The sequence below is a fragment of the Psychrobacillus sp. PGGUH221 genome (genome assembly GCF_042055255.1).
Classification (GTDB): Bacteria; Bacillota; Bacilli; order Bacillales_A; family Planococcaceae; genus Psychrobacillus.
The window spans coordinates 1-115,343 of the sequence record NZ_JAQMHQ010000009.1 but is presented as its reverse complement, the minus strand read 5'-3'; the positions used below and the strand labels follow the sequence as shown (position 1 = coordinate 115,343).

The following is a 115,343-nucleotide window of genomic DNA, read 5'->3' as shown; positions in this document are numbered from 1 at the left end:
ATTTACAGGAAACTCATCGGATGTACGAATGCTTGGACGTTTTTTAGAGAAAAATGGATATACATCATTAGCGCCACATTATAAAGGACACGGTGTACCACCAGAAGAGCTTTTGGAAACAGGTCCTACTCATTGGTGGAAAGACGTCATGATGGCTTATGATCGTTTAAAGGCTGCAGGTTACGAGGAAATTGCAGTTGCAGGTCTATCACTAGGAGGCGTATTTTCATTGAAATTAGGGTATACAGTTCCTGTGAAAGGAATTGTGACGATGTGTTCTCCTATGTCCATGAAAACAACCGATATTATGTTTGAGGGTGTATTGAAATACGCAAGAGAATATAAAAAGTATGAAGGAAAAACAGAAGAACAAATCGAAAAAGAAGTAGAAGCAATACGCGAAACACCGATGGAAACATTATCAGAGTTAAGGGATTTTGTTTATAATGTACGTGATCACGTTGATCATATTTATGCTCCGCTCCTTGTTACACAAGGTAAAAAGGATACGGTCATTGATGTGAATTCGGCTACAATCATTTATGAAGAAGCAGAATCCATCGATAAAAATCTAAATTGGTATGAAAATTCTGGTCATGTCATTACACTTGGTCCAGAAAAGGAACAATTACATGAAGATATATTAAACTTTTTAGAGTCGCTTGATTGGAATGTGTAAAACGAACCAAAAGTGCACACGCTGAAAAAGGAGGGATGTAACATGGAAAATTTAAAAGATACGCTACTTGAATTAATGAGAGCAGATGAATATAAACCACTTACAATTAAAGAAATCGAGGAACATTTCGGTTATAGCCATTCGGAGGAATTTAAAGAATTGGTTAAAACACTTGTTCAAATGGAAGAAAAGGGCTTAGTTGTCCGTTCAAGATCCAACCGATATGGTGTGCCTGCACGTATGAACTTAGTAGTTGGAAAATTCATAGGACATGCGAAAGGCTTTGGTTTTGTTGCACCAGAAGAGGATGGCATGGATGATATTTTCATTCCACCAACTGAAGTAAATGGTGCAGTGAATGGGGATACAGTACTTGTTCGCGTATCCCGTGAAACTTCTGGAGATAGAAGAGAAGGCTCAATTATTAAAATTACACAAAGAGGGATTTCTAAGATCGTTGGTACTTTCCAAGACAATAAAGGCTTTGGATTTGTTATTGCAGATGATAAAAAAGTTCCAATGGATGTCTTTGTTGCAAAAGGTGATACACTCGGAGCAATTGAAGGGCATAAGGTTGTTGTAGAAATTACGGATTGGCCTAGTGATAGAAAATCGGCAACTGGTATTGTGACACAAATTTTAGGTCATAAAAATGATCCTGGTGTAGATATTCTATCAATTATTTATAAGCATGGAATTACGATTGATTTTCCACAGGAAGTGATCGATCAAGCAGAAGCTGTTCCTTCCGAAATCGATGAAAAGGATTTAGAAAATCGCAGAGATTTACGTGATGAAGTGATTGTTACAATCGATGGTGCAGATGCGAAAGATTTAGATGACGCCGTTACTGTGACAAAGTTTCCAGATGGTACATTTAAACTTGGTGTACATATAGCGGATGTCAGTCATTATGTGACAGAAGGTTCACCTCTTGACCGTGAAGCATATGATCGTGGAACAAGTGTTTACTTAACAGATCGCGTTATACCTATGATTCCACATCGCCTATCGAATGGTATATGTTCGTTAAATCCACAAGTGGACCGTCTAACATTATCATGTGAAATGATGATTGATGGATCAGGAATGGTCACATCCCATGAGATATTCCAAAGTGTTATTCGTACAACTGAAAGAATGACCTATTCAGATGTATATAAAATTTTGGAAGAAAAAGATGCCGCATTAATCGAAAGATACGAACCGCTTGTGCCGATGTTCGAAACGATGGCAGAGTTAGCAGCTGTCCTAAGACAGAAGCGTGAAGATCGTGGAGCAATTGACTTCGATTTTCCAGAAGCAAAAATTTTAGTTGATGAAGATGGTTGGCCAACGAATGTTGCAATTCGTGAAAGAACTGTTGCAGAGCGTCTTATCGAAGAATTCATGCTTGCTGCCAATGAGACTATTGCAGAACATTTTAAATGGATGGATGTTCCGTTTATTTACCGAATTCACGAAGATCCGAAGCCTGAAAAGCTTCAACGCTTTTTCGAGTTTTTAACGAACTTTGGACTTGTAGTAAAAGGAACAGGGAACAATATTCATCCGAAAGCATTACAGGAAATTATCGAGTCCATTGAAGGAATGCCGGAAGAACCGGTTATTTCGACAATGCTTTTAAGATCGTTACAACAGGCAAAATATTATGCAGAATGTCTAGGACATTTTGGTTTATCAACGGAGTATTATACACACTTTACATCACCGATCCGTCGTTATCCCGATTTAATCGTTCACCGATTAATCCGTACGTATTTAGTAGAAGGAGATGTATCTCAACCTACAATCAACCATTGGGGAGCAATAATGGATGATATCGCTGAACATACTTCTAAACGTGAAAGACGTGCAGTTGATGCAGAACGCGATACCGATTCATTGAAGAAAGCTCAATACATGGCTGACAAAATCGGAGAAGAATTCGAAGGTATCGTAAGTTCTATTACGAACTTTGGTATGTTCATCGAGCTTCCGAATACTATAGAAGGTCTTGTGCATGTGACGAACATGACAGACGACTATTACCGATTCGACGATCGCCAAATGATGATGATTGGGGAACGTGCAGGGAAGCAATTCCGCATCGGGGACGAAGTAACTGTACGAGTTGCCGATGTAAAAGTGGAAGAGTCATCCGTAGACTTTGAAATTGTCGGAATGAAAAAAGCATTCCACCGAACTCGAAAAGAAACACCAAAAGTAATACACGCGAAGAAAAAAGAAGGCTCTGGCAATCAAAGAAAAGGTTCTTCCCAACCTGGTCCGAAAAAAGAAGTAAAACAGAAAAAGAAATTCTACGAATCCGTAGCTAAAAACTCACAAAAACGTAAACGATCTAAGAAAAAATAAGGAGCGAGAAATCGCTCCTTCAGACTGTAGACAAACTAAAATTTATTCTAAATTAGTATAGAGTAGGTTTTCCGAAGCTTACCGCTCGCTTTCCGCGGGCGAGTGCCGAGCCTCCTACTGCAACAGGATGTTGGTCATGCAATCGTTGCCGCAGGACGCGGCGAACTTAGATTGCCTTCCTCTAACACGCTTTTGCGGGGTCTCGTCTGTCTCGCTTTTCCCGCAGGAGTCGAGCGGACGTTTCTCCAAACCGCAAAAGCCACTTTTTCTATATACTAAGGAAAAGTAATCTTGAGTTAATAGAAAAGTATAAAAAAATTAAAATAATGAACGAGACCGTTTAGTTAACTACCTTTTGTCTACAACCTGAAGGAGAGAAATCGTTTCTGCCCTACTTTTAAAGAGGTGAATGAGATGGCAAAAAAGAATGATGATAAAGTCCTTGCACAAAACAAAAAAGCCGGCCATGATTATTTTATAGAAGAGACAATTGAAGCGGGTATTGTATTGCAAGGAACAGAAATAAAATCGATTCGTAACGGTAAAGTACAATTAAAGGATTCCTTTGTTCGTATTCGAAATAACGAAGCATGGATTTCCAATATGCATATTAGCCCTTACGAACAAGGAAATCGTTTTAACCATGATCCTTTACGTTCCAGAAAACTACTTTTACATAAAAAACAGATTAGCAGCTTAATTGGTGAAACGAAAAGAGAAGGATTCACGATTGTTCCGCTAAAAATGTACATCAAAAATGGTTATGCAAAAGTACTAATCGGAATCGGTAAAGGAAAGAAAGATTACGATAAACGTGATGTGCTGAAGAAGAAGGAAGCAAAACGAGAGATTGAAAGAGCATTCAAGGCTCTTAACCAGTAAGGGCTTATCCAATACTGGTAAGATGTCTCACTTGAATTTTGACCTAATTTGATGTATAGTAAGCAATGTAACGAAGCTTACATTATTCCATAAACGGGGACGTTATGGATTCGACAGGGATAGTCTGAGCTTGAGTTGCGCGTCGGAGGCTCGGCTCCGTAAAAACGGACCTTATAATAACAGGCAAAACAAACAACAACTTAGCATTCGCAGCGTAAGCTCGGATCTGCTCTATTTATCCATCGCCCATGTGGCTAGGTAGAGCTCAACTTTAGTGGGATACGGTTGGCAGTGCCACTTGAGCTGTCAGCAAGAGATTTCCAAGTTAGCGTACAGGACGCCCGCTTATCGGCATAATGCTACGCGAAACTTTAAATAGGTAAGATACACGCGTAGAAGCTTAAGTGTTAGAGTTTCTGGACGCGGGTTCAAATCCCGCCGTCTCCATATTAAAAACTACGTTAAACGTAGTGGTATCAACGGTTTAACAACGTAAGGGATATTAGACGGGATATGAACTTTACGTAAATATCCCCACTTTTATCCCTAGTAATCAACCTTCTAATCATTCGATTGGGAGGTTTTTTTTATGGGAAGAAAAAGAGGAATATTTGCAGTACAGGTAGATGAAGTAGAAGTATCAAAGAAACCTGTAATAACTAAAAGAGATACGATAACTATTCCTAAAGCACTCACAACCATTTATCAACAAATGCGGATTGCAGGAAATCGAGAAAGGACTATTGATAGTTATAATTACATCTTTAATCAGTTTGTAGTGTTTAACAAACTGGAATATGTAGAGGATATTAATGCAGATTCAATTTATAACTATTTGGAATCCTTAAATGTATCTAATCAAACAAAACTAATACGACTAAAATCTATTAAAGCCGTTTTAGGTAAATTCTTTAATAACGGTTGGCTTAAAGAAAAATTTTGGAGTTATATTCAAATTAAAATTGATAAGGAAGTAAAAAAAGGTGCTAAAGCAAATGATATTGAAGTTCTATTATCATTAATAGATAACAATACATTCATCGGTTTTAGAGATAGAGTGGCGATTTTAACGCTATTTAGAACAGGTATCAGAATTAGAACATTAGGAGAACTAAAAGAGCGTCACATTGACTTTGAGAATCTTTATTTTAATTTAGATGGTGCTATTGTGAAGAACCATAAGTTTCTCAGATTACCTCTTGATGAAGAACTAGCAGAGTTATTAAAAGTCCTCATTAATCAAAATAAACTAATTCGAGATTATTACAGTATTGAAAATACAAACATATTTATTACACAAAATGGATTACCGATAAATGATAGTAAATCATCTAACAATGCTATCTCTAAGCAACTACACAAATATTCCGTTAAGTATGGACTAGAGAATATAAATCCTCACTCAATACGTAGAGGATATGCAAAATCATTATTAGATAAAGGAGCAAATATCGCTCTAATTTCTAAAGCACTTGGACATTCCGATTTAGCAGTAACAACTCAGTATTTAGATTTAGATATTGATGAAGTGGCAAATAGTTTAAGGGACTTTATTTAAAATACTACATTGGATTACAAGGAGGAAACATAATGATTATTAACAAAGAAAATTATAGTGAGTTTATAAAAGACGAGCGTGAACTTGAATTCGTTTTAGGTATGGAAGAAGAAACAGAAAGAGTAAATCAAGTTATGTCTGCTTTAAAAAAATATTTAGAAATAAAACAAACAACTGGGAGCATTGAAACCTTTTCTACAGAGGAAAATAGGTTTGAGATTGTTACATCAAGATACAATATTTATTTGTTGGTTTTACACAATGGAGATGTATGCCAATATACTATTAACAAAAAAATAAAAAAGCCGGCAAACTATTCAAGAAGAATGTATTTTGAATCGGTACTTGATACATTGAATAAATTTATACAATAACTTAATTAATAATCAATATCCAAAGGGAGCGTAAATGCTCTCTTTTTTTATTTGTCTTTTGCTATGCAAATATTCTAAATAAAATCAACCTTTTATTTGAATATAGACATCAAAAATTCCCTTATTATTAAGGGTTTTAGAGAATCGAATAAAATGCAATTTCAGTACAAATAATAATTATTTTTGAGTTTGGTTGATAAAGTGGAAAAATCTGACTATAATAGAAGTATATAATAATATATTTCCGTTAATCAGATATTTTGGTGTCCACTCTTTACTTTGAGTGGCTTATTATATTTGAAGGAGAATCATAAATGGAATTTATAGAGAAAATCAAAGCACATCAAGAGGGCAAATATGATTTAGCAACGGAACTTTTAAAACTTGCTGAATCGGATATGGTTGAAACACATATGGTATGTACCGAACATCAAGCAAAATTTTATGATGTAGAGTACGAGGATGAACGTACAGAGGTCTTTAGACGTTGGAGAGCAAAGTATACACCAAAACAAAATACCCCTGAGTATCGCATTGGGTTTAACTTAAAAGTTATATTGTCACGTCACAGTAAGAAAGCAAAGAATATGAAGTGGGCATTAGATACAGGATCACAGTTAGAGAAAGCAATTTTTGATGGTGAGAACTTTGTTTATACTGTCTTGACTTCATTAGGACATCATTATCATGTAGATGATTTTTATAAGATTCCTAAGAGAGTGTTAAAAGAAGTTGAAACATACCTGAGTTATCACAGTTGGTATGATTTCAAAAAGATTTATAGCGACCATCTAAATATCTCTCCTTCTGTTAATCGTGCCATTAAGAAACTTCAAGATGAAATATCACCCTTAATATTGGATTCACTATATGAGGTACTTCCAAAAGTAGACCTAACAAAAACAGATGAACAAATAATAGGTTTTATATCAATATCAGTTAGGAATAGAACGTATCGAAAATTAACAAAGTTACTGGGAACTAAAGTCCATCAGATAGATGGTGAAAAATATATTGTAAGAACAGATAAGATGAAAATGAAGCAAACTATTATAGATAAAATGCTAGGTGTGGACGAAGGTAAGTTGACCAATAATCAAGTGAATTTCTATCGCCAGTTGAAAAAGTTTATACAGATTGAAATAGATGCTCGGAATACTTCACCATTTACGTTTAGTAAAGAGAATGAAATTTTTAATATTAATAAAAGATACTTTGCAGAAAAGATGGAAATGAATGAATCGGCTTTTAAGCATAGATTGAAACGATTACAAGATAAGAAGGATAAAGATTTCTTTGCTCAAATAGGATAAATAAAAACGTCACACTTTTGGGTATAATTAGGTATAGTGTAGGGATAAAAACAAGACAACTATTTTTTATTCATCATTCAATTATTTTAGTATAGGGGAGTAGTTACCCCCTATCGTTCATTATAGTTTTACACCTGAGAGTAAGTTTGTCATTCTTGCTTTCTCCTAGAGGATACCGATATTTTTCGGTGTCCTTTTTTTATTGTACAAAATTAAATATAAAGGTGGTCACATACAGATGGCTCAAATTAATAATTATGGATATGGAAAGTTAAGAGAATACATTTTATCGAATTGGAATTATATAGAGGTACAAGATGAATCAGGGATTGCTGTAAAACGTTTTGGAATTGCAGATGGATTACAAATCACTGGGAACGTAGCGACACAAGAAATAGAATATAAAATAGTAATAACAGGTGATGCAACATTTCTAGGTAAAACAGTGGTAAAAAGTGTTCTATTAGAAGTTGCTACAAATGGTTCTCCAATAGCGACAGAAGTATTTGCTCCATTTACATTTGAAACAGTAGACGATCAATTAACAATCATCCACAAACTACAAGTTCCTCAGATTGTCTAAGAGGTGATTAAATGGCTACATTAATTAGCACACCTTCACAACTTCAAGCAATCAATAATAACCTAACAGCATCAGCATCATATGAGTTAGCAAATGATATTGATATGACAGGATTTAATTTTACCCTTCTTGCAGATGGAACAACATCAGCCAAACGATTCAAAGGAACATTTGATGGTAAAGGATACAAGATAAAAAACTTAAATATTAATAGGACTACTGCAAATGTTGGTTTATTTGGATTTACAGAAGGTGCAACAATAAAAAATGTTGGACTTGAAAACGTTAATATATCGACAACGCAAAATTATTGCGGTGGACTAGTTGGCTACTCCATAAACACAAATATTGACCAATGTTATACGACAGGTGAAGTTTTTGGTCAGTATGGGGTTGGTGGTCTAATAGGTTGGCTCGCTGCAACTACAAGTTCTACTATTTCAAATTGTTATTCGAGTGCCAATACAACTGGAAAAGGTCGAGTTGGCGGATTTGTTGGAAACTTAATTGATACTAAAAGTTTTATTTCTAATTCATATGCATATGGACTTCCGACCACTTTAGAAACTTCATACCCTGCAAGTGCATTGGTCGGTGATATAAACGCACTAGCAAAAAGCAATGTAACGAATTCATACTACAACTCAGATGTGAATAATTTTCATATTGCAGGAATTGGATTAACTACTTCACAATTTGCAGATTCATCTAATTTCTCTAATTGGGATTCTAATATTTGGGGCTTTGCTTCATATCCATATTTAAAAATCTTCGGTGTGCCTCCTATCCCTTCTAAGAAAAAAACGGTCAATATCGATAGCCATTTGAACGTCATTTCCAGTTCGCTAGAGCGTTCTAAACGAAAGGTGAGTATTACTTTATCACACGTTGGAAACGTCACTGGTGAAGCGTATACGTCACGACAATTGATTAAAAACGTCACTTCCCATATTGATGAAATAGTTTCGGATATAACTACTTTACAAAATGCGAGTGTTAAAGAATATCAAGTTTCTTCCTATATTGAAGGAATCGGATCAAACGCTAGTCGAGTAGTAAGAACGGTACGTACAGTTGAATCAGGAATACAACCAATTCATATTATGACGGATATTCAAATTCCATATAAGGTTGGAAAACCTGTATATGCGACTGTATATGTAATCGAAAATAAATCGAATATTAATCAAATAGTAAATCAATCAAATACTTCAACAAAAGAAAACGCAAATGAAATGAGCGTGATATAGATGTTTAAAAACGATACGATTCGTCTTATTGTACAATTTCGCACTTTTGACGGAAATAAAGTAACTCCCGATGATGTTAAATTGACGATATACGACAAGCAAGAAAATGTAATACAAGAAATCACATATGGTCTATCAACAGATGGGTTAGGTAAATATGAATACGATTATACGGATTCCACTGGCAAAGATTTCATCTTTGAGTACAGTGGGTTTTTTAATGAAAAACGAATTCTTGCGAGAGAATCGGTCAACGTAAAATTTAATTAAGAATAGGAGAATCACAAATGGAAAATGAACAAGTAGAAATTCAAGAGGTAGAGGTATCACCAGAGATTCAAGAACTTGAAAAACAGGTTTTAGAAAACGGAGAGCAAATAGAAAAAGCACAAAAATTAACAGAGGAAATTTTAGCAGAACGAAAAGAATTTTTGGAATCACTTGAAAAAGATTTATTTGAAAAAGAGAAAAACTTAACTCTAAAAGATAATGGTCTTGAAGCATTTGCAGAAATTATTAATGTTGATAACTCAGATGATTTGGGAAAAGTGGTTTCTAAATTAAATAAGATTGTGAATGACATCAAAGTTGCTAACTCTTATCAACCAAAAGATAACGCTACACAAGATGCTTATTCAGTACACGCAAATAATAAAGATACTAAATCAATGATTGGTTCAAAACTAGCCAATTTATTTAAGTAAAAGACGGTGGTTCTAAATGAACTAACGTCTTTTTAATTTCACAAAAAATATAAAAATAAAAGGGGAAATATAAATGTTTAAATCAACTAATTTTACAGAAGTAGAACAAATCTCACTATCTCAGGAAATCGCATTAATTGGAGTACAAGCAACTCCTTTCACATCTTTGCTTATGGCAAAAGGAAATATTGAAAAAGCATTATCAACTGTCTATACATGGAGAGAAAAAACATTAGACCATACAGACGACTTATCAGCAGTAGAGGGTTCAGATGATATTACGTTCCATGAAACTGCAAGAGCAGAACTTTCAAATATCCTTGAAATATTCAAAAAAGGTGCTTCAATCAGTGGAACAGCAGAAGCGATGAAATCTGTTCAATTTGCAAGTGAAATCAATGATCGTTTATTAGAATTAAAAATTAACATGGAGAAAAAGTTCATCAATGGTCTTAAAGCAGATGGTTCTACAACTCCATTTAAACGACAACTTTCTGGTCTAATTCAGTTTGCAGAACCTACTAATGCAGTAGTTGGTTTAGTAACAGAAGAAAATATTAAAGAAGCAATGAGAAACCTTTGGAACAACGACTTAGCAGAAGGGCAAGTATACGCTTTCCTAAATGCAGACCTTAAAGAAAAAGTAGATAACATCTATGCAGATAAATATGGTTATAGCCATGTGACTACTAACTTTGGTTTACTAGTTGATTCTATTAATACTAACTATGGTACTGTTCATTTTGTTTTATCTAAGCATGTGCCAGCAGATAAAATTGTGTTCTTTAATGATTCATATGTTGACCTTGCTTATTTACGTCAACCTCACTTTGAACCACTTGCTAAAACTGGGGATAGCGTTAAAGGACAAGTTATTGCAGAAGCGACTTTAAAAGTTGGAACTCCAAAAGCAGTAGCAGTTTTAACTGTATCTTAATTAACACACTAAGCACTCTCTTAAATGAGGGTGCTTTTTTAATGTAAGAAATTCAATTAATTGCATGGGAAGGGAGAATCATTATGACAGAAACAGAATTATTTGTTATGAGAAAAAGGAAGCGTATCAAACTTTCACAGGTAGCAGAATTTGTGGATTGCTCAATTAGTTTATTAAGCAGATTTGAAAATCAACAGGTAGCAATGGATAAAGAAAAGATCAAAAAATATCGAGAATATATCGAACAATACTAGAAACAACATACTTAAAGAAAATCCCAAAATAGAAGGAGTTGAACAAATGAATTATTCAACTTAGTTTCCTTTTTCGTAAATGTACTCAGTCGATTCAATCGGCTTTTTTTACTTGGTTTTGTGAAACCACTTGCGAAAAAGGAAGCAACAAATCATAGGAAACTGTATTGATATTCATTTAATATGAACAAACAATTAAAAGAATTATTTCCCCGATGGGTTCACCTAAAACAAGATGCAAATCTTATTATGACTAATGATATAGATTCGATTGTGTCATGTGGAATTTTAAAAGAAGTATTCGGCTATGAAGTAAATCAGTATTATTCTTTCTCAAAGTTGTATCAGAAGAACATAGAGGATACTAGGGAGAATATAGGGGTAGATTTAGCAATTAGGAAAGGTAAAACATACGACAATCATTTAACAAGATTTTATAACACTTCCGCTGCTAATCCTGAATCAGCAAATTTGAATTCAATATTAGATTTATCAGCACATAACTATACAGACAAATTTGCTATGTCTACTGCTATCATGTTGTGGTCACTTTATGACATACCCCTTCCTACTTCTTTAGAAGGGAAACTAATCCTATTAGCAATTGACAGTGGTTATAAAGGTCATTATGACATGAAATACAATGCAGTTCATACACAGTACTTAGAGATGTTAGGATTCACTGAGTTGATTGATATTCTAGTTGAATATGATGTTTCTGTATTTCAAAGAATTACACGTCAATTAAAGGATCAAGATGATAGAGTTTACAGACGTAATAATGGTGAGTTGCACACCTATCTAAACTTAGAAAATACATCTAAGCATATGGGTATCTCATTAGAAATTCCAAAAGGACAATTTTCAATAGTTCAAGAGTTTACAAATGAAAGATTCTCTACAGATAGCACAAATGATTTGATGAACAATGACAACGTTTTTTCTTATGCATTAACCCATAGAAACAAAGGAATGGTTTCCATTTATAAGAAAGGAGAATCAGCATGAATGAAATGACGAAAGAATATTTCTTTTGCTATACAAAAAGCATGAGCATCTACTTAAAAGAAAATGGAATTGATTATCTATTTAAAGCCATCTCAATTAAGAACAAGAAAATATTCACTTTATATAAGAAGTCACCTGAATTGCAAAGAGCGTTAGATTCATATGAAAAGCAGTAACACATAATTAGAGTTTTGGACTATCCTAAAGTATAATATAATATTATAATATATACTTTTGCTTAGTCCAAAATGAAATATTTGAATATAGATGTGAACAAAACTTGTTTTGTGAACAAGAGGTGACTTGTCACCGATACTTATGCTTCTGTATAGGTCGAGTGGAATGGCTCACCTTGTTCGCAATTCTCACTCTGTGCTTACGCACAATATTTCTATTTTAATTTAAAGGAGAATCACATAATGAAAAATTATAACTGTTTTAGTATAAAGCAAATGCAATTCCTTTTATCTAATGGACAAGTACCTATACATGTTATGGCTCACTCAAAAACGAAACGTACATTTTGGATATTCGAGCAAAATGAAAATTTGAGTATGTTACTAGAAAAATGGACAGCAAATAAATCAAACTTATAGAATGTGAGGACTTATAGATGATACTTATAGAAAAAGCGGTAATTGAATTATTAATACAATATGGATACAGTGATGGATCAGAATTTGAAACTTCTATATGGAAGCAAAGAGGTTGTTTAAAAGAGAATCATGATACGCACAAAGCAGTTTTAAGAAAACTAAGATGTATCTTTGAAGAAGTGTCTTATGAAGGTAAAGGAAAGAAACGCAAATATATTCTTGAAGGTTTACGAGAAGAACCACTTACAGATGAAGGTGGAAATAATGGTAGACCTCCAACTAATCACGACTTCCTTATGGACGAATATGTTATGAACAAATTAATAGAAGAAAATAAATTCCCATGCACATATAACAAATGGGCAAAGGATTTTGGATTCTTTAGCACAATTGGACTATATCATAATGAAACATTTAATATGATTCAGAAACTGCATAAGCAAACTCCAGAACTATACAATGCAAAGGAAATTCTTGATGAGTTTTCAGATACAGTAAAGAAACGTAATTCAGATATTGTAGAAAAAGCGTTTAAACGTTTACAGGAAGCAAAAAGAATAAACGTTGTTGAGGTTTACAATTTCAGAAAGTTGGATGGAAAATTTAAGATTGTCGAAAAGGAAACGTATGAAAAAGTAGTTGAAGTTTTTAAAGTGTTCCTAAAGGAAAATGAAATTACAATGTTCCAATACAACAAAATTAGAGAGAAGAAAGCACTCTCTGAGATGGAAAAGGAAATTATGAAAAATGCAGAAATCACATTATCGAAATATAATGTAGAGTTTTATTTTATAAGTTATCAAGTTGAAATTTTGGATTCAACAATTCATCAAGTCGTTACAAAGGAAGAATTTAATAATGCTTATATCACAAGATTAGTTGAACTTACTAAGCAACGTCAAGAAAGATATGTAAGAAAAGAATCCAATTTCTTTTGGCAAAAGTATTACATGGTAAATACATTTGCTCTATTACGTTTTTTAGGTGTAAACGGTTTTGGATTAGATGAAATAATAATCGAAGAATTGAATAAACGTCCAATAGCATTTGGACATGGAATGGACTTATCGAAGTTATTTTGATAGGTCTTTTTTTATTGCATGAAAATCATTAGGAGGAATAGAAGATGGAATTAAATCAAGCGTTAAAAGATTTAACATATAAGAAACAACTATATTTCAAATGGAAAAATAATTATGGCATGAGGAATCCACGAACTGAGGAATCAATCTTAAAGGAAATTAATGCAAAAGATTTCTTCACCTATGAAAAGTGGGAATTGAGTGAGGAATATCAGTTCCTAATGAATCTATTGTTGCAGTCGAAAATTGGACAAGATATGCAGATTATATATGAAGCAACTAGCGAGAAAGCAAAAGCCGGAGATGAAAAGGCGACTAAACTTCTATTTGAAATCCAAAAACAAATAGTAGCAATGAATAAAGAATACAAGAGTAAGAAACCAACTAAACAGGATTCCAAAAATGTATATGACGATTTGGAGTTGTGATGAATGACTACAAAGCAGACAAAGAAACCTGAGAATAAACTTCAAAAGGTACTAGATGATTTTGAGTTATTTGCAAAGAACTTTATTTTCATAACAGACAATGAGAACCAACTTGTAAGATTTGAAATAAATGATGCTCAAAAAGAAATCAATGACCTCATGAGTAAGAATCGTTTCATCATAATTGGTAAAGCAAGGCAAAGTGGCATCTCTACTTTTGTATTAGGTAAAGCATTATGGAGAGCATTGACGAAACCAAATGAAAACATTCTTATAGTTAGTTATAAAGGGGATTCTGCAAAAGCACTCTTTGATAAATTAAAGATGATGAATGATTCTATACCTAGAGAGAAATATCCTAATGTGTTCCCAACAACTAAACGTGACAACAGGGGAGAATTATTCTTTTCAAATGGGAGCAGAATTTCAAGTGTAACGGCTGGATCAAAAAGTATTGGTCGAGGAAGTACGTACACATATATTCATCTATCTGAGTTTGCTTTTTATCAAGCACAAGAAACACAATTATTATCAGTTGAACAATCACTTGCAAAAGGAGAACAATCGCAACTAACAATAGAAACAACTTCCAACGGTACAGGCAACCACTTCTATAAACTCTACACACAAGCCATGAAAGGCAAATCAAAATATGTAGATTATTTTGTTCCTTTCTTCCACAAATTATATTCCAAACAATTCAAATATGATTATGCAGAAGCAGAAATATGGTACAAAGCAACCAACAAGGGAAAACGTCTTTCACTAGATGAATTAGAAGATGATGAACTTGTATTACACAATTCAGGTGCAAACTTAAAGCAGTTAATGTGGAGAAGATGGAAGATTCAAGATATGGAAGATGAAACTCAGTTCATGCAAGAGTTCCCTTCCAATCCAATTGAAAGTTTTATATCCACTGGAAGAAGTGTATTTGACCAAACAAAAGTATTGAAGCGTATGAGTGCCACAAATGAGCCATTATCTAAAAATGAAGTGTCTGAGATTGTACCTGAGAGCGTTTTAAAATACGTTAATCGGGGACTTGCCTTGTTTGAATTGCCTGAGAGGTCGAAGAAATACTACTTTGGGGTTGATACTGCAAGTGGCAGCGGTCAAGATTTCAGTACAATTTCTGTATTCGATATAGATGGACAACAAGTTTTAAGTTTTTACCACAACAAAATAACAATATATGAATTTGCTCAGGTCATCTATGACTTGGGTATTTTTTATAACTATGCCTTTTTAACAGTCGAATCTAACTCTTATGGTTTAGCGGTTATTGAGCGTTTACGTAAAGAGAAACAATATCTCAATATGTATAAGATGAAAACATTTGATGAACGTGGCAAGAAGAAACTTAAAGTCGGATTCTTAACATCTCAAAAAACAAAACCTATCATGATTTCAGATTTCAAAGAGCAATTTGAATTAGGACTAATCAATATTGAATGTAAAGTAACTCTTAATCAGATGCAGATGTTCATTGAAACAAATGGACGTACTGGAAACAAAAAAGGTAACAGCGACCTTCATCATGATGATAGTGTAATCTCTTCTGCTCTTGCAATACAGGGCATGAAAGCAAATAAGTGGTATGTGGATTGATAGAGAGGTTCACTATGAACTTCACAAAATTAGAAAGGATTGATTAGATGAATTTAGAAAAATACATCAAAGTTAAATATAAGAATAAAACAGGTTGGTTTGTGGAGGAAGCAACTTCATTTCATAACACATCAAGAGTATTAGATGTACAGAACAAAAAGGATTACTTAGAAGGACACCATAATATTTTAAATCGTCCTGCATATCAATATAATGGTCAATTGGTTGAACCACGTAAAATTGTATTGAACATGGCAAAAACAATCTTGTCATTCCAAACGCAATTCCTTTTAAAGAATCCTGTACAAATAACAGGTAAAGAAAAGATGGTAGAGGAATTTCAAGTGGTCAATAAGTTAGGCAAATTTAATGAAAAGAACATTGCTATCCTTGATAAACTTTTAAAGTTTGGAAATGTATATGAATATATCTATATAGATAAGAAAGGATATATAACATCTAAGATTATCAATAGTGATGAAGGTTTTCCTGTTTATAATCAGCATAACGAGATGATTGGATTCATTGAACATTATGTATTTGATGGTATCTCATATTACGTTGTCTATGATGATGAAAAGGTTCAAGAGTGGACTAATGAGGGTGGATCACTGCAAATGACTTCACAGTTTGCTAATCTGAGTGGATTGCCAGTTGCTTATGTATCAACTAATGAACACAGTGAAACAGAAGGAAGAAGTCAGTTAGATGATTTCATAGGCATACTAGACAACATGGAGGATTTAATTTCTAAGACAGTTGACGGTCTATATAAGATGATTAATCCAGTTCCAGTTATCTCAGGACAACAATTGAAGGGTTCTATTCCTCAACATATTGTGGGTGGGGGTATTCAGTTAGATGATGGTGGTACATTTAGTTTTGAATCGGCTACTATTGATGCAAAAGCATTTGATATCTTGTATACACAGTTGTATCAATCATTGTTGGATATAAGTATGACACCTTCTGTATCAATGGGGAGAGCAGAGATAAGCAATGTGTCTGAGCAATCTGTACGCTTATTGTTCTCATTGGCTAGTGTTAAAGGTGGAATGAATGAGCAGTGTTTACGTAAAGGATTCTATGAACGTTGGGATAAGATAAGAGGATTGCTTAGTTATAAAGGTGTAAGCATTAATGATAAAGCATGGTCAACGTTTGATGTGATGTTCACGTATGACTTACCTTCTAATGATGCAGAGTTGATTAGCAACATGAAGGAGATGAGAGCAATGGGTGGATTGAGTATGGAGAGTATGCTTGAGTTATCACCTTTGACTAGTGATGTTGGTCAAGAAATGGAACGTCTAAATAATGAGGGAAATAAAGTTGATGTTGCTCAGGTTCAACGTGAACTAGACGTAAATAGTTGAATGAGTAAATATTAGTAAAAAATTTGAGAAATATTGTGTGAGAATATTATTGAATTGAGTGGTAGATGTGAGTGGGGTATTTGCTCTAAGTCGAGTGTTAAGGATAAAGATAATTTAATGAGAATGTAGACGTATCAAGGGGAGAAGGTGATAGTGTATATATCCAAAATTTTTCTCTTGTTATATAAGAATGAATGTTCGTATATATGATGAAAAAATGAATCCAGTTTGTAACTGAGATTTTTTTAGTTTACCATTTAATTAACAATCCGATATGGTTAATAATTACAGTGGATTCAGGAGCAACTAATAAACGATTCTCTATCCATTATCTAATAAAAATTTGATTTTAATTGAGAATCTGTACGGTATTATAATAGTCATTATAGAACAATGGCTTTAAATCAACGTTTAGATGAGAGTAGAACCATAGTACTAATCCCTTATTGTAATTAATTGTAGAAAAGTTTATTGGATACCCCTAAATTTTAAAAAGTCCGCCTACCATATCATTTTTTTCACGCACATAATATTTTCTGAATTATCTATCTTTTGAGTATATTGTCATGGTACTATGGACGTAAATATATTCACAGGGGAGTGAGGATAGAAATGAAAAACATAATTATCATTGCTTCAAGTATGCTCTTAATTATTTTATTTTTTTCCGTTTTATATTCAATTGATAATAACAAGCAATTACAAATGGAAGTTGAAAGTGATTTAGAACATAACTTTGAGGTTAATAATGCAAAGTTAGATGCAAAAGATTTACCTGAAAATATATCTGTGGACTTTGCAAGTAACGTCTATACAATTCTAAATCAATTAAATCATCATTTAGGTATTCTTCCAGAAAAGGTTTTAGATGAACAAAAAAATATTTTAAAGAAGGATAAAGATGATAAGCGTACAAATCTTGAGATAGTATATTACACAGAAAACTTTATTAAGTATTTAGATACAATAGAATTAGAAGCAGATACCGAACAGGAGATAGAATTAAAAAGATCAATTATGGGATTGAAAGATTCTTCTCAACTAATGGCTGAAAATATCTTAACTAATATTAAAAGTAAAGAAATGAAGGAAGTTGTTAATAGTGACTTCTTGAAAGTGCAAAAAGATGTTATGGAAGTATCAACTATCATTTTCGATGATGGACTTACAAAATATTATATTAGAATTGGGAAAGATTCTTTTGGTAAAGATTTTGATTTGAGCGATAGTGAACCTGTAAGTTTTTTAAGTAAAGATTCAGAGGGTTTATATAATCCTTATCTTGCTAGTCATACAGTTTTAAAAGATGATACATTGGAAGGGTTAATTAATGAACCAATTTATATACCATCAACGACCATAACTACTACATCACCTGTAAAGTATGAACCATCCATAAGTATGACCGATTATGAAGTAATAGAAGATTCTACATGGGGGAAACCAAAAAGTATTAATAGAACTGAAACCGCCTATGGAGTTAGAGAACAGTGGGTTTATGATAGAGGATATTTGTATTTTGAAGATGGATATTTAACTAGTATTCAATCATCTAGGTAATAATATTTCCATAAAAGGATTATCCCTCCTACTCGTCGAATTTAGTAGATAAGTGGGAGGTGTATGATTTGAAATTTGAATACAAATGTTTAGTGTTTAATAATGGGAATTTATTTAACAGAAACGCTCAAGGAGATTTAAATGAATTAGGTTCACTTGGTTGGGAATTAGTTTCAGCAGTGCCGATTATAACTGGAAATGAAGATAGTACAGATACAAATGAAATTCAATTTTTCTTGAAAAGACCGTTAGATTAAGTTGAAAATAAATAAGCATAAGAAGTCACATCTAAACGGTGTGGCTTTTATTATGGTTTTATTCATAAAAGGAATTACCTTCCTTCTTGTCGAATTGAGTAGATAAAGGGGAGGTGAAGAATATGAAATGGAAAAACCAACTTGAAAAAAAGATTGAGCAACAAGCATTTATAGATAGTTTTAAAACATATGAAGTTTTCTCTAATTATATTGAAGATTATTTTAAAAATTTTTTTGATGTTAAAAAAGGTAATGAATTTATTAAAGTTGAAAGAAACTCTGAGAAAATCACCATTAGCATTTCTGAATGTAAGTTAGAAGTTATATTATCTGAACCTAGTATAAAGTTTAGAGTATTTAACAATCAAAACCAAGAATCTTTAGGACAACTGTACTTCTCTGAAATGAGATTCACTCATTCAGGTGCTACCAAGGTTGAACAGTTTAGTGAAGAACTTTTAGAGAAACTTTTAGAGAAAACTTTCAAACCTTTAACAGGTTCTTCTATACAAGTTTTAAAATAAATGAATGAAAGATCAAGTCACATCAAAATGGTGTGGCTTTTTCTTTTGTCCAAATTTCACACCATAGGAGGTGTTTATCATAGAAAAATTATTATTTGGCTTAACAATCTTTGGAACATTCTTTTCATTCCTTATAGGTGGGTGGCACATATCATTAACAATCCTTGTTGCATTTATGGTTATCGACATTGTTACAGGATTAATAAAAGCAGCGACACAGAAAAAATTAAATTCTAAAGTATCCTACAGGGGATTCTTAAAGAAAACGTCAATCATGTTGGTTATCATTATTGCTAATTTATTGGATTTATTAACTGCATCAGGTGTACCTGTATTTAGAACAATGGCAGTTTTCTTCTATATAGGAATGGAAGGATTAAGCATTACTGAAAACTTAGGTCATATAGGTGTTCCTTTACCAAAAGGAATTACTAAATATATAGCCCAATTATCTAAAGAGGAAATACCGACAAATAGAGAGGAATGAGCATATGAATAACATTCAACGCTTACAGATGGAAACTAAGGGGATTGAATTAGACCAACAGGAACTAATCATCTACTTACAGGAGAATGGATTAAAGCCACATGATGAATATAACGCAACTTCACAGGACAATAAGAAAGCCATTTATCAAACTGCATTATCTGTACTGGAATCGGTAGCAAACAATCCATCTTTAATGAAAACAATTCGTCTTGATGATATGACAGTTTCACAATTCCATGAAAACCTAACTCAACGTATTGACCAATTGTATAAAACGATAAGACAAATGAAAACCGATCAATCATCTAATTCTGATATTTTCATGTTGTATTTGTGAGGTGGGAAATATGAATTTATTTGATGAAACAACTTTAAATGATGTGTTCAATTCAGTAGCAAAGGAAATAAAAATTAATGATATACCTATTCCTGCAATCGTAACAAATGGTTCTTTAAACAAGTTAGATGAACAGGAATCCAAACATCTTCATACCATTGATAAAGTTAATCAAGGGGATTTAGTGTTACATGAAGGAAACAAATATTTAGTTATAACTGAATCCATGAGTAAACGTCATAACAAGTATAAAAACATCATGGTGCATTGCAATATGACTCTAACAGTTGCAGGGGAAACCATAAGTGAAATTATTGGATTTGATGATTTTAATAGACCTATCTATAAGCATACAATTCAATACTTTGATGTTCCATCTGTATTAGGATTCGATAGAGTTGGTTCTGCTTCAACAAGTGGAGCATTTCTTACAATTGCAAATGGATTAAAAGCGAAGGTACAGAGGAATGAAAAGAACCTTCAATACTTAACCATAAATAAGGAAATTGCAATTGAAGGAAAAACTTATAAGATTACTCATGTGGATAAGGTTCAAACTGGAATTATAGTTGTTCAATTGGAGTATACGACATAACAATTGACAAGGGGAAATCTTCCATTATAATTGGTGGTAGCAGGTTGATTACGAACTACGTTTGTAAAATGTAGTAATCGCACGTTGCTTAAACCATTGATATAACTGAGATTAGTGAACATCTCATTTTTTCTGGACGCGGGTTCAAATCCCGCCGTCTCCAATTAAAGCCATTCATTAGATTGAATGCAATTTATGAAGTTTTAATAGCTATAATTACTGAAGATAATTCAGTAATTGTAGCCTTTTTGTTGTTTTTATGATGCCTCTACTCTGTCCATATGAAATTGCGGCTAACACATGGACGATTTTCATAAGAAATTCCAAAAAGTATTTTAACATAAAAAACCATCTCACAATTCCGAAAATTTGTGTTAAAATAAACTATCAGTCTACTTAAAGTTTATATAAGTATATGTTATCTTAACTTGCAGAAGTGGCTGTCGTTTGTACAATGGGAGTTTTAAGAAAATTTTGGGGGATAGGAAAATGAAAAATTTATCAGTTAAATGGAATCAAGTGAGCCTCGTAAAAAGGATTGTTATCGGTATTATTGTCGGACTTATATTGGCTTTAACCCTTCCTGAGGCTGCAAGTTGGATCTCCATTTTTGGTTCTTTATTTGTCGGTGCATTAAAGGCGGTTGCGCCAATATTAGTATTATTCATAGTGATGCATGCGATTGCCGTACATAAAAAGGGAAAGAAGTCGAATATGAAATCGATTCTTGTTCTTTATGCTCTTGGTACATTCCTAGCTGGAGCTGTCGCTGTAGTTGCAAGCTTTATATTCCCGACTACGCTAACACTGACAACAGGAGCAGAGGGCGTTACTCCACCAGAGGGTATTCTTGAAGTTTTAGAAACATTATTATTTAACTTAGTTGCCAATCCGATTGATGCCATAATAAATGCTAACTATCTAGGTATATTAATGTGGGCGATCGTTCTTGGGATTGCATTAAAAAATGCAAATCAAAATACGAAAGACATGTTAGGTAATTTTTCAGATGCAATCACTAAAGTAGTACAATGGGTGATTAATTTAGCACCTCTTGGCATTATGGGACTTGTTTTTGATGCGATAGTAACAAGTGGTCTTTCTGCTTTACTTGAATACGGTAGATTAATAGTAATTTTAGTTGGATGTATGTTGTTTATCGCGTTAGTAGTGAATCCGTTAATCGTATTCATTTATACTCGAAAAAATCCTTATCCACTTGTTTTTATGGTTTTAAGAGAAAGTGGTATTTATGCATTCTTTACACGTAGTTCAGCTGCAAATATTCCAGTAAATATGAAATTATGTGAAAAACTTGGCTTAGATGAGGATACTTATGCAGTGTCAATACCTCTTGGTGCTACTATTAATATGGCTGGTGCAGCAGTTACAATTGCTGTGCTAACTCTTGCTACAGTAAATACGCTTGGTATTGAAGTTGATTTTATGACTGCCCTAATGCTTTCTGTTATTGCAGCTATCTCTGCAGCAGGTGCATCAGGTGTTGCTGGTGGATCACTTTTACTTATCCCACTAGCATGTAGTTTATTTGGAGTTCCAGCTGATATTGCAATGCAGGTTGTTGGTGTTGGTTTTATCATCGGTGTTATTCAAGATTCTTGTGAAACTGCATTGAATTCATCTTCTGACGTACTGTTCACAGCTACAGCTGAACATGCTAAAGAACGTAAAGAAGTTAAACGAGGTAAAGTAGTTCCTGTGAAATCCTAGAAAATACGCCAAAAGTAGAAAGAATAAATAGACTGAGATTTATGAAGTTTTCAAGCCACGATTACCGAAGATGATTCGGTGATCGTGGTTTTTTTGGCTATCAATATGGTGAGATTGATATAGAAAAAACGCAAGAGGGAATAGTTTCCTTGGACATGATAAGTTAAAACTGTATACTTATAAAGGAAGTTCAATGGTCAGACGTTCAACTTCTAACACTACAACTTTGTGGAGGCATAAAATGAATTATTTAATTTCAATCGTAGGCTTAATTGTTGTTCTGGGTCTTGCCTGGGTTGCAAGTAACAATCGGAAAGAAATAAAAATCAGACCAATTATTCAAATGATTATTATACAGTTAATTTTAACTTTTTTATTACTGAATACTAAATTTGGATTGATTCTTATAAAGGGAATCGCAGCCGGATTTACACAATTACTAAATTTCGCTAATGAAGGAATCACTTTTGTATTTGGTGGCATTGCGAATGAAGGACAAGCTCCTTTCTTCTTAACTGCTTTGCTTCCAATCGTATTCATTTCGGCTCTCATTGGAATTCTACAGCATATTAAAGTTCTTCCTTTCATTATGAAATGGATTGGTTGGGCAATCAGTAAAGTAAACGGCATGGGTAAATTAGAATCTTACAACGGAGTAGCTTCCGCTATTGTTGGACAATCTGAAGTATTTATTACTGTAAAAAAACAGCTTGGACAATTGTCCCCTCAACGTCTATATACATTATCTGCGTCAGCAATGTCCACTGTATCGATGTCTATTGTCGGAGCTTATATGACGATGATTGAACCGAGATATGTCGTAACGGCAATCGTCATTAATTTGTTTGGAGGATTCATCATTGCTTCCATTATTAATCCTTACACTGTAACTGAAGAAGAAGATCTCCTTGTTGTGCAAACAGAAAAACAAAGCTTCTTCGAAATGCTGGGCGAATATATAATGGATGGATTCAAGGTTGCAATCGTAGTTGCTGCGATGTTACTAGGATTCGTTGCACTAATGGCAGGAGTAAATAGCGTATTTGATATGATATTTGGAGTCACATTCCAAGAAATTATTGGATATGTCTTTGCTCCAGTAGCGATTTTAATGGGTATACCTGTTACAGAATCAGTTACAGCTGGCGGTATTATGGCTACCAAACTAGTTACAAATGAATTTGTAGCGATGCTTTCTTTAGGTGAATTAGCGTCAAAACTGAGTGAACGATCCATCGGAATTATTTCTGTTTTCCTTGTTTCATTTGCAAACTTTTCTTCCATTGGAATCATTTCAGGTGCTGTAAAAGGTCTGCATGAAAAACAAGGTAACGTAGTAGCACGATTCGGCTTGAAACTATTATACGGTGCAACGTTAGTAAGCGTTTTATCAGCAGTAATTGTAAGCTTTATCCTATAATCAAAAATAGAAGAACCTTTAGTCGTTGCGAGGGCACTGAAAAAGTCTATAGAAGCAGTTATTAACATTCAAATTGTTAATAGCTGCTTTTTCTTTTAAACCATGCAATTTATGGATGAGGTTTTAGGCAGTACAGAATCCTATCTCAAGACATTATAGAATGAAAAGTGTATGGTAATAACTGAATATATAAAAATTGAGGGAGGACTATATATGAATACGAAATATGAAAAAATCTTTCAAACCTTTACCTTTCCTTCAGGGGTAGAAGTAAAGAATCGTATTATGGTCGCACCAATGACCAATTATTCATCTCACGATAACGGGGAAGTATCTGAAGCAGAGCTTGCTTATTACAAAGAGCGTACTGGCGGTGTTGGGACATTTATAACAGCATGTTCTTATGTTAGTAAGGATGGAAAAGGGTTTCCAGGGCAGTTTAGTATTGACGATGACTCATTCATTCCAAGCTTGAAGAGATTGGCTGAAACCATTCAATCAAATGGAACGAAAGCAATTATCCAAATATACCACGGTGGAAGACAGTCACCACCAGACTTATTGCCAGATCACCAGCCTGTATCAGCAAGTGCTGTTGCAGCAAAAGAGGATGCACCAATACCTCGAGAAATGTCCGAAGAAGAAATACAGAATACGATTAAAGCTTTCGGTGAGGCAACAAGACGAGCGATTGAAGCTGGTTTTGATGGAGTAGAGATTCATGGTGCCAATACGTATCTATTACAGCAATTTTTCTCACCACATTCCAATGGTCGAGATGATCAATGGGGTGGATCGCTTGAAAAACGCATGAATTTCCCGTTGGCTATCGTAGATGCTGTAAAGCAAGCTGTCGCTGAACATGCAAAGGTACCATTTGTTGTTGGTTATCGTATCTCACCTGAAGAAGGTACAAATCCTGGGATTACATTAGAAGATACTATTCAGTTTGTAGATAAATTAGCGGATCAATCCCTCGATTATTTACATATTTCTGTAAACACATTTTGGAATGGGTCTTTCCGTGAGAAAGATAAAACCCAGTCTAGGATTACTAAAATTCATGAAGTAGTTGGGACTCGTGTTCCAATAGTTGGTGTAGGTTCATTACATACACCAGATGATGTAGTGGAAGCGTTAGAAACCGGAGTACCATTAATTGCTTTAGGTCGCGAATTACTAATGGAGCCAAAATGGATAGAAAAAGTTGAGGCTGGACAAGCTGAACAAATCCGTACAACATTATCTAGACGTGATCAGGAAAAATTATTAATTCCAGATCCATTATGGCAGAGACTTATGAATGTAAAAGGTTGGTTGCCAGTAGTTGAATAATTAATTTCGATGAAGGAACTTATAATTGATGAGTTCCTTCATCGTTTTTTCTCTGTAAAATAGTATGGCTTAAATTGTCTTTAAAAAACTAAATCCAATACTCCAACATTTGCTATTAATAATAACCTCTGTTTTGGCAAAGATAATTTTTATGGAGGTGAAGAAAAATGGCAAACAACAATAAAAACAATCTTCCACTTGAAAGTCAAACGAATGCACAAGAAGTTAGAAGACAAAATGCACAATCTGCTCAAAAAGCACAAGGTGCATCACAAAACCTGAATGCTGAATTTGGATCTGAATTTGGTCTTCCATCAGAAAGCCAAACAAATGCACAAGAAGTAAGACAACAAAATGCTCAAGCAAATCAAAAAGCTTCTCAAAACTTAAATGCCGAATTTGGATCTGAATTTGGAGTTTCTCAAGAAGCTCAAACAAATGCACAAGAAGTAAAACAACAAAATGCTCAAGCAAACCAAAAAGCACAAGCTCAAAGAAAAAATAATAAATATTAATTAAGAAATGATGGGAGCTTAATGCTCCCATCGCAGACTATAGACAAGGTACCCCGAGAGTTCGCCTCTCGGGGTACTTTGTCAATTTTAAAGGTATTTGAGTTTAGATTTCCCCTGAATTTACGTTCCTCTTCAGCAAGAATTCGAAGTAAAGCAGATTTAGCTAATTCATCACCAATAAGAATAATTTTGTCATCTTTATTCATAGTGAAATTTATTTGAGAAAATAATTTTTCTCCCTCAAATGTGTACCCCAGATGTCGGTCTATTGAAAAAGACGTACGTAGTTCTTACCAAAGGTTGAGAGGTGTATGAAAACCGAATCGTAAAAACCAGCTTATTAGCATTTCAAGTTGTTCATCTTCATTGATTTGGTTTTTAGTCATCATGATATTCAACAACTCAACGTCTTAGAAGATTTAGAAATCCGACACTTTTTAAAATAGCCAACACTAGTCGATTGGAGTGGAAGACGCGAAGACTCCTACGGGAACAGCACGAGCCGAAGCACCCGGACTGAGCGTAGCGAGGGAGAAGGCTGAGGCCGTGCCCGTGGAAAGCGTAGCGCCTGAAACGGAAATCGACGATTTCTTACTATGTATTGTAAATAAAAAAAGACTATATATAACGTCATAAATAAATGGAATATTTGAGCTTAAGACAAGGTAGTCCAAGTGATGGTATAATTGGAACCTATGTACATAAGGAAGCCATGAGTTAAGAGTAATATATCTAAACTTCTTCCATTGATTATAATCGAACCGGAGGTGTCATGATGAATAAAAAATGGACGATAGAAGGTATACGTGATTATGTAACAAAGAATTCAGAAAGCGTATTACTTTCAACTGAATATGTAGGATACTCGCAAAAACTACTATTTAAATGTTCGTGCGGAAATAATTTTGAAAAGACTTTTACGAAATTTAAAGGTAGTAATCAAAAAAAATGTCCAAATTGCCAAGAAGCAAGACCTTCGCGTTAATTTATGATGATATTGAACAGCTTAATCTGAAAAACCAGACCACAGCATTTAAGCTGTGGTCTGGTTTCTTGGTTTTATTCTATTGCAGCATTTTGCTCCTCAGCTTGATTTACTCGCTGTTTCTTCGATTTTCTAAAGTAAAGTAATTCATATATACATGGAATTACAATGAGTGTAAGTAGGGTAGCCATTGCTAATCCTCCAATTACAACAATTGCTAGACTTTGCGATACTAAGCTTCCTGTTTCTGCTTGTTTCATTAATAATGGAAGCATTGCACAGATTGTTGCGATTGCAGTCATAAAGATTGGTCTCATTCTTGTAGCAGTTGCTTCGACAAGGGCATCACGAATGATCATTTTTTGTTCATTTTGTTTTACGCGATCTAAAAGCACTATCGCATTTGTTACGACGATACCTATTAGCATTAATGCTCCTAAAAGTGCTGTAATGTCTACTGGAATTCGGCTAATGAGAATTCCTAAAATTGCTCCAATTGCAGCAAGCGGAAGCGAGCAAAGAATTGTAATTGGTGCTTTTATTGACTTAAATGTCATAACCATAATTAGAAATACAATTCCAATGGAAACAAGCATAATAAGGAATAAGTCTGTAAAGTCTTCGGACTGCTGACTACTTGCTCCTCCAATTAGAACCTCGACATTTTCTGGAATGTCCATACCTTTTTTGTTCTCTTTATCACCAAATATCTCTAAGCTCACTGCACTTGATATCTCTGATAATTTTGTAGGATCAACGGATGCTGTCACTCGAAGGTAAGCATCTCCGTCTTTATGGAATTGGCTCGTTGAGCGTTCTTCACTTTGTAATGTAGCGATATCAGATACAGGTACTAGGCCGGTTTCAGTCATAACTTGTATGTTCTCTAAGTCTTCCGGTGTTTCTGCATCTAGGACAGGCTCTAAAAATACTGGTTTTTGCTTGTCATCTAAATTTATCGTACCAATCGGTGTTTTATTTAACATGACACCTAATTGTTGTGCAACTTGTTCTGTATTTCCTTTCGTTGGATCTACAACTAGGGAGTATACGGTTTTCTTTTCATCTTGGTTGGTTGTAACTTCTTCAACGCCATCTATATTCTGTACTTTTTCTTTTATTGTTGTTGCGACTTTTTCAAGGTCAGTTATATTTTCACCAACAACATCAATAGTGATATTTGTGCTTCCTCCGCCCATCATAAAGGAGGCTGTATTCACTTCTAATTTAGCATCAGTGTATTGATCTTTTTTCTTTTCCATTTCTTTTACAACTGCATCCGTATCCTTTTTATCGTCCAATAAAATACTGAAGGATGCTTCAGTCGGCGATCCAACCCAGCCATATTGTGCTGCTTCCGCTGGAGAACCTACTTGTGCGAAGACATATTGTACTTCATCCATCTCTAGAATAGAGGATTCAAGTTCAAACGTATTTTTCTTCACTTCATCAATAGGTGTATCATTCGGGTAGCTCAGTGTAGCCACAACATAATCTGCCGAAGAGTTGTCAACTGCACCTTTCGGAATCACAAAGTAAGCTCCGATGGAACCAACAAACAGTAGTATCGAAATTGTAAAGACAATCCATTTATGATTCAAAGACCATGTCACTACTTTTGGAAAACGAACAGCGGCTTTATGCTCTGGAATCTTGGCATTCTTTAATAATCCCGCACTCATTAATGGAACAACAGTCAATGCAACGATTAATGAAGCAAGCAACGAATAAGTAACAGTTAAAGCGAATGGTAGTAGGAATTCTTGAAGTCCACCATTCAATAAGCTCATAGGTAAGAAAACGGCAACTGTTGTTAATGTAGAAGCGGTAATGGCAACTCCTACTTGCTTCGTAGCATCAATAACCATCTTCACGGAGAATTTCTCCGTCTGCATTTTACGGAATATATTTTCTATAACAACTATGCTGTCATCCACTAAACGTCCAACTGCAACTGCTACTCCACCAAGCGTTAAAATGTTCAGTGTCACTCCTGACATCGAAAGTAGGAATAGAGTGAAGCACAGTGATAATGGGATAGATACGATCGTAATAAAGGTCGAACGGATATTACGTAAAAATAGCATAATGACAATCGTTGCAAATAGTGCACCGAGAAGAACTTCTTTTATCATTGTATGAACGGAATTTTCTACTAAATCAGCAGAGGAAATGTAAATAGTGGAATCCTGCTGATTATACTTTTCATTGATTTCTTTTGTAACTTTTGCAACTTCTTTGCTTATAGTTACTGCATTAGATTGACTATCTTTTGTGATACTTATATCCAAGCTATCTTTACCATTAAAATGGCTAACAAAATTTGCATCTTTCGTTTCTTCAACCGTTGCAATATCCCCAAGTGTTACATCTGGTGCTACAGTTAATCCTTTCAATTTTTCAATGCTTGTTAAATCACCGATAACTTTAATATTGCTTGTTTTTCCGTCAATATTTTTCTCTCCAACAGCTACAGCTGTGTTTTGACCATTTAGAATACCCATAACTGCTTGAAGAGAAATTTGGTTGTCTGCCATTTTTTCATCATCAATCTTAACGGAAATGATAGAATCTGTTATTCCATAGATCTCAACACTAGAAACCCCTTTGATATCTTGATATCTAGTTTGGAGCTCATTACGTGCAAAATCAATATTTTCTGTAGTCAGTCCATCATCAAAGGTGACAGCCAGATTAACAATTGGAATCATCGATGTATTAAGTTGTGAAATGATTGGCTTGGATATATTTGGTGGCAAATTCACATTACTTAATGCTTCTTGTACATCCTGTTTGGCTTGCTTCATATCATAGCCAGACTCGTAAACTAAATCTATTTTCGAATACCCGTCTCCAGTTCTTGAAAAAACGGATGTTTTTCCATTCAATCCAGTAACTGCTCTTTCAATCGGGTTGGTGACCTCTGATTCCATTGTTTTGGAGTCAGTTCCTTGCCCCATTGTGATAATCGTAACTTGCGGATTATCAGCAGAGGGTAAAAATTCCATAGGTAATCTAAAGTAACTAACAACACCAATAATTAATATTAAGATGGTAATTACAGATACAGCTGCTTTGTTACTAAAAGCCCATTTAGTAAATAACGACATAGAAAAAATTCCTCCTGAAAATTACAAATTTGTACCAATAAAATGCTAACATAAATACAAAATAAAAAAATGGATTGGTTGATATCTTAAAAAAATTTACAAAAGATTAATGCAAAAACGAATAACTCCCTTCTTTCCATCTTTTTCTTGCTTCTTCATTGTAGAAAATAGAAAAATGTTCCACATTGTTCCTTAGAATTATATTTATCTAAGACCTCAGCCCTAGAGGATAATGGGAAATAAAAAAAGGACCAGCCTGATTGTTCTTGGCCTCCTCTCACATTTAACTAGTTGATAATTCACTTTTAAAATGATGAAAACATCTGTATGATTAGAAAAACAATGATTGAGGGGGAGTTAATGAATGATGGACTTTGTTACATCCTTATTCAATTCACATTATGACTTATACATTCGATTAATTGTGGCAACGTTTATAGGGTTGTTAATTGGGTTAGAAAGAGCGATTAAAAATAAACCTGCAGGTATTAGAACCCATATACTAGTATGTTTGGGATCCACATTAGCAATGAGTTTATCTACATTAAATCAAGGACCATACATGGATCCTATGCGTTTAGCTGCTCAAGTAATTAGTGGAATTGGATTTCTTGGTGCAGGCGTAATTTGGGTAGATAAGGATAACGTGAAACGTGGACTTACTACTGCAGCTAATCTATGGATAACTGCTTGTGTTGGGCTGACTATAGGTTACGGTGCATATGATTTAGCTATTATTACGGCTATTTTAATGTTCATTGCAATGAATTTACCTAAATATGTAGAGAAGATGGGTATTCTACCACCAAGAAAAGATGAACATGATAGTGATGGGGAAGAGTAATTAATAAGGAGGGTTAAAATGAATAATATAACTTTTGAATATGTAACCTACATTGCAGCCACACCGGAAAAGCTTTGGGAAGCATTGACTAGTGGAGACTACACAAAACAATACTGGTTTGGACATAAAATTTAATCTGAATGGGTAGAAGGATCACCTGTAGTTTTTCTTGACCAGTCAGACAATATTGTAGATAAAGGACAAGTCCTAAGCCATGAACCAAACAGACTCCTATCTTATACATTTGAATGGGTACAAGATAAAACAGATCGTAAAGTTTCACCTATTGTTACATTTAGACTGCGTCAAATGGATTCCATCGTAAAATTATCACTCAAGCATGAGGAGTTATTGCCTTCTGATATACAGGAAGAAAATAAGAACTTCTACGGAATCAACAATGGATGGCCAGCAATACTTAGCAATCTGAAAAGCTTACTTGAGACAGGGCATACCCTACCGATAAACGTTTAATTCATAACCTAACAAAAAAGCTAACAGATTATTCTGTTGGCTTTTTTGTTATTACTTTTAGTTTCAACTTATTAGCTATATTGGCTTATTAGGAATGAATAAAGGGTAACAAGAAAAGTACAATATAATACTGAAAAATAATATTCGTAAGCAATCCTGATGCTAAACCCTTGGGAAAGCTTATTTTTTTTATGTAAAAAACCTCTTATTGCTTCATTTTATTAGTTCTTTTTTAGTAGGAAGGATGAATATACTTTTTACTATGTTTCTAGTTAAGAAATCCTAAAGGAGGCTATGAGTGGAGAATAATAAAGATAAAGCGCTAAACCAATCAAACCATTATTTCTATAACCGTATAGGTAAAAGGAGCGCAGATATTATAGGTAGTATTACATTAATCATCATTTTAATTCCGTTTATTATCTTATTTTCTATCATTCTAGTTTTGTTTTCTGGAAGACCTCTCTTTTTTAGACAAATACGATCCGGCTTGAATGACTGTCCTTTTACTATTTGGAAATTCAGAACAATGAAGACGGAGTTAATTGAATATAGTGATCATCAATATCATTGGACAGAAGAGGTTCCTAAAGACTTTCTATTTACTAAGCCAGAGCATTTACAAGTAACATGCATAGGAAAAATCTACAGGAAATTCAGCGTAGACGAAATTCCTCAATTATGGAATGTGCTAAAAGGTGATATGAGTTTTGTAGGACCCCGACCTGAAATAGTCGAAATTACAACCCACTATTCTTCCGAACAAAAAAAACGACTGCTCGTAAAACCAGGAATCACTGGATATGCACAAGTGTATGGTAGATCTACTATAACTTATGGAGAAAAAATTGAACGGGACTTGTATTATGTTCAAAATTGTTCCTTTATATTAGATTTTAAAATTGTCATTCGATCCATTGGAATTGTTATTACCGGGAAAGGTGCCTATTAGACATACCTGTTCTAGTTTTTGAATATAATTTCATACAAAAGGAGTAATGTACAGGTGCTAGTAGATATCCATAATCATATTTTACCTGGGCTAGATGACGGGCCACAATCTATGGAGGAAGCTATTTTACTTGCCAGAAATGCGGTAGCAAATGGGGTGACGCACATAATTGCCACTCCTCATCATAATCATAAATATAGTAATAATTCTTTGAAAATAAAAGAGGCAGTATTAAATTTTAACAATGAAATTTCTCAAAGAGAATTACCAATAAAAATACTTCCAGGACAAGAGACGTATTTTTATAATAACCTAGTTGAGGAATTAAAGGATGTAATATTACCGCTTGCAAATAGTGATAAATACATTTTAATTGAACTACCCAGTAACCATCTTCCTGCTTTCCTTACTGAGATTCTTTTACAAATTCAGTTGAAAGGCTATAAACCAATTATTGCCCATCCAGAAAGAAATAGCGTTCTCCGAAAAGAGAAAAATTTACTATTCGAATTGGTAAACAAAGGTGCACTTATGCAAGTAAACGCATCAAGTTTAATTGGTATTAATGGTTATAAATTAAAAAAGTACACAAAGGATTTAGTGAACCATAATCTCGTGCATTTCATTTCATCGGATGCACATAATACGACAGGTCGTCCTTTTTTGTTAAAAGAAGCTTATGAATATGTAGATAAAAAGTTCTCCAAACAATTAATGTATTACTTTAAAGATAATGCAAAGTACGTCTTGTTAGGAAAGGATTTTCAACCGTTGAAACCTATCAGTTATGTATAAATTTGATAATAAATTAAACTACAATACACTATATCATAGTGTATTGATATGTATATTTGCTAATTAGTACCTCTAATAAAGGAGGAGTGGTAATTTTTGGAAGAAAATATTAACCTTCATGATATTTTTAAAGTGATAAGGAAAAGAAAGATTTTGATTTTGAGTGTTTTATTGATAATTGTGACTTCCACTGGCTTAATTAGCTATTTTTTTATTACTCCAAGTTATGAAGCATCTACCCAAATTTTAATCAATCAAAAGAAATTGCAAACGGAGAATATAAATACTCAGGATATTGAAACAAATCTGCAATTGATCAACACATATAATGTCATTTTAAAAAGTCCAGTAATTTTATCTAAAGTTATAGAAAAACTAGATTTGAAAACAACTCCCGAATTACTTACTGATAAAATTTCAGTTACTAGTGAGCAAAACTCCCAAGTAATAAATATTATTGTAAAAGATTTGAAATTGAAGGGTGCTGTAGAAATTGCTAATGCCACTGCTGAAATATTCGAAGAAGAAATTAAATTACTCATGAACGTTGATAATGTCATAATTCTATCTCCAGCTAGTAATAAGAAAAATATTGATCCAGTTTCTCCTAACTTACCTTTAAACATCTCAATTGCTACGATTATAGGTTTACTTGTTGGTATAGGTATTACCTTTTTTATAGAATACCTAGATACTTCTATAAAAACAGAACAAGATGTTAGAGAAACAATAAATCTTCCTGTACTAGGTCTAATAAGCCCAATCACAATAAGTACAACCAATAATTTAATTAGGCGTAAAAGGAAGAGGTGACTTTTAGATGTTTAAGAAAAAAAATAACAAAAATCAGAACAAAAGGAAATTAGTGATCTCAACAAACCCAAAATCAATTGTTGCGGAACAATTTCGTACAGTTCGTGCAAACATTAAATTTGCAATGAAGGGAAAGGAATTTAAGACTCTATTGTTCACTTCAGCATCCGTTGGAGAAGGAAAGTCTACAGTAGCAGCAAATGTTGCTATTTCTTTTGCACAAGAAGGTTTAAAAGTGCTTCTTATTGATGCGGATTTAAGAAAACCGACTGTACATTATACATTTAGCATTTTAATTTCCCCTGGTTTTACTAATTTTCTAATGAGTAATTGGAAACTTGAAGATGTTATACGTGAATCAGAAATTAAAGGATTACATTTAATAACTAGTGGACCAATACCATCAAATCCTTCTGAGCTTCTAGGGTCCGATTTAATATATGACTTATGGAAAAAGATTAAAAGTAGATATGACATCGTTATATTCGATGCTCCCCCAATTCTATCGGTTGCAGATGCACAAATTCTTTCAGAAAAATGTGATGCAACTATACTTGTAGTTGATTCTGGTAAAACAGAGAAAAAAAATATTTTAAAGGCAAAGGAAGTTTTAGAAGCGTCTAAAGCAAACACAATTGGTGTGATATTAAATAACTTTATACTAGAGAAAGATCATTACTATTATGAATATTACGGGTGAGTTAATGTAACTTGGAAAGTAGGAAATAAATGAAAATTGCTTTTGTTAATGACGGGAAATCGTACCTACCAGAGGTAAGGGCTTACGTTGATTTTTTGAATAAACAAAATGGATTCAGTGCTATTGAGGTTAAAAAACATCAAAAAGAATTAATAAAAGATTGCGATATTATTTGGAGATTCATGGGATTAGATTTTAAAAAAAATAATACTAATCAATTTCATATACATGAATATGTTTCCCTATCAGTAGGCAATTTTGCAAAGCAAAAGGATTTTTTTAAGAGGTATTTAAATAGTAAACCCTCTGGAAGAGTATTTTTGAATGAAAAGCTCTTAAAAAAAATGAATTTTAATGATAATATACCATCTCTAAAAAGAGATATGGGAATATCTGAAGGTTTTTATACAATTAAACAAAAGAAAGAATATGATTTTGTTTATCTAGGGGACATAAGTCAAACAAGAAATATAGGGTCTTTATTAAATTATTTTAAAACAATAAATAAGGGACAATCTATCCTATTAATAGGTTCTGTAAATGAAGAAATATATAAAGAGTTTAATAATGCTGATAATATCGTTTTTACAGGAAAAGTAAATTATGAAGAGGTTCCAAATTTAGCTTCTAAAGCAGTATATGGTATTAATTACGTGCCTAATATTTTTCCTTTCAATATTCAGACATCCACTAAACTTTTAGAATACTGTGCATTAGGTATGAAAATAATTACTACAGATTATAAATGGGTAAATGAATTTGAAAATAATAGGGGAGGAAAGTTTTTAAAAATAGATGAGGATTTAAAAAATCTAACAAAGAAAAGAATTGAAGAGTTTGAATTTAAAACACCAAACGTAGATGATCTAAAATGGGATAGTATTTTTAATCAAATTGGTCTTGTAAACTTTATTAACTTATCAATAAAGTCTACTTAATAAAATAATTAAATGCCGAAAGAGTGAGTAGATAACGATGTATATTTCAAGAAAAAGATTATCTTTAACTCTTATTATCATTACCACTTGTTTTGGGATACTAAGCTATATTCAGCAAATCAATAATTCATTGGCTTACTTTATTATTATTGTAATAATGTTAACTTGCAGTGTTAACTTATTGTTAAATTTAAAAAAGCAAGAATTAATAAAACTTATAAATCACCAGTCCATTATTTGTATACATTTGATTGTAATAATTCTAATGCAAATAATTAATGGAATAGAAGGTGAGGTATCTATAACTGACGCATTAAAAATTGCGCTATTTCCTTTAAGTTTTTTATATGCCTGTATTCTTGTCCCGAACTTTCTATTGAAAAATAACTATAAAGATATTTTTTTGAAATTCTTAATATACCCAGGAACTCTTTTAAGTATTCTAACATTAATAATATCATCAAAAGTATCTTTAACATATGGAGCTATTAATTTACCTAATTTACAGACAGCACAATTTTATTATGTACATTCGTTTTTGGATTCAAATTATCAAGGAGCAGTTGTTGCTGTTAGTACAGTTTCTTGTATTTTTTATTTATTTCAAAAAACAGAGAACAAGATTTTTTATAGTTCTATTTTGTTTGTTAATATAACTAATTTAGTAGTCTTGGCATCGAGAGCATCACTTTTAGCAGTTGTTTTATGTTTTCTTTTAGCAATTATTTTATATATTTCTAAAGAAAAAAAATATTTAATATTATTATCATTAGCAATAGGAAGCATAATATTTTTATATTTTAAAAAAACTATTGAAATTAGTCCGTTATTTTATTATAACATTTTTGACGCTGAAAGAGGAAGTACAGGTAGACTTGACATTTGGAAAGAGATTTTACAAAAAAGCTCCAATAAACTTTTAACTGGTTCTGGTAGTAATACAATAGAAATAAGTTCTCTTGGACCTTATGTAGATCTTTCCTCTTCACATAATTCCTTTATAGACTTTTTATCTATTAATGGACTTATAGCACTCTTAATATATGTAATAGTTATTATAAATGGTGTAAGGAAATCCATGTATTTTGCAAAGAATAATGCAATTTTTATTGTTTTGATCTGTATATTTATTCTTATGAATTTTACTACTCATAATCTTGGAGGTATTTCTTATGTTCCTCAAGTCTTTGGGATTCTTTTGGGTTTATCAATATTACCTGAAGAAGAAAATTAATATATTTAGTATTTAAATGTATATAGAATTGCTTCTAACAACAAATACAAAGTAGAGAAGGAAAAAAACTATAAAGAAGATAGCTGTTCTCTTAATGATTATAGCGGTTCTGTCCAAAATATCAGGTTTTATGCGTGATATTACGTTAACCTTTTTTTATGGAGCTACATCAATAAGTGATGCATACATTATCTCAATTACTATAACATCCGTATTGTTTAGTCTTATTATTGCTGGAATATCTACTGCATATATTCCTATGTTTAAACAAATTGAGCATGATTTAGATGTGAGATCTGCCAAATACTTCACAAATAATTTGATTAACATTCTATTACTTATTACTACAGGTATCATAATAAGTGGACTTTTATTTTCTAATGTGTTGGTCAAAATTTTTGCTTTAGGTTTTAACAAAGAAACTGTTAATACTGCAGTTTTATTTACCCGTATTGGATTAGTAGGTATATATTTCACTAGTCTTACACAAATCTTTATTGGTTACTTACAATTAAATAAGAAATTTGTCATACCAGCTCTCATAGGTTTACCTTTCAATCTAATCGTTATCCTCTCCATTTTTATAAGCGCCAAAACAAATATTATTATGTTAGCGATTGGTACCGTTCTAGCTGCTTTTATACAACTACTCTTCCTAATACCTTCTCTATATAAATCTAACTATCGCTATATGCCATTTATCTCTTTCAAGGATAAAAATATTAAGAAAATGGCAATAATTGCTTTTCCGATTATGATAGGTGTATCTATCGACCAAATTAACTTGATGGTAGATAAAACACTTGCTTCTACAATAATGGAAGGTGGAATATCAGCCTTATCTTATGCTAGTCGTTTAAATGATTTTGTCCAAGGAATATTTGTTTTTTCATTTGTAACAGTAATGTTTCCTCTTATTTCAAAACTGGCCGCAAATAATGAAATGGTTAAATTCAAGAATTCAATTAGTGAAGTTATTTCATCTGTAATACTCATTGTAGTACCAGCATGTTTTGGGTTAATGATTCTAGCTGAACCTCTTATTAGATTACTATTTGGTCGCGGTAATTTTGATGAGAATGCGATACATATGACTTCTGCTGCTATGTTTTACTATGCTGTAGGAATGTTGGGGTATGGAATTCGAGAAATAATTAATCGTTCATTCTATTCTCTTCAAGATATGAAAACCCCTATGTATAATGCTGCTTTATCTGTCTTATTGAATATTATATTAAATTTAATATTATCTGAATATATGGGAATTAGTGGTCTAGCACTTGCAACGAGTATTTCAGCGCTTTTTTGTTCATTTCTTTTAGTCATAAGCTTGAGAAAGAAGATTGGACCTTTTGGATTAAGAAGTAATCTAATTACTCTATTTAAGGTATTATTAGCCTCTAGCGGAATGGGAATAGTAATTTATGTTTTCAATGAATATATATTAATAGATTGGAATGTTTTTTCCAAAATATCGATATCCATACTTATAGGTTGCATCATTTATATTATCTTAATTACATTACTAAAAGTAGAAGAAACAAAGATTTTATATAGGTTTTTAAAAGGGAAATTCGGATGGTAAATATTGTGAATAAGAAAGGGGAGGTGGGAATAAAGATTGATAACAATTGAGAGAAAAATTTTAAATATAACTATTAAAACTTGTTTCTTTGTTAAGGAGCATCTCCAAAATGAACCGAGTGTCTCCATAATCGGCTATTCACATTCATTTATGCCCTTGAGTTCACTATCTAGTTATGAAACGCTTCACATTGACTTGATGAAAAGTGAAGATGAGCTAATGATGGGTATGAACCAAACAACAAGAAGGCAAATTAGAAGAGCTGAAGAGAAGGCTTTTGAGCGAGTGGTAATTGAAAAGCCTACAAATAATGATTTATTAAAATTTCAAACTTTTTATAACAATTTTGCTAAAAATAAAAAAACGCATTCTTGCAATTTATATCATATGCAAACAATGAAATTGCTTCGTGATCAAAATGCTCTTTTAATTACTTATATTAAACAGGATGAGGAAATTTTATGTTACCGCATCTATATTATAGATGATAATGTTGCCATGAATTTATACTCAGCATCACTTTTTCGAATGGCTGAAAGCGCAGAGACAAAAAAAATGATGGGTCAAGCAAATCGGTTATTAACTTGGAAGAGTATCCTATGGTTTAAAAATAAAGGTTACGACGTTTACGATTTTGGGGGATTAACGACTGATCAAAATATACGAAGATTTAAATTTGGGTTTGGAGGAGAAATTGTTCCTGTATATTTTGGATATCAAGCAAACTCATACGCTGGTTCAATTATATTAAAAATTAGAGATTTGAAATCAGTTATAAGCTCTATTAGGAATATAAATGTTTGGCCTATACTTTCAATTACATCTTTTCTATAACAGAAAATGGGGAATCGTGATGAAAATAGTTCAGTTAATCACACATTTAAATGAAATTGGTGGAGCTCAAGTACATGTTCGAGACCTTTCGCGTCGTCTATCAAAAGATCATACGGTTCATCTTATTCATGGTGGAGAAAGTACTGTATCTGATGACTTGATGGTAGAAGGGGTTTTCTACATGCATAATCGATTTTTAATACGAGATATACATCTAATTAAAGACTTTTTAGCAATTGTGGAACTAAGAAAAATGTTGAAAAGAATAAAACCTGATATTGTTGCTATTCACTCTTCAAAGGCAGGGATTGTAGGAAGAATAGCTTGTTGGTCTGCACGAATTCCATGTGTGTTTACAGCACATGGTTGGGCTTTTTCAGAAGGTGTAGATTATAGAAAACAATATTTTTTTCGAAAAGTAGAAAAGTGGGTTGGAAAATTATCGAAGCAAGTGATTACAGTCTGTGATAAAGACAGAAATCTTGCTCTTCGTCATGAAGTGTTGCAGCCAGAAAAAATTATTACGATTCATAATGGAGTAGTGGATACAAGAAATAGCGTGTTAGAAAGAGAAAACAGGGAAGAAGTAAGAATTATTATGGTTGCTCGTTTTGAAAAACCAAAGCAACAATTGGAGCTCATAAAGGCACTCTTGGTTGTGAAAGAATTAGACTGGCATATGATTTTTGTAGGAGATGGTCGTTTAAAACAAGCATCTGCGCAATTCGTGCAAGAGAATAATTTAGGACATAAAGTTACCTTCCTTGGAAGTCATTCAAACGTGGATGAGCTTTTAAAAGATGCAGATATTTTTGTGCTTACTTCTGCTTGGGAGGGACTTCCATTAAGTATTTTGGAAGCAATGGCATTTGGACTCCCGATTATCGCTTCTAATGTTGGAGGGGTAAGTGAAGCAGTCAGAGACTCGGAAAATGGGTTTCTGATACAGAATAATTTAACTGAAATTCTTCCTTTATTAATAGAAGATAAATTACTTCGAAAGAAAATGGGTGAAAAAAGCAGAGAAATATATGAAGCAAGTTTTACTTTTGAAAAAATGTATGAAAAAACAATTTCTACGTATCATAATCTACTTAAATTGGGGGAGAATGGTTGAAGGTATTAGTAACAGGAGCGGCGGGGTTTATTGGTTCTTATGTTGTACGTGCATTACTACAAGAAAATTATTCAGTGATTGCTTTAGATAACTTATCTACAGGCAACGAGGGTAATTTGGTTGCAGATGTTCCATTTTACAAGATGGATATTACAAATAGTGAGTTAGAAGCTGTTTTTCGAATTGAAAGGCCAGACTATGTTATTCATTTAGCTGCTCAATCATCCGTATTAAATTCGATGATTAATCCTATGGAAGACTGCCAAGCAAATTTGGTTGGTACACTTAATATTCTTCGATTATGTAAACAATTTGAAGTGAAAAAATGTATTTTTGCATCTACTGCAGCAGTTTATGGAAATCCAAGTATCTTACCAGTTACAGAGGAGAGTAAGCTGGCAACTCTTTCTTTTTATGCTTTATCTAAACTTTCTGCAGAAAAATATGTTCAGTTATATGAAAATCTTTTTGGTTTAAAAAGCTGTATATTACGTTTTTCAAATGTGTATGGTCCTATGCAAGCAGGTGGAGTAGTTACAAACCTTCTTAATCGTCTATTAAATGGGGAAGATCCCGTTATTTTTGATGGTAATCAAACTAGAGATTTTATATATGTGAAAGATGTAGCAACAGCTTGCATACAATCATTAATAGTTGATAAGACAGGTATCTTTAATATTAGTTCTTCAACGGAAGTATCAATACAACAAGTATATGAGAAATTATCGAAGCTTACGGGAGTTGAGTCTAACCCTATTTACGAATCTTTACGAAATGGAGAAATTGAAAGAAGCGTTCTTTCTAACGAAAAAGCTATAGCGTCTCTGAAGTGGAGCCCAACATATAGTTTTGTTAATGGATTGGAAGAAACAATTTCGCACTATGCCAATTTAAAACTTTCTTAGCATGAAAGGAGGATCACTTGGAGCTCATTCTAATTAAGTCGTATAAACATTTAAGTATATACGAAAAAGAATGGTCAGAAATCTTGGCAGATAATAAAAACACAAATCCATTTATAGAGTATGAATTTGTCTATAATTGGTGGAGGTTTTTAGGAGAAAAAGAAGAGGTAGAAATATATGCAGTAAAAGAAAACAATAAGATTACTGCTTTTTTTCCATTTCAAATAAAAAGAAAATGGTTTGGCTCCCTACTACATTTCCTAGCATTAGGTGATGCTAATTATATGGACATTGTTGTTAGAAATAGAGATAAAGATAGATTGATTATGTTTGTTTTTGATTCTCTTATTAAACAGAAGAAGCATATAGTTTTTAGTTTACACGGATTATTAGAAAGTTTAGGTACATCCGATAAATTATCAAATTATTTGAAAGCTAGAAGTCTTAAGGAGAAATACCGCTCGATTGTGACTCCCTACATTGATTTACAAAATCTTTCTTATGATGAATACATGAATACTAGAAAAAAGTTACATGGACTAGATCGCAGGGAAAAAAAACTAAGGTTACTTGGTGAGGTTAGATTGGAAATTTCACCCGCCGCACAAATGGAACGAATATTCGATGTGCATAAAAAAAGATGGGAAAAGAAAAATGATACTAGCGGATTTTCAAGTGATAGAAAAAAGGCTTTTTTTCGATATTTAGCTGAGCAATCTAACGGAGAATTTGGTGTCCGACTAACATCATTATCATTAGAAGATGAAATTATTGCTTTTACTTATGGTTTTTCCTGTAGAGAAAGATATCTAGATTATGTGTTAGGTCATGATCCTGATTTTGATGTATATAGTCCAGGTAGAGTTTTAGTTAAAGAAAAAATTAAAAAGAGTATAACAGATGGTTTTCAGAAATTAGATATGAGTATTGGTTATGAACCATATAAATTTGATTGGAATACAGATATTGATTATACTCGAAAAACAATTTTCTCAACGAATACTCTAAGAACTAAAATCTATCGAAACTTTTTATGGGCAAAAGAATATTTTATTTCTAACATAAGAAAACATTATTCACTTGTATCTTTTAGAAGAAATACTTTAGGTAAGATACAGTATTATTTACGAAATGAAGAAAAAGTTAATAGAAAAATATATACCTGGTATAAAAAAGTTCAACCATTAGTATATGAAAGAAAACAATATTACATCGCTAAATTATCAGACCTTAAAATAGAGATGAATTGTAACTTTCAAAATATATCTTCGGAATCAGTATTAAATATTTCAGGTAACAGGAATGAAATATTACAAAAAATCTTTAACGGTTATAAAGGGTACTATAATACAGAAATTCAAAAAGCTTTTTGGATCAATGAAAATCTAATACGATTAGATGATATGGAAATAGTTATCAACTTAAAGAAAAAAAGTGTTTATATTAGGGATTGGGAAAATGAAGATTTAGAAAAAATAATTTCATTCGTACAAATAAAATACCATCCACAACATATATTCATCCATATTAACAAGTATGATAAGGGAAAAGTTGAAAAACTTAAATCTATCGGTTTTCAGTTTACAGAAATGTTTTCGTACTCAAGAATATTTGGGAAGAGAAAAATAAAAGCGGTAGAATTAATTTAAAAAGAAGGTGCCCTTATTATCCTTTTAGAGAGAAAGTTTCTAAATATAAAAATGAATACTTATTACTTTTTAAAAGAGTTGAATTTAAATGAAAATATATCAGATGTACAAGGGTTTTCACATTCTATAATTCCGAAAAAACCACTAAAAAGAATTGAAACAGTTCATATTAATTTAACAAAAAGTGAAGAAGAGTTACACCAACAACTTCACCGTTCTAATAAAAAACAAATCAAAAAAGCTTCAACTAAATTATTAACTATAGAGGTAATAGACAAACCTAGATATGAAGATATCCGCACATTTCAAAAGTTTTATAATCAATTTGCTAAAAATAAAAACACATATCCTTGTAACTACTTTCATGTCCATACAATGAATATGTTAATAGATAAGCATGCCCTTGTTATAACTAGAATCTTAAATGAAGAAAGTGAAATTCTTTGTTACCGTGTATATATTACAGATGGAGAAACAGCTTTTTCTCTTTACTCAGCATCTTGTTTCAACCATAAAGAAAAATCGGAGAAAAAAAGATTATTAAGTGAAGCGAATAGGTATTTACTCTGGCAAAATATACTTTACTTCAAAAAACATAACCATAAAATATACGATATGGGTGGACTAACTGACAATGAAAATATCCGCAAATTTAAAATGGAATTTGGTGGAGAAATCACGGATGTATATTCAGGGTATGAAGCGAATTCAAAAGTAGGCAAATTTGTTCTATGGTTACGTTCAAAGAAGATGAAGAAAGGATGACATACTGGGAGCACTTGTTATTTCACTAGATTTTGAATTGAACTGGGGGGGAGTACATGATGTTTTTACTCTTGAGGAATATGGTGAAAATATACTTGGGGCTAGACGAGCTATCCCTCGGATTCTACAGCTTTTTTTAAAGTATGATATTCATGCAACTTGGGCTATCGTGGGTATGTTATATTGCAAAAACAAAAAGGAACTGTTAGACAGGTTAGAGCAACTAAATATTACTTATGTAGATGAGTCATTTTCGCCTAAAAATAATCTCCCAAACGTAGGAGAAAATGAAACTCAAGATCCCTATCATTTTGGTTCATCACTTATTAATATTATTAAAACAATTCCAAATCAAGAAATCGGCACTCATACTTTTTCTCATTATTATTGTTTGGAAGATGGTCAACGTATGGAACAATTTGAGGCTGATCTTAAAGAGGTTGTTGGTCTCAATCAAAATGCTACATCCTTAGTGTTTCCACGAAACCAAACGAATATGGATTATTTAAAGATGAGTAAAAAATATGGAATTACTGCTTTTAGGGGTACTGAGGATAGTTGGATTTATAGACCGTATACAAGTAAAACAAATACGAAAATAAAACGAATCCTTCGGTTAATTGATGCCTATGTGAATTTGACAGGGCATCATACATATTCATTTGTAGATATACAAACAGAACCACTGATAAATATACAATCCAGTAGGTTTTTAAGGCCATATAGTAAACGATTTAAAGTTGTAGAGGGATTACGTTTGCGGCGTATCAAAAATGGATTGACAAAAGCAGCCAAGTCTAATGAAATATATCATTTGTGGTGGCATCCACATAATTTTGGAATGAATATCGAAGAAAATTTACTGTTTCTTGAAGAAATCTTAAAGCATGTGGAGTATTTAAAGACCAAATATAATTTTCAGAGTATGCATATGCGAGATGTTGTGGATGTTATGAAAATTATTTCATAAAAAAACGAAGGAAATCAAAGCCTTCGTTTTTTTATTTTACCCCACACTTCCTGTCTAATTGTACAATCCCAGCATCATCATTTGGTTTTCCTGTAACTAAATCTTTTAGTATCTGTGAACCAAGCATGCTATAAACCGTCCCATTTCCTCCGTATCCAAGTAAGTAATAATGTTTTGATTTTGTGGGATGTTCACCGATGAAAGGAAGATTATCGATAGATTCTCCGAAGCTTGCTGCATATGCAAAGTCAATTTCAATATTGTATGAAGGAAATAATTCTTTGGCCTTTTCCAATAAATTATCCGCACGTTGTTGTATTAATTCCTGAGAATAGGGAGCATCTGGTTGATCTTCATCTAATCCACCGACAATTAATCTGTTCTCGACCGTCGACCGTACGTATAAGTATGGTCGTTTTGTTTCCCAAATAAGTGCCTGTTTGTACCAATTGTCGAAGTTGTTGATTGGATTACTTACAAATACATAGGAACGATTTATGTTAGCGCCAATGCGTTTTCCAATTGGAACGGTTTCGTACCCAGTAGTGAATATAATGTTATTCGCTAAAAAGGATTGTTCTGAAGTTCTAATATCTAACTGACCATCCGTTTCATAGACATCTTCTACCTCTACGTAGGGAAATAAATGTACACCCATTTCCTCTAATCTTTGTAGTAACCCTTGTACAAATTTTAATGGGTTTATTTCCGCATCTTCCATCGTTACTAATGCTCCAGGTTTAGAGAATGCTAACTTCTCTCGCATTTCATTTGGTCCAAAATAATCACTTGGAAAACCATATTTCTGTAAAGTTGTATACTCCGCTTTTATTTTTTCTACATCATTTTCATCACTAGCAAAGCAAATGCTTGGACGACGAATGAAATCACAATCTATATGTAATTCATTTACTATTTTTTCAAGTTCGTCTACTGCTTGATAACAAAGTTTATAAAATTGCACTGCATCTTGCTCGCCAATTTGTTCAATTAGTTCATGGAGCATTACATCATTTGAATATTGCAGTAGCCCTGTGTTTGCACTTGTGCTTCCAGTTCCAAATTTTCTTTTATCGAGTATAGCAACCGAAAATCCTGCTTCTACCATTGCTAAAGCTGTTAAACTACCTGACATTCCTCCACCAACAATGATCACATCGTAAAGTTCCAGTTTGTCAAAATTAGCACTAGGTTCAAATGGTTCTGTTGTAGATGGCCAATAAAGTGATCCATTATGTATTTTCATGTGAGAACCCCCAAATATTGATATCCATTCTAATACCCATAGTTTCGAAGATTCAATCACAAACATGTTATACTTAAAGTAATCTACTATAAAGGGTGTTTGACATGACAGAAGATAAACCACATGTATTAGTAATAGATGGTATGGCCTTGCTGTTTCGGTCTTTTTTTGCAACGGCAATGTCCGGTAATTTCTTTAAAAATTCTAAAGGCATTCCTACAAATGCAGTCCAAGGCTTTGCAAGACATGTATTAGCTGCACAAAATTTAATGCAACCAACCCATCTTGCTATTTGCTGGGATAAAGGTATGCAAACTTTTCGTAATGAGCTATATGATGGGTATAAAGCGAACCGTCCAAAGCCAGCAGAAGAATTAATACCACAATTTGATATGGCACAGGATTTGTCTGCACATTTAGGATGGATGAACTTTGGGATAGTTGGGATGGAGGCAGACGATACGATTGCTTCTATTACACATAAATGGCAAGATGAAGCTCGATTTACGATTGTAAGTGGAGATAAGGATTTACTTCAGCTTCTTCATCCTTCTACGGAGATTGCGTTTACGAAAAAGGGATTTACGATTTATGATGTTTATAGTGAAGCTCGCTTTTTAGAAGAATACGGTATTTCACCGCTTCTTTTTCCTGATGTAAAAGCATTCATGGGAGATTCTAGCGATGGTTATGCTGGAGTGAAGGGGATTGGTCCTAAAACGGCATTACAATTGGTTCAAACATATGGGACTGTGGATAAAATTCTCGAGTCTCTTCATTTATTAAAAGCAGGGCATCGAACTAAAATAGAAACAGATTTGGAAATGCTTCAACTATCTAAAGAATTGGCAACAATTCGACGTGACGTTCCAATAGAAGCAGAACTAGATCAGCTGTTTGTACAAACTATTTCAGACTCAAAATTCGATTACTTATATGATAATGGATATACTATTTTAGCAAGACAACTCCAAAACCAACTTTAGTATTTTGGAGTTACTTGTACAAAAGTTAAAATAGGTGCATCATCCGAAAAGCGTATTTTACGGATTTGACTTGCTCGATGGCGACCTCCATTATCATGAATTATTAAAAATAATTCATCCTCTATTAGTTCAAATCCTATAAGAGGTACCCAGTGATAAGCAAATGTAAATTTTCTTTTCCAACGGAATGAAAAGTATTTATCAAATTTTAGAGCAACAGGTCGTCCCTTTTTTAATTCTTCTAAAGCCGTTCCAAGTGTGCACTTTTCCACCTTCCAATTGGGTCCAAGTAGTTTACGTAAATTACGTACAAAACGATGTGTAAACAATCCGATACGAGTGCCACCCAATCTTTCATAAAGCTCGTTCGGTTGATAAGGACATGCATTTGGAAAAAGATAGTTTAATAGAACATATGCTGTGACAGGTCCACAAGCGGAAGCCTGAAAGTTTGTTTGGATGGACGAATCATATTGAGAATGCCCTTGTACAGGCAATTGTATTTTCATATGGAACCTCCAAAATGCGAATTTGATTATTGAAAAGTTCTTCCTATAAAAAGAGTAGAGCTCAGATTGACGACAAAAATATTTTTATAAACGGTTATGAATAAAATCTTCTTTATCCAATTAAAAATAAAGATAGTAGTTTTCTATAAGGAATTGTTTATAAGGTAAGGATCACCACGAAGACTCCTGTGGGAATAGCTTGAGCAGAAGACCCCGCAGGAACGCAGTGACGAGGAGGCTGAAGCCAAGCCCACGGAAAGCGAAGTGGGGGTCCTTGCCGAATTTAATATTATACTCTATACACCCAAAATCGATTTTGTCTACAGTCTAAGCTCTTCCTTTAAATAGGAAGAGCTTTTTTATATAATTTAATCTTCCTTCTAGTTATTTGCAACAGAAACAGTATATAAGAAAAGTATTGTTAAAATAATTTGACTATTTTATAATAAAACCGACTGAGTAGTTTATTTACATTTAAAGGGGGTAAAGGTTTGATTCGACGTATAATAACGAAGGATTTTGAAGGTGCTGCTAATCTTGTCGCACTTGCATATCCAGGCATGCATATACAAACGCAAGAAAGTAAACAGGCATTTATAGACCGTATAAAAAAAGAAGATGAGGAACAAAATGGTATTCAATATTTTGGCTATTTTAATGAAGTAGAAGAACTTATTGGGTTATATCGCTTAAATGAATTTGAATGCAATATAAATGGTAAATTTCAACGAATATTTGGTATAGGGATGGTTGCTGTTCATCTGCTTCATAAGAAAGAGAAAATCGCTTTTAAGCTGCTTTCTCATTTCCATGATTATGCAAGGCAGGAAAATGTATCGCTCGTATCACTTTATCCCTTTAATCCTAGTTTTTATCGGAAGATGGGCTACGGATATGGTCCAATGAAGTATGAATTTAAGATTGAACCACATGGGGTTGTTAGTGACGGGGAAAAAGGACTTGTACAGTTTTTATCTCCGAACGATGAAGAAGCAATCGTATCATTATATAATGACTACGCTCAAAAGCATCATGGGATGATCAAAAGAACATGGAATGAGCGGCTACGAATAAGAAATGCAGTGACCAATTATGTAGGTGTTAAAGAAAAGGAACAACTAATTGGTGCATTAGCATTCTCGTTAGAACCAGTAAAGGATAGTCACTTCTTACATCAACAGTTAATCGTACATGAATGGATTTGGTCCAATCCAAGTGCATATAAGCAATTAGCTGCTTGGTTGCAATCTCAACAAGATCAAGTGGACCGTATAGTTTTTCGTACGAATGATCAGTCCTTTTTGTATGCACTTACCAATCCTTTAAACGGTTCCAATCATTTAATACCTAGTGCAAACCATGAAGTTGCAACAACTGGATCAGGATTGATGTATCGGGTTTGTAATATTATTTCATTTGTTCATACGACAAATTTTCATAATCTTAAAAGACCGGAAGAGTTTACTAGAATATTAATAAAGTTGGAAGACTCTTTTGTAAAAGAACAGAATGGGTTATATGAAGTCGTTTATAATGGAGACTTTTGGAATGCCATCAAGCTAGAAAATTCGAATGAAAAAGCAAACATTTCGATTGGTATTCATGATTTAAGCTCTTGGTGGATGGGGTGTGTTTCGATTGAAGCGCTTCAAAATTATGGGGAAGTTACTTTATATAATGTAGAGGCAAAAATACTAGATGAGTGGTTTTCATCTAGAATTAGCCCAATTTGCTTTACATCGTTTTAAAAGGGAAGTGTTCACTTTGACACCAAAAGTATCGGAAGAATACAAGGAAGAGAAGAAAAAAGAAATAATTCAGGCTGCAGCAACTGTTTTTGGTGAAAATGGGTTTTACTCTACGACGATGGATGATTTAGTGAAAGCTTCTGGGATGAGTAAAGGTGCAATTTATCATTACTTCAAAAGTAAGGAGGAAGTATACGATCATATGCTTCAACAGCAGGTAGAACAGACTATTTCTGTTTTAGCAGATAAGTTCTCACATGTTCATTCCTCCATAGAAAAGATGGAGATGCTCTTCGATTTATACACATCCAACGAGTGGTTGAAAGAACCAAAATTAAATAGTGTAAGAAACCAATTAGAGCACTGGATTGCTGGAAGTAGAGAAGTAGAACGAATGAAATACGAGAGACATAGTGAAATTTTTTATGACCTTATCCGTACTATTTTAATAGAAGGTCAAAATAGCGGAGAGGTTTCAAGAGAACTCAATGCATTACACGCGGCTAAACTATTTTGGAGTATGATTGATGGCATGCTTTTACATGCATCAGTCTTACCTTCCTTTTCTTATTTGCAAATTGTGAGTACGTCAAAAGAGATGTATATAGCATTTCTACAAAGGGGAGCTTAGGATGATTACGTTTAAAACAATGGAAAATTTATCTTTTAAGCAAGCACATGAACTTTTTATAAATGGATTTGAAGGTTATTTTATACCGATGAAGATGTCACTTGATGCTTTTGTGATCCGTATGGGAAATGAAGGTCTCTCTCCAGAACTTTCAATTGTAATGTACGATGCAGATCAACCAATAGGTTTTGTATTACAGGGGATAAGAGAGATAGATGGTCAAAAAATAGCATGGAATGGTGGAACAGGAATCATTCCTGCATATAGAGGGAAAAAACTTGGGACTGTTCTGATGGAAAAAGCGCTTGATTTACTAAAACAACAAAATGTGTCTGTAGCTACTTTAGAAGCGTTGTCTGTAAATAAACCTGCAATAAAGTTGTATGAAAATGTCGGCTATGAAGTAATCGACACACTACACTTTTTGGAATCAGAAGGCGAGCTTCCTTATAAGGAAGATTTAGTGAATGAATTTACTATTAAACGAATTCCTGCATTACAAGCCGCACACGGTCATATTTTTCCTACGCGAGTACCATGGCAGGTGGATCCTTCCATAACTCCTAAAATAGGGGGAGAGGCGGTCATTGCAACAAAAAATGATGAGATATATGCAGCTTGCCTTATAAGAAAAAAACAACAATATGGATCTGAACCAGAAGGTGTCACATTATTTCAAACGGTTATGAAAAAAGAAAGTGAGGAAGGGGAGCGAGCACTCCAATTAGTATTGCAGGAGGGGCTTGATTTCAAGCAACCACTTAAAAGAACAACTTATAATTTATTGGATTTGAATCATAAGACGATTTCTTTCTTACAAAAGAATGGGTTCAAAAATACGGAGATATCACAAGTTTTTATGGTTAAAAATATTATATAAGCAAAAACAGCAGCTATAATTTCTATAGTTGCTGTTTTACTTCACTTCATAAATAGAAGCTATTGTTTGGTTTGTTTCGCTTAAGAGTCGATTCAAGGCTGCGCGGAAGCTTTTATATGTTTCGATTTCCACATGAATGCTTGCGTGAACTATTTCTCGAATGAATCTAGGATTGAAGCCTACGTAAATGGCACGAACACCCATAAGTCGTAGAGAACTATTTAATCGAGAAATCGAAATTGCAAGCTCATTGTAGTCAAATGATTCCACATCTTCTAATCTAACTCCTGTGAAGTCAAAAACAACATTTTCAATGTCTCTATTTTCTCCGATATACATTAGGGTTTGTGTTTCAATATTAACGAAACGTTCCGGAAACATATACCCTACAATTGGTATCATGATTGTTTTAGGAACAATAGAGGGAATAATAGGTGTAGACATTGTTTGAATTATTTGTTCGTAATATGCAATTTTATCTTTTAATTGTTGGATTTCTACCTCTTGTGACATACTGACACCTCTACTTTTTTCCATTATACGAATAACGATGGGATTAATCAAATTAATACAGAAAAAAGGATAGTTAAATAGAAATGTATTAATTTTTCTAAGAATAACAACTAAACATTAAAAAGCCCTTAGGAGTTAGAACTCGAAAGGGCTAAATGTTTATTAGTTTTGTGCATCTAAAAATTCAGTTACTTGCTCAGGAGATTTTGCATTTGCACTATGTAAGTGTGCTTTTTTCTCTCCATTTTGATAAATAAGTAAGCTTGGAATACCCATTACTTCATATTTTTCAGCAATTTCAGGAAGTTCGTCTCGGTTCACTTCATACCAAGTATATTGATTGTACTTTTCCACGATTGGGTCTATGAACATTTCCATACGACGGCAATCAGGGCACCAACCAGCTTCGAATTTTACTAGTACTTCATTGTCTCCAGAAATAATTTCATTGAATTGTTCTGCTGTTGTAATTTTATTCATAATATATACCTCCGACGAGTTTTTGTCTTCTTAAAGGGCAATAGGCTCTTTAAAATTAGCGTTATACACTTTTCTTAAATAGTGTACACTGTTTCGGAATGACTAGAAAGAAAATTGCTCTAAACACATCATTTTATTATTGCGAAAATTTAAATATTGTTCTAAACTAATAGATATAGAAATTGCTTCTATTTTTTTTATCTATAAAATGAATGAGCATTCATTCAAGACGAAGGGGAGGCTTTGCACGTGACATATCAAATCAAAAAGGCTGCTGTTTTAGGTTCGGGGGTAATGGGATCTGGAATAGCTGCTCACCTAGCCAATATTGGCATTCCTACATTATTATTAGATATCGTTTCGAACGAAGTAAATAAAGAGGAAGAAGCAAAAGGATGGTCTTTGGGGCATCCTGCAGTTCGGAATCGTTTTGCTCAAACAGCATTACAAAAACTTTTAAAACAAAAACCAGCTCCACTTACTTCTACAAAAAACCTACAGTTAATAACTGCTGGCAACTTAGAAGATGATTTAGAAAAATTAAAAGATGTTGACTGGATTATTGAAGTAGTTGTTGAAAATTTAGAAGTGAAAAAGAACTTATATGAAAAAATAGATGCAGTACGCAAAACGGGAACAATCGTTAGTTCCAACACTTCAGGTATAAGCATAAATGCGATGGTTGATGGGCGTTCGGAAGATTTTGGAAAACATTTCTTAGGAACACATTTTTTCAATCCGCCTCGCTATTTAAAATTATTAGAAGTAATTCCAGCAAAAACTACGGATACAGAAGTAGTGGATTTCATGAAGCAATTTGGCGAAGACATTCTAGGTAAAGGAGTCGTTTTAGCTAAAGACACTCCTAACTTTATTGCAAATCGAATTGGAACATACGGATTACTTGTTTCACTACGGGAGATGCAAGCACGTGGATATTCTGTCGGAGAAGTGGATTCAGTAACTGGTCCTCTGATTGGTCGTCCAAAATCCGCCACTTTCCGTACACTGGACGTTGTTGGACTTGATACGTTTGCACATGTTGCTAAAAATGTATATGACCAAACAACAGGAGAAGAACAAAAGGTATTTGAAATTCCAGCATTTATGCAAAAAATGCTTGAAAATAAATGGCTTGGGGCTAAAACAGGTCAAGGTTTCTTCTTAAAAGAAGGAAAAGAAATTAAAGAGTTAAACCCAGAGACACTTGAATATGAAGCGATGAAAAAGCTAAAAACTCCTTCAATGGAAATGGCGAAGCAACAAAAGGGCTTAGCGGCAAAAGTGAAAACGTTAACATATGCAAAAGACCGTACTGGGGAGCTTTTATGGAGTATCTTAAGTCCAACACTTATATACTCTGCTCAGTTACATGGGGAAATTGCAGACGATATCGTATCGATTGATGACGCGATGAAATGGGGATTCGGCTGGCAACAAGGACCTTTTGAAATATGGGATGCAATAGGTGTGAAGGATTCCGTTGAGAAAATGAAAGCAGAAGGTCATGACATTCCTTCATTCGTTCAATCTTTATTAGACAAAGGTTTGGAATCCTTCTATAAAGAAGACAATGGCGATCTTTTCTACTTCGATGGAACAGAATACAAAGCAGTTCCTTTAAGTGATAAAGTGATTAATCTTAAGAGCTATAAGAAAAAACATGGTGTGATCAAGTCGAATTCAGGAGCTAGCTTAATAGACTTAGGAGACGGAATTGCTCTACTTGAATTTCACTCAAAATCCAATTCAATCGGCTTAGATATTCTTCAAATGATAACTTTTGCAATTGATGAAGTAGAGAAAAACTTCAAAGGGCTTGTGATAGGTAACCAAGGTAAAAACTTCAGTGTAGGTGCAAACCTTGGAATGATTCTTATGGAAGCACAGGACGATAATATTTTTGAATTGGACTTCGTTGTTCGTCAATTCCAAAACGCGATGATGAAAATCAAATACTCTACAAAGCCAGTTGTAGTTGCTCCATTTGGAATGACACTTGGCGGAGGTGCGGAAGCTACTTTACCAGCGGCACATATTCAAGCATCTTCTGAAACTTATATGGGTCTTGTAGAAGCAGGAGTAGGATTAATCCCTGGAGGTGGGGGCAACAAAGAGCTTTACCTTAAACACTTAAGAGGTGTTCCTAATGGTGTTCAAATTGATTACCTAAATGTCGCTATCAAGGTGTTTGAAACGATTGCAATGGCGAAAGTATCGACTTCTGGGGAAGAAGCTCGTGAAAACAACTTCTTGAGTTTTGCAGATGGCATTAGTGTTAACCCTGATCATTTAATCTACGATGCGAAGCAAGCAGCACTAGCTCTGGCAGATGCTGGATATAAAGCGCCAATTCGCGAACAGGTACCTGTTTCAGGTTCTCCTGGATATGCAGCTCTATTATTAGGTGCTGAAGGTATGTTCTTATCCGGATATATCAGTGAGCATGACATGAAAATTGCGAAAAAGCTTGCATACGTCATTGCTGGCGGAGAGGTTCCATACGGTACTTTAGTGGATGAGCAATATCTATTGAACTTAGAGCGTGAAGCTTTCTTAAGTTTGGTTGCAGATCCAAAATCTCAAGCAAGAATGCAACATATGTTAGTGAAAGGCAAACCATTACGCAACTAGACTGCGTTAGGTAAAAGGAGGAGAACTCATGCGTGAAGCAGTTATCGTAGCAGGTGCAAGAACACCCGTTGGAAAAGCGAAAAAAGGGTCATTAGCAACTGTTCGTCCAGATGATTTTGGAGCTTTAGTTGTGAAGGAAACATTGAATAGAGCAGGCGGATATGATGGTCCAATAGATGATTTAATTTTAGGCTGTGCAATGCCTGAAGCAGAGCAAGGGATGAATGTTGCAAGAAATATTGGTGCACTAGCAGGTCTTCCAGATACAACACCGGCTATTACAGTAAATCGGTTCTGTTCGTCTGGTTTACAATCCATTGCTTATGCAGCAGAACGTATCATGCTAGGTCACTCTGAAGCAATTATTGCCGGAGGGGTAGAGTCGATGAGTATGGTTCCAATGATGGGAAATACGATTCGTCCAAATGCACGTTTAGCAGAAACAGCTCCACAATATTATATGGGAATGGGCCACACTGCTGAGCAAGTAGCAAACAAATATGGTGTGAGTCGTGAAGATCAAGATGCTTTTGCAGTACGTTCACATGAACGTGCAGCAGCTGCAATTGCAGCTGGTAAATTCAATGATGATATCGTTCCTGTCGAAGTAGTTAAGCATTATATTGATGAAAACAATAAAGCTCAAGTGAAGAAGTTTTTATTTGAAATGGATGAAGGTGTTAGAGAAGGAACAACGGTTGAAACACTTGCAAAATTACGTCCAGCATTCAATGTTCGTGGTTCTGTTACAGCAGGAAATGCTTCTCAAACATCTGATGGTGCGGGTGCAGTTCTAGTTATGGACCGTGAAGTGGCAGAAGCACAAGGGCTAAAACCTCTTGCGAAATTCCGTTCATTCGCAGTTGGCGGTGTTTCACCAGAAGTAATGGGAATCGGACCAATTGTAGCAGTGCCAAAAGCATTAAAGCTAGCGGGTTTATCTGTGGAGGATATTGATATTTGGGAAATTAATGAAGCATTTGCTTCTCAATCTCTTCAAGTAGTTCGTCATCTAGGAATCGACATAGATAAAGTGAATGTGAATGGTGGAGCAATTGCACTCGGACATCCGCTGGGGGCTACTGGTACAATTTTGACTTTAAAAATGATGAGTGAACTAAGGCGTCAAGGAAAGCAGTTCGGAGTCGTTACGATGTGTATCGGTGGGGGAATGGGAGCAGCTGGAGTATTTGAACTTTTATAAGCTATCAACTTATCAAACAAAAGGGGAGATATAACATGACAGAAGTTAAAGATGTGATTAAAGGTGGAGGCTTTTTAGTAGAAGATTTAGAGGCAAGTCGAGTATTTACACCAGAGGACTTTACCGATGAACAAAAAATGATTGCAAAAACAGCTGAAGAATATGTAAAAAATCAAGTGTTACCAGTTGTAGAAAATCTTGAACACCATGAATTCGAGCATTCTGTACGATTATTGAAAGAAGCAGGTGATTTAGGATTACTTGCTGCTGATATTCCAGAAGAATATGGCGGATTAGGATTAGATAAGATTTCTTCTGCATTAATTGCAGAAAAGATTTCGGTTGCAGGTGGTTTCTCCATCACCCACGGAGCACATGTTGGAATTGGGACATTACCAATCGTTTTATTTGGTAATGAAGAACAAAAGCAAAAGTATCTACCAAACTCTGCATCTGGAGACAAAATCTCCGCTTATGCACTGACTGAGCCAGGTTCAGGTTCTGATGCTTTAGGAGCAAAAACTACTGCGAAATTGAATGCAGAAGGAACTCACTATATTTTAAATGGTGAAAAACAATGGATTACGAATGCTGGTTTTGCAGATGTATTTGTTGTATATGCGAAAGTGGATGGAGACAAATTCACAGCATTTATCGTAGAAAAAACTTTCCCAGGCGTTTCAGTGGGAGCAGAAGAAAAGAAAATGGGTATTAAATCTTCATCTACTCGTACTCTTATTTTACAAGATGCAGAGGTGCCTGTAGAAAACTTATTAGGTGAAATCGGACGCGGGCATGTAATTGCTTTCAATATTTTAAATATCGGTCGTTACAAATTAGGGGTAGGTACAGTTGGTGGATCTAAACGTGCTTTAGAGCTTGCAATTTCTTATTCCAATCAACGTCAGCAATTCAAAACACCTATTTCTTCCTTTAATTTAACAAAGCAAAAACTTGCAACAATGGCTTCTAAGTTGTATGCAACAGAAAGCCTGATATACAGAACTGTTGGTTACTTTGAAGAACGAATGGGGCAATTAAGTGAAGCAGAACAAAAAGATGGGAAAGCGATTGCTGCTTCTATCGCGGAATATGCCATCGAATGTTCTATTAATAAAGTAGTAGGTTCAGAAGTTCTAGATTATATCGTTGATGAAGCTGTTCAGTTACATGGTGGATATGGCTTTATGCAAGAATACGAAGTAGAGCGTATTTATCGTGATTCTCGTATAAACCGTATTTTCGAGGGTACAAATGAAATTAACCGACTAATCGTTCCTGGTACATTCTTGAAGAAAGCGATGAAAGGTGAGCTTCCGCTACTTCAAAAAGCACAAAGTTTACAAGAAGAGTTACTCATGATGATGCCAGAAGAAGTGAGTGACGCGCCACTAGCACAAGAAAAAGTATTGGTAGCAAATGCGAAGAAAATTGGTTTACTAGCTGCAGGTCTTGCTGCTCAACGATTTGGTACAAAACTTGAAGCAGAGCAAGAAGTATTAGTTAATATTGCAAACATTGCTAACAACATATTTGCAATGGAATCAGCGGTACTTCGTACGGAAAAAGCAATCGATCGTGGTGGAGTAGAAAAAGCAAATCAAAAATTACTTTATACACAAATCTTCTGCCAGGAAGCATTTGATGAAATCGAAAAAGCAGCAAAAGAAACACTAATTGCATCTGTTGAGGGAGATAACTTACGAATGATGATATCTGCACTTCGTAAACTAACTCGCTATACTCCGTATAATGTGATTGCGAAGAAACGTGAAGCTTCTGTTAAGTTAATTGAGGCTGAAAAATTTGTTGTTTAATTAAATGAAAGAGCCTAATCTCAAAAAGACCGGCTTAGATTGAATAAAAGGCAGTTGGAATAGCTCATTCCAACTGCCTTTTAGACTGTAGACAAAACTAATTTTTGGTGCATAGAGTTGTATAATAAATACGGCAAGGACCACCACTTCGCTTTCCGTGGGCTTGGCTTCAGCCTCCTAGGCCAACACGATGTTGGTCATGCAATCGTTGCCGCAAAAGTTCTTTTGCGACGAGCTTTGCGCAGGAGCAGGATGCGGCGAACTCAGATTGCCTTCCCCTCAACTGCGGGGTCTTCTGCTCAAGCTGTCCCACAGGAGTCTTCGTGGTGATCCTTGCCTTAAAACCAATTCACTATAGATATCTACTATGTTTACTTTAAATCGGAAAAAGCAATTTCTTTAGGAAAATTTATCATTATTCATAACCGTTTTTTAAAATACTTTTGACGTTAAGCTGAAGGTCAGTTGGAATAGCTCGTTCCAACTGTCTTTATCTATTATTAACGAGAATGGTACTCTTATAACCTTACCAAGTTCGGTTGGTGGACAAATTGGATACCAAATGTACACTACTCAATTTTTGGGTTTGGAGAAGCATCCGCTCGACTTCTGTGGGAAGGCGAGCGTTATGGCTCGGAAAACTGATCTTTTCATATATATTAAGTTTGTCTACAGTCTGAGCCGAACTCAGTAACGGCTTTTTTTGTTTGCTTTGTTAAATATTACTATTGTTATTTATTAATTCAGATAATGCCATCCTTGAATTATGCATTTGTACTGACCGCATGTATCTGTATAAAGTTTCAAAACGTGATTTTATTTCTCCATATTTTGAAGAAATGAATACGAAACTATATCCGCAGGTGTCATCAGGATGTGCGCCTTACACGCCGCATGAGCGCGAAGAATGAGACTCCGCATAAGGATGTGGGAGTGAGTGAAACGAACGACTCATCCTGCGGTGGCTCATGCGTAGCGTGCGGCAAGCGCACGTCCGAGTGGTTGGCATTACACTTGATGAACAGATTTTTTCTGTTTAGTTGAAAATACTGAAGCTTTAGTTAGAAAAAACATTAGTTTAGTTGGAAAAACTCAAACTTTAGTTGTAAAACTCGATTCTTTTCGTTACACAAGAATATTGCTTTTGTGCAATAGTATTGTATATGATAAGAAGAAAAAGGTGATTTTAATGACGATTCAATTTTTTGGTTATCCCAAATGTAGCACTTGTAGAAAGGCAAGTAAGTGGCTGAAAGATCATCAAGTGGAATTTGAGGATAATCATATAGTGGAAAACCCACCATCAAAAGAAATGATAAAAGAGATTTTAGTAAATACAAATACAGATATAAAGAAGCTCTTTAATACAAGTGGTACTAAATATCGAGAAATGAAATTGAAGGACAAGCTTCCAAATATGACAGAAAAAGAACAAATCGAAACGCTCGTTTCAGATGGAATGCTTATTAAGCGACCAATTGTATATGATGGAGAGCATTTGACGCTAGGTTTTAAAGAAGAAGAGTTTGAACATATTTGGAAAAGCGTATAAAGTTGCTTGTTTTTACAATTGAAATGTGTGAATATTATAGAGGAATGTATATTTTTTTGAGAGGGGTATAACATGAGCACACCTAAAGAATTAAAATACTCAGAAGAGCATGAATGGGTAAAAACAGAAGACGGAAAAGTACGTATTGGAATTACACATTTTGCACAATCAGAACTTGGGGATATCGTGTTTGTCGAGCTTCCACAAGTAGGAGACGATATTAAAGCTGGAGATCCTTTCGGAAGTGTAGAATCAGTTAAAACTGTTTCTGAACTGTATGCTCCAATCAGCGGTAAAGTAGTAGAAGTAAACGCTGATTTAGAAGACAGCCCTGAATATGTAAACGAATCTCCGTATGAAAATGCATGGATGATCGTAGTTGAGCCTTCTGATGTAGCAGAAGTGGATGCACTATTATCTGCAGAACAATACGAAGAGTTAATTCAAGAATAATGGATTTAAAAAGGCGCCGGTTATTTACTGGCGCTTTTTCATATACTAGTATATATAATGTGCTGGGAGAGAAGCTAATGGCTAAGGTATTTAGTGAAAAAGTAATTCTTGTAGAAGGTAGATCAGATAAACTGAAACTTTTAACCATTCTTGCTGAAGCAACTGAAATTGTTTGTACGAATGGCACTATTTCTAATGTTAAATTAGAAGAAATCTTAAGTCCTTTAGAAGAATTGCCCATATATGCTTTTTTAGACTCCGATAAATCAGGAGAACAAATACGATCAGTAGTTAGAAAAGTATATCCAGAAGCAATTCATCTATATACGAATCCTGTATATGGTGAAGTTGCAAATACCCCGCTTGATGTTTTGGCTTCTATCTTACAACGTGCTAAGATTAAGGTGAAAAAAGAATTTTTATTATAGGATGATGTTTGTGAATGAATGGTCTCGAGAGGAATGGGAGCAAGCTAAAAATGCTCCTAATCTTTCTCTTTTATATATTTACACCCCAATGTGTGGGACATGCCAAGTAGCCTCTAAAATGATGAAGGTACTTAAAGAAATTGTCCAGTTACCAGTTGGACAGGCAAATATAAATTATATGAAAGGTTTAGCGATGGATTATGAAATTGAAAGTGTGCCATGTCTTTTAATTGCAAAAGAAGGAATTGTTTATAAAAAGGTTTATGCTTTCCAATCAATTCCTTATCTTTTAGATGTTATAAAAAGTGTTGACGACACCGAATTATCATGATAGAATTCGATTTATTGATAACAATTGAATAGTGTCGCTCTTATTAAGAGAGGTGGAGGGAAGTGCCCGATGAAACCCAGCAACCGTCATGTAAATGAAATGGTGCCAAATCACTCAAAGCGTAAATGCTTTGGAAAATGAGAGAATGGATGACTGTTATTTTGAATGATAACATACACCCCTTCTGCTCTTTTGCAGAAGGGGTTTTTTGATAGTAATAGTACTATCTATACAGGAGGGAAGATTTACGTGATTAGCTTAAAAGATATTTCGAAAAAATTTAGTACGAAGCAAGGTACCATTGTAGCTGTTGATAATGTAAATCTTACAATTAAGCAAGGTGAGATTTTTGGAATTATTGGATATAGTGGTGCAGGAAAAAGTACTTTAATCAGATTGTTGAATGGATTAGAAAAGCCGACTTCAGGGCAAATTGTTGTAAATAATAAAGAAATTACATCAATTTCAGAAGGTAAGCTTCGACAAGTTAGACAAAAAGTAAGCATGATTTTTCAGCATTTCAATCTTTTGTGGTCAAGAACTGTTGCAGAAAACATAGCTTTTCCTTTGGAAATCGCAGGAGTACCTAAAGAACAAAGAGCTACTCGTGTAAAAGAATTGATTGAGTTAGTAGGTTTAGAAGGCCGAGGAGATTATTATCCTTCTCAATTATCCGGTGGCCAAAAGCAACGGGTAGGAATTGCTCGAGCATTAGCAAATCGCCCAGAAGTGTTGCTTTGTGATGAAGCTACATCTGCACTTGACCCAGAAACAACGGATTCCATATTAGATTTACTGATTAGTATTAACGAAAGATTAGGTTTGACCATTGTACTAATTACACATGAAATGCAGGTTATTCAAAAGATTTGTAATCGAGTAGCAGTAATGGAGAACGGACATGTGGTAGAGGAAGGGGACGTGCTGGAAGTTTTCCAAAATCCCCAACAGCCCATAACAAAGAGATTTGTTACGCAAGTTTCTGAAAATAATCAATCTCAGCAGACGATTCAAAATTTACAAGAACTATATCCAAATGGCAAACTCATCAAGCTGGTTTTTGTTGGAGACCAAACGGAACAGCCAATTCTATCTAGACTCATTAAACAATTTGATTTGGAATTAAATATTGTTCAAGGGAATATTACACATACGAAAAGTGGAGCTTATGGAACATTGATTCTTCAGATTGACGGTGATGCATCGGCAATTGATAAAGCAATTCTATTTATTCACGAACAAAAAGTACACACAGAGGTGATCAACAATGATTAATACTTTATTTCCAAATGTTGATTGGCCAAAAATGTGGGAAGCGACAATGGAAACTCTTTATATGACTGCAGTTTCTACTTTATTAACATTTGTATTTGGTCTTGCACTAGGATTACTTTTGTTTTTAACAAGTCCGCATCAAGCATGGGCCAATAAACTAACAAATTGGTTAACGGGAGCATTTACTAATATCTTTCGTTCGATACCATTTATTATTTTAATCATATTGCTTATTCCATTTACGAAATTACTTTTAGGTACTATTCGTGGACCAAATGCTGCGTTTCCAGCTCTTGTTATTGGAGCTGCTCCATTTTATGCACGAATGGTTTTAATTGGATTAAGAGAAATAGATAAAGGTGTACTTGAAGCAGCTAAATCGATGGGTGCTAAAACTTCTACTATTATATGGAAGGTTTTATTACCAGAATCGATGCCAGCATTAGTCTCTGGTATAACAGTTACTTGTATATCACTAGTTGGATATACAGCAATGGCGGGAATTATTGGTGCTGGCGGCTTAGGTACGTTAGCATTCTTAGATGGGTTTCAACGCAGTAGAGAAGATGTAACGCTTGTTGCAACCATTTTAATACTCATTGTAGTATTTATTATTCAATGGATTGGCGATGCGATTACAACAAAGATAGACAAGAGATAATTGGTGTTAACGAGATAACTCGATCACATATAAAATAGGGGAAATAGAGAAGGAGAGAATTTATATGAAAAAGTTTTTAGCAGGAGCATTATTATCCGTTAGTGCATTAACACTGGCTGCTTGCGGTGGAGAAGAAGAAAGCAGCAAATTAGTAGTAGGAGCTTCAAACGTTCCTCACGCTGAGATTTTAGAACAAGCTAAACCAATATTAGAAGAACAAGGTATTGAACTTACTATTGAAACTTACCAAGACTATGTTTTACCAAACCAAGATTTAGAATCAGGAGATTTGGATGCTAACTATTTCCAACATATCCCCTACTTTGAATCACAAAAAGAAGAATTTGGATACGATTTTGAAAATGCCGGTGGAATCCATATTGAGCCAATCGGTTTATATTCTAAAAAATATGGCTCTATTGAAGAATTACCAGAAGGTGCAACGATCTTAATGAGTAATTCTGTTGCAGACCATGGTCGTGTTTTAGCAATGTTAGAGGCTCAAGGTTTAATCAAATTAGCTGAAGGTGTTGATAAAACAGCAGCTGAATTAACGGATATTGTAGAGAATCCAAAAAATCTTGAATTTGACGCTAACTATGAAGCTGCATTATTAGTGCAACTGTATGAAAATGAAGAAGGCGATGCAGTACTAATCAATTCAAACTATGCATTAGACGCTGGACTTAACCCAATGGAAGATTCTATTGCTATTGAAGACTCTGAATCACCATATGTAAACATCATTGCAGTTAAAGCTGGCGATGAAGATAAAAAAGAAATCAAAGCTCTAGTAGACGTTTTACACTCTAAAGAAATCCAAGATTTCATCGTTGAAGAGTGGGGCGGATCTGTAGTTCCAGTAAAAAAATAATTTAGAACGTAGCAGGCACTTTAAGTGTCTGCTTTTTTATTGTAGAGAAATTATTTGTAAATATGAAAAGTTATTTCTGACCGGATAGAAGGGTTTTGTGACCGTATAAATCCTTGTGATGGAGCACTGGCAATAATAGTAAATAAGTTTTCTGAAGAAAAAAATGTTTGAAGGTATGTTATCATGGGTATGTAAGTATTGTAAGTTTTAAAAAATCGAAAGGAATGATTCATTATCAATTTAGAAGAGTTGCCCTACACAGAACAAATGGACCACGCGTTTAGAGGAGTTCACGGTTTCGGATATACCGAATTACGAAATAGTCAGGATTTACGACTGATGGTTGAACAACGTAGACAGCGAGATCATGAGAAAAGTGTCCAACTAGTCGCGAAAATTGATGCTCAATCTTTTCGAGGTTAATAAAAGATAATAAAAATCCATGGAGAAACTTATTCTCCATGGATTTTTTGGGTTAAACACTATATTCATAGTGAAATCCATTCTCATTTGGATCAGCTTATTGAAAATTAGCAAAGAATAGTACTTTGTATGAATTTGCATAGATAAGAAAGTAAAATACAAGAAATACAATAGTTTTATAAACCTAAAGAGAAAGTATTTCAAAAGATTTGCATGGCAATAGACTTTGGGTTAAGATTAGAATGATAATAAATTAGAATGGTAAACCATTCGAAGTTACTTAATGGAGGTTATTACATGTCAACTTTAGTAATTAAGGATTTACACGTTGCTATAGACGGTAAAGAGATATTAAAGGGTGTTAATTTAACTATTAATACAAACGAAATTCACGCAGTTATGGGTCCAAACGGTACTGGTAAGTCTACTTTAGCATCTGCTATTATGGGCCATCCTAAATATGAAGTAACTTCAGGTTCAATTGAATTGGACGGGGAAGATGTATTAGAAATGGAAGTAGACGAGCGTGCTCAAGCTGGTTTGTTTTTAGCTATGCAATATCCAAGTGAAATTACTGGAGTAACTAATGCCGATTTCTTACGTTCTGCTATCAATTCACGCCGTGAAGAAGGCGATGAAATTTCATTAATGAAATTCATTCGTGAATTGGACAGCAAAATGGAATTTTTAGAAATGGATTTAGATATGGCTCAACGTTATTTAAATGAAGGATTCTCTGGTGGGGAGAAAAAACGTAATGAGATTCTTCAATTAATGATGTTAAAACCAAAATTCGCTATCTTAGATGAGATTGACTCTGGTTTAGATATCGATGCACTAAAAGTTGTTTCAAAAGGAATTAACGAGATGCGTGGAGAAGGTTTCGGAAGTCTAGTGATCACTCACTACCAACGTCTTCTTAACTACATTACTCCTGACCATGTACACGTTATGATGCAAGGTCGTGTAGTTAAATCTGGTGGTCCTGAGCTTGCACAAAAACTTGAAGCACAAGGATATGACTGGATTAAAGAAGAGTTAGGAATTGAAGACGAGACAGTTGGACAAGAAGCATAAGAAAGGGGACGAATCAGCATGACGGTTGAAACAAAATTGGCATTAACCGAGCAGGATATCCGCTCCTTTTCAGAAAGTAAACAAGAGCCAAGCTGGATGACAGATATTCGTCTAACAGCTTTTGGTGAGCTTGAATCACTTCCAATGCCAAAGCCAGATAAAACAAAAATCGATAACTGGAATTTCATTGAATTCCCTACACATACTGTAGAGAGCAATGTTTTTACTTCTTTAGATGAATTACCGGAAGAAGTGAAAGTACTTGTTAATACAGAAGAGCAAAAAAATATTTATATTCAACATAATAATACGCCAGCTTTTGTTTCTTTATCGGATGAACTAAAAGAAAAAGGTGTTATTTTAACAGATATTTTTACAGCGATCCGTGAAAATGCCGAACTAGTTCAAAAGTATTTCATGACAGATGGCGTAAAAGTAAATGAGCATAAACTCACAGCACTACATGCAGCACTTTTAAATGGTGGAGTATTCGTATACGTACCTAAAAATGTTGTGGTAGAAGAACCGATTCAAGTAATTTATTTACACGATAATAATACAGCATCTCTTTTCAACCATACGTTATTAGTTGCAGATGAAAATAGTGTTGTCACTTACGTAGAAAATTATCTATCGACTGTTGAACATACAAATGGCTTAGCTAACATTGTTTCAGAAGTTATTGCAAAGGATAATGCAAAAGTAACTTTTGGTACAGTGGATGTTCTTGCAGAAGGATTCACTACGTATGTAAACCGTCGTGGTGTCACTAGCCGTGATGCTGTTCTTGAATGGGCACTAGGTATGATGAATGATGGCGATACGATTTCCGAGAGCGTAACTCATTTAGTTGGGGATAACTCGCAAGGTCGTGTTAAAATGGTTGTTGTAGGTCGTGGGAAACAAAAACAAAACTTCACAACAAAAGTTATTCATTGGGGAAAACATTCGGATGGACATATTTTAAAACACGGTGTTATGAAAGATGAGGCATCATCTATTTTTAATGGAATTGGGAAAATTGAATATGGTGCTACAAAATCCAATGCAGTTCAAGAATCTCGTGTACTCATGTTAAGTGAAAAAGCACGTGGAGATGCCAACCCAATTCTATTGATTGACGAAGATGATGTAACAGCAGGTCACGCAGCTTCTGTTGGCCGAGTAGACCCACTTCAGTTGTACTATTTAATGAGCCGTGGTATTTCTAAACACGAAGCAGAGCGTCTAGTTATTCATGGATTCCTTGCTCCAGTAGTAAATGAATTACCTATCGAAGGCGTAAAGAAACAGCTGACGGAGGTTATTGAAAGGAAAGTTCGCTAATGCTCAGCAAAGAGATTCGAAGCTATTTTCCCATATTAAATCAAGAAATCAATGGTCATCCACTTGTCTATCTAGACAGTGGTGCCACTTCACAGAAGCCAGTGCAAGTTATTGAAGCGATTAAAAAGTATTATGAATACGAAAACTCAAATGTTCACCGTGGTGTGCATACATTAGGGAATCGTGCCACAGAAAGTTACGAAGGTGCACGAGAAAAAGTTCGAAATTTCATTAATGCTAAATCTACAAAAGAAATAATATTTACTCGTGGTACAACAACATCTATTAACACAGTTGCTAGAAGCTATGGCTTAGCAAATGTGAAAGAGGGCGATGAAATTGTCATCACGCATATGGAACACCATTCCAATATTATTCCTTGGCAACAACTTGCGAAAGATACAGGGGCAACATTAAAATACATCGATTTAGAAGCAGATGGAACATTATCATTAGAAAATGTCCGTGCTACTATCACAGATAAAACAAAAATTGTGTCTATCGTATACGTTTCGAACGTTTTAGGTACGATGAATCCAATAAAAGAAATTACTGAAATAGCACATGAACATGGTGCTATAATGGTCGTAGACGGTGCTCAAGCCGCTCCACATTTAAAGCTAGATGTTCAAAATTTGGATTGTGATTTTCTTGCATTTTCAGGTCATAAAATGTGTGGTCCGACAGGTATCGGGGTACTTTATGGTAAGCAGGAATTACTTGAAAAAATGGAACCAGTTGAATTTGGTGGAGAAATGATTGACTTTGTAGGACTATACGACTCTACATGGAAAGAGCTACCTTGGAAATTCGAAGGTGGAACACCGATCATTGCTGGAGCGATTGGTCTAGCAGCTGCCATTGATTTCCTTGAGGAAATCGGGCTAGATGAGATTGAAAAACACGAGCATGAACTTGCCTCTTACGCTATGGATAAAATGCTTACAATAGAAGGCTTGACTATTTATGGACCAAACGATCCGTCTAAGCGAGCTGGAATTGTAACATTCAACTTAGATGATGTGCATCCACATGATGTTGCAACCGTACTTGATATGAGCGGTATTGCTGTTCGTGCAGGTCATCATTGTGCACAACCATTGATGAAATGGTTACAATGTACGGCTACTGCAAGAGCAAGTTTTTATCTTTATAACACAGAAGAAGATATTGACCGTTTAGTTGCTGGATTGCGCACTGCAAAGGAGTATTTTAACGATGTCTTCTAATTTAGATCAATTATATCGTCGAGTAATAATGGACCATTATAAAAATCCTCGTAATAAAGGAAGTATCGAGGAAGGTGCTCTTACAATTGATATGAATAACCCAACTTGTGGAGATCGCATTCATCTGACACTTCAAGTAGAAGATGGAATTATCCAAAACGCAAAGTTTGATGGGGAAGGTTGTTCTATTTCAATGGCTTCTGCTTCCATGATGACACAAGCAGTAAAAGGGAAAAAAGTCGAAGAAGCCTTAAAACTTTCTACTACTTTTTCAGAGATGATGCTAGGAAAAGACTATGATGATTCCATTGACTTGGATGATATTGAAGCATTACATGGTGTATCTAAGTTTCCTGCGCGTATTAAATGTGCAACACTTGCATGGAAGGCTATGGAAAAAGGCGTTTCTGAAGAAAAATAATAATTGGAGAACGGAGGAAATACGATGGCAAAACAAATGCCTGAAATTGGTGATTACAAATATGGTTTCCACGATAAAGACGTATCCATTTTCCGTTCAAAACGTGGTTTAACGAAGGATATTGTAGAAGAAATATCTCGTATGAAAAATGAACCACAATGGATGTTAGATTATCGTTTGAAAGCGTTAGAAATCTTTTATTCTAAACCAATGCCTCAATGGGGTGGAGATTTAGGATCTTTAAACTTCGATGAAATTACTTACTATGTAAAACCATCCGAAGCAACTCAAAAATCATGGGATGAAGTACCAGAGGAAATCAAAGCAACATTTGATAAACTTGGTATTCCAGAAGCAGAACAAAAGTACCTTGCAGGTGTTTCTGCACAGTATGAATCAGAGGTTGTTTACCATAACATGAAGGAAGAGCTAGAGGATTTAGGTATTGTATTTAAAGATACGGACTCTGCTCTACGTGAAAATGAGGACATCTTTAAAAAATATTGGGGTACAGTTATTCCTTCAACAGACAACAAATTCTCTGCACTGAACTCTGCAGTTTGGTCAGGTGGTTCATTTATTTATGTACCACCAGGCGTTAAAGTGGATACCCCTCTACAAGCATACTTCCGTATTAACTCTGAAAATATGGGACAATTCGAACGTACGCTTATCATTGTAGATGAAGGTGCATCTGTTCATTACGTAGAAGGATGTACAGCTCCTGTTTATACAACAAACTCACTTCATAGTGCGGTTGTTGAAATTATTATCAAAAAAGATGCTTATTGCCGTTATACAACAATCCAAAACTGGGCAAACAACGTTTACAACTTAGTTACTAAACGTGCAGTTTGTGAAGCTAACGCTACAATGGAATGGATTGATGGAAATATCGGTTCTAAGTTAACAATGAAATACCCAGCTGTTATCCTAAAAGGAGAAGGCGCACGTGGTTTGACTCTTTCTATTGCAATTGCTGGTAAAGGTCAACACCAAGACGCTGGTGCTAAAATGCTACACTTGGCTCCGAATACCTCTTCTACAATTGTTTCAAAATCTATTTCGAAACAAGGCGGGAAAGTAACGTATCGTGGACAAGTTCATTTTGGTCGCAAAGCAACTGGTGCTCGTTCTAACATTGAATGTGATACATTGATCATGGATAACCAATCTACTTCAGATACAATTCCATACAATGAAATCCTGAATGATAATATTTCTCTTGAACATGAAGCGAAAGTTTCGAAAGTTTCTGAAGAGCAATTATTTTACTTGATGAGTCGTGGATTAAGTGAAGAAGAAGCAACAGAAATGATCGTAATGGGCTTCATCGAACCATTTACAAAAGAACTTCCAATGGAATATGCGGTTGAGATGAACCGTTTAATCAAGTTCGAAATGGAAGGTTCTATCGGTTAATACCTACAGTTTAATAAAGGCAGCAGGGTTGAGTAAAATGAACCTCTGCTGTCTTTTTTAATTTAGCTCTAACATGTAGTTAATGATATGATAAATAGTGGGGTGAATGGATGATAAAAATTGGTTTGACAGGATGGGGAGATCACACAGATTTATATGTATCTTCTCCGAAAGAAAAATTACAAGATTATAGTGCCCATTTTCCAGTAGTTGAATTGGATTCATCTTTTTATGCAATACCTTCTTATAGGAACGTTGAAAAGTGGATAAAGGAAACTCCAAATAGCTTTCAATTTATCGTTAAGGCATATCAAGGTATTACAGGTCATCTTAGAGGGGAATCTCCTTTTGATTCACTAGAGGATATGTTTGATCGTTATCGGGAATCCATTCAACCTTTCAAGGAAAGTGGGAAGCTTTCTATGGTTTTAGTTCAATTCCCTCCATGGTTTCAATGTAAAAAAGAAAATGTTGATTATTTATATAAAGTGAGAGCAGAGCTAAAAGATTTTGAGGTAGCAATCGAATTTCGAAATCAATCGTGGTATACGCATGCTATTAAAGATCAGACTATTCAGTTTCTAAAAGATAACCATTTTCATCATACGATCTGTGATGAGCCACAAGTAGGGGAAGGGTGTGTCCCTTTAATTCCAATTTCCACTTCAGAAAAAGTACTTGTGAGACTCCATGGGAGAAATACATATGGATGGATAAATCCAGGGGATAGTGAAAAATGGCGAGAAGTACGTTATTTATATGATTATAATAAAGAAGAACTTTTTGACATTCAAAAGATTTGCGAGGAATTACATACTAACACAAAAGAAGTAGTGGTATTATTTAATAATAATTCTGGTGGGCATGCAGCAAAAAATGCGAAAACCTTTCAACAGATGCTTGGAATAGAATTTGAAGGTTTAGCTCCAAAACAATTAGATTTATTTGATGGAGGGATATAATGGAGTGGATTATACTAGTTTTAGCTGGTCTTTTCTCCGGAATAGTTGGAGCATTAGTAGGTTTAGGTGGCGGAGTAATTTTAGTGCCAGCTGTATTATTTTTTGGAACGACGCTTGCTTTAATACCTAATATCACACCTCAAAGTGTGGTTGGCCTATCTGTGATTATGATGATTTTCACTGGTCTATCGTCTACACTTTCTTACATGAAAACGAAGACGGTTGATTTTAAAAGCGGATTCATATTTTTTATAGGAAGTATTCCAGGGACGATTTTAGGAGCATGGGTAAATAAAGGGTTAGATTTACCATCCTTTAATTTATATTTTGGTATTTTACTTATTATTCTATCAACCCTTCTGCTTGTAAGAGATCGATTAAAACCAGTTAAGTGGTTTGTCGAAAATGGTAGCAAAAAGACATTCACAGATGATAAAGATACATATGTTTATGGATATCCAATTTGGTTTGCCATCCTGTTAACATTTGGTGTAGGATTCGCATCTGGATTATTTGGAATTGGTGGAGGGTCTATCATTGTTCCTGCTATGATCCTTTTATTTTTATTTCCACCACATGTGGCAGTGGCTACGTCTATGTTTATGGTATTTTTATCTTCCATCATCAATTCTATAACGCATATCTCCCTGGGGAATGTGCCGTGGCTTTATACGATACCAGTTATTCCTGCAGCTTATATTGGCGCGAAATTGGGTGCCAGATTAAATAAAAAACTTAATTCGGATACGCTTGTCGTTGCTCTGCGAATTATTTTGCTATTATTAGGAGTTCGATCCATTATAGCTGGTCTTATGTAAAATCAAAAAGGTGGGTTTATGTTGAGAGAAACTATTCATATTTATCATACAAATGATTTGCATAGTCATTTAGAAAACTGGCCGACTATACATCAGTTTCTCTCCGATAGACAAAAAATGCATGAAGGACATGATTCATATCTCATTTTAGATATTGGTGACCATATTGATCGATCTAATATCTTTACTGAAGGTACTTTGGGAAGAGGAAATGTAGATTTACTAAATGAAGCTGGTTATGATTATGTCACCATTGGAAATAATGAAGGTATTACTCTTAGTCATGAAGAATTAGACAGTATGTATGCTGATGCAAATTTTGAAGTGGTTGTTTCGAACTTTACAGATCAAAATGGCATCATTCCATCATGGATACTCCCATATAAAATTCATAAAACTGCCTCTGGAATTCATATTGGAGTTGTAGCTGCTACAGCAGACTTTGGGATTTATTATGAAAAGTTAGGTTGGCATATTCAGCAGCCGATCAATCGACTAAAAGAAGTTTGTGAAGAAATACGGCATAAAGTAGATATCATTCTATGTATGTCACACCTTGGTATGTCCCAAGACGAAATAATTACAGAGGAAATACCGCAAATTGATGTAATTTTTGGCGCTCACACACATCATTTTTTTGATGAGGGGAAAATGCTGAATGGTACACTGCAGGCCGCTGCTGGCAAGTATGGAGCCTTTGTAGGGAAAGTTACAATAGAATTTGACCATAACCTTAGGGAAGTTAGTTCTAAAAAAGCTGTTCTATATCCAATAGAAACGCTGCAAATCCCTGAGAATAATGCGGAACAATTAGAAACTTGGGAGCATATAGGAAAAAGCAAACTAGCTTACCCACTTTTTGCGAATCAAACATTATTAAAGAAAGATTGGTTCCATTCATCAAGTATGTCTGATTTCTTTGCTAATGCATTACTAGCTTTTACAGGAGCTGATTGTGCCATGTTCCCAGCAGGCATTTTCTTAACCGATTTACAAAAAGGGATTGTTACTGCTGGTGATTTGCATAGACTTCTTCCTCATCCCATTAATCCATGTGTTGTAAGTTTAACTGGAGCAGAATTGATGGAAACCGTTGAGTTATCCAAAAATGAAAAGTGGCCCCTTCTTGAAGTAAAAGGTTTAGGATTCAGAGGGAAATATTTGGGTGCAATGCAATTTAACCAGCTATACGAGGATGAAGAAGGCGATGTATACGTAAAAGGAGAACTCGTTAAACTTGAAAAAACCTATTATCTTGCAACACTAGATATGTTCACGTTTGGCTATTTCTTTCCAGCCTTTAAATTTGCGACGAAGCAGTATTTTATGCCTGAATTCATACGGGACGTGTTAAAGTGGTACGCCCAAAAAAATGAAATATAGTCATTTAAAATCCTCCAGTTACATATAAATAACTAGGGGGATTTTTTTTTGTTGTTCTATCGTAAAAAGAAAAGAATCAAGTTTTTAAATATGCAGCGTAAATTAGCCATTTTTCTAGCTTGCTTTATCCTTTCTGTAGCGGGTTTGTTTTATTGGATCAATGCTCGCTTAACTCCAACTTATCTGCAATATGCAGAGGTACAGACGAACAAAATTGCTTCCATGGTGATAAGTAAAGCGATTAATACTAGAATTGCTAATGTGTTAGATGTAAATGACATTATTGAGCATGTTCCATCCGAAAGTGCTAATAATATGGTGACGACAAAATTTAACACGGAAATAATTAATCGAGTTTTGTCTGATACCCAAAGTTTAGTGCAATCTCATTTAGAGCAAGCGGAAAAGGGTAATCTATCAAGTTTACCTTATTTAGATGATATTGAGTATGATAAACAAACAATGGAAGATCAAGGTGGGGTCGTATTTTTTGTACCAATGGGGCAGGCAGCTAATATACCCCTAATCGGAAACTTAGGTCCAAAGATTCCCATTCGATTTCATGTGATTGGAAACGTTCAATCAACCGTTGAACAAAGTATTGATGAGTTTGGAATAAACAATGCCTTTGTAGAGATAAGTATTCTATTAAAAGTAAACGTCCAAATAATTGTTCCACTTGCCAGTAAAATGAGTACGGTCGAACAAAGGATTCCGGTCGCAATGGGTTTAATTCAAGGTCAGGTTCCACAAATTTATACAAAAGGGGAAGGTGGAAACGCTCCTTCTGTCGAAGTACCAATAAATCCATTACCAAAACAAGAATGATTGCAAGAGCTTACTTTTGATGTTAAAGTAATAGATGCAAAATGAATAGGTAGAGGCTGCATTGCTTAATAGTACTATACGTGAGGATGACAACGTAGATCGTTTAGGAAAGGAAGCAGTGCCGAAACTAAATGTTCTTGTCCTATAACATTTAGTTGGGGTTATTTTAAAGAGGAATAACACTGCCATTTATATGGAATCATATAAATGGTGAGCTACAGAGTATGAATGAAAGTGTAATCTTGAATTCTATAGTAGAGGCCAGCCATTCTTTTTGGTTGGCCTTTTTGTTTACTGTTCTGTGCCTCCGCCTGAAAAGGAGGAAACTATTTTGGAAAGTACTATATTTTCTTTACTACCACCATTATTAGCAATCATTATGGTTCTTGTAACGAAAAGAGTTTTATTATCACTCGGAGTTGGTATTGTATCTGCCTCTCTTTTAGTAGAAGGCTTTGACCCGGTAGATTCTTTACTTTTGCTATGGGAATCATTTAAAGTATCTTTTTGGGATGAAGGTTTAAACACATCTAATATTTACATTTTATTATTTATCTTATTTTTAGGTATTATTACTGCTTTAGTTGGTTTGTCTGGTGGAAGCACAGCTTTTGCGGCTTGGGCTGTTAAACGAATCAAAACTAGAAGAGGCTCCAAATTACTGACAGCTTTTCTAGGAATAATTATCTTTGTAGATGACTATTTTAATGCCTTAGCAGTTGGCCAAATTGCTAGACCTATCACTGATAGTCATCGCGTTTCGCGAGCAAAATTAGCTTATTTTATTGATTCTACATCTGCCCCAGTGTGTGTAATAGCGCCCGTCTCAAGTTGGGGAGCATTTTTAATAAGCCAATTGGGTGTTATTTTTGCAACTCATGCGGTTACTTCCTATACACCTCTTGAAGCTTTTATGTTAATGGCTCCTATGAACTTTTATGTTATCGCTACCCTTGCCATCGTTTTCTTTATGGCGTGGACTGACTTTGATTTAATGCCAATGAGAAAGCATGAAAAGATTGCAAAAGAAACAGGGAAGTTATTCGACACAAGTAAACCTAATCCAGGTGAGCTACAAGGTAATTTTCCAGAAAACAAATATGGAGAAGTTAAGGACTTGTTATTACCAATAATTACATTAATAGTAATAACTCTATTATCTATGTTTTGGACAGGTTATCAAAACTCAAATCAAGAACTCAATATATTTGTAGTTTTTGAAAATACGGATGTTCCTATTTCTTTATTTATTAGTGGACTATTAGCTACAATACTCGCTGTATTATTATACTTACGTCAGCTAAAATATAATCCAACAGCAAAGATTAATTTTATTTGGAAAGCTTTAGTTACTGGAATAAGTTCCATGTTACCAGCAATATTCATCTTAATATTTGCATGGTCATTATCATTTTTAATCGAAACTATTGGAACTGGCCAATATTTAGCCAACTTAGTTGCTGAAAACAATATACCGGTTGGAGTAATTCCAGTCTTACTATTTGTCCTAACAGCGATCATGGCTTTTGCAACAGGTTCATCATGGGGTTCTTTCGGAATATTACTCCCTATCGGTGCTAGCATTATCATGGCAATAGAACCCGAGCTATTGCTTCCTGTATTGTCTGCAGTTTTAGCAGGAGCAGTTTTTGGTGATCATTGTTCACCAATCTCTGATACAACAATAATGTCAGCAACAGGGGCTGGTGTAAATGTTATAGATCATGTCATGACACAATTGCCATATGCCATAACTAGCGCAGTAATAGCTGCTTTCGGTTATTTAATATTAGGTTTAACTGGATCTGTTATTATAGGATTCGTATCGGTTGTATTGATCCTAAACATGTTGTTTTTAGTGTGGAATTTTAAATCAAAAAAAGAAGACTTTAAACAGGGCTAAAACTAGCTCTGTTTTTTTATAATCATGCGTTAAACTAGGAATGAGAAGGTTGTTTGAATTAAAATAATATGTTACATTGACAACAGTGTAGTTAGTTTAAAGAATGGGGTCGATATGAAGTGACATCGTGTAAACCAACGAAATCAGAGCATCAACGTAAACCAGATTGGTTAAAGATAAAGTTAAATACAAATGAGGACTATAAAGGTCTTAAAAAGTTAATGCGTGAAAATAATTTACATACAGTTTGTGAAGAAGCAAGATGCCCAAATATTCATGAATGTTGGGGATCACGGAGAACAGCTACTTTTATGATTCTTGGAGCAGTTTGTACTCGTGCTTGCCGTTTTTGTGCAGTTAAAACAGGTCTTCCAAATGAGCTAGATTTAGCAGAACCTGAACGTGTAGCAGATTCGGTAGTTATTATGAACTTAAAGCATGTTGTTGTTACAGCTGTTGCCCGTGATGACTTAAAAGATGGTGGTTCAGAAGTTTTTGCAGAAACTATTCGTGCGATTCGTCGGAAAAATCCATTTACAACTATTGAAGTGTTACCTTCTGATATGGGTGGGATTGAGCAAAACATTCGTAATATTATGGATGCGAAACCAGATATTTTAAACCATAATATTGAAACGGTACGCCGCTTAACTCCAAGAGTTCGTGCAAGAGCAAAATATGACCGTTCACTTGAACTGTTGCGACGCGCTAAAGAAATGCAACCGAATATACCTACGAAGTCTTCTTTAATGTTAGGATTAGGAGAAACACATGAAGAGATTTTAGAAGTTATGGATGACCTACGTGCAAATAACGTAGACATTATGACAATCGGTCAATACTTGCAACCAACGAAAAAACATTTACCAGTACAAAAGTATTATTCACCAGCTGAATTTGGTGAACTTCGCAAAATAGCAATGAGTAAAGGATTCTCTCACTGTGAAGCTGGTCCACTTGTAAGAAGTAGTTATCATGCGGATGAGCAAGTAAATGCTGCAGCAAAACAAAGACAAGCACAAGGTGAGGAACTACTAGCTACTCAAAATAGCTAATGGATGGTGATCAAATGATTATTGCAGAAGGATATACGTATGAAGTCATAGAAGATTACCGAGAAGCTTTTAAGGAAGAAGCTTTTTTAGAAAGATATAGTGAAATATTGTCCAAATATGACTTTATAATGGGTGACTGGGGCTATGGTCAGCTTCGTTTAAAGGGCTTTTTTGAAGATCGAAACCATAAAGCTACATTTGATACAAAAATAAGTACAATGAAAGACTATTTATATGAGTATTGTAACTTTGGTTGTGCCTATTTTTTAGTAAAGAAAACTGGTGTGGCACCTAAAGTAGTACCGGTTGTTGAAACAGTTGAACAGATACAAGAAAACCTTGAGCAAGATCATCAATGATGATCTTGACTCAAGGTTTTTTAGTTGAGTAATTCACTCAAGTAATCTCTTAATTCTTTAGCTTCTTCTTCTGTTCTATTAAACACGTGTTCTAGATATCCTGGTTCTTCCAAATCGTCTGGTCCAAGTATTGCAGCTCTTCCGTATTGGATATCCATCACAAGAACTTTACCAAAAAAACGAGAGCTTTGTAGGACAGCCAAGTCATAGCGTTGTGATTCGCCTGTGAATCCTACAAATCTTGTTTTAGTATCTTCCACGTCATCATATAAGAAAAACCGTTCCATCTTGTGACACTCCTTCCTACCTCTCAATTATGGTACTATAGAATAGAAGACAATATCAACTGAACAAAAACTAGGAGGCATTTCGATGTATTTTGTGGATCGAAAAAAAATCGCAACTACTTTAACTCACATGAAAACTTTACTTGATTTATTGGAAACTAAAACAGATTGGAACAATGACCAAATCTCAAAATTAGCTCTTGAACGTGTAGGTCATAATATTATTGAGTCTATTATTGATGTGGGCAATTCAATGATCGATGGGTTCATTATGCGAGACCCAGGTGGTTATGATGATATTATTGATATTTTGACGGATGAAAAAGTTATAACAGCAGAAATGGATGCTCCTTTAAAAGAGGTTATCGAATTTAGAAAAGTACTTGTCCGTGATTTTCACTCAGTCAATGATGCACAATTATATAAAGTTCTCTTATCTAATATTTCTTATTTGAAAGAATTTCCAGTGAAAGTAGAAAACTACTTAGTGAATGAACTTGGCCCAGTTTCTGCATTTTTACCGGAGGATTCCAATGTCCAATTATAAGGCATACTGTTTAGATTTAGATGGCACAGTTTATAGAGGAGAAACCCCGATTAAAGAGGCAGTTGAATTCATTCACTATTTACAAGGAAAAGATATTGAACCTTTTTTTGTGACGAATAACTCATCCATGACTCAAAAACAATTACAGCAAAAGCTTGCAAAGATGGATATTCACACGGAAACGGATCATATTGTCTCTTCATCAATTGCTGCTGCTAATTATATAGAAGAACATTTTCCTGGAAAATCTGTTTTTATGATAGGAGAAAGTGGCTTACAAGATGCACTAGAGTCTAAACAAATTATGCGAACAGATGATTTAGCAGAAGTTGTTGTGATGGGAATCGATCGACAAATCAATTACGAGAAGTTTGCAATTGCTTGTCTTTCAGTTCGTGCAGGAGCTGCTTTCTTATCAACGAATAGTGATCACGCATTTCCTAGCGAAAGAGGTTTTCTTCCTGGGAATGGTGCTTTTACTAAATTGGTGGAATACTCCACTGGAGTGGATGCTTTGTTTATGGGAAAACCACAGCCATTTATGCTAGAGTATATCCAAAAACAATTTGGGTATAAAAAAGAAGAAATGGTTATGATAGGTGACAATTATCTTACAGATGTTTTAACAGGCATTAATATGGGTATTCATACAGTGCATGTAAATAGTGGTGTAAACAGTACGGAAGAAGTACGACAAAAAATTGCTCAACCAACGTATTTTTTAGAATCATTATGTGAATGGATAATATAAAAAAAGACTGCGATATTGCTCGCAGTCTTTTAAAATAAAGGATTTTCCTCAATGTATTTATATATGTTTGTAACTAGTTCACTTGGAGTGTCTGCTTCGACAACGTCGCCGTTGACAATAGCGAAAAAAGTTTCAGAGCACAATGAGCAATAGCTTAAACAACCATACTCTAATACATCTAAATTCGGATCTTGTTCTAAAATATCATAAGCTTCTTGTGAACCATTTGCAAGGTTGCTTATGCAAAATTCAACCATTGGATTCATAGCTGTCACCTCACTACTTCGTCATGCTACTCTTTTTTTATTCATTCGTCAATGTAGAAGTCTTATTGTGAAATCCATCACAATCATTTATAATTTGAAGTGACATTTAGAGATGAGGGATATAATATGCGAAAGTTAGTATTGTTAGGTGGAGGATATGGTAATATGCGTATTTTACTTCGTTTATTGCCAAATAACTTACCAGATGATGTAGAAATCACATTAATTGACCGAACGCCATTTCATAGTTTAAAGACTGAGTTTTATGCGTTAGCAGCTGGTACAGCTTCTGATCATGAAATTCGAGTAGCATTTCCGGAAAGCGGAAAGTTAACGATAAAGTATGGAGAAGTTATAGAAATTGATGTAGATAGTAAACAAGTTTTATTAGAAGATGGGCAAGCTGTCGGATACGACGATCTAGTTATAGGTCTAGGGTGTGAAGATAAGTATCATAGTGTACCTGGTGCAGATGAATTTACTTATAGCATTCAGACAATCGGGCGTTCTCGTGACACATACAACAAACTAGGTGGACTTCCTTCAGGTTCAGTAGTTGGGATTGTTGGTGCGGGACTTAGCGGTATTGAACTTGCAAGTGAACTTCGTGAAAGTCGTCCAGATTTGAGGATCAAACTTTTTGATCGTAGTGAACGTGTATTAAGAGATTTTCCGGAACGATTAAGTAAATATGTAAAAAAATGGTTTGACACTAACGATGTAGAAGTTGTAAGCAACTCGAATATTACAAAGGTAGAGCCAAATAAATTATACAATCATCAAGAAGTTATTCCTGTAGACGTTGTAGTATGGACTGCAGGAATTCAACCTGCTGCACCGGTGCGTGCATTACCAGGCGAAAAAGACAAATCGGGTCGTGTCATTTTAACACAGTACCATGATTTACCAAGCTACGAAAATGTATTTGTCGTAGGGGACTGTGCATCACTTCCTTTTGCACCAAGTGCGCAACTTGCGGAAGAACAAGCAGAACAGATTGTAAAAGTATTGCAAGCACGTTGGAAGGGACAAGCTCTTCCAGAGAACATGCCTGAAATTAAGCTTAAAGGCTTTATGGGCTCTCTTGGTAAAAAACAGGGATTTGCTTACTTAGCAGATATTTCTGTAACAGGTCGTATCGCAAGACTAATGAAATCAGGATTGCTTTGGATGTATAAGCGACACAATGGATAATAGCTTTTCGAAACCTCTGCTACAAGAGAATATTTGAACTTTAAAAAGCTTCGAAGCGTTGGTAGTATCAACACTTCGAAGCTTAAAAATTTATGAGTTGTTGAATCGATCTATAAATCTATTGCTATTCTTTTTCACTAACATAGCCATACTTCTCAAGGGCTGCATATACTGGTTTTAATTGAATATATCCTTCCCCAATGACTTCTTCATTGAGCATAACAAGAGGGTAGAAAAATTCGTCATCAGCAATTCTATTTGCAATGGTTTGATGTTTTTCATTCTCAATTGGCTTTTCAATATCGATATAAGTGAATGTTACTTGGTGATTTGGAAATTTTCTATCGATTGCAGCTTGTAGCCATTCGTATGTATCCTTAGAGGATGGTGCATTTACGCAACTTGCACAAACTATATCTGCACCGAAGATTTCTATGTTAATTGCTTGAGTTGTCATATGAACAGTTCTCCTTCGAATTCTTTATTGGATTTTTTTCTTACTTCACATTATAATGATTATAGCGAAAGGAGTCGATAGATATGACAGATACAATAAATGAACAAGTACAAGAAGTTTTAGATAAATTACGCCCATTTTTACTTCGTGATGGGGGAGACTGTGAGCTTGTAGACGTTGAAGACGGTATTGTTAAACTACGCCTTTTAGGAGCTTGCGGAAGCTGCCCAAGTTCAACGATTACATTAAAAGCAGGTATTGAACGTGCACTATTGGAAGAAGTACCAGGTGTAGTAGAAGTAGAACAAGTATTTTAATAAGACATGTTAAAAAGAAGCCTTACTTCAAGGCTTCTTTTTCTTTGTTCTCACGTATTTCTTGCCAACGTTCTTTTGCCATTTCAATTACTTTTGGTTCGATAGATGTACTTTGCTTTTCAATCACTTTTGAAAAATATCGTGTAGCATATTCGATATCACCAATTCTCCGAGACAATTCTGCTATTAAATAGAGCACACGTGTTTCTGACATTTGTGTACCATTATAATCATCGTTTGAATATGAATCGGCATATCGATCACGTGCTATCTTCAGGAAACGCTGCTCTTGCTCCTGATTCTGTTGAAGACGGTATAACCAAGCTGTTCTGAGTGCCAAACCTGCTATATTAATAAATTTTTCTTTTTTTAAGGTACCGCAGTGTATTCCAAGCTTATATGCCATGATTCCTTCTGTCAAAGTTCTTTCCTCTCCAAAAGAGTGGGGAACCCATTTATTAGCAACCTCTGTTTGAATAATTTCTTTTACTCCAGGGGCAAAGTATTTTGTATAATCTTCTGTAAAAGAAAAACCACAATGCTCACAAACAAAAATATTATAGAGGAGTGGATTCACTTCCTTATTTTGATAAATAGGTTGAAAGTCCGTTTCATGACTTTCTACATTAATAAATTTTGAGCGTACTTTTGTAGATTTAAATTTCTTTTTGCAGTGTAGACATTCGATATCTTTTTGATAATACGGAGTAATTTCCATGATGTTTCCTCTTTTCGCTCATGACTTAAGTAGTTCTATTATACTGCATTTATTGGCTTGTTGAATAGTTCTATTATACTTTATTTGTTTACGAAATGCGATGTAATTCTTCAAGCGGTTTTCCTTGTCTAGATAGTAAAAACATTGATATGATAGAGAATAGGAAGGAAAGGTGATTCAGATGGCAGAAGTAGTAATATTATCTGAAGCGGCAGCTTACCGCGTAAAGGAAATGATGAAGCATAACGGAGAAGAAGGATCTTTGCTTCGTATTGCAGTTAATGGTGGTGGATGTAGCGGTCTTTCTTACGGAATGGGTTTTGAAAAGGATAAAACGGAAGAAGATATAGAGCTACATCAGCATGGTATTGATATTGTTGTCTCACCAGAAGATGCTTCTATCTTAAATGGTACTTCAATAGATTATAAAGAATCACTAATGGGTGGTGGGTTTACCATCGAAAACCCGAACGCTATCGCATCTTGTGGATGTGGTTCGTCGTTTAGAACTGCTAAAAAAGAAGGAACACCAGAGAGTTGCTAACTCGTTAAGTGTTCGGACAATTGGACGGCATGCTAAGGTATTTACTTTTCGTAGTTGTTAGTCGAATACCGCGATTAATTGAATATCAGCGCTTTTATGAACGCTACTTTACGTATTTAACGATACGGGAGGTGGCGTTTTTTCATGGAAAGAAAAATTGTTGATTCAAGACTAAAAGAATTTATACCATGTTAAATAATAGTCTACCTTTTAGAGAAAAATATTATTTAGTGTACTCATAGTCCTCCTGAATAAATGTTTGGTATAATTAGTTAAAATTAACAAACAATTTTTTTAGGAGGCTATTAATGTCACAAATAGAACAACTACATTCTCACATATTACACTCAAATACTTTGCCAACATGTTTAGAAACACTTTCTAAGATAGAAGATAACGATGAAGTATTTCGTTCTCTCACTGAGTATGGCACGCTGACTTATAGCAGATTATATGGAGTACTTAATCAATTAAAATTACGTATTGACTCTATTGATCCAAACTATTTTAGATTGTCAGTACTTAATCAAATCAATAGTGATGTTAATCAAATCAATTCCTATCTTCAAAACCCAACTACTCATCTTTTGACTGATTCCTCATTAAATAATATAAACACCCATTTGGATAATATTTTAGCTTATTTAATCCAAATACCTCAGATATCTGACCAAAAGGAATTTGAGGGAATAAGAGAAAATGTTACTTCATTTAGACGTTCTGTAGCACGCCATAAGGTTATTTTGGAAGAAGAGCGCCAACAAATTATCGAAAAAAACGAAGAAATTAAAAGAGAATTTGAAGAACTAAACGCCTCATTTGAAGCATTAAATAACAAATTTAATACTGCATATAATGAACTGGAAGAAAAATTTTCAAATTTACATACACGTTTTCTAGAGACAGAAGAGGAACGGGATAATCAATTTACTCAAAAAATGGAAGAATTTCAAGAGTCCACTGATGCTTATTTTACAGAAAGAGAAGAACAATGGGAGGAATTGCTTGACAAAAATAAGGATGTTTTTGATAAAACAATTGAGGAATTAAATACTGTGCATGAGTCTTTTCTAACTGAAATACAAGGAAAACAAGAGAGATATGACGAGATTTTAATAGAACATAAGAAATCTGTCGAAAGTATAGTAGGTATTATATCTACAAACACAATCTCTGGTCATTTTAAAGAAGTTGCTGATAGAAAATATAAACTAACTACTATTTGGCAATGGATGACGGGTGGTGGATTTGCAGCAACGATTGGTTTTGGTGTTTATGCCTTTATATTTAGTTATGATTTAGACTGGCCGTCATTAGTTGCTAGATTTATCGTTACAACAGCCTTGGGATCGTTTACTGCATATGCTGCTCGTCAAGTAACTAAAAATGAAGCCCAGGAAAAATATAATCGTCAAATGGAAGTTGAGCTTAAAACACTTAACCCATATATTGCTTCATTCTCTGAGGAAGATCAAATTAAATTGAAAGAGCAATTTTTCCCTCATATTTTTGGTCGAGCTGAAGTAAATAAAACATCGAATGATAGTGATGCAAGTACTTCCAGTCACTCACTTAATCCGCAACAGATTGAAAATATTAATTATGTTATTGAAACATTAAAAAATGTAACTGGTGGACAAAAATGAAGTTGATTTAGAATGCGTCATTATAAAAGACAAAGCGAACCGTTTATAGTTTTATTTGGAGAAAGTACCTGGAGAAAGTTAAGGCTGTACTACTTATTTGACTTTAAACGCTTGTTTTGTTCACGATAACACAGAGATACAGTATACAAACTTTACGGTTACTTTCGGGAACAAAAATTTTTAGATTACAATTAATAAGAACTCCGAGGTTAATAAAAAACCATCGGAGGTTTTCTTTATAAATCGTACATTTACAGGAGAAAATGCTCTTTTTTAAATGTTAATTTTCAGTAAATTCTCAAATTTACAATAAGGTAACAATGTATTGAAATAGTGTGCTAAAAGGTCTAATATAGGAATTAAGAGTTTTTTTGTCGTAAACTAGACAAAATTAAAGAATTTCTTGATGTATAATCAGAAGTATCTTATAAAAAATATATTAAAGGTGGTTGCGATCTTCGTGAAAAGACCAACAATTCTAGTATTAGGTGCAGGTTATGGTGGATTATCTACTGTAGTTAACCTTCAGAAATTAGTAGGTACAGATGAAGCAGATATTATACTTGTAAATAAAAATGATTACCATTATGAGTCAACATGGTTACATGAAGCGTCTGCTGGTACTCTTCGTCCAGATCAAGTTCGTTATGATGTAAAAGATGTAATCAACTCAAGCAAAGTAAACTTTGTAAAAGCTACAGTTGATGGTATTGACGTTAATTCAAAAAAAGTTACAACTAGTGCTGGTGAGTATACATATGATTACTTAGTAATCGGTTTAGGCTTTGAAGGAGAAACTTTCGGAATTCCTGGCTTAGATAAGTATGCTCTTTCCATTGCCAATGTAAATGCTGCTCGCCAAATTCGTGATCACATTGAATATCAGTTTGCTACATGGTCAACAGAAGAAGTGCATGATGATACACGCTTAACGATTGTTGTAGGTGGAGCTGGATTCTCTGGTATTGAATTTTTAGGTGAATTAGGAAATCGTATTCCTGAACTTTGTAAAGAATATGATGTACCAAAAGAAAAAGTCCGCGTAATTTGTGTTGAAGCTGCTCCAATGGTACTTCCAGGATTTGATCCTGAATTAGTAGAATATGCAGTAAGACAATTAGAGGCAAAAGGAATTGAATTCTCTATCGGTACACCAGTCGTAGAAGCAACTCCTGAAGGCGTTAAGATTAAAAAAGGCGAAGAAGAATTTGAATTCATCAAAGCTGGTACTGTTGTATGGGCTGCTGGAGTTCGAGGAAATCGCTTAATCGAATCATCAGGAATTGAAAACATGCGCGCACGCGTAAAAGTAGAGAAAGATATGCGTGCTCCTGGTTTCCCAGATGTATTTATAGTTGGGGACTGTGCTCTTCTTATCAATGAAGAGATTAACCGTCCATACCCACCAACAGCACAAATTGCAATGCAACAAGCTGTTACTATTGCGAAAAATATCGTTTCCCTTATCAAAGGGAATGATACAGAAGTGTTCGTTCCAGCTCTTAAAGGAACAGTATGTTCACTTGGTGAGCACGACGCAATTGGTGATGTAATGGGTAGAAAACTAACTGGTACAAAAGCTTCTATTATGAAAAAAGTAATTGATAACCGCGCACTATACATGATCGGTGGAATTCCACTTGTAATGAAAAAAGGTAAATTTACTTTATAATATCATTTGATTTCGATGAGCTCTCACTGTATGTATAATTACAGTGAGAGCTTTTTTAAAGGAGATTTTTTTATGGCAAGAGAGGATAGAGGAAATATTTGGTTGGGTGTTGCAGGTATAGTAGTTAATGATAAAGGGGAATGGTTAGTTGTAAAGAAAAGATATGGAGGTCTTCATGGTCGATGGTCTTTTCCTGCGGGTTTTGTAAACAAAGATGAAACTGTAGATGAAGCTGTTCGAAGAGAGGTGAAAGAAGAAACTGGTGTAGATTGTACTGTTCGGAAGATGGTTGGCTTTAGAAGTGGTGTTATTCATCATAAAATAAGCGATAATATGGCCATTTTTTTATTAATACCGAATGAGAAAGAACCGATTTTACAGGCTCAGCTTTCTGAACTATATGAAGTAAAGTGGATTCATCCAAATGAATTAGTAGTAGATAAAGACGCCTCCGTCATGATTCATGAGCTAGCATCAAAGAAAGTAGAAGATGGGTTTAATACCATTGAAGGGATTAATCCTGGAGATGTATTTGGTTATAGTAGCTACAAGCTATTTTTTTAGTAGCTATTGTCCAAAAAAATATTTGTTTTTATTTACAACATATTAGTTATATGGTATATTATCTGAATATTAAGAATAGATAATGTTAGGAGGCGATTCAAATGAAGAAATTTAAAAAAGAAGGAAATTCCAACCATTGTCCATACTGTAAGGGAGAAGGCTATTTTCAATTGAGACTAGGTGGATCTGAAACCTGTGGGCGTTGTAATGGATCGGGAAAAAAATGAATGAGAATTATGACAAATGAGTGAATACGCAGAAGTACATTGAATACTAGCCTCCGTTAAGGTAAACTATTTAGAGATACTACGGAGGTAATAGATTATGCAAGATTTTATGCTAGTACAAATGATACTCTCGGTTCTTATATTTTTTGTCATGTTTTTCGGAATCGCCTTTTTAGTAAACATGCTATTACGAATGACTTGGTTTGTGGCATTTTTATATCCACTTGTTGTTGTATTCATTATTGATGAAGTAGGATTTTTTGATTACTTTACAAAAGCAAGAGAAGCGTTTTCTGCGTTGGGAAATAAAATAATCTCACTCCATACAGCAGATATTATTATTTTATCTAGTGGTTTAGCGGGAGCAATTGCTGCAGGTTTTGTTATTAAATATCTTCGAAAAAATGGATATCAAATGTTTTAATTGGAGGATGACCTGTAAAATAGGTCATCCTTTTATATTTCGCTTAGAATTCTGTATCTTTCATATTTAATAGACCCTGTGGAGACTCATGAGTAGCGAATGGCAGCTCAGAATATCCGTGTTTTTCAAGATCAAATATTAATGCTGTACTCTTCTACATCTTCATATATCTACAATGAAGATTAAAGTAACCACAAATAAAAAACCACTATCGTTTCCAACGATAGTGGTTGCTTTTTGCTCTTCTTGTGTAGAACTTGATTACGTTTATAAATATCCATCTTTAATTATTCAAAGGTGTTGTAAATGACAATCGAGATCAATATACCAGTAAGTGCACCCATGAAAACTTCCATTGGTTTGTGTCCTAAAAGGGTTTTTAATTCGATTATTTTCTCTTCATTCTTCTTATTTGCCCATCCCTTTGTTTGCTCAACAAATAACTGGAAATCCACTCTCATTTGATTGATCATTATTGCTTGTTGTCCTGCTTGAAAACGAACGCCAGTTGCATCAAACATAACGATAACAGCAAATACTGTGGAGACTGCAAATATTGGAGAATCTAGCCCCGTTTCATAAGCAATTGCAGTGCAAAGGGAAGTTACAGCAGCTGAGTGAGAACTAGGCATTCCACCGGTAGAAGTAAATAACTTCCAATCTATTTTCTTTGTTATTAAAAAATGTATTGGAATTTTAACAAATTGAGCAAAGAAAATGGAAAAAAGTGCAGCCAATAATGGAGTGTTCTGGAGGATTGCCAAAGTAGACACCGCCTTTCTTCTAAACATTAAGTAAGACTAGTATAACACATTCAAACAATTCGAAAAATGTAAGTACTTCCTATATAATAAAAATGTATCCGAATTATTAGGAGGAAAAATAATGATTATTAGTACGAACGCTGTTTTATTTGAGGAAGTTCAATCAGAAACCTTAGTAGTAGCAGTTTCCAAGAATGTAGAAAATATAAGCAATTGGAGCGACTTTTTAGAGAGCTTCGGCTCACATATTACGGACTGGATCAAAAGTGGAGACATATCTTCTGAGCTTAAAAAAGTTGTAAAAGTACCTGTTGCAGGCAAAGACGGTGTCAAAAGAATTCTATTTGTTGGAATTGGAGATCGTAAGCAGCTAACTCAAGACAAACTTCGTCAAGTATTTGGACTTGTTGGTAAGGAGCTTTTATCGAGTAAGCCAGAATCATTAGCAATTTGGATACCTTCTTTCGCAAATGAATCGATTTTAGATGCGGATATTGCTTACTTGGCAGCAGAGGGAATTGGAATGGGTTCTTTTACATTTGAAGGATATAAAACAACCTCAAATGTACCAGATTATTATTTACCAGCTATTGAGCTTTTAACGCAGGAAGAGTCGGATGAAGTTGTATCATACTTTGAAATCGGTTCTATTTATGCGGATGCTGTTAATGAGGCGAGAATATTAGTAAATACTCCTGGTAATGTTCTTACTTCTACGCAGTTAGGCGAATATGCAAGAGAACTTGGCAATACATATGACTTTGAAACAGAGATCTTAGGTAAAAAAGAAATAGAAGAACTTGGTATGGGTGCACTTCTCGCAGTCAACCAAGGTTCTGTCGAAGAGCCTCGATTAATTGTATTGAAATATCAAGCTACTGAAGAATGGGAAGATGTAGTTGCTTTAGTAGGTAAGGGAATTACATTTGATACTGGTGGTTATTCGATAAAAACAAAAACAGGTATTGTTGGAATGAAAGGCGACATGGGTGGTGCTGCTGCAGTACTAGGAGCTATGCAAATAATAGGAGAGCTTCGTCCAAATAAGAACGTTATTGCTGTTATTGCTTCTACAGATAATATGATTTCTGGCAATGCGTTCAAACCAGATGATGTGATCACGTCCATGAGTGGTAAAACAATTGAAATTTTAAATACAGATGCTGAAGGTCGATTAGTTTTAGCAGATGCAGTAACCTATGCAAAACAACAAGGTGCAAATTATATTGTAGATGTGGCGACATTAACAGGCGGAGTAATTACAGCACTTGGGTACGATAAGACAGGTGCACTTACAAATGATGAAGCGTTTTTTGAAACGTTTATGGAATCCTCTATTGAAACAGGTGAATTTACATGGAGATTACCATTAACTGAAAATGATAAAAAACGAATTCGTAAGAGCGATGTAGCAGACTTAAATAATTCACCAGGTGGAGATGGCCATATGATTTTTGGTGGTGGATTTGTAGGAGAGTTTGTAGAGGATACACCATGGATTCATTTAGATATCGCTGGTACTTCCGATACAAAGTCTGCACATGATCTAGGTCCAAAAGGTGGGACTGGTGTAATGGTTCGTACACTTGCTACATTAATTGAGAGAATGGCGGAGGAAGAATAGGCAAAGCACTCAGCCAGGAAAACCCCAAACGCATACACTGAGATGAAAGGAGGAGCAGCATGGTAAGATTTCATCGAGGTGGTTTTGGGGGTCCATTTTTTGGTGGCTTTGGAGGTCCATTACTAGGAGGCTTTTTTGGAGGACTACTCGGTTCTTCGCTAGGTTATGGTTTTGGGGGGTATAGACAGCCTTATTATCCATATCCTTACTATCCATATCCATATTCATATCCGTATTATCCATATCCTTATTATGGTGGTTATTAATAAAAAAATAAGCTTTTGCAAACGCAAGTATTGCGTATTGCAAAAGCTTTTCTTATTTCTATTGATTTTCTCTTCTTTTCTTTACTACTTCTGCAAGATCATCACGTACAGATTTATCCCATAATTTTATCCCGGATAAATAAGCTGCTCTACCCATCATATGACCACCAACAGGACCTGTTATGAAAAGAAAGACTATTCCAAGTAGTATACGGGAGTTAAAATGACCTTCATTGAGCCAAAAGTGAAAGAACACACCAAGTAGAATGCTCATAACCCCTAGTGTCGCACTCTTAGAAGCCGCATGAGCACGTGAATAGGTGTCGGGAAGCCGTATTAAACCTATAGCAGTAACTAGTATAAAGATTGTTCCGAAAGATATGGTAGCGATAATTAAAATATTAGCTATTACGGTCACGTTGAATGATTACTCCCTTCTCCGTGAATTTTGAAAAAGCAACTGTACCTATGAATGAAAGGATTGCTAAGAGTAATATAACCTCTAAAAAAAAGCCAGTATCAAAAAGAATGGAAATAAGCCCTATCAATGAAATCAATCCAACTCCAATTGCATCTAATGCGATTACACGGTCTGGTGTAGTCGGCCCTTTCACTAGGCGATATAAAAAGCCTAAAAGCGATAGACTTATCAAGACAACAATAATCCATAGAAAGGTTGTCATGATCTGCTCACCTCCAATATTGCTTTTTCAAACGTATTTTGTATTGATTGGATTGCTTCATCTATATCCTCAAAGTCAAGTGAGTGAATATATAAGGTTTTATTGTCATCCGAAATATCAATTACAATTGTTCCTGGTGTTAGTGTAATGAGACTCGATAATAGTGTTATTTCCCAATCCTTTTCAAGAACAGTGGGCATCGCAAAGATTGCAGGTCGTATAGGCATCTTTGGTTTAATAATTAGCATTAAAACAGAAAAGTTAGATAGCGTTAACTCTTTAAGGAATAATAGAGTAAGTTTAATAACTGCCCAAACTTTGTCTAAATAGAATCTGGTACTAAATGATTTACGAACCATAAATAACATTAGCAAACCTAAAATATATCCTACGATAAAAGTGGAAGGTTTAAATGACACAGATAAGAACATCCACGTTACTGCAATAAATACATTCAACAAAATTTGAAATGGCATTATTTCAACCCTCCAAACACAGCATCCGTATAGACGGAAGGTTCTAGTAAAACTGTTGAGGCATCTGTCATAAACGGTACAAGATATTCGGAACCAACACCATAAATTACTGTTATAGCAACTAAAGTAATCGCCGGAAACAATAATTGTCGGTATGTTTTTGGACTAATTGTATGCACTCCAACTTTATCTTCACCCCAGAAAGCATAGATAAAGATTCGAATAGCAGAAAGTAAAACAATTAAACTTGATGCAAGAATAAATATACTTTGCCAAATATATTCTCCTTCAAATCCACCTTGTACAACTAGAAGTTTGCCGACAAATCCACTTAATGGAGGGATACCTGCTAGACCAAATGCTGCTATCAAATAACTCCAGGCCAATGCTGGATAGCGCTTCATAAGACCACCCATTTTTCGTAAATCAGATGTACCTGTAATTTTAATAATAATCCCAATCAATAAAAACAAGGCACCTTTAATGAGGATGTCATGTATTAAATAAAACACGGAACCAAGCATTCCACTTTCGTTCATAATAGATGCACCAAACAAGATAACACCTACTGCAATGACAATATTATAAATAATGATTTGTTTCAAATCGAAATATGCTAGAGCTCCAACACATCCTGCAATGATCGTGATAATTGAAATGACCATGAGTAATTCATGTGTATATCCAATATCAGTTGTAAAGAACAATGTATAGGTACGCATGATAGCATATACGCCTACCTTTGTTAGTAGTGCTCCGAACAGCGCCAAGACGGGAACAGGTGGAGCAGCGTATGAACCAGGAAGCCAGAAGAATAATGGAAAGATAGCTCCTTTAATACCGAATACTATCAAAAATAATACAGCTATTACTGTTACTATTCCTGATTGTCCTATCTCCGATAGTTTTATAGAAATGTCAGCCATATTAAGTGTTCCAACTACAGAGTACAAGTAACCAACAGTAATAACAAATAACGAAGAGGAAACGATATTAACTAGTATGTACTTAAGAGATTCTCTTAACTGAACTTTTTCCCCACCTAATACGATCAAGACATAGGAGGACATAAGCAATACTTCAAAGAAAACGAACATATTGAAAATATCACCTGTTGTAAATGCACCATTCACACCTGTCAACATGAACATGATCGCTGGATAATAAAAAGCTTTTTCACGATCTACCCCAATGGAAGTGTAGCTATACCATACAACGAAAATAGCGATGAGCAGGGAAGACAGGACTAATAAAACCGATATCATATCAGAAACCATTGTGATTCCAAACGGAGGTGCCCAACTACCAAGCGTAACTGTTTGAACACCATCTGTTTTTACTTTTACTAATAGGACTATAGCTGAAGCTAGTGCCAATAAAAGTCCAATCATTACCGTAATTCGCTGTGCTTTGACTTTTTTCGGGAAAAACAACAAAATGGCTGCAAAAAGGAACGGTATGAGGACCGGAAATAATAATAAATTAATCATTGTCTTCTGTTCCTTTCATTAAATCCATATTGTCTGTACCTAGCTCTTTATAGGTTCGATAAGCTAATACTAAAGAAAATGCGGTAACACCAAAGCTAATAACGATAGCAGTAAGTATTAATGCTTGGGGAAGTGGATCAACATAATCTGTTACCCCATCAGCTAAAACAGGAGCAGCTTTTCCATTAAGTCCGCCCATTGTTATTAATAAGAGATGTGTTCCATGACTTAGCAAGCCCGTTCCGATAATAATTCGAAGTAAGCTTCGAGAAAGTATTAAATAAATGGCTGCCATGAATAGAAAGCCGATTAAAATGGACATTAATATTTCCATTATTCATCTCCTCCTATCATTTGAATGATTGTCATCGTTACTCCGACTACAACTAAGTATACGCCTGTATCGAAAAACATTGCTGTATGGATCGATGTTTCACCAAGTAAAGGTAAATTAAAATAATCATAGACATGTGTAAAAAATGGAACATTAAAGAATATAGAACCAGCGGCAGTTGCTAAAGAAATTAATAAGCCGGTTGCAGTAAGAACCGTATAGTTTATCGGAAGCATCTCATTTACTGTTTTCAAGTCGAAAGCTAATAATAATAAAACAATAGCACTAGACATCAACAATCCGCCGACAAATCCTCCACCAGGTGTATAATGTCCTGCAAAAAAGATATGAATGGAGAAGAGAAAAATAATGAAAAATACTACTTTCGTCGTCGTTTGAATAATTAAATCATTCGTTTTCAACTTTTTCTATCTCCTTTCTTTTTTGCTAGACGCAGAGTAATCATTCCTATAATTCCTAATGAAGCAATTGTTAACACACTTATTTCAAATAAAGTATCAAATCCACGGTAATCTACTAAAATAACGTTTACGATATTTCCGCCACCAGCTTCTGAGTAAACAGTTTCCTTATAATAATCAGCTATAGAAGGAATAAGCTTTTGTGAATGAGAAGAGATAGCGATCAATGTAACCATTACACCAACTCCAAGAGCAATAAGGAAGTTTCCAAGTCGGAAGCCTCTATCTTCTTTTCCTTTTTCATGCTTGTCCATTTTAGGCAAATGATAAAATGCCCCTAAAAATAATGCTACTGAAACTGTTTCAATTACTAATTGTGTTAAAGCAAGATCAGGAGCCTTAAAGATGATGTAGAATAAAGCAACCGTATATCCTACTGCTCCTAGTGCAATTATCGCTGTAAGTCTTGATTTCGTAACCAAAATTGTAACAGTTCCGACGATTAATATAATTGAAATAAGTATCTCAAAGAAACGAATTGGTGCTAAGTTTTCAAAACTAATTACAAATGCATCTTTAAACCACATTGTACCTGCGAGTAATACGATGATCGCAGCAAACATAAAGACAAAATAAGAACGAATAGAACCTGTCATATACATGGATGAAAAGCGATGAGCTCCTCCATCTGCTAGTCGCATTATTCCGTCATACATATTGTTTAAAGTGAATTTTGAAGGCAACTTTTCGTAAACTGGAGTCCATTTTGGTAAGGTTTTATAGAATAAGAAACCTACTAAAAAGATACCAAGTGTCATGTATAAAGCAGGCGAGTTAAAACCATGCCAAGCTTTTATTGTAAAGCCTACTTCCGCAGGAACTTTGTATGCTAAAGGTTGAATAGCAGCTACTGCCGGTTTAATAAACGTAGTACCAATAAAATTTGGAACAAAGAAAATAACTATAACAAGAGTTGCTAGTATACCTGGTGAAACTAGCATTCCAATTGGAGCTTCGTGAGCTGCTTTAGGTAATTGTTCTGGTTTATGTTTCCCACTGAATGTATGGAAAACAAAATAAAGACTATAAACAAATGTAAATACACTAGCAATCCATGCGATAATTGGGATCAATATGCCCCAAGTATCGAATGCATACAGGTCGAAATGCTGTAACTCTAATGTAGCGTCCAAGAACATTTCCTTGCTTAAAAATCCATTAAAAGGTGGAACTCCTGCCATTGATAAGCTCCCGATTAATGCAATCGTAAAGCTGATTGGCATTATACTCATGAGTCCACCAAGTTTTCGGATATCTCTTGTACCTGTTTCATGATCAATAATACCTGCAATCATGAATAAGCTACCTTTAAATGTAGCGTGATTAATTAGATGGAAGATTGCCGCAAAGGTTGCAAATGTAAATGTAGCAACTAAGTCACCCGTAACATGATAAGCGACAGAACCGATTCCAAGTAAAGACATGATTAGACCAAGTTGACTGACAGTTGAAAAAGCAAGAATCGCTTTTAGATCCGTTTGTTTGACAGCAAAGAAGGAACCCCATAATAATGTGATGATACCTACTCCGGTAACAAGCCATATCCAAACTTCGGATAGAGCAAAGATCGGAGTAAATCTTGCTACCAAATATAAGCCGGCTTTTACCATCGTAGCAGAATGCAGATACGCACTGACTGGAGTTGGTGCTTCCATTGCATCAGGTAACCAAATATAAAATGGGAACTGAGCTGACTTTGTAAATGCCCCAAGTAAAACGAGTACAAGTGCCCAAACAAATAGATCCTGACTAACTAGAGCAGGTGCTTGTTCAATTAGCTCACGAATTGAAAATGTTTCTCCGATAATGCCAAGAATCAAGAAGCCTCCTAGCATCATTAATCCACCGAAAACAGTAATCATCATGGATTTAAGAGCACCAAATCGAGAACGATCTTTCGTATACCAATATCCAATAAGAAGAAAAGAAGATATGGACGTTAATTCCCAAAAGAAATACAAACTTATTAGATGATCTGACTGAACAACTCCGAGCATAGCAGTCATAAACATTAATAAATAAACGTAAAAATTGCCAAGCTTTTCTTTTTTCTTGTTCATATAAAAGATGGAGTAAAGAACAACAAGTGCTCCTATTCCTGTAATTAACAATGAAAAAAGCAAGCTTAACCCGTCTAAATAAGAGATAAAGGATATCTCGAGTGACGGTATCCAAGGGAGCTCCTCCATATAAGTGGATCCCTTCATAATAGAAGGTATGTGTGTTGCATAAAAACAAACAAGTGCAACGGGTACAAGTAATACAAACCAGCCGGTATGTATAGTAGGAACCCTTTTAAATAACAAAGGGATCACAAGTGCAACAATGACGGGTGCGAATATTGCAAAAACTAAGGACAAAGGAATCCTCCTTTCCAAGCTATGTATTTAAAATGCATCCCTAAAATTATAACGTAAATGTATAGTAATTGCATTGATGAAAAATAGATATCTACTTGCAGAATATACCTTTTCTTCGATATGATACAAAAGTATGGATACTAGAATAAGAGGAGAAGCTATGAAGAACCCATATGTGTTTGGATTTTTACCACTCATCACTATTTTGTTATTTAGTTTATCTTTTTCTATTTTTACAATGAACAAAGCGATAGATCTTTTTAAAGTAATTGGTGTTTATAGTGGGATGAGAGAGTTTTTATCCGATTTGGAATTGAAACTGTTCTTAGTTATTATCCTAGCACTTATTTATTTTATGCTTTTTTCTGCACTTAAGTTGATTGCTGAAACAATACATGAGATTGGGATGTTGTTTTTCTCAAAAGATTTAGAAGGGAAGACTATTTCTCAAGCACGTGGTGGATATGTCATTTTTTTTATTGGATCATTTATTTCAGCAATCGGTTTTCAATCTCTTCAAATATTGCTCATCATTTTTTTAGCTACAGCTTTTGTTTATTTTGTATATGTCATTTTCAAATTAAGCAGTTCAATGAGCATGTTGGGGACGGTAGGGTTAATAATGTTCGAGTTTATGGTATGGAGTCTATTTTTAACATTAGTCATCTATGTGACGATTAAACTTTATAATGGAATAGTGGCAAGTTTACCATTTTTATAATTGACTCAAAATCGCTAGTTTATGAGGAATAATTATACATTTAAAGTTATTAAGCGGCAGAACGAGACCAATTCATTCTTTACCGAGACCAATTGAAGCTTATTCGAGACCAATTAGCAAGAAACGAGACAATTTACTAGAAAACCGAGACCAAATCACAAAAGAAGAGTCATCTCCATTTGGAGATGACTCTTTTCTATTTCTCTCTCATAATTTTGTTAAAAATAGAATGATGAATTTTTCTAGATTCGATTGATTTCATATTTTTAGGCATGTCATAGCCAATCCATACTGCTGAGGTATATGTATCTGTTAACCCAGCAATCCAATAATCATAAAAGTCATTCGTAGTTCCAGTTTTAGCGCCAACGTATGGTGCAGGAATAGAGATTCCTTTTCCCGTTCCATTTTGCACTACATCGGAAAGTAATCCTCTCATAGTTTGAACTGTTTTAGGTGACCAAACCTCTGTTTTTTCTTCATTCCATTCATATAAAATGTTTCCCTTTTTATCTGTAACTTTTCGAATGGCACGAGCAGGCTCATACATACCATCTATAAAGCTACTATAAGCATCAGCCATTTCTAATACTGTAACGCCATGTGTTAATCCACCAAGTGCGGCAGCATAAGTATGATCTTCATTAGTTAAATGATTAAATTGGAATGGCTCCAGTTTTGCAAATGCATTATCTATTCCAACTGTTTCTAATAACCGTACTGCAGGAGTATTATGACTGAAGCGAAAAGCTTGCTTAATCGTTACATTCCCGTACAGTGCGCCTCCATAGTTTTGAGGACAGTATGAGCCAATACAAAGTTTCCCGCCATTTATCGAGTTATTAGGAGTTAATGTAGTTGTTTCAAAAACTGGTGCGTACACAAGTAATGATTTCAATGCTGATCCTGGTTGCCTAACCGCTTGATACGCACGATGAAAATCAAATTTTTTATACTCTTTACCGCCGTATAAACTGATAATTTCTCGTTTTTCGTTATTAATGACAACCGATGCAGCCTGTAAATCAGGCGTTTTATCTAATAGTTTATTTACGTACTTTTCATCGTCTAGTTGTTTCGCCGGATCAAGAGCTGTATAAATTGTCACTCCTTGTGCTATCACATCATTCACTTTAGTTTGCAGTTCATTTTCTAATAAGAGCTTTTGCTGTTCATTTTGGGCAGTTGCTATTTTCTCGGTAAAACCTTCTTTTGATGCAACTAAATTCTTCAACTCTTCTAAAACATAAGTGCTATAGGTAGGGTACAGCTGTTTTTTTGTTTTTGTCTTCAGGACGATTGGTTCAGCCTTTATTGCTTCTCCACTTTCCTTTGGTATTTTTCCGTTTTTCACTAGGACATCTATAAGTAATTCCTGTCTTTTCTTTGTTGCATCAAAATTATCTATAGGATCGTAGATTGTTGGATTGTTTGGAATCGCACTAATAAAGGCAAGTTCTGCATCTGACAACTCGTGTAATGGTCTTCCAAAATAATAAGTTGCAGCAGCTCCAATACCATAGACCTGATTACTAAAATATATTTCATTTAAATAATTCGTTAATATTTCATCTTTTGTAGCTTGCTTTTCCATTTCATATGCATAAATAAGCTCCGTCACTTTTCGTTCATACGTTTTCTCTGTAGATAAATATCGTATTCTTACTAATTGTTGCGTAATTGTACTAGCACCTTGTTCTTTTGCATTGGCAGAAGCATTGGCAAAAACAGCTCGGAATATTGCGCTAAAATTAAATCCAATATGATTGTAAAATTCTACATCCTCGCTTTGAATGAACAACTCTTGTACAAATAAAGGTATTGACTCAAGCGGTAGGGGGTCTCTCCATTCAACGTAATCCTCTGAGAAGATTTGTTCATTTTCGTCTAACAATACAACTGGTGAAGACAGGGGAGGGGTTGATAATTGAATGGATTGTTTTAAATCATCTTGAAAAGAAGACGCGGACAATATTTCTGCATGGATAAAGGATGTCAACATCCATATTAAAGGGAAACATAATAAAATAAGGAGAAACCCTATTACTTGTCGCATTTGTTGCACTCCAGTTCCTATAATCTAATAAAAAGAATAGCACACTTTCTATTCGAAAGTGTGCTCATTTTTAATTTGTTTGTTTAGCGTGAAGCTCTTCTTCCAATAAAACATCTTCAAAATCTTGAACTGGTTTTTTTCTCGCAAAGTAGATGATTAAATAGCCACATAAAAACAGTGACCCTGTTACATAGAAAACGGAAGATATACCAATGTATCCACTGATGAATCCACCAAACATTGGACCAATTATGTTGCCTAAAAAGCGGAAGCTTGTGTTATAGCCCATTAGTTCACCTTGTACTTCAATAGGGGCTTCTCTTCTTATCAAGGCAGTTGTAACAGGTATTAACCCACCTGATGCAATACCAAAAAGGAAGCGTAGTATGATTAATTGCCATAAATCCGTTACCCATGCTTGTGGGACAATGAAAATTAAGGCCAATATCAGCAAAATAGATAATATTTTTTCGTATCCGTGGGTATCCCCTAGTTTTCCCCATGTTCTAGCAAATAACAAACTGCCGACTCCTGTAGCACTGAAGGTGACTCCTGCAAGTAGTGCAACTTCGGTTGAATTGGTCAGATGCGATACATATAAGGACAAAAGAGGCTGGATACTAAACAAACCTATTTGTATAAGAGAAGTAATCATTAAAACGTTTAATATGAGGCGATGATGAAAAATTCCTGAAATTACTGTTTTTCTAGAATATTCATGATCTCCTTTTTTCTTTTCTCTTCTTATTTCATGTACTCCAAAAATAACGAGTAACGCAGCAATTGATACAGCACTGGAAGTAATAATAAACGTATATTGAAAGCCGAATGTATCCGCTAGAAATCCTCCGAATATAGGTCCAAATAATGTACCAGAAACACTCCCCATTTGAAGAGTTCCCATTGTTTTACCTGCAATTTTTTTAGGAGTCTGAGAACTAATAAAAGCCAATGATGTAGGGATGAAACCAGTAACTACTCCCATAAATAATCGTAGAACAAAAAATACTTCAACAGAGGTAACAAACCCCATTAATAAAACACTGATAGCAATACCGAAGCCATTAATAATTAATATAGGCTTGTACCCATATTTATCAGCAATTCTTCCCCAAATCGGAGACATTAAAAAAGCCGATACGAATGTTGCCCCGAACACAAGACCAGACCATTTTTGAACATAGGCATCCGAAAAGTCTCCCATTGTGTTGATGTATAAAGATAAAAAGGGCATAATCATTGTCATTGTTCCAGATACTAAAAAGTTAGAAAACCACATAATAATAAAGTTTCTTTTTTGTACGCTCATCCAAATCCCTTCTTTCTATTTGTTGCGTACCTTCTTAAAAAATAGTTAGTAATTACTTTATATAAAAACTTTCAAGACTCCAAGCATCAGCCACTCAAGGTCAAATGCGTAAGCTTGTGCTTTTCTTTTACCCATTATAGGTTATTTTGTGTAGCGAATAAAGTTAGATACTTTGTCACTGAAAATGACTTTTCAATATGTTAGAATTATTTGGGGTGAATAAACTGTGAAGAAGATTATTTTTTTATTATTAATAAGCGCTGTTTTGATAGTAGGGGCATGCGGTGACAAAAAGGTAGTTAATACAGAAACAGAAAATACAACAACGGAAAATGAAGGAGACAAAATTATGTATCCACAACTTTCAACAGAAGTTGCTTCAAATGAAGCTTTAGTTATTATGAATACATCAAAGGGACCTATTAAAATTAAATTATTCCCTGAACTTGCACCTAAAACGGTTGAAAACTTTTTAACTCACGCTGAAGAGGGCTATTATGATGGTCTTATTTTTCACCGAGTGATCGAAGACTTCATGATTCAAGGGGGAGACCCAACAGGTACTGGTATGGGTGGAGAAAGTATATACGGTGAAGAATTCGAAGATGAGTTTTCGATGAACCTGTTTAACTTAAGAGGAGCATTATCGATGGCTAATGCTGGACCTAATACAAATGGAAGTCAATTTTTCATTGTACAAGCATCAAGTGCTCAAGCAGAGGCTAAACAATTAGAAGACGGTGGATGGCCAGCAGAAATTGCAGCTGCATATGAGAAAAATGGCGGAACTCCACACTTAGATCAAAAACATACAGTTTTTGGACAAGTTATAGAAGGTATGGAGATCGTTGACCAAATTGCAGTTGTAGAAAAAGATGAAAATGACAAGCCACTAGAAGACATTACGATAGATTCTATTGAAATCGTACAAAAATAAATAGGGAAGTGTTTAGATGTTGCAGTTTTTACAACTAGGTTTTTTATATTTATATTTTCCGGAAGATAAAACGGAGTATATTCCAGTGGTTATTGAATTAGTTGTTTTAGTTATTCTATGTATTTTTGTTTTTAGATGGTTAAAAAGAAAATCGATTAAAGACGCAGCGAAAGCAAAAGAGTTAGAAGAGAGAATTATGCAGGCAAAAAAGGAACAACTGGATAAGTAACTTAATATATAGGGTTGATTCAGATTGAAGACAAGCGCGAAAAATTTCGAGTTGTCTTCAATCTTTTTTCTTTTACGATAAATATAGATAGATAATAATATATTTAGATCGTTGATCTACACTCCAGGCGGACGCTTTCCGCGGACGGTCCGTGAGCCTCCTCAGGCCAACATGATGTTGGTCACGAAGGCGTTGCCACACGAGGTGGCGTTCTTAGCCTTCGTTCCTCTGTTAGCGTCTGCGGGGTCTCACCTGGACACGCTGTTCCCGCTGGAGTCGCCGCCTTCCGTTTCAATCAAATGCTTCTATTAACAATACAATCTACTTCATCTTAGAAAAAACTACTTTCAAGGTGATGTTCTACACTGATAAAAAAATTCAATGGATCGGAATGGTAAGAAATGTTACTGATTGATCAAGTAAAACTAACTGCTAGACCATTTAGTGTGTAAACAAAAGGGAATCATTGATTGTTGGCTTATCTTACAAAAGATCTGTGAATGAATAGGAGGAGTATTGAAGGACAACAACCTTAAATGGTTTTAATAAATTGTCTATATAGAAGATGAATATAAAATAACAAATGGTATCGAGAGGACAAAAGAATTTTTATAGACGGTTAGTAGTATAATAAATCTTTCAAAAGAGGTTTCTTTATCCAATAAAAAATAAAGATAGTAGTTATCTGTAAGGAATTGTTTATAAGTCAAGGACCACCACTAAGACTCCTGTGGGAACAGCTTGAGCAGAAGCCCCCGCAGAAACGAGGAGGCTGAAGCCAAGCCCACGGAAAGCGAAGTGGTGGTCCTTGCCGAATTTAATATACAACTCTATGCACCCAAAATTGAGTTTGTCTACAATCTGATTAGCCATAAATGTGGCTGTTTTTTTTATTCGTATAATTTAAGAAAGTGCTTTAATAAATCGTGCAACTCCATCTTCTAAAGTATGTCTTGGACAAGCTACGTTCATTCTTAAAAAGCCTTCTCCCGTTTTCCCGTATTTCGTACCTGGTTCAAGAGCTAACTTCCCTTTTGTTAAAAGCAAGTCCATAATCTCTTTTTCTGATAATCCTGTATCTCGATAATCTATCCATAAAAGATAAGTTGCCTCAGGTTTAGACACTTTTATTCCTTTTAACTTGTTCGTTAATTGTTCTACTACATAATCCATATTGGAGGATACAACCTCTAGTAATTCCTCCAGCCAAGGCTCCCCATGTTCGTATGCTGCTTGAAAAGCAGTCAGTGAAAATATATTTAGTTCCATTTGTCCACGTTCTAAGGCTTGATTCTCTAGGATTTTTCTTTTTTGTTGGTCTGGCACTATAATTGTAGCTGCTTGAATTCCCGCTAAGTTAAATGTTTTAGTTGGTGCAAAGAAAGTAATAATATTATTAACATTTTCCGCTACCGAAAGAATGGGTATATGCTTGTTTGGCTTAAAAACTATATCTGCATGGATTTCATCAGATATTATAAGTACATTATATCTTTCGCATAAAGCTGCAATTTTAGTTAAATCTTCTTTGGTCCACACTTTTCCACCTGGATTGTGGGGACTACAAAGAATAAAAGCTTTTACACCTGATGATAGCTTTTGCTCAAAGTCATCGAAATCGATTTCAAATGAACTATTAATCTCCATGAGATCACAAGTCTCTACAATACGACCAAGTCGTGTCGGTACATGATTAAATGGTGGGTACACTGGAGAATGTATTAAGATTTTATCTCCTATTTCGGTAAAAGCATCTAATACAGAAGCCATCGCAGGTATTACACCTTGTTGAAAGAATATCCATTTATTTTCTATTTTTAATTGATGTTTTTTTTCCAACCAATTTGTAAGTGCAAGTTTTGTTTCCTCGGGTACAATGTTGTATCCAAAAACTGGGTGTTCTAATCTCTTATGTAATGCATCGATAATAGTGGATGGGATAGCAAAGTCCATATCTGCAATCCACATAGGAAGCACATCGGATGCATCTGGAATGGAATATATTTGTTCTAGCAAGTCCCACTTAGTACAATGTGTATTACGTCTTTCAAAAACGGTAGAAAAATCAGGCAAATTAATTACCCCTTTCAATTTGTAATTATTATGTTATTATAACCCTAACTAATAAAAACTAGTAAGGTGAAAATATATGGACACAATTGAAATGAATCGAAAAGCACTTTGGACATTACAAGAATGGGACCCATTTAATATAGGTGTTGATAGTTATGACGCCGAAGCTGCTGATGTAGTTGCAGATCTTCAAAGTATTGACCATCCTTCTGAGTTGGCCAAAAGAATACAAACCATTTATGAACATTCTTTTGAACAGTGGATACCACTTGAAAAGTGTGTAGAAGTTTCATATAAATTGATTGCATTAAAATATGAAATGAAATGTATTATTTAAATATAGTAGTTATAGTAAAACAAAAAAAGCTTTCGGTTAAAAAACCGAAAGCTTTTATTCGTTTTGTAAGCCATCTAATAGGTTAGATGCTGGTACTTCTAATGCATTTGAAAGTTTCAATAATGTTTGAACAGATGGAGTTTCACTTCCCGCTTCATAAGCCTCTAACTTTGATGCTCCTATAGTAGCCTTATGGGCAAGCTGTTCTAAAGAAATATTTCGTTCTTCCCTCAGTTGACGTAATTGTTTGTGAAGTTCTTGTTTCATAGTTACATCCATCCTTTCAAAGAAGTGATAAGTATAACTATATTATAGCACAAACATTTTAGAACAACATTTTTGAGATAGCCTATAAAAAATTTTTAGACAAATAATTTCATTACTCCCTGAATGAAGACGATAATAATTGCTATTGGAGCGGCAAAACGCACGATAAAACGCCATGTATTCAATAGAAATTGATTTACCTTCAAGTCATTTTGTAACTCGGATTTTGTAAGGACATAACCAGCGAACAAAGAGATGAACAATGCTCCTAATGGAAGCCCAAAGCTACTTGTAAAAAAGTCCGCAAAATCAAAAATGGACATTCCTAAAATGTGACTATCAGAAAGAATCCCAAAAGACAACGCACTCGGAATACCGATTAGGAAGATTAAGATTCCATATACCCATGCAGCTCGTTTCCTACGTTCATATTTTGACTTAATACCGATGGATACAACAATCTCTAACATACTGATAGAAGAAGTTAACGTTGCAAAAAGCAACAAAACGAAAAATAGTATTAAGAAAAATTGTCCAAATATTATTTGCTCGAAAACAGCAGGTAATATGATGAAAACTAGACCCGGTCCTTCATTTGGTGAGAATCCAAGAGCAAAAACAGCAGGGAAGATAACAAGTCCAGCCATAATGGATACACCGATATTAAGAAGAGAGACACTTAGTGCTGAATTGCCTAATCTAGTCTCTTTTGGCAAATAGGATGCATAAGTAATCATTGCGGAAACACCTACGCTTAAGGAGAAAAAGGCTTGCCCTAATGCAAGTAGAGCTGTCTCCCATGTGAAATAAGACCAGTCAGGAACGAATAAAAATTTAACTCCTTCCATTGCACCTTCTAAAGTTAAAGAGCGGACTGCTAAAACTAAAAAGAATATTAAAAGAAGAGGCATCATCCATTTACTAGCCTTCTCAATTCCTCCTTGGATTCCACCCGATACAATCCATAATGTTAGAAAGATAAAAGCACCTTGTCCGACTATAACTTCCCATGGATTTGAAATGACACTATTAAATAGGTCCTCATAGAAGGTTTCGCTTGTTCCGTTCAAGCTAAATGTGATAGCTCTTATTAAATAAGATAATATCCATCCCCCAACTACACTATAAAAAGATAGAATAATAATAGAAAAGAAAAACCCAGCCAATCCAATTACAAACCATGGTTTCCTAGGAGCAAGTTTTTTAAAACTAGTCACTGCATCTGCTTGACCTTTTCTTCCTATAATGAATTCTGCTAATAAAATCGGTAGACCAATTAATATAGTACACAAGATAAATAGTAAGACGAATACGCTTCCACCATTCGTTCCGGCCATATATGGAAATTTCCAAATAGCACCTAAGCCAATTGCACTTCCAGCCGCTGCTAATACAAATCCGATTTTAGATCCAAAATGATCTCGCTTTGCCAAGATAATTCCTCCTTTTTTACAACTGTCTTATTGTACATGAGGTTTACAAGAAAATGTAGACAAACAAATGAAACATTCGTGAAATATCTTTCGTATCACCAATACATAGAGAGCGAGGGGGAGCAATGTCTGAAAATGAATTAATCGAGCGAGCGCAGCAAGGAGACATAGCTGCGTATACAACGCTTATTCAAAAACATCATCGAACCGTTGAAAAATTTGCTTTTCAATGCGGTGTCAAAGTGAATGATATTCCAGATGTCACTCAGGAAGTGTTTGTAAATCTATACCGTTTTTTGCATCAATTTAAACGTGAGCGATTTACTACTTGGCTCTACAAAATAACTTTAAATGCAACAAGAGACTATTATCGTAAGGAAACGAAAGAAATAGAAAAGGAAAAAAAGCTAAATCATCACAATATGAATAGCTTCACTAAGTCCGCGGAAGATCGTATATTGCTATTTGAAGAAGATAAGGAGCTGCATCAAGCAATTCAATCGCTGGATATAAAATATCAACATCCAATTATTTTATTCTATTTTCATGATTTATCGTACGAACAAATTGCAGACATATTGAATGTTCCCATAACTACAGTGAAAACAAGATTACTACGAGCTAAAGGCCAACTAAAAAACCTACTTTCAACGAATGGAGGTGCCAAGCATGGACGATAAGCAGCTTGAGGAACGACTGGACTTATTAAAAACTTCATACGATAAAGTTCCGTCTAGTATAGACACGGATGGAATTCTAAATAAAATCGAATTGGAAAAAGTAGAGCCTCTAAGCAAGAATAAAATTACTAAATCAAAATGGCAAAGATTTACCGTATTGGCTGTTAGTTTTGCAAGTACATTAATTATTGGAATACTTGGAGCAACATTTTTATTTGAAGACGAAACGAGACATGGAAAAGAGATACAGAATGAGGAATCGAAAGCCTTTCTAGAAAAATTGAAAAAGAATTATCCGATAGAGAGAGAAAAGCGTCGTGAAATGCTGAACCTATCGGAAGAGGAGTTTTCTCAAATAGACTTTATTAAGTCTGCGGATATGCATTTTCAGCATTACACGGATGATAGGTCTAGCCCTTTTATTGATGGAACTATTTTTACCGACTTAGATGAACGGTATGAGGAAATTATAAATAATTTAAAACTTCCTTCTGAAATGGTCAAAGAAATTCACCAAGGAAAAAAATTAACTAAAGAAGAAACAGTAGATTTTTTAAATGAATATTACTTAAAAATTAACAATTTTAGGGAATATGCAAATGAAGAGCTAAATGAGTACAAAGATGAACTATCTATGTATAAAGTAGACGGCCTTTACGATGTAAATAAAATACTTGAAAATGAACGTTTCCTTCCAGTGGAGTTTAAGAATTTAAGGGATAATGCACAAAATCAGAGTCTCGGATTAGAGATAATTGAGGATGGAATTGATATTACATTTCGGTTCGATTATACACTTACTCCCACATTGTATTCGGGGAAATTAAATTCAATAGCTGTTGGTTATTTGCAAATGATGGCGTCCGAGCCATTTACTTATACATGGGAATTATTATATCCAATCAATGAAACATTTATTGTTTTAAAGAATATGGAAAATTATTTTCTGGATGATTATGTAAACACTTTTAGAAGTGACTCCAAAATGGAATCGTATTACACGAGCGTGTTCTATTTTTTAGTAAAAGGGACGAAAGAGAATCCAGTTTTCGATAAAAAGGGTATTGTAAAAGATGAATATAGAGAACTATGGAGATTAATGACTCAAACTAATGGTAACTCCCCATTTCCATATTTATTAATTCCAATAGTCAATGAATTTGAAAAGACAGGATGGACAAAATCTGAAGAATGGAATAATTTTTCATACGCTCATATCGAAGATGCTCTTCACCTTGCTAAAAACGGGGATATAGAAAAATTTATGCCTAATTTAATAACAAAAGATCAAGTTGTGAATCATGATTTTTTACAGCGAATTCATGCACTATATAAATCATTTGCAGCAACACATGATCAAACAGTATTGAAAGATGCAACGCCGGAAGAGATTGTTGGTCTATATTATTATTGCTCACTGATGGAGGATTATGAAACAAAGTACGAGTTGTATATAAAAGATGATTCGTACGTTCAAATACCAAAAGAAGAATATATGAGTGCTCCAAAACTAAAAATAACAGATATTCGGAAGGAGTTCTCATCGCTACACTTTGAACAACGATCGGATAAAGAGGGATATGTAATCATAACAATGGCTCCGGAACGTACAATTCACTTAGAAGAGCAAGTAGTTGGCTTTAGTATTATCCAAACTGAAAATGGCTGGCGAGCAGCTTTTATGCCTACTCAGTGATTTTTGCTTGCTCTCTTTCTATTATGTTATAATTTAACATGACCATAAGGGTAGATGCGCATAAGAGAAATCGGGAGTGAACAAAATGAATAATGAAAATAAGGTAGGAGATGTTGTCACAGGTAAAGTTACTGGAATTCAACCATATGGAGCGTTTGTTAGTTTAGACGAAAATACACAAGGTCTCGTGCATATTTCTGAAATTACTTACGGCTATGTAAAAGAAGTCGGTGAATTTTTAACTGTAGGCCAAGAAGTAGAAGTGAAAATCTTAGAAGTGGATAGTGAATCTGGTAAAATCAGCTTGTCTATACGTGAACTACAAGAAAAACCTACCATTTCTAAAAAAGATGATAAACCAAGGAAATCTTTACAAGCACGTGTTGATGAACATGATGAAGAAGGATTTAACACATTAAAAGAAAAGCTTGCAGAATGGATTAATCAGTCCGTTCAATAAATGAAAAAGGTGACTCCTAATTGTTGTGAATTCACAGCTTTAAGAGTCACCTTTTTAATTATTCAAACTTATAGTTTCATTTTTCTGCGACGGTATTGTAAGTTTTGGCGGCTCATTCCTAATGCTTCTGCAGCTTTTGTTACATTGCCATCATATTTATCTAGAGCTTTTTGTAAATAATATCTTTCCGCTTCACGCAAATATTCTTCCAAAGGCAACAAATCTTTTTCAGCAGTGAATACAAAATCCTCTGCTTTTTTTGAGGATTCATTGAAATCCTGTACTTTCAACTTAAAGTGAAGTGGAAGCATATCAAACTTAAGCACCTGCTCAGTAGTAATCATCGAGCTGATTTCATCTAAAAGAAGTTCAAGCTCTTTTAAATTTCCTGGCCATTCATACGTTAAAAATGCTTGAATGACATCATCTTCAATTTTATTGATCGTCGAGCCATACAGATTAAGATATCGATTAAAATAATCATTCATAAAAGGTAAAATGTCCTCTGTTCGCTGACGGAGTGGTGGAATTGTAATAGTCACGGTTGCAAAATAATAATACAATTCCTTGTTTAATTTAACCTTTGCTATTAAATCTACTGGATCTTCACCAATGCTTGCGATGAACAAATTATTTCCGTCTTTATTTGAATTTAAAATATCTAAAAGCTGATTTTGTAATTCGAGGGATAATAAATCGATTCTTTCACAAAATATTGTACAGTTTGAGATATGTTCTAGTTCTTTTTTAAATTTATTAATTAAGTGAATATCTGAACTATGGCAAAATAGGGAAACAAATTGATTATTAGCTGGAGAGAGCTGATTGTGAATTCCTTCTGCTATTAAATCTTTGCCAGTACCAGCTTCTCCGATTAATAATACAGGCATTCGAACATGGGCTGCTTTTATAGAACGCTCCAATACTGCTTGCATGACAGGAGAAACAGCTGTAATGGTAGAAAGGGTGATTTGTTCGTTGTACCTTTTTAATGGTTGATAAATTAATCGTTCAAGTGCAGTGATATCTCTAGAAAATTCAACTGCTCCGATAAGTTCATTATCATCCAAAACAGGGTATGTATCATTTATAGTCGTTATTTCTTGACCATTACGATTCCAGTAGGTCTGTTTAACGCGTAATACAGGTTTTCCACTATGAAGGACTTTTAATAATGTACTTTCATGCTGTTCAAATTGAAAAAGTTCCAAAATGGAACGGTCTTCAACGTCTACAGAATTTAAGCCCTCGATTTCTTTCATTTTTTCATTATAAATGACTGTTTTTCCTGTTGTATCAATTGCGTGAATACCGATAGCTACTTGCTCTGCAGCAAATTTATAAAAAGGAAAAAGCTTTTCATTTTTCTCACTCACATGGCTCACCTCAAAAAAAATTTTAACATTTTAGAATTTAACACTTGAAAAACGCAACAATCTTTTGCATTATTATATATGTAAACGGATTAAAAGAGCAAATAATTTTTGCACTAAAATAATTTGCACTAAATTTAAAGGAGGATTTTTCCATGATAGATTATAAACACGAAGCATTTACAGACTTCTCTAAAGAAGAAAACAAAAAAGCGATTAAAGAAGGCTATAAAGTAGTTGAAGGTTACCTTGGAAATGAGTTCCCATTGATCGTTGGTGGGGAAAGAATTACAACAGAAGGTAAAATCACTTCTTATAACCCAGCAAATAAAGAGCAAGTAGTAGGTGTTGTTTCTAAAGCAACTCAAGAAATAGCAGCTAAAGCAATGCAAATTGCAGATGAAGCATTTAATACTTGGAAAAAAGTAAAACCTGAAGTACGTGCAGATGTACTTTTCAAAGCAGCAGCTATTATTCGCCGTCGCAAATTCGAGTTTTCTGCTCTTTTATCTAAAGAAGCGGGGAAAACTTGGGTTGAGGCTGATGTAGAAGTAGCAGAAGGAATTGACTTCTTAGAATATTATGGCCGTGAAATGCTACGTTTAAAAGATGGAGCACCAGTAGAAAGCCGTCCAGGCGAATATAACCGTTATGACTACATTCCATTAGGTGTAGCAGTAGTTATTTCTCCATGGAACTTCCCATTTGCAATTATGGCAGGTACTACAGTTGCAGCGGTGGTAGCAGGTAACACAGTACTATTAAAACCAGCTTCAACAACTCCAGTTGTTTCTTACAAATTTGTTGAAGTATTAGAAGAAGCAGGTTTGCCTGCAGGTGTAGTAAACTTCATCCCTGGTTCTGGTGCGGAAATCGGTGACTTCTTAGTTGAACACCCACGTACTCGTTTAATCAGCTTCACAGGTTCTCGTGATGTTGGTCTAGGAATCGTTGAAAAATCATCAAAATTGGCTCCAGGTCAAATCTGGATCAAACGTTCTATCCTTGAAATGGGTGGTAAAGATACAATCGTTGTAGATAAAGAAGCTGACTTAGAATTAGCTGCTCAATCTATCGTGAAATCTGCTTTTGGATTTAGTGGTCAAAAATGTTCTGCTTGTTCACGTGCAGTAATCGTAGAAGATGTATACGATCAAGTAGTAAGCCGTGTAGAAGAGTTAACAAACAACTTAACTGTTGGTGTTCCTGATAATGATGAGCACTTTGTTGGTCCAGTTATCGATGGAGGTTCATTCAAGAAAATTATGAGCTACATCGAAATTGGTAAAGGCGAAGGACGTTTAGTTACAGGTGGTACTGGTGACGATTCAAAAGGATTCTTCATCCAACCAACAGTAATAGCTGACCTATCTCCAACAGCTCGTATTATGCAAGAAGAAATCTTTGGACCAGTTGTAGGTCTTACAAAAGCAAAAGATTTTGACGAAGCAATCGAAATTGCTAACAACACTGAATATGGTTTAACAGGTGCTGTTATTACAAATAACCGTATGAACTTAGAAAAAGCTCGCGAAGATTTCCACGTTGGTAACCTTTACTTCAACCGTGGATGTACAGGTGCGATTGTTGGATACCAACCATTCGGTGGATTCAATATGTCAGGTACAGATTCAAAAGCAGGTGGTCCTGACTATATCGGACTTCATATGCAAGCAAAAACAACTTCTGAAATGCTTTAATTTTTACGGGTAGACTCACCTTAATGTGAGTCTACCTACTATTTGAAGAGAAGGAGAGTATCTAATGACAATTTCACATGAGATCATTGAACAAACAAATAAATTTGGTGCGAATAATTATAATCCACTTCCAATCGTTGTATCGGAAGCGGAAGGTGTTTGGGTAAAGGATCCAGAGGGTAATAAATTTATGGATATGCTTTCTGCTTATTCTGCAGTAAACCAAGGCCATCGTCATCCAAAAATTATTCAAGCTTTAAAAGATCAAGCTGACCGTGTTACTTTAACTTCTCGCGCATTCCATAATGATCAATTAGGACCATGGTATGAAAAAGTAAGTCAATTAACAGGTAAAGATATGGTATTACCAATGAATACTGGTGCTGAAGCTGTTGAAACAGCATTCAAAGCTGCACGTAGATGGGCTTATGATGTAAAAGGTGTAGAAACGGATAAAGCAGAAGTGATTGCATGTAATGGTAACTTCCATGGTCGTACAATGGGAGCTGTTTCTTTATCATCAGACCCTGAATACAAACGTGGATTTGGACCAATGCTACCAGGTATCAAATTAATACCTTATGGTGATTTAGAAGCACTAAAAGCTGCAATTACACCAAATACTGCTGCATTCTTAATCGAACCAATTCAAGGTGAAGCTGGAATCATTATTCCTCCAGTAGGATTTATGAAAGCTGCACGTGAATTATGTCGCGAAAACAATGTATTGTTTATTGCGGACGAAATTCAAGCAGGTCTTTGCCGTACTGGTAAGATGTTTGCTTGTGAGTGGGAAGACGTTGAGCCAGATATGTACATCTTAGGTAAAGCATTAGGAGGCGGGGTATTCCCAATTTCATGTATCGTTGCTAACAGTGATGTACTAAGCGTATTTAACCCAGGTTCACATGGTTCGACTTTTGGTGGTAACCCAATGGCATGTGCTGTTTCTCTTGCGGCTCTTGATGTATTAGTTGACGAAAAATTAGCTGATCGTTCACTTGAACTTGGAGAATATTTTGTTAATGCATTAAATGAAATTGACCATCCTTCTATTAAAGAAGTTCGCGGACGTGGATTATTTATTGGTATGGAATTAACGGAAGAAGCTCGTCCATATTGTGAAGCTTTGAAAGAACTAGGATTATTATGTAAAGAAACACATGATACAGTAATTCGTTTTGCACCACCTCTAATTATTTCAAAAGAAGAGTTAGACTGGGCAATTGAAAGAATTAAAAAAGTATTTACAAACTAATAATTTATAGACAAATTTCTACAACTATATGTTACAATTGTTCCGAAGAAATCATTATGAATTAAAGAGGCGAAATATCAAATGGCTGATAATTTAAACCTGTTCACATCAACACAGGCTGTAATTCACGAAGCTTTGCAAAAATTAGGGTATGACGAAGCAATGTATGAACTACTTAAAGAACCACTTAGAATGTTGGAAGTACGTATCCCCGTTAAAATGGATGACAATACAGTAAAAGTTTTCACTGGATACCGTGCGCAACATAATGATGCTGTAGGTCCTACTAAAGGTGGAGTTCGATTCCATCCTGGTGTAACTCCTGACGAGATGAAAGCTCTTTCTATGTGGATGACTTTGAAAGCTGGAATTGTTGATCTTCCTTATGGCGGCGGTAAAGGTGGAGTTGTATGTGACCCACGTGAAATGTCTATGGGAGAAATTGAACGTTTAAGCCGTGGATACGTTAGAGCTGTTGGCCAAATCGTTGGACCAACAAAAGATATCCCAGCGCCAGACGTTTTTACAAATGCTCAAATTATGGCTTGGATGATGGATGAATATAGTCGTATGGACCAATTCAACTCTCCAGGATTTATTACTGGTAAACCACTTGTACTTGGTGGCTCACAAGGTCGTGACCGTGCTACAGCACAAGGTGTAACAATCATTATTAACGAAGCTGCTAAAAAGCGTGGTATTGATATGACTGGTGCACGCGTGGTAATTCAAGGTTTCGGTAACGCTGGAAGCTTCCTAGCAAAATTCTTACATGATCAAGGTGCAAAAGTTATCGGTATTTCAGATGCTTATGGTGCATTACATGATCCAAACGGTTTAGATATCGATTATTTATTGGATCGTCGCGATAGTTTTGGAACAGTAACTACTTTATTTGAAAATACACTTTCTAACCAAGAATTATTAGAATTGGATTGTGATATTTTAGTTCCTGCTGCAATCGAAAACCAAATTACTAATGAAAATGCTCATAATATTAAAGCTAAAATCGTAGTAGAAGCTGCTAATGGTCCAACAACTACAGAAGCTACTAAAATACTTTACGATAGAGGAGTATTACTAGTACCAGACGTTTTAGCAAGTGCTGGTGGAGTAACTGTTTCTTACTTTGAATGGGTTCAAAATAACCAAGGTTATTATTGGACTGAAGATGAAGTAAACGATAAACTAGTTGCTAAAATGGTAGACGCTTTTGAAAATATTTACGAAGTAGCTACTACTCGTAATATTGATATGCGTTTAGCTGCCTACATGGTTGGTGTACGCAAAACTGCTGAAGCATCACGTTTCCGTGGTTGGGTATAAACATTTCTTATAATAAGTTGAACCGCTTGTAAATTACAGGCGGTTTTTTTATGATTATAAAAGATACAAAGAAGGAGGATTTTTGGATGAATGCGTTTTCTTTTTATAATCCTGTAAAATTAATTTTTGGAAAAGGACAAATTAGTAAATTAAAGGACGAGTTATCCTTCTATGGAAAGAAAGTTCTTATCGTATATGGTGGGGGCAGTATCAAGAAAAATGGATTGTATGATCAAGTAATCTCTATTTTAAATGAAGCTAATATGGAAGTATTTGAATTAGCTGGAGTGGAGCCTAATCCTAGATTGTCCACTGCAATAAAAGGGGCAGAACTGTGTAAGAAAGAAGGAATTGAAGTAATACTAGCAGTTGGTGGAGGCTCCGTTATCGATTGTACTAAACTTATTGCTGCTGCTGCGAAATATGATGGGAATCCATGGGATTTTGTTACTAAAAAAGCATTTCCAAAAGAAGCGTTACCTTTTGGAACAATCTTAACATTAGCAGCTACAGGTTCAGAGATGAATGCTGGTTCTGTTATTACTAATGAAGAAACGCAAGAAAAATACGGCTGGGGTCATCCGCTTGTCTATCCTAAATTCTCCATCTTAGACCCAGTAAATACATATACAGTGCCATTAGATCAAACTGTATATGGAATAGTTGACATGATGTCGCATATGTTCGAACAATATTATAATAATGCTACTAATACTCCTGTGCAAGATGAGATGATCGAAGGGGTGCTCCGCTCGGTAATAGAGGCTGCCCCGAAACTTATACAGGATTTAGATAATTATGAACTTCGTGAGACTATTTTATTTGCAGGAACGTTGGGATTGAATGGCTTCTTACAAATGGGTTATGCAGGTGACTGGGCAAGTCATAATATCGAACACGCAGTATCTGCCGTATACGATATTCCGCATGCCGGTGGTTTGGCAATCATCTTCCCAAGATGGATGCGCCATAATGTTCCTGTTAACCCAGAGAGATTTGCAAAAATAGCAACTAGAGTATTTCATGTAAATCCTGAGGGCAAATCCACGGAACAAATTGCACATGAAGGAATTGATCGATTGGCTGAATTTTGGGCTTCTTTGAATGCACCGACAAATTTAGCGTATTATAATATTGACGATTCAAAAATTGACTTAATGGTTGATAAGGCAATGGCTAACGGAGAGTACGGCAATTTTAAAAGGCTGAATGCAGAAGATACTAAAGCCATACTTACTGCTTGTCTATAAAAGAAAAACACATGACTTGAGCTTTTGCTCAGTCATGTGTTTTTAATACGGTGTGTGGATCTTTATGATGCGTCCATTTTCTTATTCCGTCATCTTCATCAAAGGCAATTGTAACATCCGTTACACTTTGTTGATTTAAGATTAGCTCTTTCAATACATCATGAATATCATCTACTTGTGAAAAGGAAAGAGTAGGATCAATTTCAACTACTAAGTCTACGTGTAAGAATTCTCCTTCTTTTATTACTTCTAATTCCTTTATGTCTTTTACATCTTTGTTCTCAGAAACGATATGTGCAATATGGACAAGCATCTGTTCATCTGTTTCTCCCAAAGCACCTCTTGCGTTATCAAGGAATACTTTACCGACAACATAAAACATCATAAGCCCGATGATTATAGATGCAATACCTTCTGCTTGTAAGAAACCAGTAAAGTAGGATATTAAAACTGCTACAAATGCAAGAAGACCACCCGTAGTAGCGACTAAATCTTCCATGAATACAAGCTTCGTTGCTGGCTTAGCACGTTTTAGGTGAATAAAACTTGAAGTAAGTGGCGCTAAAAATCCACCTTTTTCTCCAACTTCATGTAAAATCTCTTTTCCGGCTTTGTAAAGGACAAAAAGTTCTAAGATTATACTAAAACCTAGTACAGCAAGACTTATTGCTACACCAGTAGAAGCCGCGGGGTGTTGTACATGATGCCAACCTTCTTTAATGGTTTCGTATGAAAGAATACCAACAATAATAACAGCTCCGAGACACACTAAGTTAATTAAACGGCCGAAACCATTTGGAAATCGAGGTGTAGGAGCTTTTTTAGATAACGCTGAACCAAAAAACACAAAATATTGGTTAGCTGCATCTCCTATTGAATGCATCATTTCAGCGAACATGGCGACATTTCCTGTAAAAAAGAATGCAACACCTTTTACAATTGCGATAATTGTATTAACAATTGCTGCGAGAAAGGAGGATTTATTGCCACCTTTTAGTAGTTTAAAAAATTCTGTCATATAATTACTCCTTTTATTAGATAGATTCAACTTCTATACGTTCTATAAAGTCTTCTTGTTTCATGATGTAATAAAATTCTACTGTATTTTTTTTAGTGAGTATAGACAGACGCGTTTCAATCTCATGCTTAATCACATTATTCTCTAATATGATATCTTTAATACGAATGCTTTCTATATATACCCCATTCTCTTTTAAATATTGATAAACCTTTTCTATATCTTCTTTATTGGGTACTAGTACCTTCAAAGATAATTCTCTCGATCGTAACCTTTTAGGTCCGATTTTAGTAAGTAGGGGAGGAATCAGTTCTATTCCTATTAATACTATACAAACTGATAAAGCCGCTTCTATATAAAAACCTGCGCCAACTGCAATACCAATTCCTCCAGCTCCCCATATCATTGCAGCAGTAGTGAGTCCAGTAATACTATCGTTTCCTTTTCTTAAAATAACACCTGCACCTAAAAAACCGATACCACTTACAATTTGTGCTGCAAGACGTAGTGGATCCATTGTGATATTTATTCCATCTCGAGGATTTGCGGTATAAGCAGATTCAATCGAGATGTAAGTTAAGAGACAACTAAATGTAGCAATAACTATACTAGTTTTTAATCCAATCGGTTTTTTCTTTAATTCCCGTTCTATACCTATTATTAAACTTAATAATGCTGCCAAACATAATTTTAATATGATTTCCGTGTCTATTAAATAATGCTGAAGAAAATCCATTTTTAATTCCCCCATCTATATATTCTGTATATAATGATATGTAGAGTTTTCTATTTTAGATATACAATACCTTATTCTTATCTCATTAAACGTAATTTGCTATGAACAAGTAGTGTTAAATAAGGCTCTAACAATAGATAAGAGATTAAATGATAAGAAATTAAAACTTTTTTTATAAAAAGGGTTGATTTTTGTTTGTTGAATAGATATACTAATACTTGTCCTTCGGAACGACAGCTAAACAATTTAAATTAATTTTAAAAAGTTATTGACTTCGTAGCTGAAAGAAGATATACTAATAAAGTCGCCTAAACGAGACGACAACATGAACATTGAAAACTGAACATGCAAAACGTTAAGACATATAGCTTGATAGACTAGCTTCGGTTAGTCGGATAGCAAACAATTTTGTCATCATTTAATGATGATGCCAGCAAAACAAAATGAGCTTTTTAAGTTCTCTATTATGGAGAGTTTGATCCTGGCTCAGGACGAACGCTGGCGGCGTGCCTAATACATGCAAGTCGAGCGAATGATGA

The 115,343-nt window shown here is 34.7% G+C and carries 119 protein-coding genes, 1 rRNA gene, 1 other RNA gene, 1 pseudogene and 2 riboswitches (1 of these 124 running past the window's edge); of the genes and pseudogenes, 97 read left to right on the top strand and 25 right to left on the bottom strand.

The annotated features are described in order from the left end of the window. The 31 genes from PGC35_RS15810 to PGC35_RS15660 all read left to right on the top strand — a co-directional run. On the top strand, nt 1-679 hold the 3' portion of the coding sequence (locus tag PGC35_RS15810; RefSeq protein ID WP_375219865.1) for an alpha/beta hydrolase. Its footprint begins 68 nt before the window's first position; only the last 679 of its 747 coding nucleotides appear in the window; its start codon lies off the left edge, out of view; it ends in the stop codon at nt 677-679. 42 nt (nt 680-721) lie between these two features. Beyond that, on the top strand, nt 722-3,034 hold the full coding sequence (gene rnr / locus PGC35_RS15805; protein WP_375219864.1) for a ribonuclease R: 2,313 nt from the start codon (nt 722-724) through the stop codon (nt 3,032-3,034). Between the two features lie 414 nt (nt 3,035-3,448). Beyond that, nucleotides 3,449-3,916 (top strand): SsrA-binding protein SmpB, encoded by a 468-nt coding sequence (smpB, locus tag PGC35_RS15800; protein ID WP_375219863.1) that lies wholly within the window; start codon nt 3,449-3,451, stop codon nt 3,914-3,916. Nucleotides 3,917-4,011: 95 nt separating this feature from the next. Further along, nucleotides 4,012-4,366: a transfer-messenger RNA gene (ssrA, locus tag PGC35_RS15795) on the top strand. A 139-nt stretch (nt 4,367-4,505) separates the two neighbouring features. Next, the gene (locus tag PGC35_RS15790) at nt 4,506-5,474 is read left to right on the top strand and encodes a tyrosine-type recombinase/integrase (RefSeq protein ID WP_375219862.1); all 969 of its coding nucleotides are present in this window, start codon (nt 4,506-4,508) and stop codon (nt 5,472-5,474) included. A 32-nt stretch (nt 5,475-5,506) separates the two neighbouring features. After that, entirely contained in the window at nt 5,507-5,848 is a 342-nt protein-coding gene (locus tag PGC35_RS15785; RefSeq protein ID WP_375219861.1) for a hypothetical protein, read from the top strand. Between the two features lie 314 nt (nt 5,849-6,162). Then, entirely contained in the window at nt 6,163-7,161 is a 999-nt protein-coding gene (locus PGC35_RS15780) for a hypothetical protein (RefSeq protein WP_375219860.1), read from the top strand. A 238-nt stretch (nt 7,162-7,399) separates the two neighbouring features. After that, nucleotides 7,400-7,744: a hypothetical protein gene (locus PGC35_RS15775; RefSeq protein ID WP_375219859.1), complete on the top strand. Its 345-nt coding sequence runs from the start codon at nt 7,400-7,402 to the stop codon at nt 7,742-7,744. A gap of 11 nt (nt 7,745-7,755) precedes the next feature. Next, nucleotides 7,756-8,994: a M26 family metallopeptidase gene (locus tag PGC35_RS15770; RefSeq protein ID WP_375219858.1), complete on the top strand. Its 1,239-nt coding sequence runs from the start codon at nt 7,756-7,758 to the stop codon at nt 8,992-8,994. Beyond that, nucleotides 8,995-9,264: a hypothetical protein gene (locus tag PGC35_RS15765; protein ID WP_375219857.1), complete on the top strand. Its 270-nt coding sequence runs from the start codon at nt 8,995-8,997 to the stop codon at nt 9,262-9,264. Nucleotides 9,265-9,281: 17 nt separating this feature from the next. Further along, a complete protein-coding gene (locus PGC35_RS15760) occupies nt 9,282-9,698 on the top strand; it encodes a hypothetical protein (protein ID WP_375219856.1) in 417 nt (138 codons plus the stop codon). Between the two features lie 73 nt (nt 9,699-9,771). Continuing rightward, nucleotides 9,772-10,635 (top strand): SU10 major capsid protein, encoded by an 864-nt coding sequence (locus tag PGC35_RS15755; protein ID WP_375219855.1) that lies wholly within the window; start codon nt 9,772-9,774, stop codon nt 10,633-10,635. 83 nt (nt 10,636-10,718) lie between these two features. After that, a complete protein-coding gene (locus PGC35_RS15750; protein ID WP_375219854.1) occupies nt 10,719-10,889 on the top strand; it encodes a helix-turn-helix domain-containing protein in 171 nt (56 codons plus the stop codon). 183 nt (nt 10,890-11,072) lie between these two features. Next, nucleotides 11,073-11,897: a hypothetical protein gene (locus PGC35_RS15745; protein ID WP_375219853.1), complete on the top strand. Its 825-nt coding sequence runs from the start codon at nt 11,073-11,075 to the stop codon at nt 11,895-11,897. Next, nucleotides 11,894-12,073 carry a DUF5659 domain-containing protein gene (locus tag PGC35_RS15740; RefSeq protein ID WP_375219852.1) on the top strand — a complete coding sequence of 60 codons (180 nt, stop codon included), beginning with the start codon at nt 11,894-11,896 and terminating at the stop codon, nt 12,071-12,073. Before PGC35_RS15745 ends, PGC35_RS15740 begins: the two co-directional genes overlap by 4 nt. A 243-nt stretch (nt 12,074-12,316) precedes the next feature. After that, complete coding sequence (locus PGC35_RS15735; RefSeq protein ID WP_375219851.1) at nt 12,317-12,493, top strand: DUF5659 domain-containing protein; 177 nt, start codon at nt 12,317-12,319, stop codon at nt 12,491-12,493. A gap of 17 nt (nt 12,494-12,510) precedes the next feature. Then, nucleotides 12,511-13,575 (top strand): hypothetical protein, encoded by a 1,065-nt coding sequence (locus PGC35_RS15730; RefSeq protein WP_375219850.1) that lies wholly within the window; start codon nt 12,511-12,513, stop codon nt 13,573-13,575. A gap of 44 nt (nt 13,576-13,619) precedes the next feature. After that, entirely contained in the window at nt 13,620-14,003 is a 384-nt protein-coding gene (locus PGC35_RS15725) for a hypothetical protein (RefSeq protein ID WP_375219849.1), read from the top strand. 3 nt (nt 14,004-14,006) lie between these two features. Then, a complete protein-coding gene (locus PGC35_RS15720; protein ID WP_375219848.1) occupies nt 14,007-15,614 on the top strand; it encodes a terminase large subunit domain-containing protein in 1,608 nt (535 codons plus the stop codon). A gap of 47 nt (nt 15,615-15,661) precedes the next feature. After that, the gene (locus PGC35_RS15715; RefSeq protein ID WP_375219847.1) at nt 15,662-16,990 is read left to right on the top strand and encodes a phage portal protein; all 1,329 of its coding nucleotides are present in this window, start codon (nt 15,662-15,664) and stop codon (nt 16,988-16,990) included. A gap of 612 nt (nt 16,991-17,602) precedes the next feature. Then, nucleotides 17,603-18,550, top strand: coding sequence for a hypothetical protein (locus PGC35_RS15710; RefSeq protein ID WP_375219846.1), 948 nt, complete (start codon nt 17,603-17,605; stop codon nt 18,548-18,550). Nucleotides 18,551-18,618: 68 nt separating this feature from the next. Then, nucleotides 18,619-18,807: a DUF4177 domain-containing protein gene (locus PGC35_RS15705; RefSeq protein ID WP_375219845.1), complete on the top strand. Its 189-nt coding sequence runs from the start codon at nt 18,619-18,621 to the stop codon at nt 18,805-18,807. A 122-nt stretch (nt 18,808-18,929) separates the two neighbouring features. Beyond that, the gene (locus tag PGC35_RS15700; protein ID WP_375219844.1) at nt 18,930-19,331 is read left to right on the top strand and encodes a hypothetical protein; all 402 of its coding nucleotides are present in this window, start codon (nt 18,930-18,932) and stop codon (nt 19,329-19,331) included. A 70-nt stretch (nt 19,332-19,401) separates the two neighbouring features. Further along, entirely contained in the window at nt 19,402-19,818 is a 417-nt protein-coding gene (locus tag PGC35_RS15695; protein ID WP_375219843.1) for a phage holin family protein, read from the top strand. Between the two features lie 4 nt (nt 19,819-19,822). Further along, nucleotides 19,823-20,158, top strand: coding sequence for a hypothetical protein (locus tag PGC35_RS15690; RefSeq protein ID WP_375219842.1), 336 nt, complete (start codon nt 19,823-19,825; stop codon nt 20,156-20,158). A 10-nt stretch (nt 20,159-20,168) separates the two neighbouring features. Further along, complete coding sequence (locus tag PGC35_RS15685) at nt 20,169-20,753, top strand: hypothetical protein (RefSeq protein ID WP_375219841.1); 585 nt, start codon at nt 20,169-20,171, stop codon at nt 20,751-20,753. Nucleotides 20,754-21,242: 489 nt separating this feature from the next. Next, complete coding sequence (sstT, locus tag PGC35_RS15680; protein ID WP_375219840.1) at nt 21,243-22,484, top strand: serine/threonine transporter SstT; 1,242 nt, start codon at nt 21,243-21,245, stop codon at nt 22,482-22,484. Nucleotides 22,485-22,725: 241 nt separating this feature from the next. Then, nucleotides 22,726-23,904, top strand: coding sequence for a NupC/NupG family nucleoside CNT transporter (locus tag PGC35_RS15675; protein WP_375219839.1), 1,179 nt, complete (start codon nt 22,726-22,728; stop codon nt 23,902-23,904). Between the two features lie 213 nt (nt 23,905-24,117). After that, nucleotides 24,118-25,239, top strand: a complete 1,122-nt coding sequence (locus tag PGC35_RS15670) for an NADH-dependent flavin oxidoreductase (protein WP_375219838.1) — start codon at nt 24,118-24,120, stop codon at nt 25,237-25,239. 167 nt (nt 25,240-25,406) lie between these two features. Beyond that, entirely contained in the window at nt 25,407-25,754 is a 348-nt protein-coding gene (locus tag PGC35_RS15665; protein ID WP_375219837.1) for a gamma-type small acid-soluble spore protein, read from the top strand. A 775-nt stretch (nt 25,755-26,529) separates the two neighbouring features. Next, nucleotides 26,530-26,739, top strand: a complete 210-nt coding sequence (locus PGC35_RS15660) for a hypothetical protein (protein WP_053588459.1) — start codon at nt 26,530-26,532, stop codon at nt 26,737-26,739. 74 nt (nt 26,740-26,813) lie between these two features. Here PGC35_RS15660 and PGC35_RS15655 read toward each other — a convergent pair whose 3' ends face one another. Then, nucleotides 26,814-29,849, bottom strand: coding sequence for an efflux RND transporter permease subunit (locus PGC35_RS15655; RefSeq protein ID WP_375219836.1), 3,036 nt, complete (start codon nt 29,847-29,849; stop codon nt 26,814-26,816). A 364-nt stretch (nt 29,850-30,213) separates the two neighbouring features. Here PGC35_RS15655 and PGC35_RS15650 point away from each other — a divergent pair, with 364 nt between their 5' ends. From PGC35_RS15650 to PGC35_RS15580, 15 genes and pseudogenes are all read left to right on the top strand, one after another. Beyond that, complete coding sequence (locus PGC35_RS15650) at nt 30,214-30,693, top strand: MgtC/SapB family protein (protein ID WP_375219835.1); 480 nt, start codon at nt 30,214-30,216, stop codon at nt 30,691-30,693. Between the two features lie 150 nt (nt 30,694-30,843). Next, a pseudogene (locus PGC35_RS15645) lies at nt 30,844-31,167 on the top strand (SRPBCC domain-containing protein); the annotation flags it as partial. A gap of 298 nt (nt 31,168-31,465) precedes the next feature. Then, the gene (locus PGC35_RS15640; protein ID WP_375219834.1) at nt 31,466-32,119 is read left to right on the top strand and encodes a sugar transferase; all 654 of its coding nucleotides are present in this window, start codon (nt 31,466-31,468) and stop codon (nt 32,117-32,119) included. A gap of 54 nt (nt 32,120-32,173) precedes the next feature. After that, nucleotides 32,174-32,914 carry a tyrosine-protein phosphatase gene (locus PGC35_RS15635; protein ID WP_375219833.1) on the top strand — a complete coding sequence of 247 codons (741 nt, stop codon included), beginning with the start codon at nt 32,174-32,176 and terminating at the stop codon, nt 32,912-32,914. A gap of 96 nt (nt 32,915-33,010) precedes the next feature. Further along, nucleotides 33,011-33,727: a YveK family protein gene (locus PGC35_RS15630; RefSeq protein WP_375219832.1), complete on the top strand. Its 717-nt coding sequence runs from the start codon at nt 33,011-33,013 to the stop codon at nt 33,725-33,727. Nucleotides 33,728-33,734: 7 nt separating this feature from the next. Next, nucleotides 33,735-34,427 (top strand): CpsD/CapB family tyrosine-protein kinase, encoded by a 693-nt coding sequence (locus PGC35_RS15625; RefSeq protein WP_375219831.1) that lies wholly within the window; start codon nt 33,735-33,737, stop codon nt 34,425-34,427. Between the two features lie 29 nt (nt 34,428-34,456). Next, on the top strand, nt 34,457-35,365 hold the full coding sequence (locus PGC35_RS15620; RefSeq protein ID WP_375219830.1) for a glycosyltransferase family protein: 909 nt from the start codon (nt 34,457-34,459) through the stop codon (nt 35,363-35,365). A 37-nt stretch (nt 35,366-35,402) separates the two neighbouring features. Then, entirely contained in the window at nt 35,403-36,599 is a 1,197-nt protein-coding gene (locus PGC35_RS15615) for an O-antigen ligase family protein (RefSeq protein ID WP_375219829.1), read from the top strand. A 70-nt stretch (nt 36,600-36,669) separates the two neighbouring features. Then, entirely contained in the window at nt 36,670-38,184 is a 1,515-nt protein-coding gene (murJ, locus tag PGC35_RS15610) for a murein biosynthesis integral membrane protein MurJ (RefSeq protein ID WP_375219969.1), read from the top strand. Between the two features lie 36 nt (nt 38,185-38,220). Further along, on the top strand, nt 38,221-39,018 hold the full coding sequence (locus tag PGC35_RS15605; protein ID WP_375219828.1) for a hypothetical protein: 798 nt from the start codon (nt 38,221-38,223) through the stop codon (nt 39,016-39,018). 19 nt (nt 39,019-39,037) lie between these two features. Then, nucleotides 39,038-40,135: a glycosyltransferase family 4 protein gene (locus tag PGC35_RS15600; protein WP_375219827.1), complete on the top strand. Its 1,098-nt coding sequence runs from the start codon at nt 39,038-39,040 to the stop codon at nt 40,133-40,135. Beyond that, complete coding sequence (locus tag PGC35_RS15595; protein ID WP_375219826.1) at nt 40,132-41,040, top strand: NAD-dependent epimerase/dehydratase family protein; 909 nt, start codon at nt 40,132-40,134, stop codon at nt 41,038-41,040. The genes PGC35_RS15600 and PGC35_RS15595 overlap by 4 nt, the downstream gene beginning before the upstream one ends. An 83-nt stretch (nt 41,041-41,123) precedes the next feature. Continuing rightward, complete coding sequence (locus tag PGC35_RS15590; RefSeq protein ID WP_375219825.1) at nt 41,124-42,689, top strand: GNAT family N-acetyltransferase; 1,566 nt, start codon at nt 41,124-41,126, stop codon at nt 42,687-42,689. 78 nt (nt 42,690-42,767) lie between these two features. Beyond that, nucleotides 42,768-43,454, top strand: a complete 687-nt coding sequence (locus PGC35_RS15585) for a hypothetical protein (protein ID WP_375219824.1) — start codon at nt 42,768-42,770, stop codon at nt 43,452-43,454. A 37-nt stretch (nt 43,455-43,491) separates the two neighbouring features. Beyond that, nucleotides 43,492-44,424 carry a polysaccharide deacetylase family protein gene (locus PGC35_RS15580; protein ID WP_375219823.1) on the top strand — a complete coding sequence of 311 codons (933 nt, stop codon included), beginning with the start codon at nt 43,492-43,494 and terminating at the stop codon, nt 44,422-44,424. A gap of 31 nt (nt 44,425-44,455) precedes the next feature. Here PGC35_RS15580 and PGC35_RS15575 read toward each other — a convergent pair whose 3' ends face one another. Further along, a complete protein-coding gene (locus PGC35_RS15575) occupies nt 44,456-45,670 on the bottom strand; it encodes an NAD(P)/FAD-dependent oxidoreductase (RefSeq protein WP_375219822.1) in 1,215 nt (404 codons plus the stop codon). A 104-nt stretch (nt 45,671-45,774) separates the two neighbouring features. Between PGC35_RS15575 and PGC35_RS15570 the strand changes: the two genes are divergently transcribed. Next, on the top strand, nt 45,775-46,656 hold the full coding sequence (locus PGC35_RS15570; protein WP_375219821.1) for a 5'-3' exonuclease: 882 nt from the start codon (nt 45,775-45,777) through the stop codon (nt 46,654-46,656). On the opposite strand, the gene PGC35_RS15565 is transcribed toward PGC35_RS15570, so the two are convergent. Beyond that, on the bottom strand, nt 46,653-47,165 hold the full coding sequence (locus PGC35_RS15565; RefSeq protein ID WP_375219820.1) for a C39 family peptidase: 513 nt from the start codon (nt 47,163-47,165) through the stop codon (nt 46,653-46,655). The genes PGC35_RS15570 and PGC35_RS15565 overlap by 4 nt on opposite strands. A gap of 491 nt (nt 47,166-47,656) precedes the next feature. Here PGC35_RS15565 and PGC35_RS15560 point away from each other — a divergent pair, with 491 nt between their 5' ends. From PGC35_RS15560 to PGC35_RS15550, 3 genes are read left to right on the top strand one after another with little or no spacing between them, the layout of a single operon-like run. Beyond that, nucleotides 47,657-48,913: a GNAT family N-acetyltransferase gene (locus PGC35_RS15560; protein WP_375219819.1), complete on the top strand. Its 1,257-nt coding sequence runs from the start codon at nt 47,657-47,659 to the stop codon at nt 48,911-48,913. 16 nt (nt 48,914-48,929) lie between these two features. Beyond that, nucleotides 48,930-49,544 (top strand): TetR/AcrR family transcriptional regulator, encoded by a 615-nt coding sequence (locus tag PGC35_RS15555; protein ID WP_172794404.1) that lies wholly within the window; start codon nt 48,930-48,932, stop codon nt 49,542-49,544. Between the two features lies 1 nt (nt 49,545). Further along, entirely contained in the window at nt 49,546-50,424 is an 879-nt protein-coding gene (locus PGC35_RS15550; protein WP_375219818.1) for a GNAT family N-acetyltransferase, read from the top strand. Between the two features lie 36 nt (nt 50,425-50,460). Here the strand turns inward: PGC35_RS15550 and PGC35_RS15545 are convergent, their stop codons facing one another. Further along, the gene (locus PGC35_RS15545) at nt 50,461-50,937 is read right to left on the bottom strand and encodes an STAS domain-containing protein (RefSeq protein ID WP_053588480.1); all 477 of its coding nucleotides are present in this window, start codon (nt 50,935-50,937) and stop codon (nt 50,461-50,463) included. Between the two features lie 162 nt (nt 50,938-51,099). After that, the gene (locus PGC35_RS15540; protein WP_053588481.1) at nt 51,100-51,417 is read right to left on the bottom strand and encodes a thioredoxin family protein; all 318 of its coding nucleotides are present in this window, start codon (nt 51,415-51,417) and stop codon (nt 51,100-51,102) included. A 249-nt stretch (nt 51,418-51,666) separates the two neighbouring features. On the opposite strand from PGC35_RS15540, the gene PGC35_RS15535 reads away from it, so the two are divergent. From PGC35_RS15535 to PGC35_RS15425, 23 genes are all read left to right on the top strand, one after another. Next, a complete protein-coding gene (locus PGC35_RS15535; protein WP_483880164.1) occupies nt 51,667-54,051 on the top strand; it encodes a 3-hydroxyacyl-CoA dehydrogenase/enoyl-CoA hydratase family protein in 2,385 nt (794 codons plus the stop codon). A gap of 28 nt (nt 54,052-54,079) precedes the next feature. Beyond that, nucleotides 54,080-55,255 carry an acetyl-CoA C-acetyltransferase gene (locus PGC35_RS15530; protein ID WP_375219817.1) on the top strand — a complete coding sequence of 392 codons (1,176 nt, stop codon included), beginning with the start codon at nt 54,080-54,082 and terminating at the stop codon, nt 55,253-55,255. Between the two features lie 35 nt (nt 55,256-55,290). Next, nucleotides 55,291-57,072 (top strand): acyl-CoA dehydrogenase family protein, encoded by a 1,782-nt coding sequence (locus PGC35_RS15525; protein ID WP_056832753.1) that lies wholly within the window; start codon nt 55,291-55,293, stop codon nt 57,070-57,072. 1,189 nt (nt 57,073-58,261) lie between these two features. After that, a complete protein-coding gene (locus tag PGC35_RS15520) occupies nt 58,262-58,624 on the top strand; it encodes an arsenate reductase family protein (RefSeq protein ID WP_375219816.1) in 363 nt (120 codons plus the stop codon). A gap of 72 nt (nt 58,625-58,696) precedes the next feature. Continuing rightward, the gene (gene gcvH, locus PGC35_RS15515; protein ID WP_053588486.1) at nt 58,697-59,077 is read left to right on the top strand and encodes a glycine cleavage system protein GcvH; all 381 of its coding nucleotides are present in this window, start codon (nt 58,697-58,699) and stop codon (nt 59,075-59,077) included. Nucleotides 59,078-59,154: 77 nt separating this feature from the next. Further along, on the top strand, nt 59,155-59,505 hold the full coding sequence (locus PGC35_RS15510) for a toprim domain-containing protein (RefSeq protein ID WP_375219815.1): 351 nt from the start codon (nt 59,155-59,157) through the stop codon (nt 59,503-59,505). A 4-nt stretch (nt 59,506-59,509) separates the two neighbouring features. After that, nucleotides 59,510-59,836 carry a thioredoxin family protein gene (locus tag PGC35_RS15505; RefSeq protein WP_375219967.1) on the top strand — a complete coding sequence of 109 codons (327 nt, stop codon included), beginning with the start codon at nt 59,510-59,512 and terminating at the stop codon, nt 59,834-59,836. Nucleotides 59,837-59,873: 37 nt separating this feature from the next. After that, nucleotides 59,874-59,980: riboswitch (SAM riboswitch) on the top strand. 105 nt (nt 59,981-60,085) lie between these two features. Beyond that, nucleotides 60,086-61,111 (top strand): methionine ABC transporter ATP-binding protein, encoded by a 1,026-nt coding sequence (locus tag PGC35_RS15500; RefSeq protein ID WP_375219814.1) that lies wholly within the window; start codon nt 60,086-60,088, stop codon nt 61,109-61,111. Beyond that, nucleotides 61,104-61,772, top strand: coding sequence for a methionine ABC transporter permease (locus PGC35_RS15495; RefSeq protein WP_053588489.1), 669 nt, complete (start codon nt 61,104-61,106; stop codon nt 61,770-61,772). Before PGC35_RS15500 ends, PGC35_RS15495 begins: the two co-directional genes overlap by 8 nt. 64 nt (nt 61,773-61,836) lie before the next feature. Continuing rightward, nucleotides 61,837-62,646, top strand: coding sequence for a MetQ/NlpA family ABC transporter substrate-binding protein (locus PGC35_RS15490; protein ID WP_375219813.1), 810 nt, complete (start codon nt 61,837-61,839; stop codon nt 62,644-62,646). Between the two features lie 249 nt (nt 62,647-62,895). Then, nucleotides 62,896-63,069 (top strand): YuzK family famiily protein, encoded by a 174-nt coding sequence (locus tag PGC35_RS15485; RefSeq protein ID WP_375219812.1) that lies wholly within the window; start codon nt 62,896-62,898, stop codon nt 63,067-63,069. 297 nt (nt 63,070-63,366) lie between these two features. Further along, complete coding sequence (sufC, locus tag PGC35_RS15480) at nt 63,367-64,146, top strand: Fe-S cluster assembly ATPase SufC (RefSeq protein ID WP_053588491.1); 780 nt, start codon at nt 63,367-63,369, stop codon at nt 64,144-64,146. A gap of 18 nt (nt 64,147-64,164) precedes the next feature. Continuing rightward, entirely contained in the window at nt 64,165-65,472 is a 1,308-nt protein-coding gene (gene sufD / locus PGC35_RS15475; protein WP_375219811.1) for a Fe-S cluster assembly protein SufD, read from the top strand. Then, entirely contained in the window at nt 65,472-66,701 is a 1,230-nt protein-coding gene (locus tag PGC35_RS15470) for a cysteine desulfurase (protein ID WP_375219810.1), read from the top strand. Before sufD ends, PGC35_RS15470 begins: the two co-directional genes overlap by 1 nt. After that, a complete protein-coding gene (sufU, locus tag PGC35_RS15465) occupies nt 66,691-67,122 on the top strand; it encodes a Fe-S cluster assembly sulfur transfer protein SufU (protein WP_053588494.1) in 432 nt (143 codons plus the stop codon). The genes PGC35_RS15470 and sufU overlap by 11 nt, the downstream gene beginning before the upstream one ends. A 24-nt stretch (nt 67,123-67,146) precedes the next feature. Continuing rightward, nucleotides 67,147-68,544: a Fe-S cluster assembly protein SufB gene (gene sufB / locus PGC35_RS15460; RefSeq protein WP_053588495.1), complete on the top strand. Its 1,398-nt coding sequence runs from the start codon at nt 67,147-67,149 to the stop codon at nt 68,542-68,544. A gap of 110 nt (nt 68,545-68,654) precedes the next feature. Further along, on the top strand, nt 68,655-69,506 hold the full coding sequence (locus PGC35_RS15455; protein ID WP_375219809.1) for a DUF72 domain-containing protein: 852 nt from the start codon (nt 68,655-68,657) through the stop codon (nt 69,504-69,506). After that, nucleotides 69,506-70,324 (top strand): sulfite exporter TauE/SafE family protein, encoded by an 819-nt coding sequence (locus PGC35_RS15450; protein WP_056832767.1) that lies wholly within the window; start codon nt 69,506-69,508, stop codon nt 70,322-70,324. Before PGC35_RS15455 ends, PGC35_RS15450 begins: the two co-directional genes overlap by 1 nt. An 18-nt stretch (nt 70,325-70,342) precedes the next feature. Next, a complete protein-coding gene (locus PGC35_RS15445) occupies nt 70,343-71,707 on the top strand; it encodes a bifunctional metallophosphatase/5'-nucleotidase (RefSeq protein WP_375219808.1) in 1,365 nt (454 codons plus the stop codon). Nucleotides 71,708-71,755: 48 nt separating this feature from the next. After that, complete coding sequence (gene yunB, locus PGC35_RS15440) at nt 71,756-72,535, top strand: sporulation protein YunB (RefSeq protein ID WP_375219807.1); 780 nt, start codon at nt 71,756-71,758, stop codon at nt 72,533-72,535. A gap of 42 nt (nt 72,536-72,577) precedes the next feature. Next, a riboswitch (Lysine riboswitch) is annotated at nt 72,578-72,761 on the top strand. A 105-nt stretch (nt 72,762-72,866) separates the two neighbouring features. Continuing rightward, nucleotides 72,867-74,438 (top strand): Na+/H+ antiporter NhaC family protein, encoded by a 1,572-nt coding sequence (locus PGC35_RS15435; RefSeq protein ID WP_375219806.1) that lies wholly within the window; start codon nt 72,867-72,869, stop codon nt 74,436-74,438. A gap of 119 nt (nt 74,439-74,557) precedes the next feature. Continuing rightward, nucleotides 74,558-75,493 carry a lipoyl synthase gene (gene lipA, locus PGC35_RS15430; RefSeq protein WP_053588500.1) on the top strand — a complete coding sequence of 312 codons (936 nt, stop codon included), beginning with the start codon at nt 74,558-74,560 and terminating at the stop codon, nt 75,491-75,493. Nucleotides 75,494-75,507: 14 nt separating this feature from the next. Beyond that, nucleotides 75,508-75,852, top strand: coding sequence for a YutD family protein (locus PGC35_RS15425; protein WP_053592054.1), 345 nt, complete (start codon nt 75,508-75,510; stop codon nt 75,850-75,852). Between the two features lie 20 nt (nt 75,853-75,872). Here the strand turns inward: PGC35_RS15425 and PGC35_RS15420 are convergent, their stop codons facing one another. Then, nucleotides 75,873-76,139 (bottom strand): DUF3055 domain-containing protein, encoded by a 267-nt coding sequence (locus tag PGC35_RS15420; protein WP_053588501.1) that lies wholly within the window; start codon nt 76,137-76,139, stop codon nt 75,873-75,875. 85 nt (nt 76,140-76,224) lie between these two features. Between PGC35_RS15420 and PGC35_RS15415 the strand changes: the two genes are divergently transcribed. Together PGC35_RS15415 and PGC35_RS15410 are read left to right on the top strand one after the other, a co-directional pair. Then, nucleotides 76,225-76,686, top strand: coding sequence for a DUF86 domain-containing protein (locus tag PGC35_RS15415; protein ID WP_375219805.1), 462 nt, complete (start codon nt 76,225-76,227; stop codon nt 76,684-76,686). After that, the gene (locus PGC35_RS15410) at nt 76,673-77,437 is read left to right on the top strand and encodes a TIGR01457 family HAD-type hydrolase (protein ID WP_375219804.1); all 765 of its coding nucleotides are present in this window, start codon (nt 76,673-76,675) and stop codon (nt 77,435-77,437) included. The genes PGC35_RS15415 and PGC35_RS15410 overlap by 14 nt, the downstream gene beginning before the upstream one ends. 29 nt (nt 77,438-77,466) lie before the next feature. On the opposite strand, the gene PGC35_RS15405 is transcribed toward PGC35_RS15410, so the two are convergent. Then, nucleotides 77,467-77,703 carry a YuzB family protein gene (locus PGC35_RS15405; RefSeq protein ID WP_053588504.1) on the bottom strand — a complete coding sequence of 79 codons (237 nt, stop codon included), beginning with the start codon at nt 77,701-77,703 and terminating at the stop codon, nt 77,467-77,469. A 126-nt stretch (nt 77,704-77,829) separates the two neighbouring features. On the opposite strand from PGC35_RS15405, the gene PGC35_RS15400 reads away from it, so the two are divergent. After that, nucleotides 77,830-78,897, top strand: a complete 1,068-nt coding sequence (locus tag PGC35_RS15400; RefSeq protein ID WP_375219803.1) for an NAD(P)/FAD-dependent oxidoreductase — start codon at nt 77,830-77,832, stop codon at nt 78,895-78,897. Nucleotides 78,898-79,021: 124 nt separating this feature from the next. Here the strand turns inward: PGC35_RS15400 and PGC35_RS15395 are convergent, their stop codons facing one another. Further along, nucleotides 79,022-79,354 (bottom strand): YuzD family protein, encoded by a 333-nt coding sequence (locus PGC35_RS15395; protein WP_375219802.1) that lies wholly within the window; start codon nt 79,352-79,354, stop codon nt 79,022-79,024. Nucleotides 79,355-79,437: 83 nt separating this feature from the next. Here PGC35_RS15395 and PGC35_RS15390 point away from each other — a divergent pair, with 83 nt between their 5' ends. Further along, the gene (locus PGC35_RS15390; RefSeq protein ID WP_053588508.1) at nt 79,438-79,671 is read left to right on the top strand and encodes a NifU family protein; all 234 of its coding nucleotides are present in this window, start codon (nt 79,438-79,440) and stop codon (nt 79,669-79,671) included. A 22-nt stretch (nt 79,672-79,693) separates the two neighbouring features. On the opposite strand, the gene PGC35_RS15385 is transcribed toward PGC35_RS15390, so the two are convergent. After that, nucleotides 79,694-80,389, bottom strand: a complete 696-nt coding sequence (locus PGC35_RS15385; RefSeq protein ID WP_375219801.1) for a DUF2225 domain-containing protein — start codon at nt 80,387-80,389, stop codon at nt 79,694-79,696. Nucleotides 80,390-80,570: 181 nt separating this feature from the next. Here PGC35_RS15385 and PGC35_RS15380 point away from each other — a divergent pair, with 181 nt between their 5' ends. The 6 genes from PGC35_RS15380 (at nt 80,571) to PGC35_RS15355 (ending at nt 85,466) form a co-directional block, all read left to right on the top strand. Beyond that, nucleotides 80,571-80,933: a HesB/IscA family protein gene (locus tag PGC35_RS15380; protein ID WP_375219800.1), complete on the top strand. Its 363-nt coding sequence runs from the start codon at nt 80,571-80,573 to the stop codon at nt 80,931-80,933. A gap of 308 nt (nt 80,934-81,241) precedes the next feature. Then, complete coding sequence (locus PGC35_RS15375) at nt 81,242-82,579, top strand: hypothetical protein (RefSeq protein ID WP_375219799.1); 1,338 nt, start codon at nt 81,242-81,244, stop codon at nt 82,577-82,579. A 460-nt stretch (nt 82,580-83,039) separates the two neighbouring features. Continuing rightward, nucleotides 83,040-84,251 carry an NAD(P)/FAD-dependent oxidoreductase gene (locus PGC35_RS15370; RefSeq protein WP_375219798.1) on the top strand — a complete coding sequence of 404 codons (1,212 nt, stop codon included), beginning with the start codon at nt 83,040-83,042 and terminating at the stop codon, nt 84,249-84,251. Nucleotides 84,252-84,323: 72 nt separating this feature from the next. After that, entirely contained in the window at nt 84,324-84,815 is a 492-nt protein-coding gene (locus PGC35_RS15365) for an NUDIX domain-containing protein (RefSeq protein WP_053588512.1), read from the top strand. A gap of 101 nt (nt 84,816-84,916) precedes the next feature. After that, complete coding sequence (locus tag PGC35_RS15360) at nt 84,917-85,042, top strand: YuiA family protein (RefSeq protein WP_172794406.1); 126 nt, start codon at nt 84,917-84,919, stop codon at nt 85,040-85,042. A gap of 97 nt (nt 85,043-85,139) precedes the next feature. After that, nucleotides 85,140-85,466, top strand: a complete 327-nt coding sequence (locus PGC35_RS15355) for a YuiB family protein (RefSeq protein ID WP_375219797.1) — start codon at nt 85,140-85,142, stop codon at nt 85,464-85,466. A gap of 287 nt (nt 85,467-85,753) precedes the next feature. Here PGC35_RS15355 and PGC35_RS15350 read toward each other — a convergent pair whose 3' ends face one another. Then, nucleotides 85,754-86,230: a divergent PAP2 family protein gene (locus tag PGC35_RS15350; RefSeq protein WP_053588514.1), complete on the bottom strand. Its 477-nt coding sequence runs from the start codon at nt 86,228-86,230 to the stop codon at nt 85,754-85,756. Between the two features lie 121 nt (nt 86,231-86,351). On the opposite strand from PGC35_RS15350, the gene PGC35_RS15345 reads away from it, so the two are divergent. Together PGC35_RS15345 and PGC35_RS15340 are read left to right on the top strand one after the other, a co-directional pair. Continuing rightward, nucleotides 86,352-87,854 carry a leucyl aminopeptidase gene (locus PGC35_RS15345; RefSeq protein ID WP_056832783.1) on the top strand — a complete coding sequence of 501 codons (1,503 nt, stop codon included), beginning with the start codon at nt 86,352-86,354 and terminating at the stop codon, nt 87,852-87,854. Between the two features lie 59 nt (nt 87,855-87,913). Then, nucleotides 87,914-88,120 (top strand): hypothetical protein, encoded by a 207-nt coding sequence (locus PGC35_RS15340; RefSeq protein ID WP_053588516.1) that lies wholly within the window; start codon nt 87,914-87,916, stop codon nt 88,118-88,120. A gap of 58 nt (nt 88,121-88,178) precedes the next feature. On the opposite strand, the gene mnhG is transcribed toward PGC35_RS15340, so the two are convergent. From mnhG to PGC35_RS15305, 7 genes are read right to left on the bottom strand one after another with little or no spacing between them, the layout of a single operon-like run. Beyond that, nucleotides 88,179-88,538 (bottom strand): monovalent cation/H(+) antiporter subunit G, encoded by a 360-nt coding sequence (gene mnhG / locus PGC35_RS15335; protein WP_275782896.1) that lies wholly within the window; start codon nt 88,536-88,538, stop codon nt 88,179-88,181. After that, nucleotides 88,522-88,803, bottom strand: coding sequence for a Na(+)/H(+) antiporter subunit F1 (locus PGC35_RS15330; protein WP_375219796.1), 282 nt, complete (start codon nt 88,801-88,803; stop codon nt 88,522-88,524). Before PGC35_RS15330 ends, mnhG begins: the two co-directional genes overlap by 17 nt. After that, the gene (locus PGC35_RS15325) at nt 88,800-89,279 is read right to left on the bottom strand and encodes a Na+/H+ antiporter subunit E (protein WP_053588519.1); all 480 of its coding nucleotides are present in this window, start codon (nt 89,277-89,279) and stop codon (nt 88,800-88,802) included. Before PGC35_RS15325 ends, PGC35_RS15330 begins: the two co-directional genes overlap by 4 nt. Further along, entirely contained in the window at nt 89,279-90,712 is a 1,434-nt protein-coding gene (locus PGC35_RS15320; protein ID WP_375219795.1) for a Na+/H+ antiporter subunit D, read from the bottom strand. The genes PGC35_RS15325 and PGC35_RS15320 overlap by 1 nt, the downstream gene beginning before the upstream one ends. 49 nt (nt 90,713-90,761) lie before the next feature. Beyond that, complete coding sequence (locus PGC35_RS15315) at nt 90,762-91,103, bottom strand: Na(+)/H(+) antiporter subunit C (RefSeq protein WP_053588521.1); 342 nt, start codon at nt 91,101-91,103, stop codon at nt 90,762-90,764. After that, nucleotides 91,103-91,525, bottom strand: a complete 423-nt coding sequence (locus tag PGC35_RS15310; RefSeq protein WP_375219794.1) for a Na(+)/H(+) antiporter subunit B — start codon at nt 91,523-91,525, stop codon at nt 91,103-91,105. The genes PGC35_RS15315 and PGC35_RS15310 overlap by 1 nt, the downstream gene beginning before the upstream one ends. Beyond that, a complete protein-coding gene (locus PGC35_RS15305; protein WP_375219793.1) occupies nt 91,522-93,945 on the bottom strand; it encodes a Na+/H+ antiporter subunit A in 2,424 nt (807 codons plus the stop codon). The genes PGC35_RS15310 and PGC35_RS15305 overlap by 4 nt, the downstream gene beginning before the upstream one ends. A 160-nt stretch (nt 93,946-94,105) precedes the next feature. On the opposite strand from PGC35_RS15305, the gene PGC35_RS15300 reads away from it, so the two are divergent. Then, nucleotides 94,106-94,666 (top strand): DUF5366 family protein, encoded by a 561-nt coding sequence (locus PGC35_RS15300; protein ID WP_375219792.1) that lies wholly within the window; start codon nt 94,106-94,108, stop codon nt 94,664-94,666. A gap of 196 nt (nt 94,667-94,862) precedes the next feature. Here PGC35_RS15300 and PGC35_RS15295 read toward each other — a convergent pair whose 3' ends face one another. Both PGC35_RS15295 and PGC35_RS15290 read right to left on the bottom strand, forming a co-directional pair. Continuing rightward, nucleotides 94,863-96,722 (bottom strand): transglycosylase domain-containing protein, encoded by a 1,860-nt coding sequence (locus PGC35_RS15295; RefSeq protein WP_375219791.1) that lies wholly within the window; start codon nt 96,720-96,722, stop codon nt 94,863-94,865. Nucleotides 96,723-96,792: 70 nt separating this feature from the next. After that, on the bottom strand, nt 96,793-98,031 hold the full coding sequence (locus PGC35_RS15290) for an MFS transporter (RefSeq protein WP_375219790.1): 1,239 nt from the start codon (nt 98,029-98,031) through the stop codon (nt 96,793-96,795). Between the two features lie 349 nt (nt 98,032-98,380). Here PGC35_RS15290 and PGC35_RS15285 point away from each other — a divergent pair, with 349 nt between their 5' ends. Both PGC35_RS15285 and PGC35_RS15280 read left to right on the top strand, forming a co-directional pair. Beyond that, entirely contained in the window at nt 98,381-98,968 is a 588-nt protein-coding gene (locus tag PGC35_RS15285) for a peptidylprolyl isomerase (protein WP_053592055.1), read from the top strand. Nucleotides 98,969-98,984: 16 nt separating this feature from the next. Continuing rightward, nucleotides 98,985-99,197 (top strand): hypothetical protein, encoded by a 213-nt coding sequence (locus PGC35_RS15280; protein WP_053588527.1) that lies wholly within the window; start codon nt 98,985-98,987, stop codon nt 99,195-99,197. A gap of 903 nt (nt 99,198-100,100) precedes the next feature. Here the strand turns inward: PGC35_RS15280 and PGC35_RS15275 are convergent. Beyond that, nucleotides 100,101-101,270, bottom strand: coding sequence for a MalY/PatB family protein (locus tag PGC35_RS15275; RefSeq protein WP_375219789.1), 1,170 nt, complete (start codon nt 101,268-101,270; stop codon nt 100,101-100,103). Nucleotides 101,271-101,346: 76 nt separating this feature from the next. Between PGC35_RS15275 and PGC35_RS15270 the strand changes: the two genes are divergently transcribed. After that, nucleotides 101,347-101,607: a DUF1871 family protein gene (locus PGC35_RS15270; protein ID WP_053588529.1), complete on the top strand. Its 261-nt coding sequence runs from the start codon at nt 101,347-101,349 to the stop codon at nt 101,605-101,607. Between the two features lie 54 nt (nt 101,608-101,661). On the opposite strand, the gene PGC35_RS15265 is transcribed toward PGC35_RS15270, so the two are convergent. Together PGC35_RS15265 and PGC35_RS15260 are read right to left on the bottom strand one after the other, a co-directional pair. Then, nucleotides 101,662-101,874: a helix-turn-helix domain-containing protein gene (locus PGC35_RS15265; RefSeq protein WP_375219788.1), complete on the bottom strand. Its 213-nt coding sequence runs from the start codon at nt 101,872-101,874 to the stop codon at nt 101,662-101,664. A 95-nt stretch (nt 101,875-101,969) separates the two neighbouring features. Beyond that, on the bottom strand, nt 101,970-103,307 hold the full coding sequence (locus PGC35_RS15260) for a sodium-dependent transporter (RefSeq protein ID WP_375219787.1): 1,338 nt from the start codon (nt 103,305-103,307) through the stop codon (nt 101,970-101,972). A gap of 125 nt (nt 103,308-103,432) precedes the next feature. Here PGC35_RS15260 and PGC35_RS15255 point away from each other — a divergent pair, with 125 nt between their 5' ends. The 3 genes from PGC35_RS15255 to yugI all read left to right on the top strand — a co-directional run bounded on the left by PGC35_RS15255 (nt 103,433) and on the right by yugI (nt 106,143). Continuing rightward, nucleotides 103,433-103,987, top strand: coding sequence for an RNA polymerase sigma factor (locus PGC35_RS15255; protein WP_375219786.1), 555 nt, complete (start codon nt 103,433-103,435; stop codon nt 103,985-103,987). Further along, nucleotides 103,977-105,683 (top strand): hypothetical protein, encoded by a 1,707-nt coding sequence (locus PGC35_RS15250; protein WP_375219785.1) that lies wholly within the window; start codon nt 103,977-103,979, stop codon nt 105,681-105,683. Before PGC35_RS15255 ends, PGC35_RS15250 begins: the two co-directional genes overlap by 11 nt. 85 nt (nt 105,684-105,768) lie before the next feature. Next, the gene (gene yugI, locus PGC35_RS15245) at nt 105,769-106,143 is read left to right on the top strand and encodes a S1 domain-containing post-transcriptional regulator GSP13 (protein WP_053588534.1); all 375 of its coding nucleotides are present in this window, start codon (nt 105,769-105,771) and stop codon (nt 106,141-106,143) included. A gap of 68 nt (nt 106,144-106,211) precedes the next feature. Here the strand turns inward: yugI and PGC35_RS15240 are convergent, their stop codons facing one another. Beyond that, on the bottom strand, nt 106,212-107,519 hold the full coding sequence (locus PGC35_RS15240) for an AAA-type ATPase lid domain-containing protein (protein ID WP_375219784.1): 1,308 nt from the start codon (nt 107,517-107,519) through the stop codon (nt 106,212-106,214). 152 nt (nt 107,520-107,671) lie between these two features. On the opposite strand from PGC35_RS15240, the gene pruA reads away from it, so the two are divergent. The 4 genes from pruA (at nt 107,672) to PGC35_RS15220 (ending at nt 113,050) form a co-directional block, all read left to right on the top strand. Beyond that, nucleotides 107,672-109,216, top strand: a complete 1,545-nt coding sequence (gene pruA, locus PGC35_RS15235) for an L-glutamate gamma-semialdehyde dehydrogenase (protein WP_053588536.1) — start codon at nt 107,672-107,674, stop codon at nt 109,214-109,216. A gap of 64 nt (nt 109,217-109,280) precedes the next feature. Beyond that, entirely contained in the window at nt 109,281-110,474 is a 1,194-nt protein-coding gene (locus tag PGC35_RS15230; protein ID WP_375219783.1) for an ornithine--oxo-acid transaminase, read from the top strand. Nucleotides 110,475-110,555: 81 nt separating this feature from the next. Further along, complete coding sequence (locus PGC35_RS15225; RefSeq protein ID WP_053588538.1) at nt 110,556-111,800, top strand: Glu/Leu/Phe/Val family dehydrogenase; 1,245 nt, start codon at nt 110,556-110,558, stop codon at nt 111,798-111,800. An 86-nt stretch (nt 111,801-111,886) separates the two neighbouring features. Further along, complete coding sequence (locus PGC35_RS15220) at nt 111,887-113,050, top strand: iron-containing alcohol dehydrogenase (protein ID WP_375219782.1); 1,164 nt, start codon at nt 111,887-111,889, stop codon at nt 113,048-113,050. A gap of 28 nt (nt 113,051-113,078) precedes the next feature. Here the strand turns inward: PGC35_RS15220 and PGC35_RS15215 are convergent, their stop codons facing one another. Beyond that, entirely contained in the window at nt 113,079-114,068 is a 990-nt protein-coding gene (locus PGC35_RS15215) for a cation diffusion facilitator family transporter (protein WP_375219781.1), read from the bottom strand. Nucleotides 114,069-114,084: 16 nt separating this feature from the next. Further along, on the bottom strand, nt 114,085-114,804 hold the full coding sequence (locus PGC35_RS15210; RefSeq protein WP_375219780.1) for an MgtC/SapB family protein: 720 nt from the start codon (nt 114,802-114,804) through the stop codon (nt 114,085-114,087). A gap of 463 nt (nt 114,805-115,267) precedes the next feature. Here PGC35_RS15210 and PGC35_RS15205 point away from each other — a divergent pair. Continuing rightward, nucleotides 115,268-115,343 (top strand): 16S ribosomal RNA (locus tag PGC35_RS15205); the annotation flags it as partial.

What these genes read in the sequence shown, in the direction of transcription:
- yugI (WP_053588534.1), top strand. Translation starts at nt 105,769, where the DNA reads ATGAATAATGAAAATAAGGTAGGAGATGTTGTCACAGGTAAAGTTACT.
- pruA (WP_053588536.1), top strand. Translation starts at nt 107,672, where the DNA reads ATGATAGATTATAAACACGAAGCATTTACAGACTTCTCTAAAGAAGAA.
- PGC35_RS15215 (WP_375219781.1), bottom strand. Translation starts at nt 114,068, where the DNA reads ATGACAGAATTTTTTAAACTACTAAAAGGTGGCAATAAATCCTCCTTT.
- PGC35_RS15750 (WP_375219854.1), top strand. Translation starts at nt 10,719, where the DNA reads ATGACAGAAACAGAATTATTTGTTATGAGAAAAAGGAAGCGTATCAAA.
- PGC35_RS15725 (WP_375219849.1), top strand. Translation starts at nt 13,620, where the DNA reads ATGGAATTAAATCAAGCGTTAAAAGATTTAACATATAAGAAACAACTA.
- PGC35_RS15710 (WP_375219846.1), top strand. Translation starts at nt 17,603, where the DNA reads ATGAAAAACATAATTATCATTGCTTCAAGTATGCTCTTAATTATTTTA.
- PGC35_RS15315 (WP_053588521.1), bottom strand. Translation starts at nt 91,103, where the DNA reads ATGGAAATATTAATGTCCATTTTAATCGGCTTTCTATTCATGGCAGCC.
- gcvH (WP_053588486.1), top strand. Translation starts at nt 58,697, where the DNA reads ATGAGCACACCTAAAGAATTAAAATACTCAGAAGAGCATGAATGGGTA.
- PGC35_RS15495 (WP_053588489.1), top strand. Translation starts at nt 61,104, where the DNA reads ATGATTAATACTTTATTTCCAAATGTTGATTGGCCAAAAATGTGGGAA.
- PGC35_RS15525 (WP_056832753.1), top strand. Translation starts at nt 55,291, where the DNA reads ATGACAGAAGTTAAAGATGTGATTAAAGGTGGAGGCTTTTTAGTAGAA.
- PGC35_RS15225 (WP_053588538.1), top strand. Translation starts at nt 110,556, where the DNA reads ATGGCTGATAATTTAAACCTGTTCACATCAACACAGGCTGTAATTCAC.
- PGC35_RS15760 (WP_375219856.1), top strand. Translation starts at nt 9,282, where the DNA reads ATGGAAAATGAACAAGTAGAAATTCAAGAGGTAGAGGTATCACCAGAG.
- PGC35_RS15360 (WP_172794406.1), top strand. Translation starts at nt 84,917, where the DNA reads ATGAAGAAATTTAAAAAAGAAGGAAATTCCAACCATTGTCCATACTGT.
- PGC35_RS15450 (WP_056832767.1), top strand. Translation starts at nt 69,506, where the DNA reads ATGGAGTGGATTATACTAGTTTTAGCTGGTCTTTTCTCCGGAATAGTT.
- PGC35_RS15540 (WP_053588481.1), bottom strand. Translation starts at nt 51,417, where the DNA reads ATGAATAAAATTACAACAGCAGAACAATTCAATGAAATTATTTCTGGA.
- PGC35_RS15265 (WP_375219788.1), bottom strand. Translation starts at nt 101,874, where the DNA reads ATGAAACAAGAACTTCACAAACAATTACGTCAACTGAGGGAAGAACGA.
- PGC35_RS15410 (WP_375219804.1), top strand. Translation starts at nt 76,673, where the DNA reads ATGTCCAATTATAAGGCATACTGTTTAGATTTAGATGGCACAGTTTAT.
- PGC35_RS15545 (WP_053588480.1), bottom strand. Translation starts at nt 50,937, where the DNA reads ATGTCACAAGAGGTAGAAATCCAACAATTAAAAGATAAAATTGCATAT.
- PGC35_RS15325 (WP_053588519.1), bottom strand. Translation starts at nt 89,279, where the DNA reads ATGCCATTTCAAATTTTGTTGAATGTATTTATTGCAGTAACGTGGATG.
- PGC35_RS15345 (WP_056832783.1), top strand. Translation starts at nt 86,352, where the DNA reads ATGATTATTAGTACGAACGCTGTTTTATTTGAGGAAGTTCAATCAGAA.
- PGC35_RS15790 (WP_375219862.1), top strand. Translation starts at nt 4,506, where the DNA reads ATGGGAAGAAAAAGAGGAATATTTGCAGTACAGGTAGATGAAGTAGAA.
- PGC35_RS15530 (WP_375219817.1), top strand. Translation starts at nt 54,080, where the DNA reads ATGCGTGAAGCAGTTATCGTAGCAGGTGCAAGAACACCCGTTGGAAAA.
- PGC35_RS15400 (WP_375219803.1), top strand. Translation starts at nt 77,830, where the DNA reads ATGCGAAAGTTAGTATTGTTAGGTGGAGGATATGGTAATATGCGTATT.
- rnr (WP_375219864.1), top strand. Translation starts at nt 722, where the DNA reads ATGGAAAATTTAAAAGATACGCTACTTGAATTAATGAGAGCAGATGAA.
- PGC35_RS15675 (WP_375219839.1), top strand. Translation starts at nt 22,726, where the DNA reads ATGAATTATTTAATTTCAATCGTAGGCTTAATTGTTGTTCTGGGTCTT.
- PGC35_RS15690 (WP_375219842.1), top strand. Translation starts at nt 19,823, where the DNA reads ATGAATAACATTCAACGCTTACAGATGGAAACTAAGGGGATTGAATTA.
- PGC35_RS15380 (WP_375219800.1), top strand. Translation starts at nt 80,571, where the DNA reads ATGGCAGAAGTAGTAATATTATCTGAAGCGGCAGCTTACCGCGTAAAG.
- PGC35_RS15770 (WP_375219858.1), top strand. Translation starts at nt 7,756, where the DNA reads ATGGCTACATTAATTAGCACACCTTCACAACTTCAAGCAATCAATAAT.
- PGC35_RS15355 (WP_375219797.1), top strand. Translation starts at nt 85,140, where the DNA reads ATGCAAGATTTTATGCTAGTACAAATGATACTCTCGGTTCTTATATTT.
- sufU (WP_053588494.1), top strand. Translation starts at nt 66,691, where the DNA reads ATGTCTTCTAATTTAGATCAATTATATCGTCGAGTAATAATGGACCAT.
- PGC35_RS15375 (WP_375219799.1), top strand. Translation starts at nt 81,242, where the DNA reads ATGTCACAAATAGAACAACTACATTCTCACATATTACACTCAAATACT.
- PGC35_RS15210 (WP_375219780.1), bottom strand. Translation starts at nt 114,804, where the DNA reads ATGGATTTTCTTCAGCATTATTTAATAGACACGGAAATCATATTAAAA.
- PGC35_RS15520 (WP_375219816.1), top strand. Translation starts at nt 58,262, where the DNA reads ATGACGATTCAATTTTTTGGTTATCCCAAATGTAGCACTTGTAGAAAG.
- PGC35_RS15425 (WP_053592054.1), top strand. Translation starts at nt 75,508, where the DNA reads ATGATTATTGCAGAAGGATATACGTATGAAGTCATAGAAGATTACCGA.
- PGC35_RS15780 (WP_375219860.1), top strand. Translation starts at nt 6,163, where the DNA reads ATGGAATTTATAGAGAAAATCAAAGCACATCAAGAGGGCAAATATGAT.
- PGC35_RS15220 (WP_375219782.1), top strand. Translation starts at nt 111,887, where the DNA reads ATGAATGCGTTTTCTTTTTATAATCCTGTAAAATTAATTTTTGGAAAA.
- PGC35_RS15365 (WP_053588512.1), top strand. Translation starts at nt 84,324, where the DNA reads ATGGCAAGAGAGGATAGAGGAAATATTTGGTTGGGTGTTGCAGGTATA.
- PGC35_RS15490 (WP_375219813.1), top strand. Translation starts at nt 61,837, where the DNA reads ATGAAAAAGTTTTTAGCAGGAGCATTATTATCCGTTAGTGCATTAACA.
- PGC35_RS15280 (WP_053588527.1), top strand. Translation starts at nt 98,985, where the DNA reads ATGTTGCAGTTTTTACAACTAGGTTTTTTATATTTATATTTTCCGGAA.
- PGC35_RS15565 (WP_375219820.1), bottom strand. Translation starts at nt 47,165, where the DNA reads ATGAAAATACAATTGCCTGTACAAGGGCATTCTCAATATGATTCGTCC.
- PGC35_RS15615 (WP_375219829.1), top strand. Translation starts at nt 35,403, where the DNA reads ATGTATATTTCAAGAAAAAGATTATCTTTAACTCTTATTATCATTACC.
- PGC35_RS15715 (WP_375219847.1), top strand. Translation starts at nt 15,662, where the DNA reads ATGAATTTAGAAAAATACATCAAAGTTAAATATAAGAATAAAACAGGT.
- PGC35_RS15455 (WP_375219809.1), top strand. Translation starts at nt 68,655, where the DNA reads ATGATAAAAATTGGTTTGACAGGATGGGGAGATCACACAGATTTATAT.
- PGC35_RS15650 (WP_375219835.1), top strand. Translation starts at nt 30,214, where the DNA reads ATGATGGACTTTGTTACATCCTTATTCAATTCACATTATGACTTATAC.
- PGC35_RS15415 (WP_375219805.1), top strand. Translation starts at nt 76,225, where the DNA reads ATGTATTTTGTGGATCGAAAAAAAATCGCAACTACTTTAACTCACATG.
- PGC35_RS15570 (WP_375219821.1), top strand. Translation starts at nt 45,775, where the DNA reads ATGACAGAAGATAAACCACATGTATTAGTAATAGATGGTATGGCCTTG.
- PGC35_RS15255 (WP_375219786.1), top strand. Translation starts at nt 103,433, where the DNA reads ATGTCTGAAAATGAATTAATCGAGCGAGCGCAGCAAGGAGACATAGCT.
- PGC35_RS15250 (WP_375219785.1), top strand. Translation starts at nt 103,977, where the DNA reads ATGGACGATAAGCAGCTTGAGGAACGACTGGACTTATTAAAAACTTCA.
- smpB (WP_375219863.1), top strand. Translation starts at nt 3,449, where the DNA reads ATGGCAAAAAAGAATGATGATAAAGTCCTTGCACAAAACAAAAAAGCC.
- PGC35_RS15665 (WP_375219837.1), top strand. Translation starts at nt 25,407, where the DNA reads ATGGCAAACAACAATAAAAACAATCTTCCACTTGAAAGTCAAACGAAT.
- PGC35_RS15600 (WP_375219827.1), top strand. Translation starts at nt 39,038, where the DNA reads ATGAAAATAGTTCAGTTAATCACACATTTAAATGAAATTGGTGGAGCT.
- PGC35_RS15290 (WP_375219790.1), bottom strand. Translation starts at nt 98,031, where the DNA reads ATGAGCGTACAAAAAAGAAACTTTATTATTATGTGGTTTTCTAACTTT.
- PGC35_RS15445 (WP_375219808.1), top strand. Translation starts at nt 70,343, where the DNA reads ATGTTGAGAGAAACTATTCATATTTATCATACAAATGATTTGCATAGT.
- PGC35_RS15720 (WP_375219848.1), top strand. Translation starts at nt 14,007, where the DNA reads ATGACTACAAAGCAGACAAAGAAACCTGAGAATAAACTTCAAAAGGTA.
- PGC35_RS15775 (WP_375219859.1), top strand. Translation starts at nt 7,400, where the DNA reads ATGGCTCAAATTAATAATTATGGATATGGAAAGTTAAGAGAATACATT.
- PGC35_RS15655 (WP_375219836.1), bottom strand. Translation starts at nt 29,849, where the DNA reads ATGTCGTTATTTACTAAATGGGCTTTTAGTAACAAAGCAGCTGTATCT.
- PGC35_RS15550 (WP_375219818.1), top strand. Translation starts at nt 49,546, where the DNA reads ATGATTACGTTTAAAACAATGGAAAATTTATCTTTTAAGCAAGCACAT.
- PGC35_RS15660 (WP_053588459.1), top strand. Translation starts at nt 26,530, where the DNA reads ATGAATAAAAAATGGACGATAGAAGGTATACGTGATTATGTAACAAAG.
- sstT (WP_375219840.1), top strand. Translation starts at nt 21,243, where the DNA reads ATGAAAAATTTATCAGTTAAATGGAATCAAGTGAGCCTCGTAAAAAGG.
- PGC35_RS15740 (WP_375219852.1), top strand. Translation starts at nt 11,894, where the DNA reads ATGAATGAAATGACGAAAGAATATTTCTTTTGCTATACAAAAAGCATG.
- PGC35_RS15735 (WP_375219851.1), top strand. Translation starts at nt 12,317, where the DNA reads ATGAAAAATTATAACTGTTTTAGTATAAAGCAAATGCAATTCCTTTTA.
- PGC35_RS15575 (WP_375219822.1), bottom strand. Translation starts at nt 45,670, where the DNA reads ATGAAAATACATAATGGATCACTTTATTGGCCATCTACAACAGAACCA.
- PGC35_RS15505 (WP_375219967.1), top strand. Translation starts at nt 59,510, where the DNA reads ATGTTTGTGAATGAATGGTCTCGAGAGGAATGGGAGCAAGCTAAAAAT.
- PGC35_RS15745 (WP_375219853.1), top strand. Translation starts at nt 11,073, where the DNA reads ATGAACAAACAATTAAAAGAATTATTTCCCCGATGGGTTCACCTAAAA.
- PGC35_RS15620 (WP_375219830.1), top strand. Translation starts at nt 34,457, where the DNA reads ATGAAAATTGCTTTTGTTAATGACGGGAAATCGTACCTACCAGAGGTA.
- PGC35_RS15420 (WP_053588501.1), bottom strand. Translation starts at nt 76,139, where the DNA reads ATGGAACGGTTTTTCTTATATGATGACGTGGAAGATACTAAAACAAGA.
- PGC35_RS15230 (WP_375219783.1), top strand. Translation starts at nt 109,281, where the DNA reads ATGACAATTTCACATGAGATCATTGAACAAACAAATAAATTTGGTGCG.
- sufD (WP_375219811.1), top strand. Translation starts at nt 64,165, where the DNA reads ATGACGGTTGAAACAAAATTGGCATTAACCGAGCAGGATATCCGCTCC.
- PGC35_RS15385 (WP_375219801.1), bottom strand. Translation starts at nt 80,389, where the DNA reads ATGGAAATTACTCCGTATTATCAAAAAGATATCGAATGTCTACACTGC.
- PGC35_RS15685 (WP_375219841.1), top strand. Translation starts at nt 20,169, where the DNA reads ATGAATTTATTTGATGAAACAACTTTAAATGATGTGTTCAATTCAGTA.
- PGC35_RS15405 (WP_053588504.1), bottom strand. Translation starts at nt 77,703, where the DNA reads ATGAATCCAATGGTTGAATTTTGCATAAGCAACCTTGCAAATGGTTCA.
- PGC35_RS15285 (WP_053592055.1), top strand. Translation starts at nt 98,381, where the DNA reads ATGTATCCACAACTTTCAACAGAAGTTGCTTCAAATGAAGCTTTAGTT.
- PGC35_RS15340 (WP_053588516.1), top strand. Translation starts at nt 87,914, where the DNA reads ATGGTAAGATTTCATCGAGGTGGTTTTGGGGGTCCATTTTTTGGTGGC.
- PGC35_RS15670 (WP_375219838.1), top strand. Translation starts at nt 24,118, where the DNA reads ATGAATACGAAATATGAAAAAATCTTTCAAACCTTTACCTTTCCTTCA.
- PGC35_RS15390 (WP_053588508.1), top strand. Translation starts at nt 79,438, where the DNA reads ATGACAGATACAATAAATGAACAAGTACAAGAAGTTTTAGATAAATTA.
- PGC35_RS15765 (WP_375219857.1), top strand. Translation starts at nt 8,995, where the DNA reads ATGTTTAAAAACGATACGATTCGTCTTATTGTACAATTTCGCACTTTT.
- PGC35_RS15785 (WP_375219861.1), top strand. Translation starts at nt 5,507, where the DNA reads ATGATTATTAACAAAGAAAATTATAGTGAGTTTATAAAAGACGAGCGT.
- PGC35_RS15470 (WP_375219810.1), top strand. Translation starts at nt 65,472, where the DNA reads ATGCTCAGCAAAGAGATTCGAAGCTATTTTCCCATATTAAATCAAGAA.
- PGC35_RS15295 (WP_375219791.1), bottom strand. Translation starts at nt 96,722, where the DNA reads ATGCGACAAGTAATAGGGTTTCTCCTTATTTTATTATGTTTCCCTTTA.
- PGC35_RS15510 (WP_375219815.1), top strand. Translation starts at nt 59,155, where the DNA reads ATGGCTAAGGTATTTAGTGAAAAAGTAATTCTTGTAGAAGGTAGATCA.
- sufC (WP_053588491.1), top strand. Translation starts at nt 63,367, where the DNA reads ATGTCAACTTTAGTAATTAAGGATTTACACGTTGCTATAGACGGTAAA.
- PGC35_RS15625 (WP_375219831.1), top strand. Translation starts at nt 33,735, where the DNA reads ATGTTTAAGAAAAAAAATAACAAAAATCAGAACAAAAGGAAATTAGTG.
- sufB (WP_053588495.1), top strand. Translation starts at nt 67,147, where the DNA reads ATGGCAAAACAAATGCCTGAAATTGGTGATTACAAATATGGTTTCCAC.
- PGC35_RS15755 (WP_375219855.1), top strand. Translation starts at nt 9,772, where the DNA reads ATGTTTAAATCAACTAATTTTACAGAAGTAGAACAAATCTCACTATCT.
- PGC35_RS15330 (WP_375219796.1), bottom strand. Translation starts at nt 88,803, where the DNA reads ATGACAACCTTTCTATGGATTATTGTTGTCTTGATAAGTCTATCGCTT.
- PGC35_RS15395 (WP_375219802.1), bottom strand. Translation starts at nt 79,354, where the DNA reads ATGACAACTCAAGCAATTAACATAGAAATCTTCGGTGCAGATATAGTT.
- PGC35_RS15300 (WP_375219792.1), top strand. Translation starts at nt 94,106, where the DNA reads ATGAAGAACCCATATGTGTTTGGATTTTTACCACTCATCACTATTTTG.
- PGC35_RS15730 (WP_375219850.1), top strand. Translation starts at nt 12,511, where the DNA reads ATGATACTTATAGAAAAAGCGGTAATTGAATTATTAATACAATATGGA.
- PGC35_RS15270 (WP_053588529.1), top strand. Translation starts at nt 101,347, where the DNA reads ATGGACACAATTGAAATGAATCGAAAAGCACTTTGGACATTACAAGAA.
- PGC35_RS15700 (WP_375219844.1), top strand. Translation starts at nt 18,930, where the DNA reads ATGAAATGGAAAAACCAACTTGAAAAAAAGATTGAGCAACAAGCATTT.